The organism is Paenibacillus sp. EKM211P (genome assembly GCF_011066175.1).
GTDB lineage: Bacteria > Bacillota > Bacilli > Paenibacillales > Paenibacillaceae > Paenibacillus > Paenibacillus polymyxa.
In genome coordinates, this window is record NZ_JAAMNS010000003.1 from 401,263 (window position 1) to 494,865 (window position 93,603).

Here is a 93,603-nt window from a genome sequence, read left to right on the forward strand (position 1 = left end):
TTATGTCAAATTAAATAATTTTATTGCTTATATATGTTATATAAAGTTACATTAAAAATAATTATAATATTCTTGTTTACAAATTGTTGCTGAGAGAGTATAATAAATCTGTTGCCTCAATACATTATGACATGCGGTCGTGGTGGAATGGCAGACACGCTATCTTGAGGGGGTAGTGGGCGTACGCCCGTGGAGGTTCGAGTCCTCTCGACCGCATTATATGCAATACCCAGTTGAAAAAGCATCCTGACACGTTTTACGTGAAGGGATGCTTTTTTTGTTAAATACTTTTCGTCATATCCTCCCGTCACAGAAGCAGTCGTATGGACAACGGACCGCTCGTTAACTGTAATGCATAAAGATTGTCAGTTTTTCTGCAAAAGCTTCTTAATATCTCCTACAAGCTTGTCTGGAGTGGTTTGCGGCGCATAACGCTTAAATACGTTACCTTCTCGTGTAATTAAGAATTTAGTAAAATTCCATTTGATCGCTTTGGAGCCTAATACGCCTGGAGCAGTGTGGGTCAGGTAGCGAAATAGAGGATGTGCCTGATCACCGTTAACATCTGTCTTGGCGAACATGGGAAAAGTCACTCCGTAATTGAGTTGGCAAAACTCGGAGATCTCCTCGCTGGAACCCGGCTCTTGTTTGGCGAACTGGTTGCTGGGAAATCCCAAAATTTCGAGCCCCTGTTCATGATACTGGTCATATAGCTCTTGTAGCGCCTTGTACTGGGGGGTTAAGCCACATTTGCTGGCAGTATTCACGATAAGAAGAACTTTCCCTTCGTATGTGGATAACGGAATTTGTGCCCCTTGTAGGGTCTGTGCATCATATTTATATACGCTCATGATATCCCTCCTAATTAAATATTCTACAATTAAATTGTGAACAATTCAACAAGGGGTTGCAAGTCCAGAAGAGTCTACAGACATTGTGCATTGTAAAATCGTCTTTTGTTCAAAACGGTAAATCGCACTTCAAATGGAGCAAATTGAGGTGTTTCTTCTCATAAAAAAGGCTTCATTCGATAATTATCTAGTACATATAGCGCATTTTCTTTCTTTTTTATAAATAAAGGGCAACCGTACCATACCCTACGCCAATATTGACATGCCTTTCATTTTCAAAAAGAGGTGAAATACAGAGTTTTAGAGAGATACGAGAAGCATAGGTTGGTTGTAAGCGTTATCCTTAATCTTCTATGCTCTAAAGGGTGATTTATAGCCTTGCCGTTGAGCTTTACAGTCTTCCTTGCACGGGTGTATGATTCAAGACGTAATTTCAAATTAACAACAATGAAGCAACAACGAATTGTCTAAAGCGCTGAATTTTGCAGTTGCAAAAGCGGGGGAACCAACGAGTATATACGGCTTTGCAAGCCGTGTGTCTCATGGGGTGAATTTTCCGGCCAAGTGCCGTAAATAGGGCGACTCTCACGTCCGAATCCGACAGCTAACCTCGTAAGCGTACAGGGAGAGGCAACAAACCGCCGTGTGCAGCCATGGTTTATTTTATCATGGAATGTATGAAGCCGGAGGAAGCCTTTTTCCTTCGGCTTCTTTTTGTTGTCTTTTTATACCGGGAGAGGAGCTACTGATGGAAGGTCGGTTAATTATTGTCACTGCACCGAATGAAGCGGGCAGAAGTTTTGTGAAATTGCTTATGTTCAAAAAATTGGCGTTTGCAGTTCTCACAAATAGCACCCAGGAGGAACGACAGCTTAAAAAAATGGGTGTGGAGCACATTGTGCGCATCAATACGATGCAAGCGGGAAAATGGAATTTTCCTAAAAAAGAAATTGGTAGTGTGTATTTGTTCGAAAACAGCTTGAATCTAACTTGCCGTTTCCTGCAAATATGTCGGCCACTAACATCAGAATTGATCTATGTTATTACGCACGGCTGTAATCCACAAGGAATTTATCGGGGATTGGGAGCGGACCATGTGATCTACACATTGAACGGAGAGGTGGGTTTCCTGCTGAACGGATAAGCACTTATAACATAGCTGGTTTATGATTTTATGATGGAATCAAAAGGGCAATCTGAAAAGCGATACGGAGGGTATGAACATGATGGATTTATACATGCTGCTCGTAATGGCTGTGAGTTATGGAGTGATACTGCTGTTTGTACGCTGGTGTGATGCGCAGACCTCAAAAGGAGGGCGAAGAGGATGATCGTTGTGCTAGGACTTACGGCTATTGTGTTCGTGTATTTAATCTACGCACTCCTGAATCCTGAAAAATTCTAGTCAACTATAGGATCGAGCAGGCGGGAACAGCAGATCAAGAATGCAGCATCAGAGATGCAGATTTTCGCAAACGTGTGCACTCAATGGATGGTCTGAATCAGGTCTGTTGTTCCAAATGCAGGGGCATTTTAAGGAGGAATAGAGGATGGAGCTACTGCAAATTGGGATTGTGATCATCATATTGTTGCTCTTGGTAAAGCCGATGGGCACCTATATGTATCACGTATTCTCGAATGAACCGAATCGGACGGATCGTATTTTTGGTGGAACGGAAAAGCTGATTTATAAGGCTGTAGGTTTGAAGAAACAAGACAGCATGCGCTGGACCACGTATGCTATGAGTTTCATTGCAACCAATGTGGTGCTTGTGGGGATCAGCTACCTGCTATTGCGCTTGCAGGCTATACTTCCGGGCAATCCGGTTGGGAACAGTAATATGGAAGCATCATTGGCCTTTAATACAGTAATCAGCTTTATGACCAATACGAATCTCCAACATTACAGCGGAGAAAGCGGGCTTACGTATCTGACACAGATGGCGTTCGTCACGATGATGATGTTTACTTCGGCTGCTTCGGGGTTTTCGGTTGCTGCGGCTTTTATGAGGGGATTGACGCGGCGCGGTGAAGGGCTGGGTAATTTTTTTCAAGATTTTATTAAAGCCAACATACGGATTTTCCTGCCGCTTGCTTTTGTACTTACGCTGGTGCTGGTGGGATTAAAAGTACCACAGACGCTACAACCCACGGCGGATATTACGACTTTAAGTGGTACACAGCAGCAGATTGCTATGGGACCCATTGCCTCATTGGAATCCATCAAGCATTTGGGCACGAACGGGGGCGGTTTTGCGGGAGCTAATTCTGCGCATCCTTTTGAAAATCCAAATCCTTGGACGAACGTACTGGAAATTTTGGCAATGTGGGTAATGCCGGCTTCGCTGCCGTATACATTTGGATTGTTTGCCCGTAATCGCAAGCAGGGCTGGATTATTTTCAGCTCGATGATGGTCTTGTTCCTTATTTTTCTAACCATAACGTATGTGTCGGAGAAAACAGGTAATCCGTTAATTCAGGCACTGGGTATGGATGCATCTCAGGGAAGCATGGAAGGGAAAGAGGTTCGTTTCGGCATTGGACAATCGGCATTATTCACTGCGGTCACAACGGCGGCAACGACAGGTTCGGTCAATAATATGCATGATACATTGACCCCGCTAGGTGGTATGGCTGCTTTGGGAGAAATGATGCTAAACGTCATTTTTGGCGGCAAGGGCGTCGGGCTGATGAATATGCTGATGTATGCGATTCTGGGAGTGTTTATATGCGGACTGATGGTCGGAAGAACCCCGGAATTTATGGGTAGGAAAATTGAAGGCAAGGAAATGAAGCTGATTGCGATTGCCATTTTGGTACATCCGTTTCTTATTCTTGCTCCCACTGCGCTTGCGTTTATGAGTCATTGGGGATATGATGCGGTCTCTAACCCCGGATATCACGGGTTGACTCAGGTGCTCTATGAATATGCATCATCTGCGGCAAATAACGGCTCGGGATTTGAAGGTCTTTCGGATAACAACGTGTTTTGGAACGTTACGACAGGAGCGGTTATGTTCTTTGGACGATATGTATCCATGATTGCATTGCTGGCTGTGGCGGCTTCGTTGAATGCCAAAGCGCCGACCCCGGTGACGATGGGTACACTGCGCACGGACAACAAGCTGTTTGGAGCCATCCTAATCGGAGTGGTCCTGTTGATTGGTGCGTTAACCTTTTTGCCGGTGATCGTATTGGGTCCTGTAGCTGAATTTTTGACCATGTGATGAAGAATGAGCATAGAAGGAAAATGAGAATGGATGAACGGGGTGCTTGATCATGAAGGAACAACGCAAACGCATGCTGGATAGAAGCATCTTGAAGCAGGCGGTCAAGGATAGCTTTATCAAATTAAATCCGATGATCATGATGAAAAATCCTGTCATGTTCGTCGTGGAGATCGGTACATTGGTCGTACTGCTCATGCTACTGCTTCCCGGTTATTTTGGAACCGGCAAGGAAATGGGCTTTAACTTGGCTGTATTTATTATTTTGTTGTTCACGCTGCTTTTTGCTAACTTTGCTGAAGCGCTCGCGGAGGGACGGGGGAAAGCACAAGCTGCTTCCTTGAAAAAATCCAAGCAGGACTCACAAGCTAATAAGCTCGTCGGGAATGAGATTCAGGTGGTCAGCTCAACAGCATTGCGTAAAGGTGACCTGGTAATCGTCTCTCAGGGCGAAATGATTCCAAGCGATGGTGAGGTTATTGAAGGCCTGGCCTCGGTGGATGAATCTGCAATTACGGGAGAATCAGCTCCGGTCATTAAGGAATCGGGCGGTGATTTTTGCTCGGTAACTGGCGGGACGCGGGTAGTCAGTGACCGCATTAAGGTGCGGATTACGACTGAGCCGGGTGAGACGTTTATTGATAAAATGATTTCGCTCGTGGAAGGTGCACAGCGGCAAAAAACGCCAAATGAAATTGCGCTGAATACATTGCTGATTAGCTTAACGATTATTTTTCTCATTGTGGTGGTGACACTGGCCCCGATAGCCCGTCATTTTAAGATTGATTTGCCTGTCCCCGTGCTGATTTCGTTGCTGGTCTGTCTGATTCCGACCACGATTGGCGGGCTTTTGTCGGCCATTGGGATTGCTGGTATGGACCGAGTTACCCAGTTTAACGTGCTGGCCATGTCAGGCAAGGCGGTAGAAGCATCCGGGGACATCAATACGATGATTCTAGATAAAACGGGTACCATCACCTTCGGTAACCGGATGGCGAGTGAATTCGTGGTTGTAGATGGTATAGAAAAGGCAGAGCTAGCGAAATGGGCGGCGATGAGTTCACTAAAGGATGAGACGCCTGAGGGACGCTCGGTACTGGAATTGATGCGTAAGCAGGAATACACGCTGGATGAATCCTTGGCAGCAGGTGGAACCTTTATCGAGTTCAAGGCAGAAACCCGGATGAGTGGTCTGGATTTCGCTGATGGACGAAGAGTACGCAAAGGCGCCGTGGACTCTGTCCGGCAGTGGATTGTATCGCAAAAAGGCAGTGTTCCGGCCGATCTGGAGGAAAAAGCGAATCAGGTAGCCGCAGAAGGAGGTACACCGCTAGCAGTGGCGCTGGATGATCGGATATACGGCATTATTTATTTGAAGGATACGGTGAAGCCGGGCATGAAGGAGCGCTTTGATCAGCTCCGGGAAATGGGCATCCGCACGATTATGTGTACAGGTGATAATCCGCTGACAGCAGCTACCATTGCACGGGAAGCGGGAGTGGACGACTTTGTAGCTGAAAGCAAGCCGGAAGATAAAATTGCGGTTATCCGCCGGGAGCAGGAGCAGGGTAAGCTGGTGGCTATGACCGGAGATGGTACCAATGATGCCCCTGCGCTGGCCCAGGCAGATGTCGGTCTAGCCATGAATAGCGGCACAGTCGCGGCCAAGGAAGCTGCTAATATGGTGGACCTGGATTCTGATCCGTCCAAAATTATTGAGGTGGTCGCTATCGGCAAGCAGCTGCTTATGACACGTGGGGCATTGACAACGTTCAGTATTGCGAACGATGTGGCTAAATATTTTGCCATTATCCCGGCGATGTTCATGCTGGCTATTCCGCAAATGGGTGCATTAAACGTCATGAGGCTGGGCTCCCCGTTATCGGCTATTTTATCGGCGCTTATTTTTAATGCAGTCATTATTCCACTTCTGATTCCGCTGGCAATGAAGGGTGTAAAGTATAAGCCAATGAGCTCGGATCGGCTATTGGGACGGAATTTACTGATTTATGGTCTGGGCGGTATGGTGGTACCGTTTGTCGGCATTAAGGCCATTGATTTGCTGGTACATTTGTGGATTTAGTGCAGAAAGGGTGAGCGACATGAGTGGTTTTTATCGGATGTTATCTGGACGCAGGTTTGCTGCACATGAGAAAGCCGGGTCTGGCGGACAAGGTCATAACAAGCGTACAGGGACGGAGGCAGTGCCGGAAAATCAACCGGAGAGACAAGAGATGCGAGGAAGCACGGTTATTGGAGTGGCTTTGCGAACTTCTGTGCTAATGATCCTATTGTGCGGTTTGGCATACCCGCTGGTCAGCACAGGAGTGGCGCAAGTCCTGTTTCCACAGCAAGCAAACGGCAGTATGCTTCGTGACACGGGGGGGCGGGTGATCGGCTCTGAGCTGATTGGACAATCCTTTGCCAATCCGGCGTTTTTTCAAGGTCGGGTATCAAGTATCGATTATAATGGAGCTGGTTCAGGCTCAAGTAACTACGCACCCTCGAACCCGGCATTGGTGCAGCGGATCAAGGAGTCTATTGCGGATTGGCAGAAGCATAACCCGGATGTACCCGTCAGTCAGGTTCCATTGGACCTGATTACGAACTCCGGCTCTGGTCTGGACCCGCACATCTCGCCACAGGCGGCACAGGCTCAAATTCCACGTATTAGCGGCTTGACGGGAATTGGGCAGGACCAGCTGAAGGCGCTGGTGCAGGAGCAGACAGAAGGCCGCAGCGCCGGGGTGTTCGGCGAGCCGCGTGTGAACGTGCTCAAGCTGAATCTCGCACTTGAAGCGCTAATGAAGGTTAAGCCAGTTAAGTCATAGATGGACGAAAAAGGTATCCCTGAGCGATAAGTTTGGAGGGATACCTTTTTCTATGGGTTAGGGTGCTCTGGGATGGATAGCTGCAAAGGAAGTATTTTATTTCTTATAGGTGATATGAATTTGTTGTTTACTTATTTACTTAGTTTTATATTGTTTGATGAATTTTTGGCTTTCCTTAAGGCTGAAGCGAGTACCAACATGTATATTAATACAATAATACCAATGACTAAGTAAGATAATTTAATATTCATTAAATCGGTGAGAGTACTGCTCAAAATAGGGCCGATCATTAGACCAATCGAGTATGCCGTGTTATAGAGAGCAAAAGTAATTCCATAAGAATGAATTCCACTTCGTTGAGAAATATCAGCAAGTTGAGGTAAGCAGGGAGCAAGAACCATACCCATGCTAACTCCTAAAACAGCTAAAATAACAGCTTGAAGTGATAATATTGCTGGAAGTGCAGTTAGAGGAAGAGCAATGGATACCATAAGTAGACCGAGGAGAATTCCATTTTTATAGCCGATCTTGCTGGAGAATTGACCTATAAAGGGGGTTGCCAGGCCATAAGCAAGTGTGGGAATAGCAAATAACAGTCCAATAACTCCTGGATTAGCGCTAAAATTGTGCTGCAGGTGTAACGGTAATGTTGGCTCAAGTACGCTTGGGACGGATGCACCGATAATTACAACCCCGATAACCAAAAGCAAATCTTTATTTTTCATGAACGAAAAAGGAGATACGTACTTTTCATTTTTTTCTTCCGGAATATCGTGCAGGAGTACTAATCGAAGTATAGCATCAACGACAGCCAATGCGATGGCAAAGTAAAAAGGGAGTTGGTAACTTCCCCATTGATACAACCAACCGCCTATTGTCGGTCCGAGAAGGGTTCCAGCGGCTTGCCCAGATAACGCCAAGCCCATGGCTTTGCCGCGTTCTTCAGATGGGTATAGCTCAGCCAGCAGAGCGAGCCCTGCTGTCCAGGTCATTGCGGCTGCGACCCCTTGAAGAGCACGTGCCAGTACAAGCAGCCAGAAGGTGTGGGCTATGGCGAACATTAAAGTGGAAGCTATGAGTCCAATTAACCCCCATAACAGAGGAGTCTTTCTCCCAATCCGATCCGTTAACAGACCAAAAATAGGAGTAGCTATAAATAGTGCAATTGCATAACTACTGAACAAAAATCCGATTTCGGTTTGAGTGGCTCCGAGAGAATCTGCGTATCTTGGCAAAATGGGTACGACTAATCCATAGATTAACATGTCAATGAATACAGCTAATCCGACAACGATTAGAGCAGCCTTTTGCTTATTGTGTACCCCTTTACTCATTTTCATCATTACATCCTCCTATAAGTTTCTTCTGATTTCCTCTTTAATTTGCTTAACAAATTTTAATTGCAGCTCGCATTGATCATAAATATTTTTGAAAATTAACATGACGTTTACAGGGATATCCATAAGTTCAGCTTTTTGTTCCTGACCTAATTTCATTTCTTTATAAATGTTTTCAATGGCTTGATGCTGAAAACTTAAAGCTTCTTCTATTTCATGGAGGCCAGCCTCATCCATAAAAGTCAAAGCTGTGTACAGGGCTGTTGGAAACACAACAGAAGTTTCTTTAAATGATTCGATTAAAAGCCGACTAAACTCGCTTTTCCCAGCCTCCGTAATAGCATATATAGCTTTAGACCGATTCCCTGTCTGTTCCAATGTTTCTAAACGCACAATACCTTCTGAGTCCAGTTTTTTTAAGGCGTGATATATGGAAGCTGGTTGCACATAAGCCCATTTATCCGTTTGTGCTGATTGCATTTTCTGTTGTATTTCATATCCAGACATTGCTCCGTATTGTAGCAAGAGCCCAAGAACCATTACACGTGTCGTACTCAAGATGATATCTCCTCCATAACTTTATTGCTAAATGTTTTATACTAAATATTTAGTAAAGGATTATAGTCGGATTATATCATTACAATCCAATGATGTATAGGTTTACAAAAACAGAGAGCCGTAAATATACGAAAGAAACAGTAGGTATTATGTTTTTTGTTGAACAGAATGCAGCGTTGATTCTAAGCATATTGGAAAAATAAATGAATAAAAAGAGGTATTCCATGGCTATTTTGGACTCCAGGAATACCTCTTTTTTTATTGGTTACTTGCAAACAGTCTGTCAACCTGTAATTGTCTGAATAATGAGGACTACATTCAAGATAATGATGACAGCAGTCACGATCCAGGTTATTACTTTTTGCCACATTTTATTTGCAAATTCACCCATAATCTTTTTGTCACTGGTAAAGAGCAGTAATGGAATGATGGCAAAAGGGAGCTGGATGGATAAAATAACCTGACTTAGCACAAGTAGCTCTTCTGCACCTTTTTCACCTGCAATCGCAGTGACGATGACTGCCGGAATAATTGCAATAAGGCGGGTCACCAAACGACGCAACCAAGGTGAGAGACGAAGGTTCAAGAAGCCCTCCATCACGATTTGTCCGGCTAAAGTACCTGTCACGGTCGAGTTTTGACCTGAGGCGAGTAATGCCACTCCAAACAGTATGCTCGCAAGTGTGGTTCCCAGTAATGGCGAAAGCAGATAATAGGCATCACTAATCTCTGCTACATCTGTTCTTCCTGCTGTATGGAACACGGCAGCTGCTACGATCAAGATGGCTGCATTAATGAATAGAGCGAACATGAGCGCTATACTGGAATCCCAAGTTGCAAATGTAATAGCTTCCCGTTTACCTGCTGATGTCTGCTCATATTTGCGAGTTTGTACAATAGAAGAATGCAGATACAGGTTATGTGGCATTACAGTAGCTCCCATAATACCGATGGCAATATACAGCATGCTTGGATTCGTCAATATTTGTGAGTCCGGTACAAAGCCACCCAATACACCGCCCCATTCCGGTTGTGCCAAAATGAGATTAATGCCAAAACAGCCGGCAATCGTGGCCATTAATACAATGACGAGTGTTTCCAATGCCCGGAAACCTTTATTTTGCAGCAGCAAAATGAGCATAACATCAAATGCGGTAATGATGACTCCGTATAGCAACGGGAGACCGAACAGCAGCTTCAGTGCAATGGCTGAACCGATGACCTCGGCCAAATCCATGGCTGCAATGGCAATTTCGCATAAAAGCCATAAGCCGATCGCGACAGGACGACTGTAAGCATCACGGCACATTTGAGCCAAATCTTTACCTGTAGCAATACCGAGCTTGCCAGATAAGGCTTGCAGCAGAATGGCCATCAGGTTGGAGATTAGAATGACACTAAGCAGTGTATAGCCGAATTTTGATCCCCCAGCGATGTCTGTAGCCCAGTTGCCAGGGTCCATATAGCCGACAGCGACCATATAGCCTGGTCCAGCAAAGGCAAGAAACTTCCGAAACCAGGTGCCATCCTTCGGAACGCTCAAAGAACGATTCACTTCCGATAGTGAAGCGATTTCCGCGAAGTTGCCCTTTGAATTTTTCATACGCTTCACCTTCTTTGTTCATATTGAAATATATTATTAGTGACATAGCGATTGCGTTATCCCTATTGTACACCCACAATAGTTTTTGTCTAGTGCAACTTTTATGTGGTTAAGCAAATTTATCGTATTTTTGAAGCAATTGGCCATCTTAATTAAAACTAAACAATGGAAAAAACCAAGCCATATTGCTCTCAAGGGGCAGCTTGGTCGTTTTGAATTTTCTAAGTGTAGGCGGCTCATCAAGTTAGGGGCTTATAACATATAGTGTAAACATAAAAGAAGTGGAACTAAACGGTAAATAAAAGGGTTATTATCCCTTTTGAAATGATTCATTTTGCGTGGCTCGTTTAAAGTACATACGAGAAGGAAATCATGTATTAACATGATGAGGATTCCTGCGGAATGCAAATAAGATGGAGAAGGAGAGATGAAATCATGGAAGCTTTATACACAGCATCAGCAACGGTACATGGTGGAAGAGATGGTTCAGTGGCTTCTTCAGACGGGGTATTGAAGCATAAGCTGAGCACACCGAAGGAACTGGGTGGCGCAGGTGGAGATGCTACGAATCCGGAGCAATTGTTTGCGGCAGGCTATGGCGCATGCTATGAGAGTGCGTTGGCGAATGTGGCCCGCAAAGCCAAGGTAAAGGTGGACAATGTAGAGGTCACCAGCCACGTATCGATCGGTAAGGACCCAAGCGACGGCGGCTTCCAGTTGGCAGTGCGTCTGGATGTAAAGATACCGGGGATTGAGCGTTCTCAGGCGGAAGATTTGGCACGCCAAGCACATGATTTTTGTCCGTACTCCAAAGCCACTCGCGGTAATATTGATGTTGAACTCAACGTCATTTGACCGCATTTTTTAAAGATCTCACACATGGCCGCCGATGGATCGGCGGCTTTTGCACCTAAATCTTGATCCGCTGATATGTACGACCATTTGACATCACCGCCAAAATTCATTAAGATGTCATAGGTGATTCTGGTCATCAGGTACGAAACAAATTTGAAAAATACGGGTGATATGATGTCTTACAGACCGAATATTGTTAATTTCACGCTGGCTGGTAGCAACGAAAAGGAAGGGCTTTATGAGTTTAAAATGAGTTTGGCCGATGGAACGGAGTGCCGCGTTTTTTCTCAACGTAATCCGGAGTGGACTTTGACGAATATTAGTCGACTGCTAACGACACCTTGCCCGGTATGCCATAAGGATTTTATCTGCAAGTGTATGGATCAGTTCCATGAAGAGTTTTTAGAGCAAATTAATGCTAAACAGCTGTTTGAGAAAGCATTGAGCTAGTTTTTCGAACAGGTAAGGATTATACAGTTCTAGACAAGCGTCGGATATTTTCGACGTTTTTTTGTTTATAATTGAATCGTTGCGTTTTCATGCCGTTGATTTCTCTGTGGAGGTGAAGTACGTTGATGAACCAGTCTAGTCATATCCATATCGAACATTCCATTGTATTGGTGGATGGGGTATGCCACTTTTGTCAGGGAGCAACCCGCTTCATTATCAAACGTGATCCTAAGGGAATATTCCATTTTGGTTCCCTGCAATCCGAGGCAGGACAAGAACTTTTACGTGCAGGTGGACTGTCTACAGATCAACTGGATACATTCGTGCTGATTGAAGACGGTACGTATTATACAAGGTCAACTGCAGCTTTACGGATTGCCAAACGCCTTCGTTTTCCATATCCGCTGGCTTATGTATTCATCTTGATTCCCCGCTTTGTGCGCAACGCAGTCTATAACTGGGTAGCTCGTAACCGATATCGTTGGTTTGGCAAGGATGAAGAGGATCAATGTCAGATCCCCCCACCAGAAATTAGGAAACGATTTTTTTAGTTGCTTCTTTTGTGTTTATTTTTGCGGCGATCATTACGAATCAGTAATATTACAGCTACTGCGATCAGTAGAAGACCCGTAACCGATACATACACGATATGGCGTACATTGGGTACGTTGACCGACAATTTTAGCTCGTTAGACTCTAATGGAGCAATGTCCCAATAGAGTGTCTTTCCGTCATCCGACACACGGTCCGCATTACTGGAAGCAGGCTGGATGGGTAGGGATAGGCTGAAGTTAAGATCCAGTTGCCGCTCTAGTAATTTGCGTGCGAACACATTCATTTGTTCTAATTTATCACTCAGGCCACGAGCTTCTTCAGGAAGCATCCGAGGTAGATCGAGCTTAAGCGTAAGATCCATATTGGTTGTGAAAAAATGCTGGCTCACTGCGCGATTTATTTCTAATCCCTCAGGCAGATTTGAACCCTGATCGGGATTTTTTTGGTTTGTACTCCAATCCCCTTGATAATGCCCCTTTATTTGATAACCCTTTCTCCCCTGCTCCGATAGCGGCTGTACGTCTACATTGTTGCTTTGTATACGTTGAATTAATCGATCGAGCAGCCCCGGATTGTCCAACATCATCAGTGTCTGGTTGTTTACGCTGAACGTTGCATCCATATCTACACTTTGATCCAGATGAACATCTACATGAATGTCACCCCGAGCACAGGAAGTTAGGGTAAGCAGACAACATACCAGCATAAATATGAGCATTATTTTTCGTAACTGTATTTGCCGACGTTTGTTCCGATAAGGGCTGTATCCTGTTGGGTCCATGACCTGCACCTTCTTTGTATGGTTTCTTTGGTATAGCGACTGGATATCTTCTATATATTACACATTCGGAGAGCCAAAATCGAACGATATAAAAGAATAGTTAAGATTTATATCTCAAAAATGTTTCCTTAGGTAAAAACTTTAGTGTATACTCTAAAATATAGCGTAGTTAAAAAATAATTGTCTCAAGGAAATAGTTTGTCCCAAAACAAATATTAAGAGGAGGATTTTAAAACATGAACAAGCAGTTTAAGAAGGCTTTGCCGCAATGGGTAGCGACGGTTGGAGTGTTGTCTCTGGTTCTAGTCCTAGCGACGGCATGTACAGATGCCAAGAAGACAGAGCAGGGAGCTGCGAAGGAGGCTGGGCAAAAAATAAAGGCTACAACTACCATCGGTATGATCTCTGACATTGTCGGGAAGGTCGGCGGTGATCATGTGGAGGTCACGGGAATTATGAAGTCAGGTGTTGACCCACATTTGTACAAGGCGTCTCAGGGAGATATGCGTAAGCTGGATAAAGCCGACATCATTTTTTATAACGGGTTGCATCTGGAAGGAAAAATGCAGGACATTCTGGAGAAAATCAGCAAGCAAAAGCCCGTTATTCCCGTGTCCAAAAACATTGCTCAAAATCTATTGCGTGCAGCTAGCCCAGAAATGGGGTCTGAGTATGATCCGCATATCTGGTTTGATGTACAAAACTGGGTGTCTGCGGTAGAAACGGTCAGAGATGAATTGTCGGAACTGGATGCTGCTCATGCGGAGGATTACAAGGCCAATGCCGAAGCTTATCTCGCTGAGCTACGAGAACTGGACGATTACACGAGAGAGCAGATTGCCAGTATACCGAAGGCTCAGCGCGTACTTGTCACAGCACATGATGCCTTTGGCTATTTCGGAGACGCTTACCAGATTCAAGTAAGAGGCCTTCAAGGTATGAGTACCGAGTCAGAGGCAGGCTCACAAGATGTGACCAAGCTGAGAGATTATCTGGTGGAGCATAAAATTAAAGCCATATTTGTAGAATCGAGTGTGCCGAGAAAGGCCATCGATGCCGTTATCCAGGGTGCAGCTCAGCAAGGTCATACCATAAAGGTTGGCGGCGAGCTGTATTCGGATGCTATGGGTGAAGAGGGTACAGAAGATGGAACATATATTGGAATGGTCAAGCATAACGTGAATACGATCGTTAGAGCTCTTAAATAAGGAGGCGTAGACACATGGGACATTCACCACTTGTTGTTCGTGATTTATCGGTAGCATATCAAAAAAAGCCCGTTTTGTTCGATGTTTCCTTTGAGGTGCCGGAAGGCAAGCTGATTGGTATTATTGGTCCCAATGGAGCTGGCAAATCTACACTGATCAAGGCTGTGCTTGGGCTAATTCCAAAGCTCAGGGGTGAGGTGCTGGTATACGGCAAGCCCTATAAGCAACAGCTACTCAAGGTTGGATATGTACCGCAGCGGGAGTCGGTGGATTGGGATTTTCCGACGAATGCCCTGGATGTGGTTATGATGGGACGGTACGGCAGACTGGGCTGGTTTAAGCGTCCGGGAGCAGCAGATCGTCAGGCTGCGATGGAGAGTTTGGACAAGGTTGGAATGAGCAAATTTGCAGACCGGCAGATTAGTCAATTGTCAGGCGGGCAGCAGCAACGTGTTTTTTTGGCGAGAGCACTTGCGCAGGACGCTCAGCTTTATTTTATGGATGAACCGTTTGTCGGTGTGGACGCTGCAACAGAAAAAGCTATTATTTCATTACTTAACGATCTAAAACAGCAGGGGAAAACAGTGCTTGTCGTCCATCATGATTTATCTACAGTTACGGATTATTTTGACCAGGTTATGCTGTTGAACGGGCATCTGATGGCGTTTGGAGAGACCGCAGATATTTTTACCGAGGGAAATCTGCAACGTACGTATGGTGGACGTCTGAGTATACTCAAAACAGGCTCGGAATCCGGCACGATACTCGGAGTGAGGTGAGCAGTATGACAAGCTTGGTGGCGCTTTTGACAGACCCGAACATGCAGTGGATTCTGTTAGGATGCATTTTACTCGGTTTAAGCAGCGGGGTGATTGGCAGTTTCATGTATTTGCGTAAGCAATCGCTTATGGGAGATGCTTTGGCCCATGCGGCTTTGCCAGGGGTATGTGTGGCATTTATGATAACAGGCACAAAATCCATATTTGGATTTATGATTGGGGCAGCCATTGCAGGGATTGTTGCTACCTTTGCCATCAGTGCGTTAACCCGGTATTCGCGAATTAAAAGCGATTCGGCGATTGCAGCGGTGCTGTCCGTGTTTTTTGGCTTCGGCATTATGTTGTTGACCGAAATTCAGCATAGTGGTGCAGGCAACCAAAGTGGGTTGGATAAATTTTTATTTGGCCAGGCTGCGGCAATGGTGTTGTCTGATGTCTATACGATGGCGGTAATTTCGGTGGTGCTCATCGGGATATGTATATTATTTTTCAAGGAATTTAAGCTGCTTAGCTTTGATCCCGGCTTTGCCCGTGGACTTGGTTTTCCGGCAGGTCTACTGGATAAGTTATTGATGCTGTTGATTGTTATTGCGGTGGTGGCTGGTATTCAAGCTGTGGGCGTCATTATGATGGCTGCTCTGCTAATTACCCCGGCCGTGTCGGCAAGATACTGGACAGAGAAGCTGGGTGTTATGGTATGTCTCTCAGGCTTGTTTGGTGCTATAGCGGGGCTGGGTGGGACCGTTATTAGCTCTCTGGGACAAAACCTGCCTACAGGACCATTGTGCGTGTTGTGTGCGACTGTGGTATTTGGTGTAAGTCTGATCTTTTCACCACAGCGCGGAATGATTTCCAAGGCTATCGTTCGGTTGAACGCCAGAAAAAGTCTGGAGCAGGGAGTCGGAGCACAGCCAAGGGAGGAGCGTGCCCTATGAGTTCATTTTATGTGATTCTGACGGGAATGTTAGTGGCAGGGGGATGTAGTATCGTCGGATGCTTTCTCGTGCTTCGGAAAATGGCTATGATTGGTGATGCAATCAGTCATGCGGTACTACCTGGTATTGTCATTGCCTTTCTAATCAGTGGATCGAGGGATTCGGTGTGGATGATGTTTGGTGCAGCCGTGCTGGGGCTTCTAACCGTGTATCTGATTCAGCTATTCCAACAAAGCGGTCTGCAAAGTGATGCTGCCATTGGCGTGGTGTTTACGACATTGTTTGCTATCGGTGTACTGCTGATCAGCGTGTTTGCTTCCAATGCCCATCTGGATATGGACCACGTTTTGTATGGGGAAATTGCTTATGTCCCGTGGAATACGATAGAGATTGTTGGCTTCGATATAGGTCCGAGGGCTGTGTGGATTACGGGCGCGATGTTTTTGATCAATCTGCTCGTGGTAGGGGGCTTTTTCAAGCAATTTATAGTCACTTCCTTTGATCCTGCATTGGCAGCTTCATTAGGCATTCCGGTTGTTTTTTTTCATTATCTGCTAATGAGTCTCGTATCGCTAACAACAGTGGCGTCATTTGAGAGCGTGGGTGCGATTCTAGTGGTTGGCATGCTCGTTGTACCGCCTCTTACCGCTTATTTGCTGACGGAGAAGCTGTCCCGTATGATTGCATACAGCGTCGGAGTTGGAGCCATTAGCTCGATCGTAGGCTTTTATACAGCAACTGTATTGGATGCTTCTATTGCGGCTTGTATGCTGTGTGTGTCGGGTGTGTTGCTGCTTTTGGCTTTTCTATTTTCCCCGTCTCATGGTGTAGTATGGCGAAAGTTATTTCAACAGCGAGGAATCGTTGGCGAAAATAGCAAGTGAGTCTCGTAGGAAGTGATCCTATATGAATTACTCAAAATAGCGTGCAGACGGGCATAAAGTGCCTGAATGCACGCTTTTTTACGCTTATGCTAAATTGTGCTGCTTTTTTTGAAGCAAGCTTGTTGGGTCATCTTGAATTAACCGGGACACGGGAGTACATTCTTTACAACCACACAAAAGGGTTCGGAACGAGCTGTTACGCTGCGGGGAGGAACGAAATTGGAGAGCTTCAAACGTAAATCACCAGAGGAAATACTGGATTCCATTAACAAACTGCATCGAGGCAGACTCAAAATATACATTGGTGCGGTCAGTGGCTCGGGCAAAACGTATCATATGCTGCAGGAGGGACAATCACTGCAGCATGAAGGGATTGATGTTGTAATTTGTGCAGTATCGACTCTGCAGCGGCGTGAGACCGTGGAACAGGTCGGTTCCCTAGAGCGAGTACCCAGTATTCATTGGATGAAGGATGGCGAGGAGCAAAAGGATCTGAATGTGGAAGCTTTGGTGGCACGAAATCCTGAGGTGGTGCTGGTGGATCATTTGGCACATCATAACCGAAAAGACGCCTCGTTTCCAACAAGGCTGGAGGATATTCGGTATTTGCTGGAGATGGGAATTAGCGTCATTACGACGGTCAATGTTTATGAACTCGAAGGGATCACGGAGTGGGTATATCAGCTGACTGGCTTTGAAGCGGAATATACGGTTCCGGTTGATACATTGGAGCTGGCGGATGAAATTCGTCTAATTGATGCCACCCCGGAGATGATTCTGGAACGGCTGGCGAAAGGTTACATGCATACGCCCAATCCAGAGATGTTTCACCGGGGGAATTTGGGTAAATTGCGTGAGCTCGCTCTGCGATTAGTAGCAGAGGATGTGAATGATTCGCTGGAACGGCACCGGGAGGAGCTAGGCTTGCACGGGGCGTCAGGAGCAGCAGAGCGTATTTTGGTGCCTGTCCAATATCATTGGAATGGGTCCATTTATGTACGTAGGGGAGAACAGGTGGCCAAGCGGTTGGGTGGAGATATGCTGGTGGTCTCTTTTGTCAGCTCGAAGCGCAAGCTGTCCAAGGAATCAGCAGCCTTCAAACGTTCCATTGAGCAGTTGGCCGATAAGATCGGTTCGACATTTGAAGAAATCCCGCTCTTTTCCCGCAGAAGGCTGCCACGCCAACTTATCCATTATGCGGTGACTCACAATGTTACCCGAATTGTTATGGGGCATTCTCGGCAGACTCTGTGGCAGGAGCTAGTTAAAGGATCACTGGTGAACGGAATTTTAAAACGAATGAAAAATATGGATCTGCTGTTGATTGCAGACCGAGCGGAGCAGGAGGGCGAACGGATTTTGCCAACGATGAGACAGGAGGAAGGAGATACTGATCCGTATCATCGTTTGAGCGTTGAGGAAGTACAGGCTGAGGAAGCCAAAATTCTGCGGGGCAAGCTCAAAGTATATATTGGGGCTGCTCCGGGGGTCGGCAAAACATACACCATGCTGAGAGAGGGAAATGATCTGCTGGAAAGCGGGATTGATGTGGTGATCGGATTGCTGGAAACGCACGGAAGAGCAGAAACACTAGCCCAGGTAGGATCTCTAGAGATGATTCCCCGTCAGTCTATCGAGCGTCATGGTGCACATTTGGAAGAGATGAACACTGAAGCCATTCTCAGGCGTAATCCTGAGGTAGTGCTAATTGACGAGCTGGCGCATACCAACGTTCCGGGAAGTCTGAGATCTAAGCGTTATGAGGATGTACTGGCCATTTTGGAACAAGGTATTTCTGTTATATCCACAATGAATGTGCAGCATCTGGAGAGCTTGAATGACGCAGTAGAACAAATTACTGGGATTCGGGTGAGAGAGACTGTCCCCGACCATATGATGCGTCTGGCCGATGAAGTCCAGCTTGTTGATGTGGCTCCCAAATCGTTACAGCAACGTATGCGTGAGGGCAAAATTTACGCTCCTGCGAAGGTGGAGCAGGCACTTAGCCACTTTTTTAAGCTGGGTAATCTAATTGCGCTGCGTGAACTTGCTTTGCGGGAATTGGCAGATGATGTAGATGAGCGGCTGGAATCCTGGGATCGGCACGAGTCACTTCGGGGACCGTGGCGCAGGGAGGAAGTGATTTTTGTAGGCGTGACGCTAAGCGAAAATGCTGAAAGGTTGATTCGCCGCGGTTTTCGGATCGCCTTTCGCCTAAAGGCTGTATGGATTGTGACTTATGTTCATGTTGGTGAGCGTATACCGGAGAGGTTACTCCCTCGTCTGGAACAACTAAAGTTGCTGACCCACCGACTGGGGGGAACCTTTGAAATTCGGCTTGTTTCCAGCCGACGCGAGATTGCCGACATTTTGATTGCTCCAGTGGAAGGATATTCAGGCACGCAGCTCATTGTGGGGCAGTCTTCCCGAAGTAGCTGTTGGGGGAAGAGTGCGGTCGTGCCGAGGATTCTCCGTCAAGCACGTCATATGGATGTTCTTATCGTGGCGGATTATGATCCGGATATTAAGCTGGAGACAGATTATTAAAATGCCCAATCCATTCATAAATAGTCATATGCTGGTTACCGGTTGTTCACTGCTTCCATAGTATATTCTATCTCAAAGAAATGGAGGCGAGTTTGAATGTATAAACATCGTAAACATGATTGTCATTTTCCAAAGCCAAAAAAACGTGTTTTTAAGAAAATCATTAAGGTGACTGTCATTAAGTTTAAACCAAAATTTAAACGTGATCACTGGAAACATGAAGACTTTGATAAGAAATGTCATTGCCGGAAACGTCGTCATCATCGCCATCATCGCCATCATGACTGTCATCGTCGTCACCACAAATTCTACTAAGTTGAAGATCATAGGAGGCGGGGCTAGACTTGCCCGCCTTCTCCTAGTACCAGGATTCTAGGAAAATACGTGCGCAAAAAATACTTGCTCTAACATAGGTGCTATGCTATTCTACCAGTAAATAGATTGCACGTGACGGAAGCACCGTTCACCAACCGTATGTACTTACGGATGGATGAACGGTGCTTTTTTGCGTTGTTGTGTTGGGAAAGGGGATGAGCGTATTGGTTCCGGTAAAAGTGGTATTGGCCGTAGAAGGTCGGGATTATATTGAGCCTCTGCTGAATTATGTTCACGGAAGCGAGTACGCCAGAAGGCTCAGAATAACGGCTTTTTCGCAGCCGGAGGCATTTCATCAATACATGATGGAAACCAGCGGAATGAAAAGACCAGATGTGGTAGTAGGTGAAATGTCTTTTCTGAGTCTATGGACAGCTCGGGAAGATGCAGATATTCCTTGTTTGGTATTACATGAGGGAGAACAAGTAAGCGAATATGGGCAGCCTGTATTAAAATATCAGCCTTTATCTGAACTGGTCGGTTTTATTTTGGAAACGGCGAGACAGAGGTCGAATGGTCGGAAAAGCGTAAACAGTCGGGAAGGTGGAATGATTATCGGCATGGTGGCAGCTTCAGGCGGATTGGGCAAGACAACGGCCGCGCTCAATCTGTCCAAGCAACTGGGGAATGAGGGATATTCGGTATTTTATTTGAATCTGGAAACGGCGGATTCAAGCTCGTTGTTTACTGGTTCAGACAGTTCTAGCGGAGCACAAGGAGAAAGAGAAGGACTGTCCAGACTACTGTATGATCTCAAGTCGGAGGGAAATGAGGGTACTTCGTTATCTGTGGCTTCCTATTGTATACGTCGTCCTGAAATTCAGGCTGATACGTTTCAACCTGTCTATAATCGCAAGGAATTGACGGATATGACTTGTGATGAAGCGAAAGAGCTCATTCGAACGATTGGTGAAAGCGGGCAGTATGATGTAGTGATCGTAGATAGCGATTCTGAACATGGTGAGCGGGCTCAAGCCGTGCTTGAAGCTAGTCATAAACTAATCTGGTTGCTCGCTGACGATTTAATGAGTATGCACAAGTGCGGATTATGGCTGGATATTTTAGAAACTACGCAGCCTGAGGGGCTTGAAGCCATGATATGCAAAACCAGCTTTGTGGTGAACCGCTACATGGGAACTATGATCAACTCGTTACCTCGTGACTTTATGGAGCTGAACGGTGCGTTACCCTATATACCTTCATGGAAACAGATGCAGCATCGTGAACTGCTGCTAAGTTCACCGATTTATCAGCGGGAAATCCGCCATTTGTGCCGCGAGCTGCTGGATATGGAGAGCGCTGCACAGTCGACGGCTGCTTGGTCTTAAGGGGATGATGAACATGAATGAGGAACAATTTAAGGCATTGCGCGCAGATATTCGTAACGGGCTGGACGTAACGTCCTCAGTAAAAGATACAGATCTAGTACGGCATATCGAAAAGCGAATTTTACACGACGTAGAGCTAGCGAGCTTAACTTCCCGAGAGAAGCATGCACTTGTCCGCAAAATTTTCAACTCTTTCCGTGGGTTGGATGTGCTCCAGCCATTGATTGATGACCCGACCGTTACGGAAATCATGATCAACAGTCATCGGGAAATCTTTGTAGAGCGGGCAGGTGAGGTGATTCAGGTGTCCGATCAATTCGAATCCCGCGAACGACTGGAGGATTTGATCCAGACAATTGTAGCCGGGGTGAACCGAATTGTGAATGAGGCTTCTCCCATTGTGGATGCCCGATTAAAGGACGGATCACGTGTAAATATTGTGCTGCCGCCAGTTGCTCTCAAGGGACCGACAATGACTATACGGAAGTTTCCCGAGCGTCCCATGACGATGGATGATTTGATACGAATAGGTGCGCTCAATACAGAATCCGCCGCTATGCTCAAAGACTTGGTACGCAGCAAGTACAACATTTTTATAAGCGGCGGAACGGGTTCTGGTAAAACAACTTTTCTGAATGCATTATCCCAGTTCATCCCTTCGTCTGAACGGATTATTACGATTGAAGATTCGGCAGAGTTGCAAATTGTGACTGTCCCCAACCTGGTTTCCATGGAAACACGGAACGCGAACACCGAGGGGAAGGGAGAAATCACGATTCGTGATCTGATCCGTTCCTCCCTGCGTATGCGGCCCAATCGCATCGTGGTGGGTGAGGTCAGAGGGAGTGAGGCGTTGGATATGCTGCAAGCGATGAACACAGGACACGATGGATCATTGTCAACTGGGCATGCGAACAATATCCGCGATATGGTCAGCCGGCTGGAAACGATGGTACTCGGAGGAGCAGAGCTTCCGCTTGGAGTAGTACGGCAGCAGATCAGCTCGGCCATTGATATATTCGTTCATCTGTCACGACTACGTGACAAATCCAGAAGGGTGCTGGAAATTAGCGAAGTGATTGGCTTTGAAAATGGTGAGGTAAGATTGAATCCCCTTTATCGCTTCCAGGAACGCGGAGAAAGTAAAGGACAAATCGTAGGGGAACTGGAGCGTTGTGGTGTGGGGCTGCAACATACATTGAAGCTGCAAATGGCCGGAATCAAGCCGGAAAGCTGGCACAGAGAAGGAGAATCGGTATGAGAACAGAAAAGGCGACTGGCAAGCAAGTGTCACGTGAGGTCCCTTCTCTGCCGGATTATACGGTGTATACCTTATCGACTGTACAAAAAAGTATGTGCATTCTCTTTAGTGGAGTGTTGTTCGCGATGATCGGATATCTATTTTATCACCAATGGATATTATCGTTGCTGTGTGCTGCTGGAGCTGTGGTGATGCCTCGTTATTTTAGAAAGTTTTTGCTGCAACGACGTAGGTCTGCTTTAAGCATTCAATTCAAGCAGGCTTTATACTCGCTTTCTTCTTCTCTTTCAGCGGGAAGGTCGGTGGAGAATGGGTTTCGTGAGGCTGTAGAGGATTTGAGGTTGCTTAGTCCGGATGGAGATCACGATCTGATTTTTGAATTTAACATTATTACAGCCTGCCTTGAAATCGGACAGCCTGTAGAGGCTGCTTTGCAGGATTTGGCTCGTCGGGCCCAGATGGAGGATATTACGAATTTTGCGGACGTATTTGCGGCTTGCAAACGAACCGGAGGTGATCTGGTGGAAGTCGTACGACGGGCTTCAAGTGTCATTGGGGAGAAGCTGGAAATTCAGCAGGAGATCGGTGTAATGATTGCGCAGAAGCGCTTTGAATCAAGGGTTATGTTTGCAGCACCTTTTTTGTTTGTTTTGTTTATGACAGTGACAGCGGGAGACTACATGATGCCGTTATACAGCGGTACAGGTAGGATTTTATCAACCTTTTGTCTTCTGGTGCTTGGTGGCTGTCTCGTGTGGATCAACCACATTATGAAGATTGAGGTGTAAGGAGTGATGGGTGTGTTGATGTTGGTTTGTCTGGTCATGCTGGTTCTGCAAGTGGGAGGTTGGGTGGTGCTGAACCAAATGTACGCTGCTAAGTATGCACATTTTCGCCATATGAAACTGGAAGGACTGCGGCTGCAAAAACTTTCGGTGCCTTTTGTACACATGCTTCATGTTTCACGTGCCACTCATAGGCTGCCTTTGCTGATGTTCAAGCTACAGCGTTCGATACAGAAGCTGTATGGTATGCGCCACAGCGGAGAAAAAACGATACTTTTTCTGGCAGAAATGTTGGGTTACGGATATATGGTGGCTGCTGGTGGAGCTTTAATATCGCTTATGATGGGCGGGGAAGCGACTGGGCTGGTGCTTGGCTTGGGGCTCGGTATTCTGGTGCCAGTTGCGCTGGTCAAGGATTTACATGGGAAAGTACAGAAGCGGGATCAGCAAATCTTAATGGAATTGCCTGAATTATTGAGTAAAATGATGCTTCTAGTTGGTGCGGGAGAGACGGTACAACGGGCTTTGCTTCATTGCGTGGAACGTAAAGGGGCGGATGCGGTACATCCATTGTATCGGGAATTGCGGCAGACAGTGGGGGAATGGGAAAGTGGCTATTCCTTTCAACAGGCATTTGAACATCTGAGCAAACGTTGTGGTATTCAAGAAGTGACGATATTTACAACGACAGTTTTATTGAATATGAGGCGTGGTGGGAGCGATTTTGTAATGGCTTTACGTGAGTTATCTCAGACATTATGGAGCAAGCGGACTTCAATTAGCCGCACAAGAGGGGAACAGGCTTCTTCAAAGTTAGTCTTCCCGATGGCACTAATTTTGCTAACGGTCATTGTGCTGGTGGGTGCTCCGGCTTTAATGATGATGAATATGTAGGAGGAATAAAATGATGATGACAATTGTAGCAGGTAGTATTCGTAAATTGTACAAGAATGAGGATGGTTTGGGGACGTTAGAAATGATCTTGATCATTGCGATTCTGATTGCGGTGGCGATTATTTTTAAAGATCAGATTAAGAAAATTGTAGAAGGGCTGTTGAAAAAGGCAGATAAAAAAAGTAACGACTTTATGGATTCATAATGCTGCGCAAATTGGTACAAAAAGAGGACGGGAGCTTCTCCTTGGAGGCTTCCCTCGTCTTTCCCATTCTGCTGTTGGTCATTTTTATAATGTTATTTTTTTGCCTGTATATATATCAAAAATCTATATTGGTGCAGGTTGCTTCTACTGCTTCGGAAAGAGCCGCTTACAGTTGGGATAACAGCTTTAAGGACCCACGTACGGGAGCATTTGCGCAAGGGCAACGGGATTCTCTCTATTGGCGCTTGAAGGATGATGTTATGTTAGGCGCCCTGTTTGGCTGGGCCGGAGCCAATAATCAGGAAACTGTACAGGTACCGGGCGGCAATGAAGGAGGCTCGTTACCTGCTCAGAAGTTGTCCAATGCAGAAAATAGAATGCCTGCGGGCATGCATGGACAGATGACATATGAGAACAGTATGATTCACCGTAAGGTGACCACAGAGCTAAATAAAATCGTGGAGGTACCTTTGTTGAATCAGTTTTTAGATCATACAGATTTACAAGGAAAAATGAGCTCGGGTGTGGTGGAACCTGTGGAATGGATTCGTACAGTGGAATTGGTCCGTCATTATGGTGCGAAGTTTATGGGGAGAGGCTCAGGTGAAAAGGTAGATCCGGCAATTGTAGGGAAAGTATTGATGCAATATGGGCAAAACGGTCAGTAAGGAGTAGGTAACGGGAATGTAACTGGAAAGGAGGAAGCGGGTGTTTGGTAAGGGACGTAATACAAAGGACGGGGAATCAGGGGCTGTCACGGTTTTCCTCATTCTGATTTTGGCGGTCATGTTTGGTTTTATTGCTGTATTTATTGATTATGCGAGAATTGCTGCACTGCATGTACAGACTGAACGTCTGACCCATGCGGCGGTTCGGTCTGTGATGTCTGCTTATGAACCGGCATTACAGCAGGAATACGGTTTGTTTGCTTATGGTGAAGGTGGCGGAGAACAAATAATGGTCAAAGTGCTGAATGACAGTACACGGCGTACGGCGCGCGCGGAAACGCTGCCGCTAATGAATATGAAGCTGGATTCCAGTTCACTGCAAATGGAAAGGGAGCTTGGTAAATATGCCATATTTAACGAGCAAATCCGTGAAGAGATGAAGTATAAAGCACCTGTCGATTTTACGATGGAAGTGCTAGAAAAGCTAAAGCCGCTCTCTCAAAATATGAAAGAGGCTTCACACACGGTAGATTTGCTGAAACGGCTGCAAAAGCTGTACGACAGACGAGAGGCCAAACTGGATGACATGCTGGAGAAACAGCGTAAGGCAGGAGCTTATATGGAAGAGGTTCGTAAACGGATTATTAAACAGAGTGGGACATATATGCCTAATCAGTATATATGGGACCCACTTGAAGTTGTAGCCGACATTGCTGCTCAATATAAGCATTACGTGCATGTATATGAGGACAACAAGAAGAGTGTAGACGATGTTAAAATCATGCAGATGGAGAAATATGCAAGAAGGGCAAGGATAGCGCTGGATCGCCTGCGACAGGTCATGGTTCAGACTGGAACGGAGCATGATAAGCTGCTTCTGGAAGCCAAGGAACCTTTGAATGAAGCTCGGCAAATTAATGAAGAAATGCGCAAAGTCATTGTCCAATATAAACAGAGAGCGGCCAATGCAGGTTATGACGAGGTTTCCGCAGCCCCCACCCCAAGCGGAGCAGGCTCTAACGCCGATCCGTCTGTAGGAAGTGCCCGGCAAAGGGCAGAGGATTTGTTGGTTCCGAACAATGAATTTGAGCAATGGGAAGCAGAAATCGAAAAGCAACGGACTGCAATAAATGCTGCTAACAATATAGTAACGAGTATGATGCGTACGCTATCTTTCTATACAGATCCATTTTTGAATGCAGACATGCTCAAGCAAGAAGTTGCTTCAACGCTCAAGGAGATAGATAAATACTTAAATACGTATGCTTGGGCGGGACCCGCCAATGTTCTCGACGGTGAGGCTAGAACAATGGATACGCGACGCGGACCGGACAAAGAACGCAAGAAAATGGAAAAAGAGGCGAAAAACAAGCTCAAGCAAGCTTATCGGATCATTGAGGTTCTTTCTAAAGGTAAACAAAGTGCTGAGCAATTCCGAGTGGTGGAGCAGTATTACAATGAAAGTATTTCTTTTAATCAGTCTTCATCCAGTCCATCTGTATCCGCTGATTTGTCCTATGACACCTATGATGCAGCGGGGGATTCCATGGATAGTATGGATGGTCTATACGAGGCGGCATCCAACTTACTGACTCAACTGGGAGACGAGTTTTACCAGAATGAATATGCGCTTTCTTACTTCCATCATGTGGATTTCAGCCGATTTGGCAATTTGGCTGGATCAGGTGGAAATGTGGGTAATGCTGCACAGATTTTAGGGGACCAGTTGGAGGTGAATAATCAGGAAGTTGAGTACATTTTGTATGGGTTTCATAATCCGACAGGTAACCTGGCATCTGCCTATGGGGAAATTTTTGCTATGAGGCTTGCCATTCGAACGATGGAGGGACTGGTCAAAAACAGTTCAAAGGGTAACCCGTTGGTCGTTTTGGCCGCAGCTTTGTTATATGGAGTAGAGAAGGCGATTGAAGATATGATCATGCTGGCACAAAAAGGGGATGTGCCTTTGTCTGACTTTCTGAAATTTCGAATGACTTACAAGGATCATTTGCGATTGTTCCTGATGCTTCATAGCAATAATGAACGAAAAATGTCTCGTATGCTTGCTTTGATTCGCTTGAATACAGATGTCAATCCCGCTGAGCGACGGACGTATGCAAAGGGTGAGGTCAAGAATGGGATGAGGCTGTGGTTTCTACCTGGAGTAATGAAGATGCTCGGAACCGCCTCCAAAGAAGGCGAGAGTATTAAGGGAAGTGTGTACTATGTCACGAAAACAGCGCATTTTTCCTACTAATCAGTATCTACAACAGGTGTGTGGACAGAAGCAGCGTGAACAAGGAAGTATTGTTTTAGAAGCGTCATTGGTGCTGCCATTGTTTTTGTTTTTTATTATCTTTCTCATTTATATGATCCAAATGACACTGGTCTCCACAGCTTTGCAGACTACTGCTTCAGAAACAGTTAAGCAGGTTTCGGCTAAAATCTACCCAGTGTCTCTAGCCGTGGAGGCGGCGTCCGCTAAAATAGATGCAGTCCACAAACCGCTAGATGAACTTCCTAAGTTATCTGTGAGTGAATATGCAAGCCAATTCGCTGCCCAACTGCCACCTCCAATCGGTGATTGGGTAGAAACTGCTATTCAAGGCGGCAAAAAGCCGCTGGAGGAGTTACAGGGACGCTTGACGGAGGCTGCACTTGATCCTGTTCTGAAGCCGATGCTAAAGCCTTTTATGGAGAAAAGTATTCTGGAGTATGACCGTATTCACATAACGAGCGTACATGTACCCTCTCTTACAGAAACTAAGGACCCTTATTTTAGAGTAGAGCTATCGTATGAACTGCCGATGAAGGTTCCCTTTTTGTATCGCAACATTGTGCTCCAAGCGGCAGCTGAGGAACGTCTTTGGATTGGTGATACAGGAGAGGGAGCAGGTACAGGTGATGCAACAGGGGAGAAGGATGCGCAGCATTCCATACAGTTGCTCGTCAAGCCTGAACCTGCTGTGAAGGGTGTATACAATTTGATCAAGGCCAAGGTTGAACCTGGGACGAATGCTGCCCTTTCTGTACTCTATAAGTCAGGTGAAAGCACAGCTCAGCACTTGGGCTGGACCTCGGCCGATGCAGACGGGATTGTTGAATGGAACTGGTTTGTGGGAACAAACACAACACCAGGTCAATGGAGCTTTGTAATTGAAACGGAGGATGGCCAACGTATTGAGGTTCCGTTTTCTGTGCAGAAGACAACTGATGGATAGGCTAGATATAGATGTATAGAGATAACTACAATGAAAAATGATTTAGCAGGCCTGTTAATTTTCATTGTTATAAGGGGGAAGATCGCATTGACGTGGATGTATATTGTGTGCGGAGTTCTGCTGGCGATCGCGCTAGTGACAGATTTACGAAGCATGAAAATACCTAATAAGCTTACATTGCCCGGCATAGCGGTAGGCTTGCTGTTCAATACTCTGTTCGGAGGTTGGCACGGTTTTTTATTTGCTATTGCTGGTCTTGGCACCGGCTTTGGATTCATGCTGATTTTGTACTGGATGGGAGCAATTGGTGCAGGAGATGTAAAGCTGTTCGGCTTAATTGGAGCATGGACAGGAGCTGCTTTTGCATGGCAATCGGCTCTATATTCGATTTTTTTTGCAGGCATTATTGGTATAGGGATTTTGCTATGGAGGAGGGAAACCATCATGAGATTGCGACGCGTGGCGTTTAATTTGGGAGGATTTTTCCTGTTTCGCAGCGGCAAAGCGCTGACAAGCGGGAGAGAAGCACATCTCAGGTTTCCTTTTATGACAGCAGTTATTCCGGGAGCGGTCAGTGCTTATCTTTACTTCTTGTCATGACGTGTCCGATTCGTGAGATCATGCTACCTCAGGGAATAAGAATTTGTAAGGAGGTCATGAATTGTTTGGTTTAAGTAGGGATTTTGTTCGTAATGGCGGAACGTTTATGATACTAAACAAGGAAGGCGGGCTCAAGACCGATGATTTAAATTCTGTACAGACCCGAATGATGACTGGCAATCGGATTCCCGGTCTACTGGAACTTAGAATCAAAGAAGTCGATTTTCAGATCGAGTTACATTACGATATTTCGGGGCGACGTATGCTTTCCCAAGTATGGAAAGGTGGGAATGTGTCGATTTCTGATTTCTACCGGATTCTTTTTGAAATAGTAGATGCTCTTCATCGTAGCCCACAATATATGTTAAATATCCGCCAGTTTATTTTGCACGAGGATTACATTTTTATAAGCGGTTTAGGTACAAGGGAAAGCGTCAGTTTGACCTATGTTCCTTTGTGCAGTGTACAGTATACGGAACAAACAGGTAGTTATTTTAAGCAGATGGTTATTCGCTTGATGACTCGTGTGGCTCACCCTGAGGGAGAATCTATACAGCGCATACTCGATCTATGCGAGAGAAGTGAATTTGAGTTGGGCGCGTTGAAGGAACTACTGTTGCAAGGGATGACGGCCAGTGAACAGAGCGTCGGCGGTCAGGATAAAGGTAGATCATCTGTTCATTCCTCTCATACCATACAGGGTAACGATACAGATCGTGGAGGAAGAACGTACGGGCAAGAACATCGGGAGACTCTGCAGGAAATTCAGGAGCTTAAGCGAGTCAATCGACTCAAGCAGTCCACAAAATCAGAGGAGAATGTCGAGTTAGGAGCCGACAACGAAATGGAAGATGAACAGGCGGAGCCTAAATTACAAAAATATAAAACATACATTGCTCTCGGATGTCTGCTCGCTTCGGCCATTGTTTGGCGTTATATTTATTTGGATCATCCTGAGACGGTGTCCTTGCTTATTTCATTTGTGCTGACTTCGGTACTTGTCGCTGTTGCTTATATAAGCTGGACGGGGAAATTAGAGCGCAATCGAGCTTCATCTCATTTTTATAGTGAAGCAGTACCTGTATTGGATTCGGAATGGTTAGGAACTACTCCTCCAGCACAACGAAAAAATGACCGTTATCAGGTAGATAAGCTGACTGGGTTTGTAGCGGGACGCCATCATCAAGACAAGCCATCATCCGATTCAAGTGATCAAGGACAGGAGAGCTGGCGTTGGACTTTTCCAGACTCAGAACCTAAAAGCATGGGAAGCCGAACGACGGAGGATAGAGGGAAAGTAAGTACAAATTATGACTTGCACGAGCATTCGAGGAAAGGTACCATGCAGGGAAATGAATTGAACGACAGCGATACCAGCGAGGCTTATTATAAGTCCTTGTCCGGGGTAACGGAGCTACTCAATACGGTATCCAAGCAGGAAACCGTGCTGCTTCGTCCAGATCAAGACATACAGAGTCCAGCTGTTCAGCACTCGCCGATTGCTTGCTTGGATCGTAAGTTACCTGGGAGTGGAGAAACCGAGCGCATACGGTTGCAGCCAGACCAATTCATTGGAGGCAGCTTTATCATCGGTAGAGATCCGCAATTGGTCCAGTTTGTAGAGCATATGGATGGAGTTTCCCGTTCTCATATTGAGATTTGTATAGCTACAGGAGGGCAAAGCCACATTGTAAAGGATTTATCCTCGACGAACGGAACTGTGCTGAATGGAGAGCCTATGGTGCCTTATAAGGAGTATACCATGCAGGATGGAGACACTTTTAAAATCGCTGGAGTCTCTTATACTTATCGATTGGACTCTTTTAAATCCTCTAATGCATCTTGAGTAAACGTTAAATGGATATATGTTAAGAAGAGGCCTGTTATATTCTGGGCTTCTTTTTTATAAATAGAAGATTATTCATAGGCCTGAAGCAAGGCAACTCAAAGATCTCAAGTTTAATTGATAGATTATGTCTAAATCAAAAATGAACCCTAAGCTAGTAGAGATACAAAAATACTATCTATTCTCCATAGAGTTCATTTTTTTTAATTCAACGCTGCTTGTAAGGAGAATGAAGTTCCTCTAGCGCCTCCTTCAGTGAAGAATACTTAAACTTAAATCCGTGCTCCAGCGCTTTACGCGGTATTACTTTTTGACCGTCTAATACAAGCGTGCTCATCTCACCCAATAGCTTTTGAACTAGAAAGCCAGGAACGGGAAACCAGTGTGGACGACGATATACCTTAGCTACTGTTTTCCCAAATTGGCCGTTCGTCATAGGATGTGGTGATGAAGCGTTCACTGCCCCGGAAATCTCTGGTGTATGAATGCAATACGAGATCAGACGAACGATATCGGCAATATGAATCCAACTCATCCATTGATGGCCGCTACCTATTTTTCCACCGAATCCGAAGACGTAAGGCATCTTCATGAGTGGGAATGCTCCTTTTTTTCTATCCAGCACAAGGCTGATGCGTAACTTAATTAGACGGACATCGGCAGGGTAGGCGTTGGCAGCTTCCTCCCATTGCTCAACCACCTGAGACAGAAAATCTTCCGAACGGCGCGGACTTTTTTCGTCAAATGTTTCGGTCAAGGAGGTACCATAGGCGGCAACAGCCGAAGCCTGAATGATAACTTCCGGTTTCTTTTGCAGAGCATTCAACGCTTGAGCCAACCGGGCAACGGAAAGCAGTCGTGATTGAAGAATTCTTTGTTTGGACTTGTCCGTCCAGCGCTGATTCAGCGTCTCACCTGCTAAATTAACGACCGCATCTGTACCTTCTAGTAATTCAGGCTTTTGTTTTAATTCGTTCCAGCTCATATATTGCAAGCGGGGGCTCGCTTCGTGTCCAACCAGCGGCTTGCGGGTAATGACTTTCACCGTATATCCGTCATCTAGCAAGCTTTTGACCAGCGCACTCCCCACCAATCCAGTTCCTCCGCATACGATGATGTTCATGGAGTCAGTTCTCCTTCCAATTCGAAAAAATAGTTCTGTTATAAAATATAACCCTTTTTGATACAAAAGCTTCATATTGAACATATCTGTGTACGCTAAGAAGATCCATTCACGCTTTATTCTACCTACATTTCAATAACATCTACTCTGATGTGTGCTATGTCTGTATGTTCCATAAAGGGAGTCATTTAAAAAAGTTGCCATAAACGCTATGTTGTTTGATTTCAATAATCACGTTAAAATGATTAAATTAAAATAAGACAAGCATAACAGGATAGGGGGATGAATCAAAATCATGCTGAAAATTGGTTCTCATGTGTCCTTCTCGGACAAGGGTCTGCTCAGCGCTACAAAAGAAGCGTCTTCTTACGGGTCCAGCTCGTTTATGATATACACGGGGGCACCTCAAAACACGCGCCGTAAGCCAATGGAGTCCATGTATTTAGAGGAAGGCAAGCAGCTAATGGCGGAAAAGGGAATGGAAGATATCGTGGTGCATGCTCCATATATCATCAATCTCGGTTCCTACAAAGAAAATACCTATGAGCTTGCAGTCAGTTTTCTACAGGAGGAAATTCGGCGCACACATGCGATTGGTGTGAAAAATATCGTGCTGCATCCGGGGGCTTTTACAGATAAAGATGCAGAGTACGGAATTGGACGCATTGCTGATGGTTTGAACGAGGTACTGAACGGTGTGAAGGAGACAGATGTCAATATTGCACTTGAAACGATGGCAGGCAAGGGCACAGAAATGGGTCGTAGCTTTGAGGAAATTGCCTCCATTATAGATAAAGTAGAGCGCAACGAGCGTCTAACGGTTTGTATGGATACCTGTCACATTCATGATGCGGGTTATGACATTGTCAATGATTTGGACGGTGTACTGGAGCAATTTGACCGTATTGTCGGCTTGGATCGCATCGCAGTTGTTCACATTAATGACAGCAAAAACCCGGTTGGCGCTCATAAAGACCGCCATACGCCGATTGGATCGGGTTGGATTGGTTATCAGACTATTCATAACGTGGTACATCATGAAGCACTTCAGGGACGTCCGTTTATTTTGGAGACGCCGTGGATCGGGAAAGAAGCCAAAACTCAACGACCAATGTATGAGGTTGAGATTGCCTTGCTTCGCGGAAATGTAAAGGAACGCTTTGGAGATGAGTTTTTGAGTCAGGTGGAACAGTTGCATTCATTTTTCAAAAAACAGGATGTGGATGTCCGTGAATTTGTACTGGATACCTGGACTCTGCTGAAAAATGATGCTAAAGCAAGAAAAGCAGATCCACGTGAGCCGCTGGAGCGTCTGTATGACATGATAATGGAAGCAGCACTCTTTCCAGAGATGAGCGAAGAACACATTAATCAACGGTTGATTGCCTGGTTTGCCGGTAGTCATCTGCCTGTGACAGTATAAGATAAGGGGGACTAATAGCCACATGGAAATTCACGTAAAACATCAGCCAAACAGCACTGTATCTACACATGAAAACCGTGCGCGCATGCTTGTATCTTGTCCAGATGGGCCAGGTATTGTAGCGACCGTGTCCCGCTTTTTGTACGAGCATGGGGCCAATATCGTCCAATCTGACCAATATACAATGGACCCGTCCGGCGGTATGTTTTTTATGCGGATTGAATTTGATTTGCCTAATTTGAGTGCAGCTCAGTCGCAATTGGAGCAGGACTTTGTCGCTGTTGCCGAGCAATTCCGTATGGAGTGGACGATTTCTGCGGTCAGCCGCAAGAAAAAATTGGCTATTTTCGTTTCCAAAGAAGATCACTGTTTGGTAGAATTGCTGTGGCAGTGGCAGGCAGGGGACCTGGATGCGGATATTTCACTGGTGGTTAGTAATCATCCGGATATGAAGGAGTATGTGGAATCCTTTGGCATTCCGTATCACCATATACCAGTGACAGCCGACACGAAGCCAGAGGCAGAGCGTCGTCAGCTAGAGGTCATTGGCGAAGAGATTGACGTGATCATTTTGGCCCGGTATATGCAGATTATTTCGCCTAAGTTTATTGAGCATTACCGCAACCGGATTATCAATATCCATCATTCCTTTTTACCTGCATTCGTGGGTGGCAAGCCGTATGCCCAAGCTTATAATCGCGGTGTGAAAATTATTGGTGCTACTGCGCATTATGTAACCGAGGAATTGGATGGTGGTCCGATCATTGAGCAGGACGTGCAGCGGGTGAGCCACGGAGATGATGTAAATGAGCTAAAACGGATCGGTCGCACGATTGAACGGGTCGTGCTGGCAAGAGCCGTGAAGTGGCATACAGAGGATCGTATATTGGTTCATGAGAACAAAACGGTCGTTTTTAATTGAACTTAACAATTTCAAATTCATGAAAACTTGTGAGTTTACATGTCAGATTAAACAAAGCCCATTGCATAATGGGCTTTGTTTTTTTGTGTGGGGTAGGTATTTGCATTATATCTGGAACCTATAAAATTTTTTTTGCGATTTCTTTATTTTTTAAATGATGTTAATACATAACGGGTATATTGATATGAGGGCTGTACTACAATTCGACCATTTCGACAATCATCTTTATAAACGATCTGGCAAACTTTCACGGCAAATGGTACAATACTTAAGAATGTATAAGTCATATTGAAACATTCAAGCAGATTCACTCACTTCGATAGCCCTGTTTCTATATCGGACGGGAGCATTGGAGAGTATGACGGAATGCAATTGACATACTTTATACAATATGAGGAGGCAAACCATGACTGACCAGAATCAAGCGATTCAAAAGGATGAAAACTCCACCATTGACAATTTGTCCATCACAACGATCCGTACGTTGGCAATTGATGCCATCGAGAAAGCGAATTCGGGACACCCTGGTATGCCGATGGGCTCCGCGCCAATGGGCTACCAACTTTTTGCTAAAACAATGAACCATAACCCAAATCACCCAACATGGGTGAACCGTGACCGTTTTGTACTGTCTGCAGGACACGGTTCTATGTTGCTATACAGCCTTCTTCACCTGAGCGGATATGATCTACCTATGGAAGAGCTGAAGCAATTCCGTCAATGGGGCAGCCTTACACCGGGTCACCCTGAGTTTGGACACACTGCTGGTGTAGATGCTACAACTGGACCTCTGGGACAAGGCTTGGCAATGTCCGTAGGTATGGCTATGGCAGAAGCACAACTGGGTGCAACATATAATAAAGATGACTTTAAAGTTGTGGATCACTTCACATATGCTATTTGCGGCGATGGCGATCTAATGGAAGGTATTTCGCATGAAGCCGCTTCGCTGGCTGGTCGCCTTCAACTGGGTAAGCTGATCGTATTGTTCGATTCCAATGATATTACACTGGATGGCAAGCTTAATCTGTCCTCTTCCGAAAGTGTTGCCAAACGCTTTGAAGCATACAACTGGCAAGTGTTGCGCGTAGAAGATGGTAATGATCTTCCAGCGATCCAAAAAGCAATTGAAGAAGCACAAGCCGATTCGACACGTCCTACGTTGATTGAAGTAAAAACAGTCATTGGTTACGGAAGCCCGAACAAACAAGGTAAAGGCGGACACGGTGGTACTCATGGTTCCCCGCTGGGATCAGAAGAAGCTAAACTGACTAAAGAATTCTACAAATGGGTATACGAAGAGGATTTCCATGTACCACAAGAGGTTCGCGAGCACTTTGCTAAAGTAAAAGAGCGCGGTATCGCAGCTAACAAAGCATGGGATGAACAATTTGCGAAATACAAAGCGGCTCACCCTGATTTGGCAGCTCAGTTTGAAACTGCTGTAAACGGCGATCTTCCAGAAGGTTGGGATCGTGACCTTCCGAAATACTCTACAGAAGACAAAGCGGTTTCAACTCGTGTAGCTTCTGGTAATGCACTGAACGGATTGGCTCCAAACGTTCCTTTCCTGACAGGCGGATCTGCTGACTTGGAAAGCTCCACAATGACACACTTGAACAACCTGACGAACTTTACGCCAGAAGACTACGCTGGTCGTAACATTTACTTCGGTATCCGCGAGTTCGGTATGGCTGCTGCGATGAACGGTATGGCGTTGCACCAAGGCGTAAAAGTATTCGGCGGTACATTCTTCGTATTTACAGATTATCTGCGTCCAGCCGTTCGTCTGGCAGCTCTGATGGGATTGCCTGTAACCTACGTTCTGACTCACGACAGTATTGCTGTTGGTGAAGATGGTCCGACTCATGAGCCGATCGAACAATTGGCTTCTCTGCGTATTATCCCGAACCTAACAGTCATTCGTCCGGCTGATGGTAATGAAACTTCTGCTGCTTGGGCTTACACGCTGGAAAACAAGAAAAACCCGGTTGCACTGGTATTGACTCGTCAAAACCTGCCAATCCTGGCTGCTACTGCTGAGCATGCACGCGAAGGTATCAAACGCGGTGCTTATGTGGTTGCAGATGCAGCAGACGGCAAACCGGTTGCTCAAATTCTGGCTACAGGCTCCGAAGTACAACTGGCTGTTAAAGCACAGGAAGCACTGGCAGAAGAAGGTATTCAAGTACGCGTTATCAGCTTCCCAAGCTGGGATCTGTTCGAAAAACAAGACAAAGCTTACAAAGATTCCGTTCTGCTGCCTGAAGTTAAAGCTCGTTTGGCTGTAGAAATGGCGTATCCACTGGGATGGGAAAAATATGTTGGCGACCAAGGCGACATTCTCGGTATCAGCACATTTGGCGCATCCGCACCTGGTGACCGTGTAATTAAGGAATACGGCTTTACAGTAGAGAATGTTGTTAGCCGTGTCAAAGCTTTGTTGAAATAAAACATTGGAGCATCAGCAATTAGGAAGAGTTTGTCCATAAAGCAATGATCGTGTATTGCTGGCAAACGACTTACCTGCTGTGGCAATCCATGTATCACAAACAGTCGTAACCTGAGTAAGGCTTACGGCTGTTTGTTTCATACATTTGTTTTTTGCGATAAAATGTCTTTGAATTATCAGTGGATAGAGTACGCAGATACAGTGTGTATTTTCATACTGAAGCTGGAATCCAAATTATGTTATGATGCACCATATTCATTCACCATTGAGAGCAGATGAGGGGATAACGAATGACACAGTTCGATGGAGTAAGCGTAGTTAAAAAAGCAAATGTTTATTACGATGGTCAGGTTACAAGCCGCACAGTTATCCTAGGTGATGGTAGTAAGGTAACACTGGGGATTATGTTGCCGGGAACATACGAGTTCGGTACGGATTCCCGTGAGATTATGGAGATTTTGGCAGGGGACCTGAGAGTGATGCTTCCAGGTACTGAGGAATGGCTGGAGATACATGGCACATCGACCTTCCATGTACCTGCGAAGTCTTCCTTCAAGCTGGAAGTACGAAGTGTAACGGATTATTGCTGTTCTTATCCGGAATAATGAGCTGAAAAGGGTAAGAGCACTCAAGCTACAAGCCGAGTGTTCTTACCCTAAAGCTGTGTTATAAATACAAACACACAGCAGCATGGTTACAAAGAAAAGTACAGCTTACTCAAGAGGCTGACCACCAATGGTGCGGCCAATCCATGCTTCGTATGTCTTTACAACAGCAGATAGATCCTCGTCGCCATAGCCTTGTGTTTGTCCGGCTTGAAACAAGCTTTTGGCAATGGACAACATAGGCGTAGGGATGGACAGGCTGTCTGTTAGTGAGGCAGCGAGCTTCAAATCCTTGAGCATCAGGGCAAGTGAGAATTGGTTGCTAAAATCATGCTCGATGATTTTGCGGCCTTTCAGGTCAGCGGCCTTGCTACCTGCCGATCCGAGCTGTACCAATTCTAGGAAGCTGTCTGCTGGAATGCCGGATTTAGCTGCGATGGCAAAGCCTTCAGCCAGAGCGAGGTTATTTATACCGACCATCGTATTGTGAGCGAGCTTGGCCACGGCCCCGCTACCATTTGGTCCCATATGGAGCACCTTTTTGCCCAAGGTATCAAAAACATCTGATTGCGCCGCAATCGCTTCTGCATGACCGCCGACCATGAACACGAGTGTTCCATCTACAGCGGCAGGCTTGCTGCCTGTTACGGGGGCATCAATGAAGGAGCAGCCCAGCTTGTCCGCTTCGACGGCCAATTGTTTGACCAGCTCAGGTGAAATTGTGCTGTTGTCCATCACGGTCATACCAGCCGTAAGACCAGCAAACACACCGTCCTGACCGTAATACACGTCACCTATTGATTGATCATCGCTGACCATGGTAATGACCAGGTGCTGCCCTTCGGCCGCTTCACGAGGGGTTGAAGCTGCACGTGCGCCTTGCTCTACCAAGGGCTCGCAGCGCGAAGCGGTACGATTATAAACTGTGACTCCGAATCCCTGCTTTAGCAGATTGGATGCCATCGGGGCGCCCATCGTGCCCAGTCCGATAAATCCGATGTTTTTCATTGCTAATCACCTTTCTTGTTGGAAGTTGCCGTCCGATGCAGATGCGAGTTCGGCTTGAATTGAATATTGAAACAGATTGCTCTCAGTTCATTGTAGCATGGGCATGCTACCCTATCTACAGCAGGGTCTGTCGAGGCACAGGACACACAGGTAACGCAAGCTTGTCAGGCTCAGCAAATTAAAGTATCCTATTCCTAAGTCCTTATGTTCGTATTCATGGTCTTAGTAATACCAAACAGGAGGTTCCAAACATGTCTAAAAAAGTTATTTTTGATTACACTAAAGCGCTCTCCTTTGTAGGGCAGCACGAAATTGATTATTTTGCAGAGCCCATCAAGTTGGCTCATGAGCAACTGCACAATCAAACAGGTGTAGGTTCCGATTTCTTGGGTTGGATTGACCTGCCTACCAATTATGATAAAGAAGAATTTGCGCGCATCCAAAAGGCTGCTGCTAAAATTCAAAGCGATTCCGAGGTATTGATTGTAATCGGTATTGGCGGTTCTTACCTTGGAGCACGTGCTGCGATTGAAATGCTGTCGCATTCTTTCTACAATGCGCTGCCTAAAGACCAACGCAAGGGTCCAGCTATCTATTTTGCAGGCAACAACATCAGCTCTACATATGTGAATCATCTGTTGGAACTGATTGAAGGAAAAGACTTCTCTGTGAATGTCATCTCCAAATCAGGTACAACAACCGAGCCAGCTATCGCTTTCCGCGTATTCCGTGCGGCTTTGGAGAAAAAATATGGTAAAGAAGAAGCGCGCAAACGTATTTACGCTACAACGGATAAAGAACGTGGTGCTCTGAAAAAGCTCGCTAACGAGGAAGGCTATGAATCCTTCATTATTCCTGATGATGTGGGTGGCCGTTACTCCGTGCTGACAGCAGTAGGCTTGTTGCCGATTGCTACAGCAGGCATCAACATCGAAGAAATGATGCAAGGTGCAGCAGACGCTTCCAAAGAATACAGCAACCCGAATGTAGCTGAGAACGAGGCTTACCAATATGCAGCCGTTCGTAACGCTTTGTACCGCAAAGGTAAAGCAATTGAAATTCTCGTAAACTATGAGCCGTCTTTGCATTTCGTATCCGAGTGGTGGAAACAGCTGTACGGAGAAAGCGAAGGCAAGGATTATAAAGGTATTTATCCAGCTTCTGTTGACTTCTCGACAGATCTTCACTCTATGGGACAATTCATTCAGGAAGGCAGCCGTAACATTTTCGAAACGGTAATCCAAGTAGAAAATGTACCTAGTCACATCACCATCGAAGCAGATGAGGATGATCTGGATGGACTGAATTTCCTGGCAGGCAAAACAGTGGATTTTGTAAACAAAAAAGCATTCCAAGGTACATTGCTGGCTCACACAGACGGACAAGTACCAAACCTGATTGTAAATATTCCTGACTTGAGCCCTTACTCCTTTGGCTACCTTGCTTATTTCTTCGAAAAGGCTTGCGGTATCAGCGGCTACCTGTTGGGCGTAAATCCGTTCGATCAACCGGGCGTAGAAGCTTACAAAAAGAACATGTTTGCGCTGCTCGGCAAACCGGGCTTCGAAAAAGAAAAAGCTGAGCTTGAAGCGAGATTGTCTGAATAAGGGAACTATAATTTCTGATTCGAAACAGGCTTTCGGTCTGAAGCGTTATAGTGTATAGCATCAATTAAGTACAGGAAAGCAGTTCGCCAGCTGCCAGAAGCGGGGAACTGCTTTCTTGTAAAATGAAGTAAGGAAGGTTATACGTGTATGTTGGAACAATACCGAACCGTACGCGGTGCCGGCAACAAGGAAATTGTAATCCGAAAATCCCGTTTTATCGGCCATATTCAGCCTGTTCAAACTGAGGAAGAAGCAGTTGCTTTTATAGAGCGCATCAAAAAAGAGCATTGGAATGCTACCCATAATTGTTCGGCCTATATGATTGGGGAAAGAGACGAAGTCCAAAAGCAATCGGATGACGGAGAACCGAGCGGGACGGCGGGTAAGCCCATTTTGGAGGTCATCCGCAATCAGAAACTGAAAAATGTCGCTATTGTGGTTACCCGTTACTTTGGCGGGATTTTGCTGGGAGCAGGCGGACTAATTCGCGCGTACTCAGATGGTGCTGTTGCAGCTATCGAGGCAGGGGATGCGATTACACGTGTGCTGCATCGTGAAGTTTTTGTGGAATTGGATTATACTTGGTTGGGCAAAGTGGAAAATGAATTACGTAATCGCAGCATCCGTACCGGAGAAACGATGTTTACGGATAAAGTTACCTTAACCTGTCTGCCGCTGGCTGGTGATGCGGAATCCTTCTGCAACTGGATAACCGACTTGACACAGGGACAATCGCTTGTGTCGGAGGGAGAGCAGCTTTACTTTATTGAAGGGGAATAAATAATATGGCTAGAAGAGCAGTAGAACAGGAGTTGTCAAGAGGGCGGATTCTGGAAGCGGCCAGGCACTTGTTTATCACCAAGGGCTACCGTGCGATTTCAATGCGCAGCATTGGCCAGCATCTGGGTTACAGTCATGGTTCGTTATACTATCATTTTAAAGAGAAGGCTGAACTGTTCTACGCCATTGTGATTGAAGATTTCAATACATTGCGTGGGATTCTACTGCAAGCAGCAACAGTCACGCCTGATGATGGCTTGAGCAGATTGGAGTACCTGATGCTGGAATATATCCGTTTTGGCTTGGAAAATCCATATCAGTACGAAATTATGTTCATGATGCACGATGAAGAGCTTTTTGCATACTGTCGGACAGAGCAAAACCGTTGTGTGGAATTATTTGCGTCTATGATTCGCCAGGAATTGGATGGTCAGGGACATTCGGAGGAAGAATGCTCAAGAGTACCGAAAAGTCTGTTTTTATCCATGCATGGCTTTGTGTCATTTTATATTCAGGACGGTTTAACATTTGAAGAGATCAGGCCCACTGCTTTAGCACATGTAAAGCTGCTGTGCAGACACCTATGAGCGTACCTGCATTCATACGCTTCAGCCATGAACATGTAGGGCGCTTTTTTGGGTGTTTGCACTTCATGACGGTGACTTATCATTACGGTACTTTGCGAAAGCGACTAAGAATTTAACAGACGATGATGTATCCAGAGGGAGAACATCATCGTCTGTTTTTTTGCATGCCTCCGTCAGCCCTTCATAATTTTCACATGGTATTGGCGTCTGCGTGGGCCGTCGAATTCACAAAAATAAAGACCCTGCCATCGTCCAAGCAACAGCTTTCCATCATGAATGATAACTGTTTGTGATGGGCCTGTTGTAATGGATTTTAGGTGGGACGCCGTATTTCCCTCCATATGACGATATTGAGGATGTTCCCAGGGATAAACCTCATCCAGCCTTAAAATGACATCATGTTTGACATCTGGGTCGGCATTTTCATTAATGGCGATGCCGGCTGTCGTGTGTGGGCAATAAATTAGAGCTGTTCCTTGCTGCACCCCGCTTTTTTCGATGAGTGCTGCAACCTCACGCGTAATATCACGCATTTCATCTCGCCGTGTCGTAGATAATTCAAAAGTATGCAACATAAATCCATCTCCTTTCTATGTATTACTTTACCCTTTTCATTCTTAAGATAATATATAGAGTTGACGAAAATTACTTTCCTTTGATAAAGTATCACATAAGAAAAACAAAGTAAGTTTATTGGAATAATTGAATGTTTTCAAATGAGGTGCGTGCTTTGCGATAAGCAAGGCTGCTGCTGTTCCTGAACTGGTCCAGAAGCGGAAAGGAAGTGTACGGATATGCATGTGGAAGTAAGAGGATTAAACAAGCATTTCGGTAATTTTCATGCGGTAAAGGACGTATCTTTTGATATTCAGACGGGTCATCTTATTGGTTTGCTCGGTCCAAGTGGCGGGGGGAAAACCTCCATTCTTCGCATTTTGGCGGGGCTGGAGCAACCGGATGCAGGAGAGATCCGCTTTCACGGAAAAAGGGTAAACGAGCTGACACCACAGGAGCGTGGAATCGGATTTGTATTTCAAAACTATGCTTTGTTCAAGCATATGAGCGTGTACGACAATATTGCCTTTGGTTTGAAAGTGAAAAAAAGCTCCAAAGCCCGCATCAAGGAAAGGGTCACTGAGCTGGTCGAACTCACGGGGCTCAAAGGCTTTGAGCATCGTTATCCGCATCAGTTGTCAGGTGGACAGCGACAGCGGGTTGCTTTTGCGCGTGCTTTGGCACCGGAGCCTCAACTACTGCTGCTGGATGAGCCATTTGCGGCTATTGACGCCAAGATTCGTCAGGAGCTGCGCACCTGGTTGCGAGAGTTGATTGAGCGGGTAGGTATTACCTCCATTTTCGTCACCCATGATCAGGACGAGGCGATTGAAGTAGCGGATGAGATTATGGTGATTAATCAAGGACGGCTGGAGCAGAAGGGAACGCCTTGGGATATTTATAAAAAACCGGGGACTCCGTTTGTAGCTTCCTTTATTGGGGAATCCACGGTGATTGAACAGGCGAGTAGTCTCAAGGGCTTTGAGGAAGCTGCCGGAGTGGGAACACGTGCCTTGATTCGTCCGGAGTACATTGATGTCGGACCGAGTGAGGAATTTGCGCTCCTGTCGGCAACCGAGGAAGGCATTGTGAAGCATTTACATTTTCGTGGGAGTGAATGGATGGTTGAAGTCCAGGTCGGGGATCAGCGTCTCATGACATACCGTTCATTGGAAAAGTCTACACTGGAACCTGGTCAGCAGGTGCGAGTGTTGGTGCATCGGGCCTATCTATATAATGAAGAGTCTAGCTGGATGGTGGAAAATCGCCTGAAGGAAGACCCCATGCCTATTATCATTTGAAAATAAAAAGATCACATATAAGGGGGGTGTCTGGCCTGTTTTACGGCTTTGGACATGCTCCTTTTGTCGTTGGTCGCTGGGGTGATTTACGCAGGCTTGATATGTTCGTTATAATAGGAGTAAAAACACCCAGATAGATAGGAGTTAAATCATGAATCGGCTTATTTTTCTTGGCACAGGGGATGCAATGGGGGTTCCGCGTGTATATTGTGATTGTCTTGTGTGCACAGAGGCCCGCACGATAGGAACGAATGTAAGGTTGAGATCGTCTGTGCTGATCGAAAGCGAGACAGAGGATTTTATGATTGATTGTGGCCCCGACTGGCGTAGACAGTTAGAATTGCGCAGTTTGCGTTTTATCCCTACGATCCTCGTGACACATGCACATTTTGATCATATTGGAGGATTGCCAGAATGGGCGGATGCCTGTCGCTGGACCGGTAATAGAGGGCGCTTGTTCGCTCCACAGGAAGTGATCGACACGATCTTACGTCAATTTTCCTGGCTTCCTGGAAACCTGGATCTTATTCCAGTAGATCAGGGAGTCCAACTTGGCGGGTGGAACATCCGAGGATGGCGTGTGAATCACGGGAAGAATGGATATGCTTACGCATATCGTTTAGAAAAAGACGGCTTCTCATGGGCCTACTGTTCGGATTCGATTGGACTGAATGAGGCGGAAATTTTACCTTTACATAATCTGAACTTACTCGTGCTGGGGACGAGCTTTTACCATGAGGAAGCGGAGTATACCACCCGCTCGGTATATGACATGCTGGAGGCTCAGGAACTTGTAGGAAGACTGAAGCCCGGAAGCACGGTATTTACACATATGTCCCATGATGTGGATATCACACACAACTACGGGCTGCTGGAAGGGATCAGTTTGGCACATACAGGTATGAGTTTACCGTTAGAATAACGATGGTTTTACCTTTACATCGTTCGACTGATGCGTAGAAGTGTGGAGATCCCTTCTTTAATTTGCAGCTCATTGGCGTAAGAATAGGACAACCGTATATGCGTTTTACCCTCTGCACCGACGGGATCAAATACATTGCCTGGGACAAAGGAAACGGACTCTTGTATACTTTTGGCAAGCAGCTCATTAGGTTGTATCGTAGAAGGTAGCTGGAGCCACAGGTTGAGTCCTCCCGCCGGGCTGGTCCATGTCCAGCCGGAATCGCGGAGACTGGTCTCCATCGTTTCCTTACGAATCTGGAGCGCAATACATAGCTTTTTAATATGCTGCTGCATACGTGGGGATTGAAAGTATTGTAAAAACAGCTTTTGATTCAGCAGCGGCGATCCGTTGTCCACTAGCGCTTTGACGCTCAGTAGACTGTCCATGAGCTGAGGCCTACAGGTTACGGCTGCGATTCGCAGACCGGGTGCGACATATTTGCTGTAGCTGCGAATATAGACGACGCTCCCCGAGATATCATAGGAGAAAATCGGAGAAGGCGGCTTTTGCCCAAAGCTGATATCATAGGTGCTGTCATCCTCGACAATAAGACAGCCGTAGCGCTCGGCCAGTTCGGGCAGACGTTTGCGCTGCTCATCGGGGATCGTAAAGCCGGTCGGATTGTGAAAGGTCGGATTCACATAAAAGAGACGCGGTTTTTCCGTTTTCAGGCACCATTCAATCTGATCCATATCATAACCTTCTGGCCGTATATCAGTTACAGTTAGGCGGGCGCCTTGTCTACGGAATATTTCCATGGCGGGACCATAGACCGGACGTTCGATTAATACACGGTCTCCTGTACGGATCAGAGATCGGGAAACCAAATCGATGGCTTGCTGTGCGCCGGAGGTAATCAGTACTTCGTCCGTTGATACTGCAAAATGCTTATCTGTGCTAAAATGCTGCGCCATGGCATCACGAAGCTCAGCGTCTCCTTGTACAGAAGAATAGGTAGCTGCGATTTTTGGATGCTTTTCAAACACCTGCATCATTAATTCTCTCCAGTATCGGTTAGGCAGGAGAGAGGGATCAATCAGGGCCTTGGAAAATTGGAAGTCTGCGTTCACGGCATGAACCTGGGTGAGTCCATCCAGCCCCCTCCAGACGGAAACAGACGGATCGTCTGCCATGTAAGTGGATTCCGATTGGAAGATCCTCTTTGTGGATGATCGTTCCGAATAGGCAGTACATATTCCCAATTCTGCTGCATGGGAAGCATGAGCGTAATATCCCGATTTATCTTTTACATAGATGCGTCCTTGTTGCTTTAACTCCTGATATGCCCGGAATACGGTTAACCGATGCACACCCAGCTCCTGAGCCAGACTTCGCACCGACGGCAATTTAACGTCTGCTGGCCAGTCCCCGCGCTCAATCCGCACATTTACGTAATGGACGACCTGCTCATACAGCTTTAAGCTCGGATCGGCCGAGTTATTTTCTGTTGAAAACAATAATTCGCTGTTAACCTTGCCCATGCTGTCCACGCTCCTTTGTGTGTATTGTACTATACAGCACTTCAAAAACGTATACAACTGTTCTGTGGTTGCCCATCTGTTCTGTCTGTCTCCTTGTATGCTTGTGAATAACAGAAGGGAGAGAGAAGTGTCATGATTGGTATCGCCTTTACAGTTATGTGTCTTATTTTTGGCACCACATTTTTGGCTATCAAAGTGGGAGTGGAAGCCGGACTTCCGCCGTTTCTATCGGCAGGTGCACGTTTTATGGCAGCAGGGGCGATCTTGTTTATTGCGATGAGGCTGTCGGGAAAGGTTCGGTGGTCGTTATTATGGCGTAAGGAAATGCTGCTGATTGGGACGGGAACGACCTTCGGCACATTCTCAACACTGTATTGGGCAGAGCAATATGTCAGCTCGGGGATCGGCGCTATTTTGTCAGCCACCGGACCGATGATGATTGTGCTGATGCAGTCTGCAATACTGCGGCAAAAAACGACGAGAATTACGCTCATGGGCTGTATGATCAGCTTTCTCGGGGTCGTGCTGGTGGTATTGCCCGGCTTAGCGGTTCAAATCAGCGGCCTGTGGTTGGCAGGTTGCATAGCCATTTTGCTGGGTGAGCTATGCTATTCGGGTGGAGCCCTGTATTCCAAGCGAGTCATGGATGCATTTCGTGATACGAATCCGATTGCCTTAAATGCAGCTCAAATGTTCCATGGTGGTTGGATGCTGCTAGTACTGTCGGCTTTCACTGAGCCTTGGAATTCTGAGGGATGGAATCTGCTGCCTGCCATGGGCTCTCTGTTTTATTTGATCCTGTTTGGCTCCATGATTGCGCAAACACTATTTTACTGGCTTATGGCGCGTACGAATCCATTGTTTCCGACCACATGGCTCTATATTTCACCACCGATTGCTGTAGGCCTGGGTGCTTTTTTATATGGTGAACATGTAAGCTGGTGGATGCTGGCAGGGGTGCTGCTCATTGTGACCGGGTTGATGTGTATGAATAACGGAATCATCCGTCTAGTGAACAGACGCAAAGTACGCTCTGCTGCCTGATATTTCGAAGTTGTTAGAATATGATGTAATATGATAGAAAAAGCCTCCAAACTGCCGTATATTACTAAACATGCGGCGTTTGGAGGCTTTGTTGTTGTAATACTTTATTAAAGTATTATGGGTACAGTCACTTTCTGCTTATTCAACATTGAGTACAAATTTGTCGATGGCATGCTTTACACCGTCTTCGTTATTACTGCGAGTAATGTAATCAGCCAGCTTTTTTAAATCAGGAATCGCATTCTCCATCGCTATGCCAAGACCGGCACATTCCAGCATTTCATGGTCATTCCAAGAGTCGCCGATCGCAATGGTCTCCGACAGATCACAGCCAAAATGGTTTGCAAGGAAGGCAAGAGCGTGGCCCTTGGTGCCTTCATGATGCATAATTTCCAGGAAATGAGGCTTGGATTTTGTAATATGCACTTCACTGCCAAGCAATTCGCGAAGTTCGGGAATTAATTCGTCCAACACTTCCGGCTCGTCGATAATCAGCAATTTAGGAGCTGGTTGCTCAATAACTTTACTGAACACAGGCTCTACAAAATATTCTGTGTTGTTCAGCTCGGTGTAATCTTTAATTTTTTGATTATCTTCACGAGTGTACAATTTGTCATCTATATACGTTTGCAAATGCAGATTGCGTTCCACGCAGAATTCATACAGACGACGTGCAGCTACGAGTGGAACATAACGCTCATACAGCACGTTTTCGTCCAGCAGGTTTTTAACCAAAGCTCCTTGGTACGTAATGATCGGAACGTTCAACCCCGTCTGGCGTGCAATTTTGTGCGCGGAGGCATAAGCTCGTCCAGTAGCGAGAGTAACCACCACACCTTTAGCTACAGCAGCTTCCAATGCCTGTTGTGTCGCTGGAGTAACTTCTTTCTGGTCATTAATGAGAGTATCATCAATATCAATGGCAATTAATTTATACATATCGGTATTCTCTCCTTTATCTCTATCATGGGGCAATATTAAAATTGTATCTTATAATATTCAAAATGACAATATCGCATTGAAAAAGGGACGACGCCCATAAGAGCCTGTCCCCTTATAACCACTGAAGTATTGGCTTGAAACCATGGAAAAAAGTAACGCTTAGTCTTCCAGAAATACAAGTCCAACAAAGTCGTCCAGCTCAATATTACCAAAGTAATGCTTCAAATCGAGAGAGGATAAGGCTTGACGGACCTCACCTTCATCATAACGCTTGCCACGCAGGATATTTTCAATATCAGCGACATCACCTACACCGAAGAAATCCCCGTAGATTTTAATATCACGGATGTAGCCTTCCTTCAGATCCATGCGGATATCTATAATACCGACCGGGAATTTACGTGTGTGTTTGATATTGCTCTCAGGGGATAGACCGTAGTTCCAATCCCACGATTGATAGCGTTCTTTGGAAATTTCATGGATTTTAGCCCAATCCGCATCGGTGAGCTTATATTGAGGCACCTGATCCAATTCTGAGCCAAAGATGGATCGCAGCAATTCCTCGCGAAATTGTTCTATGGTCATCTCACGGTCCATCAGTTCGCTGATGTTAGCCACGCGACTACGGACGGATTTTGTGCTTTTGGATTTGAATTTCTCGGGATTGGCGTGCAGTGATGCAGCCACATTGTCCAGATTCAGGTTGAACATCAATGTACCATGGCTGAACATACGTCCACGTGTGGCAAATTGAGCGTTTCCTGAAATTTTACGTTCTCCGACTTGCAGATCGTTGCGTCCTGTCATTTCGGCTTCTACTCCCATTTGGCGGAGGGCGTCAATCACAGGTTGCGTAAATTTGAGGAAATTATGAAAGGACTCCCCGTTATCCTTGGTAATGAAGCTGAAATTTAAGTTACCGAGATCATGATATACAGCCCCGCCGCCGGACAGGCGACGAACGACTTGAATATTATTGTCTCTCACAAACTCAGCGTTGATTTCTTCAATGGTGTTTTGATGCTTGCCTATAATAATAGAAGGCTGATTAATGTAAAACAGCAGATAGCTGTCGTCCAGCGGTAAATGCTTGAGCGCGTATTCCTCAATAGCAAGATTAATGGCTGGATCGTGTATGCCCTGGTTGTCGATGAACAGCATGTCCATTCCTCCGTATATACAAACTGTGTATTTTATGTGTGCCTCCCCCTATTGTAACCCAAGTGAGCCATGTACAAAAGCTCATTTGCATTGACGGGACGCAAAAAGCAGCCTCATAATGGAGCTAAATGATTGAAAACGGGCGGAAAGGATATGAGGCAATGATAGAGGTTTATGGTCATGGCGGGGACAGGGAAACGGCTGCCGCGACATTTGGCGGAGCTGCGGCGGATTTTGTGGATTTTAGTGCAAATATTAATCCGCTTGGTCCGCCACCGGAGGTGCTTGAGGCACTGCAAAGCTCATTGGACACGGTGATTCGCTATCCTGACCCTGGGCATCGCCACTTTAAAAATATGCTGGCACGGCGGCTGCACGTTCCACCGGAGTCGCTGAGCATCGGTAACGGCGCGGCTGAAAGCATGGCTCTCTTACTATTGGGCCTGGCTCCCAAGCGTGTGGGCACAGTGGAGCCGTGTTTTTCGGAATATGCCGAGCTGGCTGGCAAATTTGGAGCCGAGATCCACCGGGTATACGGGAAGGCTTCGCTTCAATGGAAGGCAGACGTGGAGGACATCCTTCAGCTCATGGAGCAGGTAGATGTATTGTTCCTTGGGCAACCGAATAATCCGAACGGTGTGCAATATGGTGAGCAGGAGCTATATGAACTGGCAGAGGCGGCTGGCAGAACGGGTACCGTGCTGGTGGTGGATGAGGCCTTTATTGATTTTATCCCACTGGAACGGCAAGTCTCATTATTGCCTGTGCTGGATCGCTATCCTCATGTGATTTTGATCCGATCGATGACCAAATTTTATGCCATTCCTGGCTTGCGATTGGGCTATGCGATTGCTCATCCGGACTATATCCGGCAAATGACGGCCAAACAGGTGACCTGGAGTGTTAATGGATTGGCGTTGCTGGCTGGAGAGGCGTGTCTGAGAAGTGGGCAAGCTTATGAGCGCCGCACACAGGAACTAATTGCGACGGAGCGCAGTCGCTTGCTGACTGCCTTAGCGGAATGGGGCTGCGGTGTCGTTCCCGGCGAAGCCAATTACGTGCTAGCAAGGGCGCCGGGAACGTGGAGTTCATCGGCTATTCAGCAGGCGCTTGGACAACGTGGGATTCTTATACGTAGCTGTGCCATGTATCCGGGGCTGTCGGCGAGCCATTTTCGAATTGCAGTCAAGGACGCCGAAGCCAATAATATGCTGCTGTCTGCACTCAGTGAAGTGTTGGAGGAGGAGCGGCGTGATCGTTAGCTTGGTAATCATGGCAGCCTATCTGCTGGACAGGCTAATCGGCGATCCGAAATGGTTGCCACATCCAGTCATCGGGATGGGACATGCCATTTCAGCATTGGAAAAAGCGATTCGTCGTAAGGTCCGCAGTGACCGGGGATTGAAACGTGCGGGTATACTGCTTCCACTCATTGTGGCAGGAGGCTCCTTTGGGCTTGCTTGGGGGCTATTGCGTGTGCTTGCCTGGATTCACCCATGGTTGTCTGTCGTCGTAGAAATTGTTCTGGTTGCAACCACAATTGCTTCCAAAGGACTAAAGGACGCAGGGATGGCCGTATACCGAGCGTTGCAGGCAAATGACCTGACTGTGGCACGTCGGGAGTTAGGCATGATTGTCGGGAGGGATACGCAGCAGCTTGACGAGCCTGAAATTGTACGCGGTACCGTCGAAACAGTCGCTGAAAATATCGTGGACGCCATTATTTCCCCGCTTTTTTATGCCCTGATCGGGGGAGCTCCCTTGGCACTGGCATATCGAGCTGTAAATACGCTTGATTCGATGGTTGGCTACAAAAATGAAAAGTATCTGCATTTAGGCTGGGCCTCGGCACGTCTGGATGATGTAGCTAACTACATTCCGGCTCGCCTGACAGCAGTTATGCTTGTGATAGCGGCGTGGTTGTATCGGCTGGATGCTGCAAGAAGCTGGCGCACAGTCAAGCAGGATGCCCGTCTGCACCCAAGCCCGAACAGCGGCTTCCCCGAATCAGCAGTGGCAGGTGCCTTGGGGATTCGTCTCGGTGGCTATAACGTGTATCACGGCGTACGCTCCTTTCGGGCATATATGGGCGAAGAGATACGACCACTGGAGTCGAAGGATATCCGGCATACAATCCGGCTGATGTTCGCCGTATCCACTATGTTTGTAGGGTTGTGTTTGTTGGGAGTTGCGGGGTGTTTTGCCTTGGGATGGATGCGGTGAGGAGTGACATTATTTTGAAACAAAATACAGAAGGGAAAAGAGTGCGAGAACGTGCACTAAGTCCGAACTCACAACAGGTAAGAGAGCCGAATGATGCTAAAGAAGATCTGCAGTGGGACATGGAGCTCGTGTTAGTTCGTCATGGCACAACCTTATGGAATAAGGAACGTCGATATCTGGGACATGCCGATTTGAGTTTGCTGTCTGGAGCAGAGCAGGAATTAAAGCCTTTACGGGAAAAATTGCAGGGCCAGTCCTTTGCTCAAATCTATTGCAGTGACTTGATGCGATGTCGCCAGACCTTGCAGATCATTTTGCCGGGGTCAGCATTGACGACTGAACGTTTCCTATCTGCTATGCCTCCCATGATGGAACCACGTCTGCGAGAACTTCACTTTGGCGAGTGGGATGGAAAAACGTATGACATGCTTAAGGATGTGGCGTTGTATCGTGCTTGGATTGATGAGCCACAACGAATCACCCCGCCTGGAGGAGAGTCTTGGGTCCATTTTGTGAATCGTCTGCGTGAATTCCTCGACTCTCTGTTTGCGTGGCGCATTGCTTTGGAGGTTCAGCCAATAGAGTTGAATGCTGCACCGCCCTCTGTTTTGGTTGTCACGCATGGTGGTGTAATTCGCCAATTGGTTTGTATGCTGATACCAGGTCATGATTTTTGGAGTCTGAATCCAAAACCGGGAGAAGCGATTAGGCTTCAGTTAAGGCTGGCAGGACTGCACAATTGTATAGCAAAATTGCTTTTTCACTAGGGTAGTTGTGGCGAATCAAGCAGCTGTTTGGGTTGTAAGCTAACTCTTTTTAACCTATAATCATCAAGTAAAAGAACGGCTTGACTACACTACATCAAATATCCAGCAGACGAGGTCGGCGCCGTGTGAGGGAACTTGCTTTTCTTCATTGCGCTGTTAAAAGGGAAGTCGGTGTGAGTCCGACGCGGTCCCGCCACTGTAAATGGAAACATGCTCATTAGCCCTGTTACATGTGCCGCCAAGCATGTGAAAGAATATCAGGGCATGCCTCTTCCATAAGTCAGGATACCTGCCCGTCCGCCTGTCACCATAATCCTTCGAGGAAAGGATGACGTGTTCGCAGTGACTGTCCATGCGGAAGGAAGCTGCCCGCCTGCGCACAATCTGTGCTAACGTGACCCCTGTGTCCTGAAATGAGGATGCGGGGGTTTTTGATAGGAAAAGAAGGCTGGAATGAGGAAATACGGATGATGTTCAAGTAACGCTCTTAACGATTTTTGTATGAAGGGGTGCAAATCATGGCAGTAAAGAAAATAAAGGTATGGACAACAGGTCTATTGGCGCTGATATTGGCAGTTGTGCTGAGTGCATGTGGCGCGGATGGAAAAAATGCAGAAAATAAAGAGGGCCAAGCTTCTTCACAGCAGCCGGGACAGACCGTAACCGCACAAGAGCCTCCGGGCAAAACGGTTTACCCGCTAACGGTTAAGGATGCAACAGGACAGGAATTTACATTTAAAAAGGCACCGGACAAGATCGTTTCCGTCTCCCCGGCAGAAACCGAGGCGTTGTTCGCTATCGGATTGGATAAGGAAATTGTTGGTGTATCCGACTACTCTGATTACCCGGAGGCAGCTACGAAAAAGCCTAAAGTGGGCGGTATTATGAAACCGAACGAAGAGGCGATCATTGCTGCGAACCCGGAAGTTGTTTTTGCAGGAATTTCACTTAGTGAACAGGCTACGACTAAGCTGCGTGACATGGGAATTATGATTTTTAAAACGGAACCGAAGACCGTTGAAGATGTCATAGCTAACATCGAATTGTATGGGAAAATCACCGATCATCAGAAAGAAGCGAGAGCGGTGACCGACAAGATGAGAGCAGATGTAGCGGAAGTGAAAGAAGGAGTTAAAAATATCGGCAAAGGGCAGAAGCTGCGGGTATACGTCGAGTTTTCACCAGGCTGGACAGTGGGTAAAGGCGAGTTTATGGACGAACTGATTACATTGGCAGGCGGCGAAAACGTGGGTGCCACGCAGAAGGGCTGGTACCAAATCAGTGAGGAAAATATTATAGCTGCCAACCCTGACGTGATTTTGTACAGCAAAAGTGTGAAGGATGACAAAACAGGCCAGACCCTCAGCGATATCATAAAAGCTCGCAGTGGATGGGATCAAATATCGGCTGTTCGTAACAATCGTGTATTTGCCGTGGATGATAATTTGATTAGCCGTCCAGGTCCACGCGTAACAGAAGGACTCAAGGAAGTAGCCAAGGGCGTGTACCCTGAAATTTTCAAATGAACCGTAGACTGATCGGTTTTGGGGGGACTGGTCTTGTCTTGCTGCTGCTGACGCTGCTGCTCTGTCTTGGCATCGGCTCGGTCAGTCTTCCGGTCAGCCAGATCACAGGTATTTTGATCAACCACCTACCGTGGTTAGATGATACGTTTACACCGGATTGGAATACATCTGCAGAGCAGATTATTTTGAAGGTCAGACTGCCAAGAGTGTTACTGGGAATGTTGGTCGGAGCAGCGCTGGCGCTGGCGGGAGCTGGATTTCAGGGTGTGTTGCGTAATCCCTTGGCTGATCCCTATACCCTTGGGGTATCCTCGGGAGCTTCGGTAGGAGCGGCAGTGCTGATTTATTGGGGGCTTCAATTTTCATTTGTGGGTATATGGACCCTTCCGCTAGTCGCATTTATAACCGGCATGCTGACGCTGTGGATGGTGTTGACGTTGGCGCGTGAAGGTGGGAAAATTCCGACCCAAAGCCTCATTTTATCAGGTGTGGTGATGCAATTTTTTGGGGGAGCCATTGTTTCTTTTCTGGCAGCCATGTCGAAGGAAACAGTCAATGAAATATTGTACTGGACGTTGGGAAGTCTTAGTCTGCGAGGTTGGTCATATACGGGAATTCTTTTACCTTACGTGATCGTTGGGCTGGTGTTTCTATGGAACCGGGCACGGGTGCTGAATATTCTGGCTTTGGGTGAACGTCAAGCGGCTCATATGGGGGTTCATGTAGATGCGACGAAGCTATCTGTCCTGATCATATCTACCTTGCTGACAGCTGCCGCTGTCTCAGTATGCGGAGTCATTGGCTTTGTCGGACTCGTTGTACCACATATCATTCGTCTGGTGACAGGTCCCGATTACCGGATGATTGTTCCGTTATCTGCACTGGGTGGAGCTATTTTTATGGCTTGGGCAGATACGGCGGCTCGCACGTTGTTGGCCCCAACGGAAATTCCTCTGGGCGTTATGACGGCCTTTGTTGGGGCGCCGTTCTTCGCGTATCTCCTGTACCGGAACAAGAAGCTGCGCAGGGGGGATCTGTTGTGACCGAACAAAGTGAAACACAGAAGGTGGATGATCGGGCGCTAGAGGTAGCAGGTCTTACCCGTGCTTATGGAGAGTTCCATGTGTTGAAGAATATTAGCTGGAACGTAGACGAAGGAGCTTGGTGGGGGATCATTGGTCCGAATGGGAGTGGTAAATCGACGTTGCTGCATCTGCTTTCTGGCGTAGATCAGCCGACTTCTGGAAGTGTTCATATCTATGGCAAAAAGGTCGGTAGCTACAGCAGAAAAGAGCTTTCCCGACTTGTAGCCGTACTCCAGCAGGAGGGCATTCCTCCAGTGAGATACACCGTCAGGGAAGTTATAGAAATGGGGCGGTTTCCTCATCAGGACTGGCTAGGCAGGGAAAAGGGAGTTGATGTGGAGGCGATTACGGATCGGGTCCTAGAGCGATTGAGTCTAACTTCACTGGCCGACAGAACATTGGACCGCTTGAGTGGAGGGCAGCGACAGCGTGTAGCTTTGGCAAAGGTGATGGTGCAGGAACCACAGATATTGCTGCTGGACGAACCTACGACCTATCTGGATTTGCGCTATCAGCTTGAATTTATGGAGTTGTTGGCAGAATGGCGCCAAGAAACGGGCGTGACGATCATTGCTGTCCTGCATGATCTTAATTTGGCGGCACAATTTTGCGATAATTTGCTTGTACTTAAGGATGGAATGGTTGAAGGATTGGGTAGTTCATCGGATTTGCTAACAGAGGACCGGATTCGGCGTGTATATGGTGTGGAGCCTGTGATGCTTCCGCATCCCGATAGCGGTGTGCCGCAGCTCTTGCTGCGCAGAAGCGCTGCGTCTACAGCAGATCAATAGGAGATTGGGAACATACTAAAAAGAGCAGGGAGTGGAAGGTATGAACGACAAGCTGCGTCAGCTGATCGATAGCATAGCCCAGCCGGATGGAGTGGCGGCTTCGGCAGCGTCAGCACATTTGGACCAATTAACAAAGCCACCTGGAAGTCTTGGAAAGCTGGAGAGCTTGGCCATCCAGCTAGCAGGAATTACTGGCGTGGACAAGCCTGAATTTGATCGTAAAACGGTGATGGTCATGGCTGCGGATCATGGGGTGTGTGAAGAGGGAGTTAGCGCCTTTCCAGCTGAGGTTACGCAGCAAATGCTGTATAACATGCTGTCAGGCGGCGCAGCAATTAATGTGCTGGCACGTCATGCAGGCGCTGATGTCCAGGTAATAGATGTTGGCGTGAATGCGGACGTTGCTCACCCAGATTTAGTGAATCGTAAGGTGCGTATGGGCACTTCGAATATGGCTAAAGGGCCAGCCATGCTGCGTACGGAAGCGGAACAAGCGGTTTTGGCCGGAGCTGAAGCCGTAGCAGAAGCGGTTAAAGGTGGCACACGGCTATTTGTTACCGGAGAGCTAGGGATCGGGAATACGACAGCCAGCGCTGCGGTTGTATGTGCGCTCACCGGACTTGATCCGGAAGTGATCGTGGGCCGGGGAACGGGGGTAGATGTGGCGGGACTTACCCGTAAAATAGCCGTTGTCTGCCGCGCATTGGATGTGAATCAGCCGGATGCCAATGACGCGCTGGACGTGCTGACCAAGGTCGGCGGTCTGGAGATTGCCGCTCTGGCAGGCGTCATCCTCGGCGCAGCCGCGCATCGCTGTCCAGTGGTGCTGGACGGCTTTATTTCCGGCGCGGCAGCCCTTGCTGCACGCGCGCTTGCGCCTGCGAGCGCGGCGTACATGCTTGCTTCGCACGCCTCGGACGAGCGTGGACACGCGGCAGTGCTCCGCCAGCTTAAGCTGGAGCCCATGCTTCATTTGGACATGCGGCTCGGTGAGGGCACGGGCGGTGCGCTGAGCTTGCACCTGATTGATGCGGCGTGCCGCATTATGCGCGAAATGGCGACCTTTGCCGATGCAGGCGTATCGGACGGTCAGGGAGCCGCGCAGCGATGAAGGCGCTCGTGACCGGCGGGGCACGCAGCGGAAAAAGCGGCTTTGCCGAGCGATTATGCATGGCGCGCGCTCCGCGCGCCTGCTATATTGCAACGGCCCAAGCCTATGACGTGGAGATGAAGGAGCGTATCGCTCTTCATCGGCTCCAGCGCGATTCTGCCGGGTATGACTGGCAGACGCTGGAGGAAGCGCAGGCGCTGCCGGAGCTGCTGCGGCGGCTTGGCGACGATCAAGCGTCGCAGCCTGCGCCTATGGTGCTGGTCGACTGCCTGACCCTGTGGCTGTCGAACGTGCTGCTGGCCGCAGGTGAGGACGGCGAAGCTGCGGCCAGAGCCGCCATGGATGAACTGGCGGCAGCTGTGGAGCAGTATCCGGGATCGCTCGTCATCGTAACCAACGAGGTCGGTGACGGTATTGTACCAGAATATCCGCTTGGAAGGCTGTACCGGGATTTGAGCGGGATTATGAATCAGCGGATAGCCCGTGTTTGTGACGAAGTTTTTTTAGTGACGGCGGGCATTCCCGTAGAACTTAAACAGTTGGAATATAAGCTATGAGCCGCGAACGTCAGGCTGTTGCTGCGGCTTTTCAATTTTTAACCCGTCTACCGGTCAAGGCGGAGCTGGATTTTTCCCCGGAGCTGCTGAAACGCAGTGCAAGCTATTATCCGCTGGTTGGAGTGATTATTGGTATTATCGTCTGGGGCATTGCGGCGCTTACGGCTATGGTGCTGCCACCGCTGCCGTGTGCGATTCTTACCCTTGCAGTCTGGGTCTGGTTGACGGGCGGACTGCATCTGGACGGGTGGATGGATGCTGCGGATGCCTTATTCAGCTACCGGTCCCGTGAACGGATGCTGGAGATTATGAAAGATAGCCGTGTAGGAGCAATGGGGGTTATTGCTTGTGTGCTGCTACTCATGCTCAAGGCTGCTTTGCTGTATACCGTGCTGGTTGAACAAAATGTGTCTGGCTTGTTGTTGCTTCCGATGGTTTGGAGCCGCTGGTTTATGGTACATGCAATGAAGCGCTGGCCTAAAGCCCGTAACGATGATGGACTGGCTGCGCGTTTTGCTGATATGAGTGGTGGACGTGCCGGACTGGCCGTATTTTGGGCTGTAGTCGTGACTCTAGGTGCTGCCGCAGGCCAGTATATACTTGCAGGACCAGCTACAGCAACAGAGGGATCAGGAAACCTGTCGTTAGCAGGGACACACTTACAGACGCTCCTTTGGTATTCTGAAAGCCTTCCAATCTGGATAGGCTTTGCGTTGCTTCCGCTCTTGGCTTACGGAGTTGGAACCTTTACAGCAAACCGTATTAATCGCCGTCTTGGGGGACTTACGGGAGATATATACGGAGCTTTGAACGAATTGCTGGAGACTGTGTTGTTGCTGTTTATTGTCATTTTGTACGGGTTGTGATCAAATTTGAAATGAATTCGTTAAAGGGGAAGAGGCAATTGTCAACTTTCGAACCGTCCCGCACGAACCCGGCAGCTATCTTAATGCTTCAAGGAACAGCGTCGGATGTGGGCAAAAGCGTGGTGACGACCGCGCTGTGCCGGATCTTTCTGCAGGACGGCTACCGTCCCGCACCGTTTAAGTCACAAAATATGGCGTTAAACTCTTATGTTACCGAGGACGGCAAGGAAATTGGACGTGCACAGGGAGTACAGGCCGAAGCTTGTGGTATTGAGGCGACGACCGACATGAATCCGATTCTGATTAAGCCGGTCAAGGATATGCACTCACAAATTGTTGTACACGGTGTACCTTATGCCTATATGAGCGCTTCCGATTACCGAAAGGATTTTTTGCCACAAGCCAAGCACACCGTTATGGATGCGCTAAATCGGCTGCGTGATACCTATGATATTGTGCTTATGGAAGGGGCAGGCAGCCCGGCAGAAATTAATTTAAAGGACCGCGATATTGTAAATATGAACCTTGCAGGCTGGGCGGATGCTCCAGTATTGCTGATTTCGGATATTGACCGGGGTGGTGTCTTTGCCTCTCTGGTAGGGACTATTGAGTTGCTGGAACCCCATGAAGTACAGCGTATCCGTGGATTTATCATTAACAAATTCAGAGGCGATTTGTCCCTGCTTCAACCAGGATTAGACTGGCTGGAAGAACGGACAGGCATTCCTGTACTCGGTGTACTGCCCTATTTACCGGACATTCGCATTGAAGCAGAAGATTCGGTCGTACTGGACAAGAAGCCTAAGCGGTCAGCAAAGGATAAAGAATTGGACATTGCGGTGATACGTTATCCGCGTATTTCCAATTTTACGGACACGGATGCTTTGGCCGCAGAGCCGGATGTGAGCGTGCGTTATGTCACGGAGGCCGGGCAATTGGGCGTACCGGATGCCATTATCTTACCGGGAACCAAAGACACCATCGGAGATCTGCTGGAATTGCGTGAAAGAGGGCTAGAGGATGACATTCGAGAGGCCGTGAAGATAGGACGCACGCAACTGGTTGGTATTTGTGGGGGCTATCAAATGCTGGGTACAGCGTTATTTGACCCCGATGCCGTCGAATCTGGGTTGCCGCAGCAGGCAGATGGGTTAGGTTGGCTAGCTCTATCCACGATCTTCTTAAAGGAAAAGCAAACCGTGCGCGTTCAAGGAACCCTGTCTAATCATTGCCCACTTTTGCTAAGCACTGCACTTGATTCGGGTTCTACCTCCAAGCCAGTCATTGAAGGATATGAAATACATATGGGTGTTACAGAGTATGTCACGGAACCACATGTATCTATAGACAGGACTCCAGACTCAACGAAAATGAAAACATTATTCCAGATTCAGCGTGGGGAAGGGACTGCCTTTGAGGAAGGTTGGGGTACGACAGACGGTAAGGTATGGGGAACCTACTTGCATGGTGTGTTTGATAATGACCGTTTTCGCCGGTCCTGGTTGGATGGACTGAGACAAGCCAAGGGCTTGCCAGCTTTGGATAGCACTTTTACTGTACGTGAAGCCAAGGAACAAGAATTTGACCGTGTCGCAGAGGTGGTACGCGCTCATTTGGATATGGGACAAATTTACCGCATTCTCGGGATGGATTCATAAACTTCTTCATGGAAGATCCTTTAAAAAGCTTTTAAAAAAATAAAGAGGTATCTCTACAGTCATTTTTGTGACTGAGAGATACCTTTTTTAGCAGATCAGCTTACTTAATTTTAAATTTTTGAACCGCCTTTTGCAGTTCAGTTGCTTGTTGGCTTAATTGACGAACAACCTCACTGTGGCTTTCCATTTCATTCAGTTGCTCATCGGCATTTAAACCGATCTCCTGAATCATATGTTGTGCGTTTGCAGCAATGAGAGCTGTCTCCTCCACGGAAGCAGATACTTCCTCCGAGCTGGCGGATACTTGCTCCGTTGCTGCGGATACGGTTTGAATCGTAGCGTTGATCTTTTGCATGAGCTCACTTAGCTGGTTAAAAGCAAAACTCGCCTGTTGAACCATTTCCGTTCCCGAGTGAATCTCACGACTAACCTGAGTCACTGAGTCCACAGATTGCTGAGATACTTCCTGAATGGTAACCAAATAGTCCGAAATTTCCTGTGTTGCTGCTTTGGATTGCTCTGCGAGCTTGCGAACTTCCCCGGCAACTACAGCGAAGCCCCGTCCATGCTCGCCCGCGCGGGCAGCCTCAATGGAGGCATTCAGGGACAACATTTGAATCTGCTTTGTAATATCGAAAATTGCAGAAACGATGCTACCAATAGCTTCTGAGCGTTCATTCATACTATGTATGTATCGAAGCGACTCATCAGCAGCATGTCCTACCTGTGACATTTGAGCTACAGCTTTTTGAGCAAGCGTATTCCCGTTAACCGTTTCTTTCGTTGCTTCACTGATTTGGTCAGATACATCATTGGCAGAGGAAGCGATATGCTGCACACCTTGAGCAATCTCCTCCATAGCCTGTGCATTTTCAGCAGCAGCAGAAGCGATGCTGTTGCTGCCCTTGGCTACTTCTTCAGCGGCAGCTGTAGAGTCCTGGACTTTTACACTCATAGCCTCAGTTCGACGAAGCAACTCGTCCGACCCTTTAACAACTGCACCTGATGTAGTAAGCACATGGCCGATCATTTCTTTCAAGTTAAGAGACATAGATTGGAAGCTGCGGGCAAGTTGAGCAATTTCATTAACTCCTTGAACCTTTGTATCTTGCGAAAGATCCCCTTGGGCAATTTTTTCGCTATGACGAACCAATTCAGCAATGGGCTGTACAACTTTACGAATGACAAGGGTAGAAATAACTCCGCCCAGTATAAGTGTTACCAGTGTAATACCAATGCAAATCCATAGGATTTGTTGGGATTTTTCCTGTACGAATCCAACATCTTCGTTCACGCCAAGAATCAGATTACTGCCTGATATTGCAAAGAAGGCGGTTTTGTGTACTCCATGCGAGTCGCTGTAAATGTCACTGATATTCATCTCGCCTTGTTTGGCTTTTTTAATATCCTCAACAGGAACGAGGGTATCCTTGACCTTATATGCTGATTTTACGTTTCGTGCGACAACTTCGGCCTTACCATCATCCTTCAGCACCGCAATATATGCGGATTCTAATTTGAGGGTGTCAACCTTGTCCTGAAGATAAGCTTCCATCTGCATAGCAGAGCTGGAACCAGACCCACTTCCTTGCCCAGCTTGAACGGCTAAGGAAATATTGAGATCCTGATACACATTTTTAGCCCCAGTTTCTAGCAATTGGTCTACTTGAGGCATGACACTGCTATTAATGATACTCATGGAAACTGCATAAAAACTGATGCTGAACAGAAGAGACGCAAAGAGCTGAATCAGCAAAAACATAATTCGTAGCTTTGCGCCAAGGGAACGATTAAAACGCTTCATGAAAATTCTCCTCTCACATGATGGTGATAAAACAGACGAATTGCCCTGCTTGATGTAGGCCGCTTGTCCAATGAGATACTAGACACGCCATGATCTACTTGTTTTCCTTTCTTTGCTTGAAGAAAAGACTGAAAATGTTCGGATTCTATGTATATTTCAGCTGTATTCAAGGACACAAGATATGAGAAAGGGAAGTAATCCATGATTTACTAAAAAGTAGGTTAGACCTATTTTACATAATTAACAGACGGTTGAATAGTCATATTTGCCCAAAAACAAACAAAAAATATATAACTATGGTCTTGGGTGTTTAGATGTAAGTTTGATGTAAATTATCAGGAGTAGGAAATTAAAAAGCTTTACCCGTGCTTTTATAACTATTGTAAAAAAGAAGGAATATAAGTAGTATAAGGAATACCACTTTTTACAAGCTTCTTTTAAGCTTGCTTTAATAAGTTCGAATGTGGTCTTCAATATACATATAAAAGGGGAAAAGGCAGTTATGGATCGGGAATTGCTTTCTAAGGAAATAAATTTGGAGGTAGAGGGAGAAGATAACCAGGAACCGACTATAGATCAAGATCAAGATAAAGCGAATAGAGGAGGGAATCCGTTCAGCCGCCTGTTTGATTTTATCTCAGGCGTATTCACTCCGCTCTTGCCATTGCTAATTGCTGGAGGAATCTTTCAGGGGATTGCGACTGTTTTCTTGTTCTTAGATTTTTTTGATACTCAAGTCTTTACCGCTTTAGGGTACATTGGTGGTGTCGTATTTTATTTTTTGCCCATTTTGATAGCGGTAAATGCGGCAAGAAAGCTTGGTAGCAATTTATTTATTGCGGCGGCAATTGGGGCCTGCTCATTTCATCCTGGTATTATGGAACTACTGCAATCCGGCCTAAAAATGAATTCAGACGATTTACCCGTGGTGGAGCCACAGTATGTTGCTTCTTTTATACTGATTCTTATTGTTGTCTGGCTTGCATCGAAGATTGAAAAAGGATTGAGTAGGTTCGACCGTTATTCAATTCAACTACTGGTCGTTCCGACATTGACGCTTATCTTGATTGTGCCTTTATTGTTGTTTGTTTTTGGTCCGCTGTGGACGACCCTGGCACATCATTTGTCGGGTGGTTTTGCTTCACTGTTTGACGATGCGGACGTATTTGCAGGTCTGCTGTTTGGTGGGACAATACCTGTGCTCCACTTTGCGGGCATGCAATATATGATGTCGATGAACATAATAGAATCCATGGCTACGAATGGCTATGATTCTATTACCCCTGTTGTTGCGGCGGCAGTCATGGCTCAGGCAGGCGCGGCCTTCGGTGTATGTGTTAAATCCAAAAATGCCAAAGTCAAAATACTTGCTGCTTCCACAGGCCTGTTGGCTATGTTTGGAATCATTGAACCAGCATTATACGGCGTTAATGTGCGCTTCAAAAAACCGCTTATCGCGGGACTGGTTGGCGGGGCTATTGGTGGGGCGTGTATGTGTCTGTTTGAAGTGAAGTTGACTGCTTTTGCAGCCTTATCTGGCTTGCTTAGCTTACCCCTGTTTTCCGACACTACATTTGTTTACGCCATTTTGAGCATGTTGATTTCGTTTGTTACGGCTGGTGTAATTACGTATTTTATGGGCTTTGTGGACGATAAAGAGGAGCCATCAAAAATTGCATCCGCATCCCGTATTCGTGCTTCCTCGGAATTGAATGTGGAAAAGAGCTCTAACAATTAAGGTGCAACGCAACGGCTAATTACCTCATGTAAGTGTTTACAAAAAAATCTTGTCAGCTCAGTGTTTATATGATACTATGATGACAGTTAATCAAAACTGCACAATCATGGATTGTTACCATATCGGGCAAAACCATAAACAGGCACTATGTGTCAGTTTTGGTATTGCCTTTTTTTTACTACTCCAAGCGGCTTAAGGTGATGGAATGAAGATAGCAAAGGTGCTGAATAATAACGTCGTAACGGTCATTGATGAACAGCAGAAAGAATTAGTCATTATGGGAAGAGGAATTGCTTTTAAAAAAAACACAGGCGATGAGATTGAAGAGGGGAAAATTGAGAAAATTTTCAAGCTTGAAAGTACCGAGGTTTCCCGTAAATTGATGACCCTGATGTCTGATATCCCTATTGAGTATGTTGAACTTTCTGATGAAATCATCCAGTATGCCAAAACGATACTTGGTGTAGAGTTGCATGACAGCATCTATATTTCGCTGACAGATCATATCCATTTTGCCATAGAGCGTTATCGTTTGGGTATGGACATCAAGAATGCACTTTACTGGGAAATCAAACGAATGTACCGCAAGGAGTTCGCGATTGGGACCAAAGCATTGCACATGATTCAGGACAAGCTGGGGGTTACACTCCCAGATGATGAAGGGGCGTTTATTGCCTTACATTTGGTGAATGCACAGCTGAACAGTGAAATGCGCGAAACGATAACCCTGACTAATATCGTCAAGGATATCATAAACATTGTAAGCCGCTTTTTTGTAATGGAGCTGGATGAAGAGTCGTTAAGCTATTACCGCTTTATTACACATCTCAAATTTTTTGCCCAACGGGTTATGAACGGAACTCCTGTACAAAATACAGATAATTCGCTTCATGATATGGTTAAGGTACAATATAAGGACGCTTATGCTTGTGCGGAAAAAATAAGAGATTATACGTCTAAGATCTATGGTCGAAGCTTATCCCAGGATGAGATGCTGTATCTCACGATTCACATCGAACGCATCATTAAGAATCAATGATTTTACGGATGATCAGGGATTTAGGATTGCTACTTCTAAACAAGAAGGCAAAACCTGAATGCTGAAAGAAGATTGGCTTTTATAAAGCTGTCTGCTTTCTGTATTCAGGTTTTTTTTATTCCCAAATTTCACACTATATACCTTAAATAGAAAAGAGGAATGCCTCATGGATCGAAATCAATTATCCAAAGAGATACTTACATTGGTCGGTGGAGAAGAAAATGTAGAGCAGGTCATTCACTGCATGACGCGCTTGCGCTTCAACCTTCATGATGATAAGAAAGCTCAAAAAGAGCAGTTGCAAAAAACGGATGGTGTCATGGGAGTCATGGAGAGTGGCGGCCAGTTTCAGGTGATTATCGGAAATGATGTAGCTAATGTATATAAATCATTGGTGAGTAACATGTCCAAGGCACCGCAAAGTGAAACAGGCGCAAGCACTGCATCCAAGAAAAAACAAAACCCGATCAGCCAACTGTTCGACTTTATTGCAGGTATGTTTACACCTATTTTGCCGGCGATCACCGGGGCAGGTATGATCAAAGGGATTATTGCCCTACTGGTAGCTATGCACTGGATGTCTGACAAGAGTCAAACCTATACGATTTTAGCCGCAATAGGTGACGGTGCGTTCTACTTCCTGCCGATTATTTTGGCTGTGAGTGCGGCTAGAAAACTCGGTAGCAATATGTTTATTGGTGCGGCGATTGGTGCTTCAATTTTACATCCAGACATTACAGCATTACTGGCTTCGAATGTGAAGGTTAGCTTTATTGGCCTTCCGGTGACAGCGGCCACGTATTCGTCGACCGTTATTCCAATTGTTATCGCGATCTGGCTGGCATCCTATGTTGAAAAATTCATTGATAAGTATACTCATGCATCACTGAAGTTGCTTGTTGTTCCAACACTGACTCTATTGATTATCGTACCTTTGACGTTGATTGCTGTAGGGCCGCTCGGCTCCATTATTGGTAATGGCCTGTCAGGAGGGATATCTTGGTTGTTTGAAAATACAGGTGCGCTTGCAGGTCTGCTGCTGGGCGGTACCTTCTCCCTGATCATTATGACAGGTATGCACTACGCGTTGGTTCCTATTATGATCGGATCGATTGCAACGTTGGGCTATGATTACATGATTCCAATTATGGGAGCAGCTAACTTGGCTCAGGCTGGTGCAACACTCGGCGTATTCTTGAAATCCAAAAATGCCAAAGTCAAAACAGTGGCCTTCTCCACGAGCTTGACAGCTATTATGGGTGTAACCGAGCCTGCAATGTATGGTGTGAATATGCGGTTTAAAAAACCGTTTACGGCAGCGTTGATCGGGGGAGCTGTCGGTGGGGGCTTCATGAGTTTGTTTGGCACAAAAGCGTACGTCGTTGGGGGACTCGTTGGTTTGCCTGGTCTGGCTATGTTTATTGGACCGACTTTCTTGTACGCAATTCTTGGTCTTATTATTGCATTTGTGGTTGCTGCGATTGTTACCTATGTGATCGGTTTTACAGATGAAAAGAACGAAGAAACGACACAAGCAGCAGATGCTGCTGGCGAGATCTCTACTGAGGAAGTAGCACAATCTGCGATGAGCTCACTGCCAAAAGGTGAGAAAATCCCGGTATTCAGCCCAATTGTGGGTGAAGTTAAACCGCTCAGTGAAGTCAATGATCCTGCATTTTCTCAAGAAATTATGGGTAGAGGATGGGCTATTGAACCCTCCGAAGGTCGGGTTGTTTCCCCAGTTGAGGGCACAGTGTTCTCCATTTCCAAAAGTGGGCACGCTGTAGGTTTGGTGAGTGATTCAGGACTTGAAATGCTCATTCACGTAGGGATGGACACTGTTAAACTAAAAGGACTTCATTTTACACCTCATCTTAAAGCAGGAGATCGCGTAAAGGTAGGCGATCTTATACTGGAGTTTGATCTGGTGGAAATCCGCAAGGCTGGATACGAAACGATAACGCCTGTTATTGTTACAAATGTAGATCAGTTTAGCGAATTGGAGCCCGCAGGGAATCAGCATAAAGTCGTTAAGGAACAGGAACTGTTATATACAGTGATCGTCTGACAGTCGAAAAATCTACGTATACATTGAATACGAATCGTTGTGTTCAGGATAACAAACAGCAAGCCTTCATCTTACGAAGGCTTGCTGTTTGTCGTTTTCATAAAATCTAAGGCTGAAGCAGTTTTATTATTTTTATTTCAATAAAACCTACAAAAATAGTTGGCTTTGTGATATAGTAATCTTCGGATTGAAGGGTCACTTTAGAAAACATCTTACGTTTAAGTTTGGAGGAAAAGATATATGGATACCTTCTTTATTATTTTAAATGTTATCGTGCTGCTTGCACTGCTCGGCGTGTTGGTCTGGATGCAGAAAAAGCGCATCTCTTTTACAAAAAGAGTTTTTACCGGGCTCGGCTTCGGACTGATCTACGGGGCTATTCTTCAGTACGCTTATGGGGCTGGCTCAGAGGTCATTACCAAATCGGTCGATTGGTTCAACCTTGCAGGTAATGGTTATGTCCGTTTGCTGCAAATGGTCGTTATTCCGCTTATCATGGTGTCGATTATTTCGGCTATTATGAATTTGAAGGGAAGACAGAATCTAGGCAAAATAAGCGTGTCCATTATTGCAGTGCTACTGATTACAACGGCGATTGCAGCTTCAGTAAGTATTGTAACCAGCCTGTCTTTTGATCTAAAAGCAATTGAGATTCAAAGTGGTGAAAAGGAGCAAGCGCAAGGCCTGAAGATGGAAGAACGACTGGGAACAGTCCAGGATATGACTATTCCGCAGCAGGTGCTGGAATTTATTCCTTCGAATCCTTTTGAAGATATGACAGGGGCACGCCGTACATCGACGTTGGCGGTGGTTATTTTCTCAGCCTTTATCGGGGTGGCAGTACTCGGATTGGATCGTAAAAAACCAGAGCAGGCGCAAACCTTCCGCAAAGTGATCGACGCAGTGTACGCTGTAGTGATGCGGATTGTAACTCTGGTGCTAAGATTGACGCCTTACGGTATTTTAGCACTGATCACGAAAGTTGTAGCTACGACAAATCCGGATGAAATCTTGAAGCTGATCAAGTTTGTACTCGCTTCTTATGTGGCTTTATTGGTCATGTTCGTTATTCATCTTATTTTGCTGGCCTTGTTCGGCTATAATCCAGTGACATATGTGAAAAAGGTATTGCCTACACTGGTTTTTGCTTTTACGTCTCGTTCCAGTGCAGCGACTATTCCATTAAATGTTGAAACACAAACGAAAAAGCTTGGTGTGTCCGACGGCATCGCAAATCTGTCCGCGACCCTGGGTGCAACCATTGGGCAAAACGGCTGTGCGGGTATTTATCCTGCCATGCTGGCGGTCATGATTGCTCCAACGGTGGGCATAGATCCTACAAGCTGGGATTTTATCCTCACACTTATTCTGGTTGTTACGGTGAGCTCGTTCGGTGTGGCAGGTGTAGGCGGGGGTGCCACTTTCGCTTCCCTGATCGTGCTTTCTACCCTGAACCTTCCCGTGGCCTTGGCAGGATTGCTCATTTCGGTTGAACCGTTAATTGATATGGGCCGTACCGCGTTGAATGTTAATGATTCTATTACCGCAGGTCTTATCTCTGGCAAAGTACTCAAGGAGAACGATCAAGACGTGTTCAACAACCATGGCACGGATCTGGATGCAGCGGCACACTCTTAAGTAAAAGATAGACGAATGGTATACACTGCAGCCTCATATCGCATTTATCGCATATGTATATGTAACACATGCAGTGTGTACCTCCATACTCAGAGCCGACCCTAAGGTCGGCTCTTTATTTTGGGCTGGTGGCAGTGTAAATTATAGCTGTTCACAAATCCTAATCTATGATACATTAAAATAATGTTTTTCCGGCTTGTTCGGATGAACCGCGGTTCGCAACCATCCCGCGCTATCAAAACTAGGAGGATTTCATGTTTAATCTGTTATGGGGGGCAGCATTTGTCCTCGTCAATTTTATGTTCTTTTTGCTATGTTATCGGTTGTTTGGTAAAAAAGGGCTATACGCCTGGATTGGCGTTGCTACTGTATTGGCCAATATTCAGGTAACCAAAACCATTGATCTGCTCGGCATTACCACGACATTGGGAAATACAATGTATGTTTCTATGTATATGGCCAGCGATTTACTAAATGAAAAATATGGGCCTAAAGAGGCGCGAAAAGCTGTGTGGTTTGGCTTTTTCACTCTGATTATGACGACGATCACGATGCAGATGGTGCTGTTATTTGAGCCTACTGCAACCGATTTTGCCCAGACACCGATGCAACAGCTCTTCGGATTGTTGCCAAGGCTTGCGCTTGCCAGCTTGACAGCCTATGCGGTCAGTCAATTGCTGGACGTGCGTCTATATGCCTGGATTCGCAAGTTTTTCCCGGAGCGTCATCAGCTCTGGATTCGCGGCAATGGCAGCACGATGATCAGCTCGTTTATAGACACCCTCATTTTCTGTAGCATTGCCTTTTACGGCTATGCGTGGGGGATATGGATCGAACTGCTGTTCACCACCTACATCTTAAAATTTGTACTGACTGCGGCAGGTACACCGATTTTATACATCGCACGTAATTTCCGTTTGATAGAAGAGGAGGGGCAAACCCTCAAGCCTTAATTGGCTTGGGGTTGCCCCTCTTTTTTTTCGTACTTTTAACATATCAATATAAAGAATAGCAATAGATTACCCCAGCACGGTCAGTTCCTTCGGAAAAGAAGTCAGCACTTCAACACCCTCAGAGGTGACCAGAACGTCATCTTCAATCCGCACACCCCCAAGACCTGGTACGTAGATGCCGGGTTCGATCGTGAACACAAACCCTTCATGAAGCAGATCGTTATTGCCTCCGTGCACAGATGGATATTCATGAACACTCATACCAAGACCATGTCCAACCCGATGGTTAAAAGCAGGGCCATATCCAGCGGCTTCAACAACGGCTCGTGCTGCCTGATCTACGGATGCGCAGGAAACTCCCGGGCGAATGGCGGCAATTCCGGCTTCGTTTGAGTGAAGAACCGTATTATATATTGTTTCCAACTCAGTTGACAGCTTGCCAAAGGCAAAAGTGCGCGTAATATCCGAAGCATAACCATCGGAATATACACCCATATCAAACATGAGCAGATCACCGTGTTGCAGCTTGCGGGTCCCTGGGACACCATGTGGCAAGGCTGTTTTGGGTCCAGACAACACTGTAGTGTCAAAGGATGGACCATCTGCACCGAGTTTTTTCATCTGGTATTCGATTTCGGCTACCAGCTCGACTTCGGTCACCCCTTCGCGAACATGGGTTAGGCCGTGACGAAGAGCATCTTCCACCAAACGAGCTGCATGCTTCAGACGTTGTACTTCCTCAGGAGTTTTTCTCACGCGCATGTCTTGAAGCACCGGACCCAAGTCAACATATTGAGCAGCGCCAATGGCAGTATGTAGTTGTTCGTAACGGAGGACGGAGACGTGTTCCTTTTCCAGTGCGAATGCTTTCACTCCGGTACCTGTGCGTTGGCGTAACAGATCATATGGATTGTCCGTATCGGTGTGGGTGGATATACGTGTCACCGAGGAAGCAGCTTGGGCAGCTTCTGCGTCCAGGGCGGGTACAATTAGTTCTGGTTCTTGGTCACGAAGCAGCACGAGCCCTAGAAAACGCTCATGCGGATCACTGGCGAAGCCTGTCAGGTAGTAAATATGTTTGGGATCGGTCACAAGTAGGCCATCCCAAGCTTGTGACTTCAGTTCATCATACAATCTGGTAATTTTATCATTCATAGAGTCTCATTCCTTTCTGTCCATTTATTCATTATAGCTCTTATTACATCATAATTTATATGGCTTATTCTCTTGCCTGACTTAATGCTTGCAGACGTGCCTGCACATTCTGATCATAGTAACCACCATGGTAGCAGAGTACCTTATCTACATCCAATACGGTCAGTTTATCGAGGCTCTTCAGAGCCAACGGCATATCCGGCGTAGCCGACTCAGCGGGACCGACCAGCTCACCCTCGACTACACGCAGTTCATCTGCTGCCAACAGTAGCTTGTGTGCAGGCACATACAAGCTGATATGTCCGGGCGTGTGACCAGGTGTATGAATAATCTGTATGCCTCCACCATAAGGCAGATGTTCACCGTCCTCAAGCATATGAGCAAAGCGCAAATCTGGCAGGCGGCGAATCATATCCTCTGCTTGTTGCTTGAGTGCAGGCTCCATCAGATTGATGCGTTCCGGCGTCAGCTTTATAAATGGTCGTTCTCCTGTCATATATGGAATGTCATCCTTATGGGCCAGCAGGGCAGTGTTCGGTAGCAAGTCCAGCAGTGCTTGAACATTTCCGATATGGTCAATATCCTGATGCGTTATAATAATTCTTTTCAGACGACTTATGTCCTCACCCACATCTGAAATAGCCTTGCGCAGAGGCTCCAATTGGCCGAGCATGCCCGAGTCTATCAATGTAAGTCCATCCTCGTCCTTGAGCAGTACAGGATGAATGATCGAATTTCCAAAAAAAGGTCCCATAGACACTTCCAAAATCAAAATTTGAGTTCCAATATTCATATTAAGCTGCTTCGGATTCCTTTGACTCCGAAGCATACCTCCCGCCTCATGTTGTTTAATTGGTTAATGTAGTGCTGGCTTATCTTCAAATTCTATTATAAGACCCTTTGGGGTTAATCCGCAAAACAACTCGATATGGCTGTTCCAGCGCTTGTCCTGTACAATAAATAAATCACCACAATAGGGGGGCAGATACGATAATGAACAAGGACCAATCTTTTTCCATTGAAATTGCATGCAGGGAGGATCTTCCCGATATTGTGGATATTTATAATTCTACAATTGCAGGACGAATGGTCACGGCAGACCTGGAGCCTGTGACAGTGGAGAGCCGCATTCCATGGTTTGAAGCTCATCAGGAAAACCACCGCCCTTTGTGGGTACTAAGACAAAAGGGGAACATTGCCGGATGGGCCAGCCTTCAGTCCTTTTATGGCCGTCCAGCTTATAACGGTACAGCAGAAATTAGCATTTATGTCCATGAGGATTCTCGTGGAACCGGCACTGGAAGCCGTCTGGTACAGCATTTGCTAAATGAATGTCCTAGACTAGGAATTACAACGTTGTTGGGGTTTGTATTTGGTCATAATGAACCGAGTATTGCGCTGCTGCGGAAGTTTGGCTTTGAGCAGTGGGGATACTATCCACGTGTTGCCGTGCTGGACAGCATAGAGCGAGATCTGGCTATATTAGGTAAGCGAGTAGATTAATATTGAGCTACACAAAAAGGCTGTCCCCACCATCGTCTCATACACTGTCAGTGTGGCGATTTTGGGAGCAGCCTTTTTTACTTTGTTATTTCTTCGTTTTTAACGCTGAGGTTTAAAACGTACGTTGTGAAAGATTTGATTAAGCACCTCAGAGATCACCAAACCGACTGCTATTGCCCCGGCGATCATGAGTGTGCTCATGGCCAGCTCCAGTGCCTGAGGATAATGTTGTTGTACGAACTGGCGCATGGCATTATAAGCCATTCCTCCTGGCACCAGGGGAATCATGCCTGCCACGCTGAAAATAATCACAGGCATTTTGTACAGTCTAGCAAAACCTTGACTGACGATGCCGATAAGGATCGTGGCTAAAAGGCTGGCGCTCACAGGTCCCATGCTATCCGTGGTTGAATAATAGACAAGCCAGCCCAGCATACCGACAAAACCACATTGCAGCAGCGAACGCCGAGGAGCGTGGAACAGTATACCGAAAGCAGCGGTGGCAATAAAGCTTGTGAATAATTGTGCAAGCATAAGCTTGAATCTCCTCCAAATTACATATAAGAAATGATAACTGCAACACCAGCACCAATGGCGAAAGACGTCAAGCAAGCATCTGCACCTTTGGAAAGCCCTGAGACTAGGTGCCCGGACATTAAATCCCGAAGAGCATTTGTAATTAACAAGCCCGGCACCAGTGGCATAACGGAGCCAATGATAATTTTATCCATCATCTGACCCCCGCCAACAATCACTAACAGAGCCGCCAGCAAGCCGATTAGAAAAGATGCAGAAAATTCTGAGAAAAACTTAACCTTAACGAGCCTGTGGAAATATTGTAAGGCTGCAAATCCGATACCGCCGCACAACACAGCTCCGGGGAAATCTCGCCACACTCCACCAAACATGATCATAAAGCAACCGCTGGCCAACGCTGCAGCGATCAGTTGTACACGATTGGAATAGCGGAGGGGACCACGTTCAATTTCCGAAAGCTCTTTTACGGCTGCGCTGGGAGACAAAGTGCCTGCGCTGATTTTACGTGAAATGGAGTTCACCTCGGTCACCTTGTGCAAATCTGTAGTCCGCTCTACGATCCGGATTAGCTTGGCAGGTTCCGAATCATTAATGGCAAAAAAAATTCCAGTGGGTGTTACATAGCTATGGGACTGGGATATGCCATAGGCTGAAGCAATGCGGGACATCGTGTCTTCAACACGATAGGTCTCGGCTCCATTTTGCATCATCAGTTTGCCTGCTAGCAGACAAACCTCAACGATTTCAGGAGTAGGATAGGAATGATTATTCATGCTCGCTCTCTTTCATGCGCCCCAGGTCGTTCGACCCTGTTGTTTTCATTTATTGTAGCACAAAAAGCCGCCTTTTCAGAGGCGGTTAAACTGGGGGAATCTATGGAGTTTATCGAGATTCTATCGTATCGGGAATAACGGTATAGTAGGACTCCTCTAGGTATGTTGCGGCCTCAGACAAGCCCATCAGCCTAAGCTGTCCTGTTACAAAAGCTCGAAGGGCTGAATGGGTGAACAGATGCCGTGTCTGAGCATCCCGAATAAAGGCCAGTCTGGCTTCACGCGAACCGCTGCGGAACAAATCACGTACAGCTTCACCTTGTTGTTCCCAAAGGAATGGCTCCGTTACGTTCAAGAAGTCGCTCTCAATAGAAGAGCTACGCTTCAAAGAAGAAGGTGCCTGAATACCCAAGCCATTCAGTGTAGGAGCAACTTCATTTTGCTTACGCTCTGTTCGCAAGCTGTCGATGTAGGCGGCCATATCTTGAATCGGCAGAATGCCAAAGCGCTCCCGAAAGCATTCGCGTACAAACGCGGTACGTTCATCCACAGCCTGCGGAGGACGCTGACCAGCATGTCCAGAATAGTCTGCTCCACTGGCATAGTATCGTTTTAATGAACTGTTTTCTGTATAAACAACGCTTAAAAAATCCTGCAAATGGCGGGCAACCACCCATACCCCCGTCCAATCGACGGGAGAGACGCATACAATCGGAGCCTGTGAAAGGTCCTTTTCAAGACCAAAATCGGTTAAAAAGCCATAATGTATCCCGTCCACTCCAGCGTGGGCAAAAGGAATAACATCAGGCGGTGTAGCCATATATCGCGGAGCGCGGCCTTGTTCCATAATCAATCCCAAATCAAAACTCAGAGAATGCCGGTTCGCTTCAAGCTCCTGTTCAAACTCTATAAGTGCCTCAATCAAAGGTGTGGCTGATCCATAGGCTAGGTTAGAACCGGAATCCATTGTGTATACCTCCCTTATCCAAGTACATCTGTAAAGCGTTCATCCCTAAAAGGTACGTGATTTTACACGAAATGTAAACCTGTATGACGAATATTTTCAAAAATGTGACCTTTTACCCGTGTGCTATCAAAATAAAACGCTTTCGTTCAAATTAGGACAAGATGCCTATGTTAGCGCAGTAGTGAAGTAAAGTGAGTTTGCCAAAATGCAGTCTTTTCAGTGTATGTTATTATCTGAGAAGGGTGAATGACAGATACGGGCTGGGTAGGTCAGGGTGCAACGTAATAGGTCAACGGGTATAATATCAGGACAAGGTATAGAGGAGTGTCATCCAAAGATTTAACAGAAAGAAGTGGGCATATGAACTTGCAAAAGAAGGCTGTTTTTTTTGATGTAGATGATACGATGTACGATCATTTGCACCCTACACGTGATGCATTACGTACAGTATTAGGATTAAGTGAGCGTTTTCCATATGAGGAAGTCTACCACCGTATTCGCTATTACAGCGATTTACTATCGGCTAAAGGAGGACTATTGGAGGGGAAAGCAGGGCAGGAAGAACTGGATGAGATGAGGGAAGGTCGTTTTATTCTGGCTCTACAAGAATTCGGGGTAGATATTACCCGTGAGCAGGCAGTGCATGTCCAACAAGAATACTTGGATCGTCAGTACCGAATTGAGTCTTTTGAGGGGGCTACTTCGTTAATTGATGAATTGAGCTCGGCTGGCTATGTGGTTGGTTTAATTACGAACGGTTTTGAAGAACACCAGATGAGCAAAATTAAAGCCATGACACTGGAAAATCATGTTGCAGCAGAGCATATTTTTGTGTCTGGGACCGTTGGTTATGCCAAGCCTGATCCGCGCATTTTCGAAATAGTGAACGAACGGACAGGAACTTTAGCAGAGCATTGCTGCTACATTGGGGATTCCTGGCGTAATGATGTGGCGGGAGCTATAGCTGCAAATTGGCAGGTCATTTGGTTCAATCACAGGAACGCTTTCCCGGAATCTGATGTGTCGGGGGCTTATAAAACCGCGGCAAGTTACACAGAGTTAAGAAAGCTGCTCCTGCCAGACGCACGTTAGACACGGTACATATCGTGTTATCCAAAAGAATCTAACCTATTTTGAAGCTATTTCAAAAGCTGGTCCGTAATACTATTTATCTGTTATAAATCTAACTTCATTTGAAATGGGTAGAACAGAGAAGGAGGGACCCGCGCATGGTAGAACCATGGAGGCAGGCAGACGACATCATAAGTCAAGTGACCGTATATAGTACGGAGGATAATGACCCAGTTACCATTAAAACAGCCACCCAAGGCGTACGCTGTATTGGCATTGGGACAGATGCGGCTGTATTTACACTCGATACGTTGCCAGGCTACGCGTTCAAGGTGTATTCAGACATGGCGATCGAAAAAAAAGATGCAGAAGCCGATGTATATGAGCGTTTGCAAGGGTCTGATTTTTTTCCTCATTATTACGGAAAAGGCGATAAGTATATTGTCATTAGTTACGAATCTGGTGTTACGTTGCTAGATTGCCTGCTGCAAGGAATTCCGGTGCCGGAGCAGGTCATTTTGGACGTGGAAAAGGCGAGGGAATTTGTTCGGTCCAGGGGACTGAATCCCCGTGATATTCATCTCAAGAATGTACTCATGCAAGACGGACGCGCCAAGGTATTAGACGTATCTGAATATGTAAAAGAAGGCGATGACAAGCGTTGGGAGCATTTGGTGTGGGCGTATCATACGTTCTATTCCGGTTTCTCTGAGGTTAAGGTTCCTTCATGGATTTTAGATACGATCAAAAAATGGTATTACAAGCTGGACAACTCCAGCATCAACCTGGAGGAGTTTGCCCAGCGTGCCAGTCAATTGTTTTCTAAATGGAAGTCATAACTGCTGTGAAGGGCATCGAAATACAGACCTAGCCTTCTATACAAAAGGATTGCACCCATTTTACGGGAGCAATCCTTTTCTTCTATCTGAAATCTCTAGGAACTCTTCTGGCTGTACCGCTCGCAATCGCAGCTTGAATCACCTTTTTACGCACCTGTTGTACGGCGCCCTCGTTAAATACACCCGGGATAATATACAGTTTGTTTAATTCATCGGGACGGATTGTGCTTGCGATGGCTTCTGCGGCTGCCAGCTTCATCTCTTCGTTAATTTCACGGGCGCGACAGTCCAGTGCTGCTCGGAATATGCCGGGGAAGCAAAGTACATTGTTAATTTGGTTAGGATAGTCCGAACGTCCGGTGGCGATGACCCCTGCAATATCCTCGACATCCTCTGGGTTAATTTCCGGAACCGGGTTCGCCATGGTGAACAGGACAGGAGCTTCCTTCATACGCTTCACGTCTTCTCGTTGCAATATTCCGCCTGCCGACAGACCGATAAACACATCTGCGTCCTTCAGAACCTCAGATAGCGTGCCGGACAGCCGTTCAGGGTTGGTATGCTGCGCATACCAGTTCCACATCGGATGCTCATAGGTTTCATCAGCTGTAAGCGCACCGTTACGGTCTACACCAATAATGTTCTCTGCCCCTGCAGATAGCAAAATTTTGGTACAGGCGACACCTGCAGCCCCGATACCGCAGACGACAATTTTGACGTCAGACAGAGCTTTGCCGACCACCTTGAGCGCATTAATCAGCCCTGCGTATAAAACAACAGCTGTGCCATGCTGATCGTCATGAAAAACAGGGATGTCCAGCTCGTCACGTAATCGCTGTTCAATTTCAAAGCATCGTGGCGATGAAATATCCTCCAGATTAATACCGCCAAAGGCTGGGGCCAGTTGCTTAATGGCCTTAATGATTTCTTCCGTGTCCTGCGTATCCAGGCAGATGGGGAAGGCATCGACGGCCCCAAGCTGCTTGAACAGCATGGCTTTGCCTTCCATAACCGGCATGGCTGCATACGGGCCGATGTTGCCGAGTCCGAGGACAGCGCTTCCGTCAGAGACGACAGCGACGGTGTTACGCTTAATTGTTAATCGGAAAGCTTTGTCTGGCTCCTCATGAATTGCCATGCATACGCGTGCCACATCAGGAGTGTATACCCGGGATAAGTCGTCGCGGTTTTGAATTGGGACCTTGGGCTGCATTTCAATCTTGCCCCCGAGATGTAAGAGGAAGGTGCGATCAGAGATGGACAGTACCTTTACACCTTGTGCTTTTTTAATCCGGGCGATCATTCGGTCGATTTCTGCTGGATCAGCAATGGTGACTGTAATATCTCTCACAGTGGCCTTCTCAGAGGTGCGGATGACGTCAATGGCGATGACATCTCCGCCATGTTCGTTTACCAACGTAATCAATTGACCAAACTGGATGTGCTCGGTGGAAATTTCCAGTCGTAAAATAATATTTTTACCGCCAATACCGCCTTGCATGCAAATTCCTCCTTTGTCTTTTAAAACAAAATAGTGATCAATTGATTGCGCTTACAATCGGGAGCAAGTCTAAGATCTAGGCTGATAGTTTAAATTAGTGGTTTCTTCCCCTATCATAGTGAACATTCTTCCACTTGTACAGATCAAGCTGAGTAATATATATGATCTTGTATCCAAAAAAGACGAAAGCCCGGCTGAATTCCAGTCTAAGCAATCGTCCTTTGTATAACGAAATGATCCATTTTTGGTTTACGTCATATTTTTGCCGTAGTAAATTTCGTCCATTTCGATTTTGAGTCGTGTTGATATATTTTGTTGCTCTTTTTCACTCAGACTTTCTTTTGTGTAGCCGAACAGGTAGTTGTCCAGATCAAATTGTTTTAGCTTGCATTTGGTATGGAAAATATTTTCCTGATACACGTTTACGTCGATCATGTCATACTGATTGCGCACTTCGTCGGGAATATAGTTTTGAATCGAGGCAATGTCGTGGTCGATAAAAAGCTTATGACCATTCGTATCACGTGTAAAGCCGCGTACCCGGTAATCAATCGTCATAATGTCAGTGTCAAAAGAATGAGTCAGATAGTGAAGTGCCTTGAGCGGGGAGATTTCCCCACAGGTAGAAACATCAATATCTGCACGAAACGTACTGATCCCCTCGTCTGGATGATATTCAGGGTAGGTGTGAACCGTAATATGACTTTTATCCAGCTGTATCACGACAGACTCAGGTAGGGGACCTGGTGATTCTGCATACGAATCATTCGGTACCTCCACAATCGGCCCTTCTGATATAAGCACTGTCACGCTCGCTCCTTGAGGGACATAATCCTGCTGAGCAACATTGAGTACATGGGCGCCGATAATATCGGATACATTTTTTAAAATAGCTGTCAGTCGATCCGAGTTATATTGTTCATCAATATATTCAATATAGGCCTCGCGTTCTTCTTTGGTTTTGGTGTAACAAATATCGTACATATTAAAGCTCAATGATTTGGTCAAATTGTTAAATCCGTGCAGGGTAATCCGCTGTTCCGGTGTTATGGTCATAGGCTATTTCCCCTTATAGTCGCAGTATTCATACATAATATTCCCAACACGCCTTTTCATATACCGATTCATAAAATCAGCTTTGTAGCGGATAAAATAAAGACTTGAACATGTATGTTTTACCCATTTGGTATCATTAAAAACAGCCAGATTCACTTGAGATCCTCTCGATTTTACATGTATGGGAATTAAACGTTAATATACTTTATTTCTTACTCAGCAATTTTTAAGTAACAGAGCTTATAATGTGGACTATGTATATATGTATACAGGAAGGGAACGGAATTGGCAGAAGGTTCGTAGTACAACAAAAGATCTAGGTTCGTAATTCATGAATTTAATGTATGTTACCTTCATAATGCTGAAAGCTTAACCGAATATGATTATAGGCCCTGAAAAATAGTGATTTTGTACATTGCATAAAATGAGAAAAGCAACTTCAGCCACTGTTATGCGTATAATGAAATAAACGTAACAAGCTAAGAATTATGAAGTTAAAATGAATTTTGATCGCAAACTCATTTTATAAACCTATCTCATGACTGTAAGAAAAACGGTGGAAGGAGTATAAAGATGCTGGCTTTGTCCGATCCGGCCTGGACTCTGCTCCAAGGCCCCTACGGTTCTTCTCAATACGTTCCAGAAATGTTAAAACAGCTCCAAGCCGGATATGATGGCGAAATGGCTGACACCTTGTATTGGGAGGAATTGTATCACCAAAATACGTTGTATACTTGTACTTTTGCTGCTGTACCTTACCTAGTAGACATTGCGCTAAAAAGTTCTGATATAGAGATTCGGGCAGATATATATACCATTTGTGGAATATTTGAAGCGAAAAATAATAATCCCTTACATACCAAAATCCCGTTGGAATTTGCAAGGGATCAGGTGGAAGTGGATTCTAGCCTGGCAGAATATATTTATACGCAATATCGAAGTGCCATCGTTCGCCTTGCAGAATTGACGGAAGAAATGGTGCTCTATGCGAAAGAACACGAAGAAGATGTCGGCAAGCGCTATGTTCTCGCTGCGGCTGCCGCCTTTGAGGGGGATCATTGCGTAGCCTATATGCTACAAACTTTTGATACAGGTGACGAATATATGCTGGATTGTCCCCATTGCGGTACCCCGCTCTATATTTGGCCTGATGAACAGGGTGACACTCTCGTTATCTATGATAAAGACCCTGTCAGTTCAGGCAATCTAATCCCCTATCCGATTCGCCCCCGTTCATTGGACCATAGAGGTGCCGATATACAGTGGCTATACGAATATGCTCAAAAAATAGATGAGAAATTACTTCTTGCCCAGTTACCTTACTTAAACGGTTGGGTAGAATGTCCAGTGTGTAATTCACCCATATACATATGGGATGAGTTGATGAAAATGGCTGATGGTGTTCGGAGGCATACCGCTTAACCAACAAAAAAGGGGCTGTTTTTTTACAGCCCCCTAATTTCTCTTTGTATTTTTACACTCTTCTTCGTGTGCTTTGCTCCAGTCTACTCCCGAAACGGATTCAAAAAGCTTTTAGGAATGTCGGATTCAAAACGCAGCAATACTCCGGTGACGGGATGAATAAACGACAATACCTGTGCATGCAGACCAAGGCGCCCAATCGACTTGCTCTTGGAACCGTATTTTTTATCTCCAACAATCGGATGACCGATATCCTCCATATGCACGCGAATTTGATTTTTGCGTCCGGTCTCTAAACGTACTTCCAGCAAAGAAAAATGCCGATTGGCCTGAAGCCGCTTGTAGTGAGTGATTGCATGCTGGCCGTCATTCGGATAAGGACTGGAGTACATTTTCAGCGTCTTGCTTTCTTTCAGCCATGAGGTGATTGTGCCCGCGTCTTTTTTAACCTGCCCTTCTACGAGAGCAATGTATGTTCGTTCATACACAACTTCCTTCCACGCTTGTTGCATTTCCTGCTGTATGGCTTCGCTTTTCGCAAACATCATCACTCCTGATGTATCACGATCCAAACGATGCAGTACAAAAATACGGTTGTACGGATGCTCGCGTCGTACGTGGGCTGTAAGCTGGCGATAGGCTGTGACTTCCTGTTCCTGCGCAGAAGCGACAGAAAGTAGCCCAGCATCTTTATGAATAACGATAATAGCTTCGTCCTCATGCAAAATACGCAGCCCGGTTAGCGGCACCACAGGAGCTACCTTTTCCTTGGAGAGCGCGACAGTCTGTCCTTGCTCCAGCGGAAAATTATGCACAGTACGAGGAGTACCGTTGACGGAAACTTGCCCACGCGCCAATGCCGATTTAATGGAATTACGACCCATGCCAGTCACATGCTCAACTAAAAAGCTCAATAGCTCTGCAGGTTCCTGAACGATGTATGTTTTGGCAGGGGATTTATCCAAAGTATGGGTTTTTCGTTGAGCTTCCGGTCTATAGGAGCCAGATTTTCCGGCGGGTTTGTGATTGCGTCTGGAGTGGCTTGTGTTTGAAGTTGATTTTGTATGATTTTTCCTTTGAGGTTTCCGATTATTCATGGGTTCTTTCTCCTTCTTGGAGCCGTATCTCTTCATATTGTGGACCATTTGCGGCACCGTGTTCACTATATCATGAGAAAACAGCGAATGCCATAAGAGACTAAAACCCGATGGACAGACTTCCAGCGGTTGAACATTGCCCTTAACCCCGGTAAACTATAAGGTAACGAAAGAAAAGCCGATATGCGTCGAGGACGCTAGAAATATGAGGAGTTTTGAAACTATGAGTGTACAAGCACCAACATTGGAACGGGCGCAGGACTTGCTGCAAAAATTTTATGGCTATCCCGATTTCCGGGAGGGACAAAAGAAAATTGTGGCCAGTATGCTGGAAGGCAACGATACGCTGGGCATCATGCCGACAGGTGGCGGAAAATCGATATGCTACCAGATTCCCGCGTTGTTGCATGAGGGGCTGACCATTGTTGTGTCACCACTGATCTCGTTAATGAAAGACCAGGTGGATGCGCTGACCACGATGGGGATTGCAGCTGCCTACATTAATAGCACGTTGAGCGGTCGAGAAGTCAATGACCGTATACGCGCCGCACGGAACGGAGATTTGAAGTTGCTGTATGTCGCCCCTGAACGACTGGAACTGGATTGGTTCCGTGATGAGATGGCTCAGTTACCGATTTCCTGCGTTGCGGTAGATGAGGCTCACTGCGTATCCCAGTGGGGTCATGATTTTCGTACCAGCTATCTGGCTGTGGCTCCATTCGTGGACGGGCTATATGAACGTCCAATCGTAGCTGCGTTTACGGCGACGGCTACACCACAGGTTATGGATGACATCGTACGCCTGCTTCGTTTGCGCTCACCGGAAACGTTCGTTACGGGGCTTGGGAGGCCGAATTTGGCGTTCAGTGTGCTGCGAGGGGAGGACAAACGCAGCTTTTTACTGAATTATGCCCGTGAACATGAGGGTGAATCGGGCATTATTTATGCGGCGACACGTAAGGACGTGGATGATTTATATCAACGCCTGCGCGACGCTGGCATGGCAGCCGGACGTTATCATGCAGGAATGACAGATCAGGAACGTGCAGATAGCCAGGAAGGGTTTCTGTACGACGATATCCGTGTCATTGTCGCAACCAATGCCTTCGGTATGGGGATAGATAAATCAAACGTACGCTATGTCATTCATTACAATATGCCTAAAAATATGGAGGCGTACGTACAAGAAGCGGGACGCGCAGGACGTGATGGCGACCCGAGTCAATGTATTTTGCTGTTCGGACCGCAAGATATTGTGACCCAGAAGTTCCTGATTGAGCAAAATCCACAGGATGAAGACCGCAAGCGCAACGACTACCGTAAGCTCCAGCAGATGGTTGACTATTGTTACACGACTCGCTGTCTACGTTCAGCACAGCTGGAGTATTTCGGAGAAGCGGAGGAGCATGAAGCCTGCGGCATATGCAGTTCATGTACTGACGAGCGGGAACTGGTCGATATGACCATAGATGCGCAAAAGATTTTTTCGTGCATTCATCGTATGCGGGAGAGGTATGGGGTTTCCATGGTGGCCTCAGTGTTGAAAGGCTCGCGTAACAAAAAAGTGCTGCAGTATGGTTTTGACAGCCTGCCAACCTATGGCGTGATGGGCAACCGAACGGAGAAAGAAATTGCTGAGATTATCAATGTTCTTGTGTCGGAAGGCTATCTGATGCTGTCCGAGGGGCAGTATCCGGTCGTACGCTTGCAACAGCTTGCTGCTGAAGTGCTGAGAGGTCAGCGAGAAGTCATGCAGCGTGTGGTGCGGCATGCCACTGCTTTAGCAGGGGGAGCGGGATCACGTGGACGAAAGGGACGCGACACCTATCCTGCTGCGGTCAACGAAACTGTGTTTGAGCAATTGCGCTTAATCCGTCGCGATCTGGCCGCTCAGGAGCATGTACCGTCTTATATCATCTTCAATGATGCCACGCTGCGAGAGATGAGCGTAGCGAGTCCGCAATCCGAAGCAGACATGCTGCGGATCAAGGGTGTTGGTGAAGTGAAGTTCCGCAAGTATGGCAAGCCGTTTCTTGATTTCTTTCAAAATCAGGGGAATACCGGCGGAATGGTGAGCGAGGATGAGATTTTTGCAGACGATGTGTACGAGGATTTTGAATAGCTATACTAAGGATATAAGAGTCCATGCAAACTTATAGAAGGTTGTGACCTATGAAAGTCATTTTATCAACATTAAACGCAAAATATATTCATACCTCACTGGCCATCCGATGCCTCAAAGCCTACAGTGGAAAGGATTTTGATATCGAGCTGGCGGAGTATACAATTAAGGACCCGGTGATGAACATCGTATCTGATCTGTTTCAACGGGGAGCAGATGTCATCGGTTTTTCCTGTTATATTTGGAACATTGAAGAGACGATTAAAGTCATTGATGTGTTGAAAAAGATTATGCCCGAGGTCAAAATTGTTTTGGGTGGCCCGGAGGTATCTTACGATACGGAGCACTGGATGAAGCGCTTGGCGAATGTGGATTTTATTGTTGTTGGTGAGGGAGAGGAAACCTTCCATCAACTGCTGCAGGAACTGGAAGGAGATCGCAAGTTTCATTTTGTATATGGACTGGCTTACCGTAAGGGAGAAGAGGTTATTATCATGCCGGGTCGCCCTAAAGCGGACTTGAACGAGCTGCCGTCTCCATATCGTTTTGCAGAGGATATCCCGGAGCTCGGGAAACGGGTTGTCTATTTTGAAACGAGCCGGGGCTGTCCGTTCAGTTGCCAATTTTGTTTGTCCAGCATTGAGGTCGGGGTGCGTTATTACGATATTGAGCGCACTAAGTCGGATATTCTGTATCTGATTGACAATGGGGCTAAATTGATTAAATTTGTGGACCGAACCTTTAATATTAAACGCGATTATGCACTGGAAATGTTCAAGTTTTTGATTGAAAATCACCGTGGCTGTGTCTTCCAGTTTGAGATTACGGCAGATATTATGCGTCCCGAGGTGTTGGATTATTTGGCGGAGAATGCACCACCGGGGGTATTTCGCTTTGAGATCGGTGTCCAATCAACGAATGATCCCACCAATGAACTGGTTAAGCGCCGCCAGAACTTTGCCAAGCTTTCACGCACCGTTACAAAGGTCAAGCAAAGCGGTAAAATCGACCAGCATCTGGATCTGATCGCCGGATTGCCATTGGAGGACTACAATACATTCCGTAAAACGTTTAATGACGTTTTTGCGCTTGGTCCAGAAGAGCTTCAGCTTGGCTTTCTCAAAATGCTGCGTGGTACAGGTCTGCGCATTGACGCCGATAAGTATAACTATACCTATATGGATGTTGCGCCGTATGAAATGTTGAGCAATGACGTCCTTTCCTTTGCCGATATTGTGAGGCTCAAACGCTTGGAAGATGTATTGGAGAAATACTGGAACTCTCATCGTATGGACCATACGGTGAGCTACCTGATTGAGCGTGAATTCTCGTCCGCCTTTGATTTCTTTCAGGAATTTGGAGACTACTGGGAAGGACAGGGCTGGCAAAAAATCGGACATCAGCTCGAAGACCTGTTTACGCGTCTCCAGTCCTTTTTGGAATCGCGGGGAACCAAGCGAATGGAAATGGTACTTGGGCTGATGAAGCTTGATTATTTCTTAAACCATAAATATAAGCCGCGTAAAATCTGGTGGGAACATACCCTGAAGAAGGACGATTGGTCCAGCTATATGAAAATGGCCCTTCAGCACCCGGATGCGCTGTTGTCACCTGCGGTGGCAGATGTGGGCGAGGAAAGCACGGGTGAGATGGATGTGGCTAGCCAACAGCCGCAGCCATACCGCGAGATGATCCCAGCCTTTGCTTCCTTGAAGCTGGGTGAAAAGGAACTGCAAAAGCACGCTGTGCTGGATGTCCTGCCGTTCAGTCTGGATCATATCCTGAGTGGTGGTAGCCCATTAACAGCCGAAGGCCGCACACTGTTGCTTGTAGTTTATCAGCAAAACGGACAGCAAAAACCGCTATACTACACCATGCCCATCGGCAAAAATATCGCCGCGATTTAATATAAACACCAGAAGACATCAACTCTTGGAATATCAGGAGTCGATGTCTTCTTTTTTTATAAAATATAGATGACCACTTCAATTTTTTACATTCGGGAAACCTAGTGCTTTACGATTTTTTACAAAACCAATATATGATGAATTTATCATATATGAATATTAAATTTATTGGAGTGTGACCTTGTGAAAAAGCGTTCCATGAAAAAGAGTATCCTTGCGTTGAGTGCTGTGACTGTTTTGACTGTACCCTTATTATCTGCTGATATCCCTAAAGCTTTTGCAGCCGCGGCTCCTACGAAGTCCACTGTCGCAGAGTCCAAGGCACAGAAGGCTGTATCAGCTAAAGCGGATACTCCTAAAAACGTCATTCTTTTTATCGGTGATGGTATGGGAGAAGCCAGTCGTAACGCGATTCGCTTAGCAACGGTTGGAAAATCGGGATTGCTTGAAATGGACAAGATGCCTGTAACAGGCCTGGTTAGCACGAGTTCAGGGGACAACCTGGTTACAGATTCTGCCGCCGCTGCGACTGCCATTGCAACAGGTGTGAAAACGTATAACGGCGCGATCGGAATGGATTTGAATAAAAAACCAGTGACAACCATTATGGAGCTGGCTAAAAAAGCAGGCATGTCTACAGGAGTAGTGACGACAAGCCAAGTGACAGATGCGACGGGCGCTGCCTTTGGTGCGCATGTTGAGAAGCGTTCTGCTCAAAGCGAGATTGCCAAGCAGTATATTGAGAAAAGCAAGCTGGATGTGATTCTGGGCGGGGGTGAGGATTTCTGGTACCCTGCAGGAACAGCAGGCAAACATCCAGATGCACCGACAGAAGATCCTGAGGAAGCTAGTAAGGGAACTCAAGGAAATTTGGTGGAACAAGCGAAGAAGTTGGGCTATAGCTATGTGACAGACCAGGCTGAAATGAAAGCAGCCAAAGGCTCTAAATTACTAGGGCTGTTCGCCAATGAAGAAATGTTCCAAGCTCACAACAAACTAGGCAATTCTTACAACCCAACGGTTTCTTTACCGGATATGACAGCGAAAGCGATTGATGTTCTATCCAAAAACAAAAAAGGCTTTTTCCTGATGGTAGAGGAAGAAGGAACGGATGAGATGGCGCACGACAATGAAGGTGAATTAACCATTAAAGCCGGGCAGCAGCTGGATAAGGCTGTCAAAGTAGCTAAGGACTATGCCAAAGCGCATCCAGATACTTTGGTGTTAGTGACGGCAGACCATGAAACGGGCGGTTTGGCCATTGAAGGCGAAGATGCAGAGGATGAATCCGGTGAAGGTATTTCCAAAGAAGACGGTCCTTTTACCGTAAAAGGCTCTGATGAGAAGTTTTATATCGACTGGACCACAGGAGGGCATACATCCGTTGATGTAGCGCTAACTGCAATGGGTCCGGGTTCCTCCCAATTTAGCGGGAATTACCCGAATACGGCCATTCATGATAAGCTGGTTAAGCTGCTTCAATTAAAAAAATAGCCTAGGGTGAGAGGGCTTATTCATCGCAGTATGAACCCTTAATTAATCCATTAATTTAGAAATTCGAGTAACAAAGACATGTAATTACGTAATAAAATCGGTTATAATAAGGTAAGAATAAATAAGGAGCCGTGCGCTAACACGACTCCACCATACAATAACTGCATAAAGAGCAGTCGGCCGCGTAAGATATGGTCGAGAATAGACCGTTTACCTTTGGTCAGGGCGGTCTATTTCTTTTTCATGTAGGTAAGTAACGCCAAAATGAACATACCAAACATGATCATTAAGGAGATAGCATCTTTGACCTCCATGGGCATCACCTCCCTTCTGGGAGACTAGCCGACCGCCCTTTATAGCCGCATATTGTATTAGAAAAGTATACCATAAATAAGGAATAATCAAAGTGATAAAATACTTAAAAACGTCTTTTTGACTTTGGTGAGCTTTATCTCAGCTAATCCTCCGTTGTTTTCTTCCCCCACACGAATTTCATTATAAAAAATATAATTGTCAGCATGATGAGAAGCAGTGCCACCTGCAAGCCATAACGATGAATCAATTCTCCTGCTGCTTGTACATGATCGCCAAAGAGACGTCCGAGCAAAAAGAAGATCAGCGTCCAAATCAAGCCCGTTGAATAAGAGAATAGAGCGTAGCGCTTAAAACTCATTTTATTGATCCCCACAATATAAGGGACAATGTGGCGAACGATCGGTAGCAAGTAGCTGATGCATATCGTGAAGTTTCCATACTTATGTACTAAATTTTCTGAAAAAGTAATGTACTTGTCCATTTTCTTCTTCCGGCGCAAACGATCCAAAATGGGTGTACCCAAGCTTCTCCCCAACACATAACCTAAGGATAGGCCTGATACAACCCCGAGATATACAATTAAAAAAGCAGGTAACGGATGAAGTATCCCCATGCTTGTTACGGCCCCGCCAGTCATCACTATAACTTCGTCTGGAATGGGCAGTCCCACAATTCCGAGCCATAGAGAGAAGAATAATGCTGCATAGCCATATTGTTCGATAATGGAAATCAAATATTCAACATCCATCCCCATACTCCTTTCTTAAGCTTTCTTTCGGCATACATACACGAATGCGGGTGGAACATTCATAGGTACAAACTTGATTTCTTCAATATCAAACCATTCACCTAACTGCTGTTTCATCTGTTTAGAGTATTGAAAGGCGACAAACATCCCTCCATCCCTGAGTGACCGATGAATTTGTTCTACGATTTGATCTCGCATCGCTTGTGGAAAGTTGAAGAATGGCAGCCCGCTGATTATACAGTCAAGCTGTTCAATTTGAGCATTTTTCATAGCAAGCTGAAGCTCACGCGAGTCGGAATAGCACAGATAATTCGGGAATCTTCTTTTTAAACTCTGCTGCATGGTCGGGTCCTTCTCAAAGAGCAAAACCTTAGGTTGAATTTTTGTCGTAGACGGGATGTATTGGGTAATTGCGCCTGTTCCAGCCCCAAGCTCAGCCACGGCATGAACATCACTCCATGGAATGGATTCTATCATATTTTTAGCTAAAAATCTGGAACTGGGTGTTACGCTACCCACATATGCAGGCGAGTACAAAAATTTGAATAGGAACATAAGTCTCTCGTGAACTAAATGACTAATACGGATCATACTTCTTTCCCCTACCTTCAATTTTCAAAATGCGTTCATTTATTCTCTGCTAAGAGTAACAAATTATCCCTTTACTTGCTCCTGTCTGGAGTAGGGCTCGGTTCCCCGTCCTGCGGAGGGGATTTTCCTTGACTATAGTCTAGGAAGAAGGAAAAGGAGTACAGTATGGGACAGTCCGAATTCATTCAGTTATCATTCAGCATTCTCTCAGGCTGCCTTCAGTTTTACAACCGATGAAAGAGAGGTGGGCAGCTAAAAACATTATGTACACTGAGAGGGGATCTACTTTGTCATTATCCATCAACAGGCATCTCATCACGACTTCGACTTCCTACGATAACTCGAATACGCTGAAGTCAAATGAGAATGGACTAAATAACGCGGGGCATACCACACACAAGAAATCCAGCGATTCACTCGAATTAAGTGCGGAATTTATGGAATACGCCGGAGGTATGCAGGCTCCGCTTCCTACGGAAAACTACAGTTATGGCTACAAATACGACCAGAATACTGTGGCGCTGACTATGGACGAACAGAAAGCGTTATTGTCAGATTTACAAAGTTACTTGACGTCTTCAAGTGCTTTATCTGAAACGAATGAAATCAATAACAGTACAAACAATCCTTTGGCTACAGTCAGCGACTTGTTATCCGGGGTGGATCTTTCGACAGCAACAGATGAGGAAGTATCAGATTTATTCGATAAAGTAGCTGAAACGATCCAGAATAACCGCCCTACACCGCCGCCTGAAGGTGACTCATTCCGACCTGACGGTCTGCCTCCAATGATGCAGGCGATGGGTGGAATTATGCCCCCATTTGCATGGAATATTCAGGAGATTACTCATCAAGAGGATAACACCACTACATCTGAAGAAGAGCATACCGTAGATGAAAAAAGATCCTTACTGAATGATTTGCAAAACGTCCTGAGTTCCGATCTTCTATCTGGCTCCATATCTTCAGAAACAGATGAGCAAACAGACCTGATTTCTGCATTAAAAAACGCTTGGGGAAACACAGATGAATCGAATGCAACAGATGAAGAAGTATCAGTTTTATTCGATAAAATCGCTAAGATTTTTGAACAATCTGTATCGTCTTCGTCATAATCTTTAGAGCGCAATAGCATACCTTAAAAACGCTTAGCCCACACTTGTAACTCAAACTTAGCTTTTAAAAAGGAGAATCCTTCTGTGAATATTTCAACCACATCTAGTAGCTCTATATCTATTGCCAATACTTCAACTTCATCTTCATCCAGTACCAACGATACAGCCAGTTTGGAAAAGCAAAAAGCCCAGCTTGAAGCAGAGTACAATAAGGTCCAGCAAAGCAAAGATAATAAGGATACAAAAGAAACGAAAATGAAGCAGCTTCAGCAGCAAATTAAGCAAATTGAAGCTCAGATTGCACAGCAAAGTTCTCAATCCAGCAGCACGTCAACACCAAAAATGGAAAAGTCCGCTCCAAGTAATATGGAAATGACTCGTACCAGCAGCTCGAATGGCAGTGATATCACGGGGGTTGGAAAATCACTGGATATTTCTATTTAGTCATCCTATCTTTTCTCCTGTAAGCCAGACGATGGATACAAAAGACAGCAGGCTCTCTGTTACATAGGGAGCCTGCTTTCGCGTTTTATAGTAGTTCAAAATGAATCATGTGACTAAACCTAAAAAAGTATTACAATAAATAACAGTGGGCAGATGGAAGGCTTTTGACTTTAGTATTTAATAGATTGTTATACATTCTAATTGGAGGATTTAAGCCATGACATTGGAACCTCAATGGAGTCGAAGTAGTAGGGATGAAGCTCGTTTCGTCAGAAACAAGTTGATTGAGTTTAATGCAAAACACGTCCCGGCAGATATTCAAACCCAATATGAAGAAATTAATCTTACGCTCAAAAAAGGAGACGGTCAGGTCATCGGCGGTCTTCTAAGTGTACTTTGTTGGAACTGGGTGGAGGTTGATATTTTGTGGGTAGATCAGGGCCATAGAGGAAGGGGCTACGGTTCGCAATTACTTAGTGAAATTGAACAAATCGCTAGAGATAAAGGATGTACTTTGATACAACTGAATACCTTTTCTTTTCAAGCACCTGAATTCTATGAAAAGCAGGGGTATGAAGTAGTCGGTGTCATTGATGAGGCTCCTAGAGGCTTTAAACATTATTATTATAAGAAAAATATCTACTGAGGACTTCATAAATGCGCGTACAGATCAAGGAAGTAAATCAAGATGAAAAGATTATCATTCGTAATATTGGCAAGGAAAAGATATACGGCTACTGGACATATTTTCGGCATGAACTGACCTCGGGATATGCGTATGTTGTTCCGTATGAACAAAGCTTGGAAAAGTTAATTCCCGGCTGTGTCATTTCGGTCGAGACTTCTCCATCCAGTATAGAAGGGTTCAGAAGACTGAGGCCTACGGAAAAGACAGGCATTGTTCAACCTCAACCAAAGCTAGGTGACTATTGGATTCAAGGGATGATACAACAAGTGATACAAGGCGAAGCAGGTGGGATAGACTGTCTGGAGATTGTTGTAGGAGAGGCTACGTTTGTTTTGGATTCTGACGAATTGAATGGTGATATCCACGTTAAAACGGGTGACGGTGTCGCCTTTGAAATCATAGGTCTACAGTTGTTTGACGAGGGACTGTAATCGTTCTATGGTGAATACCATATTCAACCAAGATATGTCGGTGAGAAAGTTAAAAGCTAGATCATAGAGAATGTGAATAAAGAAAGGTATGATCGGATTGAGTACAGAAGTGACACACAAAATATATACCATGTGCATGATTCAAGATGGAAACAAGGTATTGCTAATGAACAGACCCAATCGAAAGGGGTTTCCGGGTTATATTGCTCCAGGAGGAAAAGTAGAGTTCCCAGAGAGCATTGTGAATGGAGCCATTCGCGAAGTAAAAGAGGAAACAGGCTTAACGGTTACGGAAATTGCTTTTAAAGGAATCGACGAATATTGTGATCCAAACCAAGGGCTGAGATATATGGTCTTTAATTATTTGGCTACAGCAACGGAAGGTGAGCTATTAAAAAATCCTCCTGAGGGAGAACTACTGTGGGTAGATATGAAGGAAGCACTGAATTTGCCGATGCAGGATTGGTTTAAGCGGAGGTTCCCATTGTTTTTCGAGCCAGGGACGTTTGAGGTTAGCTCCGTGTGGCTGGCGGATACGGATGAAACATTGGAAGCAACGATGAAGAACTATGGGGTGTAGAGATGACGAGACCATTAGTAGATACATGGAGTGCTTAATGAGGGGGCGGTGAGTAGGATGCAGGCCATCAGATTGGTTGAGCCGGATCGGCGCTGGAAGGATGCTTATCTTTCATTTTATGAGGAATGGAAAAAGAGCCAGGAGCATATGGTGCCTTGGGTGATTTCTATAGAACCGTATGATTTTGAAGGTATGCTGACGTTTTTAAGTCAACAGAAAAACGGAATTGGCTTGTCTAAAGGCTGGGTTAAAAGTTCGACCTACTGGCTGATGGATGCAGATGACCAGGTCGTCGGAGCAGTGAATATCCGTCATGATCTTAATGAGCATCTGTTAAACGCTGGCGGTCATATCGGTTATGGTATCCGTCCTTCTGCACGAGGGAACAGGTACGCTGGGACTATGCTGGCCTTAGCATTGGGCAAAGCAAAAGAGTTGGGTATTTCCAAAGCCCTCGTCGTATGCGACTCCGATAATATCAGTTCCAAAAAAACAATTCTGCGAAACGGCGGAATACCGGACAAGGATTACATAGAGGAAGATGGAAACCGTGTAAACCGGTTTTGGATCGAGCTGTAAGTGAGGGAGGGGAACGCAAAAGCTCATGAAAATATGGCCAGAATATGCGAAAAATATCATTGTCGGTGTCATGTTTCAGGGACAATGGAATTGGTATGTGACGGAAAGAGAGTATTGGTTTTTGAATACCGAGATGGAGGAACGGTTTGGCATCGCTATTTTGGATGAGACCACAGCCGGAGCATTTTTGGAACACATCTGTGAATATAAGGTGGCTGCGGGAGAACTCACTACAATGCTCCAAATGCTAGATGAAGCAATCCAGCATAAGGATGAAGTGTTGGAATTCTGTCCTGCTTTGTATGTTGATTTTGACCAGAAAGTTCTCTACTCTCTATTTCCGGAGCCAGCTTCTTTCGAACACTATGTCCCGGTGGGGTGGAAAGGGGAATATCAGAACTTTTTGGAAGAGGTCCCTCCTGCTGAACGATATTGGATGATCCACGGAAGTGACTTTTTCAAAAAATACACCTGAAAAGATAAAGGAGGAAATGAACATATGAATTCTTCCATGCATGAATTTAAGATCATATCCAAGCACAGAATGTACGATCAATATTTGGTTAAGCTGCGGGTATGCATCAAGCTTTTGGATGAACCCATGTTATGGTTCGCTGGTGAAGCGGAACAGAACAGTATTGGAGGAATTGTCCATCATATAATGGTGCATGTGCGTAGAAATGCAGTCAAACTCATGGATCCGACGATTACATACAAGCAAGGGATGGAGGATAGCTTCAAGCCTTCAGTGCAAAACAAAGAACAGCTTATGGAGGAAGTTGAAGATGCTTTTTCTTCCTTCTGTGCAGCATTGGACAACACAGGCGATATAAATATGTATGACGTTTACCATGTGGTGGAGCATACGGCTTATCATCTGGGTCAGATCATAGATCGAGTTCAGAGGCTGGCAGGTCACCGTTTTCAATTTGTACAGACTGGGCTGAATGAAAAAGCATTGCGTGCAATAGTGCAGCAATCCCTACCTAATCCACAAGGTTAACGAAAGCAGTAGCCAAATAACTGTATAAACGTAGTTCCAAAGTCACTAATACCTCTGTCACAGATATGTTTTTATTTCTTAATTGATATTGATAATTATTATCACTTATAATAGAAGCAGACATAATACGCTATGATAGGGAGAGTTGCAGAGTGACAGAGTCCTTGGAATTATATGATGTAACGATCATCGGCGGCGGTCCTGCCGGTATGTATACTGCGTTTTACAGTGGCATGAGAGATATGAAAACCAAGCTGATCGAAGCCAAGCATGAGCTAGGCGGACGGATGCGCATATACCCGGAGAAGATGATATGGGATGTTGGCGGGGTAACCCCGATTTTATGTGAAAAGCTGATTGACCAGCTGGAGCAGCAGGCACGAACGTTCGAGCCTACCATTGTATTGGGACAACAGATTACAGGGATGGATCGGCAGGAAGATGGCACGTTCCTGCTGACTTCTGCCACAGGGGAACAGCACTGGACGCGTACGATCGTTCTGGCCGTAGGCTATGGTATTCTCAAAATGGCTAAACTGGAGATTGAAGGCGCTGACCGTTACGAGGTTACAAACCTGCATTATACCGTACAAGAGCTGGAGCCGTTCCGGGACAAGCATGTCCTGATTTCCGGTGGAGGCAACTCAGCGGTAGATTGGGCGAATGAGCTGGAATCTATTGCGGCGAGTGTGACAGTTGTACATCGTCGGGATCATTTTGGCGGACATGAGAAAAATGTAGCCCGTATGAAGTCCTCTTCGGTCCGTGTTCTCACACCTTATGCGGTAAGTCAGTTACATAGCAACAACGGAGAAACGATTGAGCAGGTGACGATCAATCATGTAGATACGGGCGAAATAGAGATGCTGAATGTTGATGCAGTTATCGTAAATCATGGCCTAAAATCCGATTTCGGCCCCCTGCGAGATTGGGGACTGGATATGGGAGAGTGGCATGCCCGCGTGAGCGACAAGCTGGAAACGAATCTACCGGGGATTTTTGCTGCAGGCGATTTTGTCGAGTACGGAAGCAAGCTGTATCTGATTGCAGGTACGTTCACAGATGCTGCTCTTGCCCTCAACAGCGCCAAGTTGTACATTGATCCGACAGCTGATAAAGCCGCATATGTATCTTCTCACAACAGCCGCTTCAAGGAAAAAAACCGCGAGCTGGGTGTCGTGGAATAAAATAAGGGAATCAGTTTAATAAAGAACTTCTGTTAACTGGGACTGACCCCCATTTGTGAGACAGGGATCAAAACACCTTTCAAGTTTAAGCAACCAGTCGCCTGTAATCTACTGG

Annotated in this window: 87 protein-coding genes, 1 tRNA gene and 2 riboswitches; of the genes, 65 read left to right on the forward strand and 23 right to left on the reverse strand. The window is 46.1% G+C overall.

Features of this window, described 5'->3' with window-relative positions:
- The first annotated feature begins 133 nt into the window (after nt 1-133).
- Nucleotides 134-216 (forward strand) — tRNA-Leu (locus tag G9G57_RS07975).
- 149 nt (nt 217-365) lie between these two features.
- On the opposite strand, the gene G9G57_RS07980 is transcribed toward G9G57_RS07975, so the two are convergent.
- Nucleotides 366-851 (reverse strand): glutathione peroxidase, encoded by a 486-nt coding sequence (locus tag G9G57_RS07980; protein WP_016820704.1) that lies wholly within the window; start codon nt 849-851, stop codon nt 366-368.
- Nucleotides 852-1,314: 463 nt separating this feature from the next.
- Nucleotides 1,315-1,486: riboswitch (cyclic di-AMP (ydaO/yuaA leader) on the forward strand.
- Nucleotides 1,487-1,599: 113 nt separating this feature from the next.
- Between G9G57_RS07980 and G9G57_RS07985 the strand changes: the two genes are divergently transcribed.
- The 5 genes from G9G57_RS07985 (at nt 1,600) to kdpC (ending at nt 6,909) form a co-directional block, all read left to right on the forward strand.
- Nucleotides 1,600-1,995, forward strand: a complete 396-nt coding sequence (locus tag G9G57_RS07985; protein WP_016820703.1) for a hypothetical protein — start codon at nt 1,600-1,602, stop codon at nt 1,993-1,995.
- 183 nt (nt 1,996-2,178) lie between these two features.
- Nucleotides 2,179-2,256 carry a K(+)-transporting ATPase subunit F gene (gene kdpF, locus G9G57_RS26385; protein WP_080561203.1) on the forward strand — a complete coding sequence of 26 codons (78 nt, stop codon included), beginning with the start codon at nt 2,179-2,181 and terminating at the stop codon, nt 2,254-2,256.
- A gap of 145 nt (nt 2,257-2,401) precedes the next feature.
- Complete coding sequence (gene kdpA, locus G9G57_RS07995) at nt 2,402-4,078, forward strand: potassium-transporting ATPase subunit KdpA (RefSeq protein WP_164964803.1); 1,677 nt, start codon at nt 2,402-2,404, stop codon at nt 4,076-4,078.
- 52 nt (nt 4,079-4,130) lie between these two features.
- Nucleotides 4,131-6,161 carry a potassium-transporting ATPase subunit KdpB gene (gene kdpB / locus G9G57_RS08000; protein ID WP_164964804.1) on the forward strand — a complete coding sequence of 677 codons (2,031 nt, stop codon included), beginning with the start codon at nt 4,131-4,133 and terminating at the stop codon, nt 6,159-6,161.
- A gap of 19 nt (nt 6,162-6,180) precedes the next feature.
- Complete coding sequence (gene kdpC / locus G9G57_RS08005; protein ID WP_164964805.1) at nt 6,181-6,909, forward strand: potassium-transporting ATPase subunit KdpC; 729 nt, start codon at nt 6,181-6,183, stop codon at nt 6,907-6,909.
- 131 nt (nt 6,910-7,040) lie between these two features.
- Here the strand turns inward: kdpC and G9G57_RS08010 are convergent, their stop codons facing one another.
- The 3 genes from G9G57_RS08010 to G9G57_RS08020 form a co-directional block, all read right to left on the reverse strand.
- Nucleotides 7,041-8,249 carry an MFS transporter gene (locus G9G57_RS08010; protein ID WP_103042304.1) on the reverse strand — a complete coding sequence of 403 codons (1,209 nt, stop codon included), beginning with the start codon at nt 8,247-8,249 and terminating at the stop codon, nt 7,041-7,043.
- 12 nt (nt 8,250-8,261) lie between these two features.
- Complete coding sequence (locus G9G57_RS08015) at nt 8,262-8,804, reverse strand: PadR family transcriptional regulator (RefSeq protein ID WP_164964806.1); 543 nt, start codon at nt 8,802-8,804, stop codon at nt 8,262-8,264.
- A gap of 283 nt (nt 8,805-9,087) precedes the next feature.
- On the reverse strand, nt 9,088-10,407 hold the full coding sequence (locus G9G57_RS08020) for an Nramp family divalent metal transporter (RefSeq protein WP_019686568.1): 1,320 nt from the start codon (nt 10,405-10,407) through the stop codon (nt 9,088-9,090).
- Nucleotides 10,408-10,842: 435 nt separating this feature from the next.
- Between G9G57_RS08020 and G9G57_RS08025 the strand changes: the two genes are divergently transcribed.
- The 3 genes from G9G57_RS08025 (at nt 10,843) to G9G57_RS08035 (ending at nt 12,263) form a co-directional block, all read left to right on the forward strand.
- Nucleotides 10,843-11,262 (forward strand): organic hydroperoxide resistance protein, encoded by a 420-nt coding sequence (locus G9G57_RS08025; RefSeq protein WP_013369947.1) that lies wholly within the window; start codon nt 10,843-10,845, stop codon nt 11,260-11,262.
- Nucleotides 11,263-11,385: 123 nt separating this feature from the next.
- The gene (locus tag G9G57_RS08030) at nt 11,386-11,712 is read left to right on the forward strand and encodes a hypothetical protein (protein WP_017426537.1); all 327 of its coding nucleotides are present in this window, start codon (nt 11,386-11,388) and stop codon (nt 11,710-11,712) included.
- Nucleotides 11,713-11,837: 125 nt separating this feature from the next.
- A complete protein-coding gene (locus G9G57_RS08035; protein WP_045244032.1) occupies nt 11,838-12,263 on the forward strand; it encodes a thiol-disulfide oxidoreductase DCC family protein in 426 nt (141 codons plus the stop codon).
- Here the strand turns inward: G9G57_RS08035 and G9G57_RS08040 are convergent.
- A complete protein-coding gene (locus G9G57_RS08040) occupies nt 12,260-13,048 on the reverse strand; it encodes a DUF3153 domain-containing protein (protein WP_045244031.1) in 789 nt (262 codons plus the stop codon). The two genes, G9G57_RS08035 and G9G57_RS08040, sit on opposite strands and share 4 nt — an antisense overlap.
- 236 nt (nt 13,049-13,284) lie before the next feature.
- Between G9G57_RS08040 and G9G57_RS08045 the strand changes: the two genes are divergently transcribed.
- From G9G57_RS08045 to G9G57_RS08115, 15 genes are all read left to right on the forward strand, one after another.
- Nucleotides 13,285-14,256, forward strand: a complete 972-nt coding sequence (locus G9G57_RS08045) for a metal ABC transporter solute-binding protein, Zn/Mn family (protein WP_164964807.1) — start codon at nt 13,285-13,287, stop codon at nt 14,254-14,256.
- Nucleotides 14,257-14,270: 14 nt separating this feature from the next.
- Nucleotides 14,271-15,035, forward strand: coding sequence for a metal ABC transporter ATP-binding protein (locus G9G57_RS08050; RefSeq protein WP_013369953.1), 765 nt, complete (start codon nt 14,271-14,273; stop codon nt 15,033-15,035).
- A gap of 5 nt (nt 15,036-15,040) precedes the next feature.
- Nucleotides 15,041-15,970 (forward strand): metal ABC transporter permease, encoded by a 930-nt coding sequence (locus G9G57_RS08055; protein WP_164964808.1) that lies wholly within the window; start codon nt 15,041-15,043, stop codon nt 15,968-15,970.
- Nucleotides 15,967-16,854, forward strand: a complete 888-nt coding sequence (locus G9G57_RS08060) for a metal ABC transporter permease (protein WP_164964809.1) — start codon at nt 15,967-15,969, stop codon at nt 16,852-16,854. Before G9G57_RS08055 ends, G9G57_RS08060 begins: the two co-directional genes overlap by 4 nt.
- A 219-nt stretch (nt 16,855-17,073) precedes the next feature.
- Nucleotides 17,074-19,401, forward strand: coding sequence for a histidine kinase (locus G9G57_RS08065; protein WP_164964810.1), 2,328 nt, complete (start codon nt 17,074-17,076; stop codon nt 19,399-19,401).
- Between the two features lie 530 nt (nt 19,402-19,931).
- Nucleotides 19,932-21,104 (forward strand): AAA family ATPase, encoded by a 1,173-nt coding sequence (locus tag G9G57_RS08070; RefSeq protein WP_107734137.1) that lies wholly within the window; start codon nt 19,932-19,934, stop codon nt 21,102-21,104.
- A gap of 13 nt (nt 21,105-21,117) precedes the next feature.
- Nucleotides 21,118-22,365 carry a CpaF family protein gene (locus G9G57_RS08075; protein WP_107733984.1) on the forward strand — a complete coding sequence of 416 codons (1,248 nt, stop codon included), beginning with the start codon at nt 21,118-21,120 and terminating at the stop codon, nt 22,363-22,365.
- A complete protein-coding gene (locus G9G57_RS08080) occupies nt 22,362-23,153 on the forward strand; it encodes a type II secretion system F family protein (RefSeq protein ID WP_016820684.1) in 792 nt (263 codons plus the stop codon). Before G9G57_RS08075 ends, G9G57_RS08080 begins: the two co-directional genes overlap by 4 nt.
- Before the next feature lie 6 nt (nt 23,154-23,159).
- Nucleotides 23,160-24,044, forward strand: a complete 885-nt coding sequence (locus G9G57_RS08085) for a type II secretion system F family protein (RefSeq protein ID WP_107733983.1) — start codon at nt 23,160-23,162, stop codon at nt 24,042-24,044.
- Between the two features lie 10 nt (nt 24,045-24,054).
- Nucleotides 24,055-24,249, forward strand: a complete 195-nt coding sequence (locus G9G57_RS08090; protein ID WP_016820682.1) for a Flp1 family type IVb pilin — start codon at nt 24,055-24,057, stop codon at nt 24,247-24,249.
- Nucleotides 24,249-24,917 carry a TadE/TadG family type IV pilus assembly protein gene (locus tag G9G57_RS08095; protein WP_107733982.1) on the forward strand — a complete coding sequence of 223 codons (669 nt, stop codon included), beginning with the start codon at nt 24,249-24,251 and terminating at the stop codon, nt 24,915-24,917. Before G9G57_RS08090 ends, G9G57_RS08095 begins: the two co-directional genes overlap by 1 nt.
- A gap of 40 nt (nt 24,918-24,957) precedes the next feature.
- A complete protein-coding gene (locus G9G57_RS08100; protein WP_107733981.1) occupies nt 24,958-27,174 on the forward strand; it encodes a DUF5702 domain-containing protein in 2,217 nt (738 codons plus the stop codon).
- Nucleotides 27,143-28,138: a TadE/TadG family type IV pilus assembly protein gene (locus tag G9G57_RS08105; protein ID WP_107733980.1), complete on the forward strand. Its 996-nt coding sequence runs from the start codon at nt 27,143-27,145 to the stop codon at nt 28,136-28,138. The genes G9G57_RS08100 and G9G57_RS08105 overlap by 32 nt, the downstream gene beginning before the upstream one ends.
- A gap of 87 nt (nt 28,139-28,225) precedes the next feature.
- A complete protein-coding gene (locus tag G9G57_RS08110) occupies nt 28,226-28,738 on the forward strand; it encodes an A24 family peptidase (protein ID WP_013369967.1) in 513 nt (170 codons plus the stop codon).
- A 61-nt stretch (nt 28,739-28,799) separates the two neighbouring features.
- Nucleotides 28,800-30,584, forward strand: coding sequence for a DUF6382 domain-containing protein (locus tag G9G57_RS08115; protein ID WP_107733979.1), 1,785 nt, complete (start codon nt 28,800-28,802; stop codon nt 30,582-30,584).
- A gap of 208 nt (nt 30,585-30,792) precedes the next feature.
- Here the strand turns inward: G9G57_RS08115 and G9G57_RS08120 are convergent, their stop codons facing one another.
- Complete coding sequence (locus G9G57_RS08120) at nt 30,793-31,707, reverse strand: TIGR01777 family oxidoreductase (protein WP_031463127.1); 915 nt, start codon at nt 31,705-31,707, stop codon at nt 30,793-30,795.
- Between the two features lie 295 nt (nt 31,708-32,002).
- Here G9G57_RS08120 and G9G57_RS08125 point away from each other — a divergent pair, with 295 nt between their 5' ends.
- The 4 genes from G9G57_RS08125 to ppnP all read left to right on the forward strand — a co-directional run bounded on the left by G9G57_RS08125 (nt 32,003) and on the right by ppnP (nt 37,109).
- Complete coding sequence (locus G9G57_RS08125; protein ID WP_016820676.1) at nt 32,003-33,130, forward strand: deoxyribonuclease IV; 1,128 nt, start codon at nt 32,003-32,005, stop codon at nt 33,128-33,130.
- 22 nt (nt 33,131-33,152) lie between these two features.
- The gene (gene purU, locus G9G57_RS08130) at nt 33,153-34,052 is read left to right on the forward strand and encodes a formyltetrahydrofolate deformylase (RefSeq protein ID WP_025364333.1); all 900 of its coding nucleotides are present in this window, start codon (nt 33,153-33,155) and stop codon (nt 34,050-34,052) included.
- Between the two features lie 406 nt (nt 34,053-34,458).
- Nucleotides 34,459-36,504 (forward strand): transketolase, encoded by a 2,046-nt coding sequence (gene tkt / locus G9G57_RS08135; RefSeq protein WP_016820674.1) that lies wholly within the window; start codon nt 34,459-34,461, stop codon nt 36,502-36,504.
- A gap of 290 nt (nt 36,505-36,794) precedes the next feature.
- Nucleotides 36,795-37,109 (forward strand): pyrimidine/purine nucleoside phosphorylase, encoded by a 315-nt coding sequence (gene ppnP, locus G9G57_RS08140; RefSeq protein ID WP_016820673.1) that lies wholly within the window; start codon nt 36,795-36,797, stop codon nt 37,107-37,109.
- Between the two features lie 108 nt (nt 37,110-37,217).
- Here the strand turns inward: ppnP and G9G57_RS08145 are convergent, their stop codons facing one another.
- On the reverse strand, nt 37,218-38,117 hold the full coding sequence (locus G9G57_RS08145; protein ID WP_164964811.1) for an NAD(P)-dependent oxidoreductase: 900 nt from the start codon (nt 38,115-38,117) through the stop codon (nt 37,218-37,220).
- A gap of 251 nt (nt 38,118-38,368) precedes the next feature.
- Here G9G57_RS08145 and G9G57_RS08150 point away from each other — a divergent pair, with 251 nt between their 5' ends.
- The 3 genes from G9G57_RS08150 to G9G57_RS08160 all read left to right on the forward strand — a co-directional run bounded on the left by G9G57_RS08150 (nt 38,369) and on the right by G9G57_RS08160 (nt 41,091).
- Nucleotides 38,369-39,724, forward strand: coding sequence for a glucose-6-phosphate isomerase (locus tag G9G57_RS08150; RefSeq protein ID WP_013369975.1), 1,356 nt, complete (start codon nt 38,369-38,371; stop codon nt 39,722-39,724).
- Nucleotides 39,725-39,871: 147 nt separating this feature from the next.
- Nucleotides 39,872-40,504, forward strand: coding sequence for a YigZ family protein (locus G9G57_RS08155; RefSeq protein WP_164964812.1), 633 nt, complete (start codon nt 39,872-39,874; stop codon nt 40,502-40,504).
- Between the two features lie 5 nt (nt 40,505-40,509).
- Nucleotides 40,510-41,091: a TetR/AcrR family transcriptional regulator gene (locus tag G9G57_RS08160; protein WP_164964813.1), complete on the forward strand. Its 582-nt coding sequence runs from the start codon at nt 40,510-40,512 to the stop codon at nt 41,089-41,091.
- A gap of 173 nt (nt 41,092-41,264) precedes the next feature.
- Here the strand turns inward: G9G57_RS08160 and G9G57_RS08165 are convergent, their stop codons facing one another.
- A complete protein-coding gene (locus tag G9G57_RS08165; protein WP_013369978.1) occupies nt 41,265-41,666 on the reverse strand; it encodes a secondary thiamine-phosphate synthase enzyme YjbQ in 402 nt (133 codons plus the stop codon).
- Nucleotides 41,667-41,885: 219 nt separating this feature from the next.
- On the opposite strand from G9G57_RS08165, the gene G9G57_RS08170 reads away from it, so the two are divergent.
- Complete coding sequence (locus tag G9G57_RS08170; RefSeq protein WP_017426561.1) at nt 41,886-42,947, forward strand: sulfate/molybdate ABC transporter ATP-binding protein; 1,062 nt, start codon at nt 41,886-41,888, stop codon at nt 42,945-42,947.
- Between the two features lie 151 nt (nt 42,948-43,098).
- Entirely contained in the window at nt 43,099-43,869 is a 771-nt protein-coding gene (locus tag G9G57_RS08175) for an MBL fold metallo-hydrolase (protein WP_016820668.1), read from the forward strand.
- A gap of 14 nt (nt 43,870-43,883) precedes the next feature.
- On the opposite strand, the gene G9G57_RS08180 is transcribed toward G9G57_RS08175, so the two are convergent.
- Complete coding sequence (locus G9G57_RS08180) at nt 43,884-45,392, reverse strand: aminotransferase-like domain-containing protein (RefSeq protein ID WP_126666670.1); 1,509 nt, start codon at nt 45,390-45,392, stop codon at nt 43,884-43,886.
- A gap of 132 nt (nt 45,393-45,524) precedes the next feature.
- On the opposite strand from G9G57_RS08180, the gene G9G57_RS08185 reads away from it, so the two are divergent.
- Nucleotides 45,525-46,436 carry a DMT family transporter gene (locus tag G9G57_RS08185; RefSeq protein ID WP_126666669.1) on the forward strand — a complete coding sequence of 304 codons (912 nt, stop codon included), beginning with the start codon at nt 45,525-45,527 and terminating at the stop codon, nt 46,434-46,436.
- 138 nt (nt 46,437-46,574) lie between these two features.
- On the opposite strand, the gene G9G57_RS08190 is transcribed toward G9G57_RS08185, so the two are convergent.
- Nucleotides 46,575-47,375, reverse strand: coding sequence for a Cof-type HAD-IIB family hydrolase (locus G9G57_RS08190; protein WP_016820665.1), 801 nt, complete (start codon nt 47,373-47,375; stop codon nt 46,575-46,577).
- Between the two features lie 162 nt (nt 47,376-47,537).
- A complete protein-coding gene (locus G9G57_RS08195; protein WP_164964814.1) occupies nt 47,538-48,539 on the reverse strand; it encodes a lipoate--protein ligase in 1,002 nt (333 codons plus the stop codon).
- A gap of 161 nt (nt 48,540-48,700) precedes the next feature.
- Here G9G57_RS08195 and cobD point away from each other — a divergent pair, with 161 nt between their 5' ends.
- The 10 genes from cobD to G9G57_RS08245 all read left to right on the forward strand — a co-directional run bounded on the left by cobD (nt 48,701) and on the right by G9G57_RS08245 (nt 59,123).
- A complete protein-coding gene (gene cobD, locus G9G57_RS08200) occupies nt 48,701-49,801 on the forward strand; it encodes a threonine-phosphate decarboxylase CobD (RefSeq protein ID WP_164964815.1) in 1,101 nt (366 codons plus the stop codon).
- On the forward strand, nt 49,791-50,762 hold the full coding sequence (gene cbiB, locus G9G57_RS08205) for an adenosylcobinamide-phosphate synthase CbiB (protein WP_164964816.1): 972 nt from the start codon (nt 49,791-49,793) through the stop codon (nt 50,760-50,762). The genes cobD and cbiB overlap by 11 nt, the downstream gene beginning before the upstream one ends.
- Before the next feature lie 14 nt (nt 50,763-50,776).
- Nucleotides 50,777-51,529, forward strand: coding sequence for a histidine phosphatase family protein (locus G9G57_RS08210; protein ID WP_164964817.1), 753 nt, complete (start codon nt 50,777-50,779; stop codon nt 51,527-51,529).
- Between the two features lie 95 nt (nt 51,530-51,624).
- Nucleotides 51,625-51,840: riboswitch (cobalamin riboswitch) on the forward strand.
- A 207-nt stretch (nt 51,841-52,047) separates the two neighbouring features.
- Complete coding sequence (locus G9G57_RS08215) at nt 52,048-53,055, forward strand: ABC transporter substrate-binding protein (RefSeq protein WP_016820660.1); 1,008 nt, start codon at nt 52,048-52,050, stop codon at nt 53,053-53,055.
- Entirely contained in the window at nt 53,052-54,098 is a 1,047-nt protein-coding gene (locus G9G57_RS08220) for a FecCD family ABC transporter permease (RefSeq protein ID WP_107733972.1), read from the forward strand. The genes G9G57_RS08215 and G9G57_RS08220 overlap by 4 nt, the downstream gene beginning before the upstream one ends.
- Nucleotides 54,095-54,931 carry an ABC transporter ATP-binding protein gene (locus G9G57_RS08225; RefSeq protein ID WP_039276927.1) on the forward strand — a complete coding sequence of 279 codons (837 nt, stop codon included), beginning with the start codon at nt 54,095-54,097 and terminating at the stop codon, nt 54,929-54,931. The genes G9G57_RS08220 and G9G57_RS08225 overlap by 4 nt, the downstream gene beginning before the upstream one ends.
- A 40-nt stretch (nt 54,932-54,971) precedes the next feature.
- Nucleotides 54,972-56,042: a nicotinate-nucleotide--dimethylbenzimidazole phosphoribosyltransferase gene (gene cobT, locus G9G57_RS08230; RefSeq protein ID WP_044785824.1), complete on the forward strand. Its 1,071-nt coding sequence runs from the start codon at nt 54,972-54,974 to the stop codon at nt 56,040-56,042.
- On the forward strand, nt 56,039-56,599 hold the full coding sequence (cobU, locus tag G9G57_RS08235; RefSeq protein ID WP_164964818.1) for a bifunctional adenosylcobinamide kinase/adenosylcobinamide-phosphate guanylyltransferase: 561 nt from the start codon (nt 56,039-56,041) through the stop codon (nt 56,597-56,599). The genes cobT and cobU overlap by 4 nt, the downstream gene beginning before the upstream one ends.
- Nucleotides 56,596-57,465, forward strand: coding sequence for an adenosylcobinamide-GDP ribazoletransferase (gene cobS / locus G9G57_RS08240; protein WP_107733971.1), 870 nt, complete (start codon nt 56,596-56,598; stop codon nt 57,463-57,465). The genes cobU and cobS overlap by 4 nt, the downstream gene beginning before the upstream one ends.
- Nucleotides 57,466-57,503: 38 nt before the next feature.
- Complete coding sequence (locus tag G9G57_RS08245) at nt 57,504-59,123, forward strand: cobyric acid synthase (RefSeq protein WP_044785827.1); 1,620 nt, start codon at nt 57,504-57,506, stop codon at nt 59,121-59,123.
- 100 nt (nt 59,124-59,223) lie between these two features.
- Here G9G57_RS08245 and G9G57_RS08250 read toward each other — a convergent pair whose 3' ends face one another.
- A complete protein-coding gene (locus G9G57_RS08250; protein ID WP_016820653.1) occupies nt 59,224-60,927 on the reverse strand; it encodes a methyl-accepting chemotaxis protein in 1,704 nt (567 codons plus the stop codon).
- A 502-nt stretch (nt 60,928-61,429) separates the two neighbouring features.
- On the opposite strand from G9G57_RS08250, the gene G9G57_RS08255 reads away from it, so the two are divergent.
- The 5 genes from G9G57_RS08255 (at nt 61,430) to G9G57_RS08275 (ending at nt 68,363) form a co-directional block, all read left to right on the forward strand.
- Nucleotides 61,430-62,665, forward strand: a complete 1,236-nt coding sequence (locus G9G57_RS08255; protein ID WP_016820652.1) for a PTS transporter subunit EIIC — start codon at nt 61,430-61,432, stop codon at nt 62,663-62,665.
- 205 nt (nt 62,666-62,870) lie between these two features.
- Nucleotides 62,871-63,704: a BglG family transcription antiterminator LicT gene (gene licT, locus G9G57_RS08260; protein WP_016820651.1), complete on the forward strand. Its 834-nt coding sequence runs from the start codon at nt 62,871-62,873 to the stop codon at nt 63,702-63,704.
- Between the two features lie 166 nt (nt 63,705-63,870).
- Nucleotides 63,871-65,772, forward strand: a complete 1,902-nt coding sequence (locus G9G57_RS08265) for a beta-glucoside-specific PTS transporter subunit IIABC (protein ID WP_016820650.1) — start codon at nt 63,871-63,873, stop codon at nt 65,770-65,772.
- A 240-nt stretch (nt 65,773-66,012) separates the two neighbouring features.
- Entirely contained in the window at nt 66,013-67,410 is a 1,398-nt protein-coding gene (locus tag G9G57_RS08270) for an L-cystine transporter (protein ID WP_016820649.1), read from the forward strand.
- A 254-nt stretch (nt 67,411-67,664) separates the two neighbouring features.
- Entirely contained in the window at nt 67,665-68,363 is a 699-nt protein-coding gene (locus tag G9G57_RS08275; protein ID WP_016820648.1) for a queuosine precursor transporter, read from the forward strand.
- A 66-nt stretch (nt 68,364-68,429) separates the two neighbouring features.
- Here G9G57_RS08275 and G9G57_RS08280 read toward each other — a convergent pair whose 3' ends face one another.
- Nucleotides 68,430-69,518: a M24 family metallopeptidase gene (locus G9G57_RS08280; protein ID WP_164964819.1), complete on the reverse strand. Its 1,089-nt coding sequence runs from the start codon at nt 69,516-69,518 to the stop codon at nt 68,430-68,432.
- Between the two features lie 64 nt (nt 69,519-69,582).
- Complete coding sequence (locus G9G57_RS08285; RefSeq protein WP_164964820.1) at nt 69,583-70,347, reverse strand: MBL fold metallo-hydrolase; 765 nt, start codon at nt 70,345-70,347, stop codon at nt 69,583-69,585.
- Nucleotides 70,348-70,511: 164 nt separating this feature from the next.
- Here G9G57_RS08285 and G9G57_RS08290 point away from each other — a divergent pair, with 164 nt between their 5' ends.
- Entirely contained in the window at nt 70,512-71,021 is a 510-nt protein-coding gene (locus G9G57_RS08290) for a GNAT family N-acetyltransferase (protein ID WP_019686608.1), read from the forward strand.
- A gap of 99 nt (nt 71,022-71,120) precedes the next feature.
- Here the strand turns inward: G9G57_RS08290 and G9G57_RS08295 are convergent, their stop codons facing one another.
- From G9G57_RS08295 to G9G57_RS08305, 3 genes are all read right to left on the reverse strand, one after another.
- Nucleotides 71,121-71,555 (reverse strand): threonine/serine exporter family protein, encoded by a 435-nt coding sequence (locus G9G57_RS08295; RefSeq protein ID WP_017426578.1) that lies wholly within the window; start codon nt 71,553-71,555, stop codon nt 71,121-71,123.
- Between the two features lie 20 nt (nt 71,556-71,575).
- The gene (locus G9G57_RS08300; protein ID WP_016820643.1) at nt 71,576-72,331 is read right to left on the reverse strand and encodes a threonine/serine exporter family protein; all 756 of its coding nucleotides are present in this window, start codon (nt 72,329-72,331) and stop codon (nt 71,576-71,578) included.
- 109 nt (nt 72,332-72,440) lie between these two features.
- Nucleotides 72,441-73,298, reverse strand: coding sequence for a hypothetical protein (locus tag G9G57_RS08305; RefSeq protein ID WP_025364351.1), 858 nt, complete (start codon nt 73,296-73,298; stop codon nt 72,441-72,443).
- A 360-nt stretch (nt 73,299-73,658) separates the two neighbouring features.
- Here G9G57_RS08305 and G9G57_RS08310 point away from each other — a divergent pair, with 360 nt between their 5' ends.
- Nucleotides 73,659-74,390 (forward strand): HAD family hydrolase, encoded by a 732-nt coding sequence (locus G9G57_RS08310; RefSeq protein ID WP_164964821.1) that lies wholly within the window; start codon nt 73,659-73,661, stop codon nt 74,388-74,390.
- Between the two features lie 137 nt (nt 74,391-74,527).
- Complete coding sequence (locus G9G57_RS08315; RefSeq protein WP_016820640.1) at nt 74,528-75,208, forward strand: serine/threonine protein kinase; 681 nt, start codon at nt 74,528-74,530, stop codon at nt 75,206-75,208.
- 82 nt (nt 75,209-75,290) lie between these two features.
- Here G9G57_RS08315 and G9G57_RS08320 read toward each other — a convergent pair whose 3' ends face one another.
- Together G9G57_RS08320 and speD are read right to left on the reverse strand one after the other, a co-directional pair.
- A complete protein-coding gene (locus G9G57_RS08320; RefSeq protein WP_164964822.1) occupies nt 75,291-76,709 on the reverse strand; it encodes an NAD-dependent malic enzyme in 1,419 nt (472 codons plus the stop codon).
- A 249-nt stretch (nt 76,710-76,958) separates the two neighbouring features.
- Nucleotides 76,959-77,765, reverse strand: coding sequence for an adenosylmethionine decarboxylase (gene speD, locus G9G57_RS08325; protein ID WP_016820638.1), 807 nt, complete (start codon nt 77,763-77,765; stop codon nt 76,959-76,961).
- Nucleotides 77,766-78,338: 573 nt separating this feature from the next.
- Between speD and G9G57_RS08330 the strand changes: the two genes are divergently transcribed.
- Entirely contained in the window at nt 78,339-79,187 is an 849-nt protein-coding gene (locus G9G57_RS08330; protein ID WP_017426583.1) for a hypothetical protein, read from the forward strand.
- 83 nt (nt 79,188-79,270) lie between these two features.
- Here the strand turns inward: G9G57_RS08330 and G9G57_RS08335 are convergent, their stop codons facing one another.
- Nucleotides 79,271-80,284 (reverse strand): RluA family pseudouridine synthase, encoded by a 1,014-nt coding sequence (locus G9G57_RS08335; RefSeq protein ID WP_017426584.1) that lies wholly within the window; start codon nt 80,282-80,284, stop codon nt 79,271-79,273.
- 223 nt (nt 80,285-80,507) lie between these two features.
- Here G9G57_RS08335 and recQ point away from each other — a divergent pair, with 223 nt between their 5' ends.
- The 3 genes from recQ (at nt 80,508) to G9G57_RS08350 (ending at nt 85,807) form a co-directional block, all read left to right on the forward strand.
- Nucleotides 80,508-82,406, forward strand: coding sequence for a DNA helicase RecQ (recQ, locus tag G9G57_RS08340; protein ID WP_017426585.1), 1,899 nt, complete (start codon nt 80,508-80,510; stop codon nt 82,404-82,406).
- Between the two features lie 50 nt (nt 82,407-82,456).
- Nucleotides 82,457-84,313 (forward strand): B12-binding domain-containing radical SAM protein, encoded by a 1,857-nt coding sequence (locus G9G57_RS08345; RefSeq protein ID WP_019686610.1) that lies wholly within the window; start codon nt 82,457-82,459, stop codon nt 84,311-84,313.
- Nucleotides 84,314-84,496: 183 nt separating this feature from the next.
- On the forward strand, nt 84,497-85,807 hold the full coding sequence (locus G9G57_RS08350) for an alkaline phosphatase (RefSeq protein WP_019686611.1): 1,311 nt from the start codon (nt 84,497-84,499) through the stop codon (nt 85,805-85,807).
- A gap of 230 nt (nt 85,808-86,037) precedes the next feature.
- On the opposite strand, the gene G9G57_RS26280 is transcribed toward G9G57_RS08350, so the two are convergent.
- The 3 genes from G9G57_RS26280 to G9G57_RS08360 form a co-directional block, all read right to left on the reverse strand.
- Nucleotides 86,038-86,127, reverse strand: a complete 90-nt coding sequence (locus G9G57_RS26280) for a putative holin-like toxin (protein WP_305954445.1) — start codon at nt 86,125-86,127, stop codon at nt 86,038-86,040.
- Nucleotides 86,128-86,264: 137 nt separating this feature from the next.
- Nucleotides 86,265-86,870, reverse strand: coding sequence for a DedA family protein (locus G9G57_RS08355; RefSeq protein WP_016820632.1), 606 nt, complete (start codon nt 86,868-86,870; stop codon nt 86,265-86,267).
- A gap of 15 nt (nt 86,871-86,885) precedes the next feature.
- The gene (locus G9G57_RS08360) at nt 86,886-87,461 is read right to left on the reverse strand and encodes a class I SAM-dependent methyltransferase (RefSeq protein ID WP_016820631.1); all 576 of its coding nucleotides are present in this window, start codon (nt 87,459-87,461) and stop codon (nt 86,886-86,888) included.
- A gap of 287 nt (nt 87,462-87,748) precedes the next feature.
- Between G9G57_RS08360 and G9G57_RS08365 the strand changes: the two genes are divergently transcribed.
- The 9 genes from G9G57_RS08365 (at nt 87,749) to G9G57_RS08405 (ending at nt 93,488) form a co-directional block, all read left to right on the forward strand.
- Nucleotides 87,749-88,576, forward strand: coding sequence for a hypothetical protein (locus tag G9G57_RS08365; RefSeq protein WP_019686612.1), 828 nt, complete (start codon nt 87,749-87,751; stop codon nt 88,574-88,576).
- Nucleotides 88,577-88,660: 84 nt separating this feature from the next.
- Nucleotides 88,661-89,020, forward strand: coding sequence for a FlxA-like family protein (locus G9G57_RS08370; RefSeq protein WP_017426589.1), 360 nt, complete (start codon nt 88,661-88,663; stop codon nt 89,018-89,020).
- Between the two features lie 217 nt (nt 89,021-89,237).
- Nucleotides 89,238-89,666, forward strand: coding sequence for a GNAT family N-acetyltransferase (locus G9G57_RS08375; RefSeq protein ID WP_019686613.1), 429 nt, complete (start codon nt 89,238-89,240; stop codon nt 89,664-89,666).
- Between the two features lie 11 nt (nt 89,667-89,677).
- Nucleotides 89,678-90,139 carry a hypothetical protein gene (locus tag G9G57_RS08380; RefSeq protein ID WP_019686614.1) on the forward strand — a complete coding sequence of 154 codons (462 nt, stop codon included), beginning with the start codon at nt 89,678-89,680 and terminating at the stop codon, nt 90,137-90,139.
- Between the two features lie 88 nt (nt 90,140-90,227).
- Nucleotides 90,228-90,719 (forward strand): 8-oxo-dGTP diphosphatase, encoded by a 492-nt coding sequence (locus G9G57_RS08385; protein WP_016820626.1) that lies wholly within the window; start codon nt 90,228-90,230, stop codon nt 90,717-90,719.
- A gap of 57 nt (nt 90,720-90,776) precedes the next feature.
- Nucleotides 90,777-91,298, forward strand: coding sequence for a GNAT family N-acetyltransferase (locus G9G57_RS08390; protein WP_016820625.1), 522 nt, complete (start codon nt 90,777-90,779; stop codon nt 91,296-91,298).
- A gap of 25 nt (nt 91,299-91,323) precedes the next feature.
- Nucleotides 91,324-91,773 carry a hypothetical protein gene (locus G9G57_RS08395; protein ID WP_016820624.1) on the forward strand — a complete coding sequence of 150 codons (450 nt, stop codon included), beginning with the start codon at nt 91,324-91,326 and terminating at the stop codon, nt 91,771-91,773.
- A 24-nt stretch (nt 91,774-91,797) separates the two neighbouring features.
- Complete coding sequence (locus G9G57_RS08400; protein WP_016820623.1) at nt 91,798-92,301, forward strand: hypothetical protein; 504 nt, start codon at nt 91,798-91,800, stop codon at nt 92,299-92,301.
- Nucleotides 92,302-92,453: 152 nt separating this feature from the next.
- The gene (locus tag G9G57_RS08405; protein ID WP_016820622.1) at nt 92,454-93,488 is read left to right on the forward strand and encodes an NAD(P)/FAD-dependent oxidoreductase; all 1,035 of its coding nucleotides are present in this window, start codon (nt 92,454-92,456) and stop codon (nt 93,486-93,488) included.
- Nucleotides 93,489-93,603 lie beyond the last annotated feature (115 nt).

What these genes read in the sequence shown, in the direction of transcription:
- G9G57_RS07980 (WP_016820704.1), bottom strand. Translation starts at nt 851, where the DNA reads ATGAGCGTATATAAATATGATGCACAGACCCTACAAGGGGCACAAATT.
- G9G57_RS07985 (WP_016820703.1), top strand. Translation starts at nt 1,600, where the DNA reads ATGGAAGGTCGGTTAATTATTGTCACTGCACCGAATGAAGCGGGCAGA.
- kdpF (WP_080561203.1), top strand. Translation starts at nt 2,179, where the DNA reads ATGATCGTTGTGCTAGGACTTACGGCTATTGTGTTCGTGTATTTAATC.
- kdpA (WP_164964803.1), top strand. Translation starts at nt 2,402, where the DNA reads ATGGAGCTACTGCAAATTGGGATTGTGATCATCATATTGTTGCTCTTG.
- kdpB (WP_164964804.1), top strand. Translation starts at nt 4,131, where the DNA reads ATGAAGGAACAACGCAAACGCATGCTGGATAGAAGCATCTTGAAGCAG.
- kdpC (WP_164964805.1), top strand. Translation starts at nt 6,181, where the DNA reads ATGAGTGGTTTTTATCGGATGTTATCTGGACGCAGGTTTGCTGCACAT.
- G9G57_RS08010 (WP_103042304.1), bottom strand. Translation starts at nt 8,249, where the DNA reads ATGAAAATGAGTAAAGGGGTACACAATAAGCAAAAGGCTGCTCTAATC.
- G9G57_RS08020 (WP_019686568.1), bottom strand. Translation starts at nt 10,407, where the DNA reads ATGAAAAATTCAAAGGGCAACTTCGCGGAAATCGCTTCACTATCGGAA.
- G9G57_RS08025 (WP_013369947.1), top strand. Translation starts at nt 10,843, where the DNA reads ATGGAAGCTTTATACACAGCATCAGCAACGGTACATGGTGGAAGAGAT.
- G9G57_RS08035 (WP_045244032.1), top strand. Translation starts at nt 11,838, where the DNA reads ATGAACCAGTCTAGTCATATCCATATCGAACATTCCATTGTATTGGTG.
- G9G57_RS08040 (WP_045244031.1), bottom strand. Translation starts at nt 13,048, where the DNA reads ATGGACCCAACAGGATACAGCCCTTATCGGAACAAACGTCGGCAAATA.
- G9G57_RS08045 (WP_164964807.1), top strand. Translation starts at nt 13,285, where the DNA reads ATGAACAAGCAGTTTAAGAAGGCTTTGCCGCAATGGGTAGCGACGGTT.
- G9G57_RS08050 (WP_013369953.1), top strand. Translation starts at nt 14,271, where the DNA reads ATGGGACATTCACCACTTGTTGTTCGTGATTTATCGGTAGCATATCAA.
- G9G57_RS08055 (WP_164964808.1), top strand. Translation starts at nt 15,041, where the DNA reads ATGACAAGCTTGGTGGCGCTTTTGACAGACCCGAACATGCAGTGGATT.
- G9G57_RS08060 (WP_164964809.1), top strand. Translation starts at nt 15,967, where the DNA reads ATGAGTTCATTTTATGTGATTCTGACGGGAATGTTAGTGGCAGGGGGA.
- G9G57_RS08070 (WP_107734137.1), top strand. Translation starts at nt 19,932, where the DNA reads ATGAGCGTATTGGTTCCGGTAAAAGTGGTATTGGCCGTAGAAGGTCGG.
- G9G57_RS08075 (WP_107733984.1), top strand. Translation starts at nt 21,118, where the DNA reads ATGAATGAGGAACAATTTAAGGCATTGCGCGCAGATATTCGTAACGGG.
- G9G57_RS08080 (WP_016820684.1), top strand. Translation starts at nt 22,362, where the DNA reads ATGAGAACAGAAAAGGCGACTGGCAAGCAAGTGTCACGTGAGGTCCCT.
- G9G57_RS08085 (WP_107733983.1), top strand. Translation starts at nt 23,160, where the DNA reads ATGGGTGTGTTGATGTTGGTTTGTCTGGTCATGCTGGTTCTGCAAGTG.
- G9G57_RS08090 (WP_016820682.1), top strand. Translation starts at nt 24,055, where the DNA reads ATGATGATGACAATTGTAGCAGGTAGTATTCGTAAATTGTACAAGAAT.
- G9G57_RS08095 (WP_107733982.1), top strand. Translation starts at nt 24,249, where the DNA reads ATGCTGCGCAAATTGGTACAAAAAGAGGACGGGAGCTTCTCCTTGGAG.
- G9G57_RS08105 (WP_107733980.1), top strand. Translation starts at nt 27,143, where the DNA reads ATGTCACGAAAACAGCGCATTTTTCCTACTAATCAGTATCTACAACAG.
- G9G57_RS08120 (WP_031463127.1), bottom strand. Translation starts at nt 31,707, where the DNA reads ATGAACATCATCGTATGCGGAGGAACTGGATTGGTGGGGAGTGCGCTG.
- G9G57_RS08125 (WP_016820676.1), top strand. Translation starts at nt 32,003, where the DNA reads ATGCTGAAAATTGGTTCTCATGTGTCCTTCTCGGACAAGGGTCTGCTC.
- purU (WP_025364333.1), top strand. Translation starts at nt 33,153, where the DNA reads ATGGAAATTCACGTAAAACATCAGCCAAACAGCACTGTATCTACACAT.
- tkt (WP_016820674.1), top strand. Translation starts at nt 34,459, where the DNA reads ATGACTGACCAGAATCAAGCGATTCAAAAGGATGAAAACTCCACCATT.
- ppnP (WP_016820673.1), top strand. Translation starts at nt 36,795, where the DNA reads ATGACACAGTTCGATGGAGTAAGCGTAGTTAAAAAAGCAAATGTTTAT.
- G9G57_RS08145 (WP_164964811.1), bottom strand. Translation starts at nt 38,117, where the DNA reads ATGAAAAACATCGGATTTATCGGACTGGGCACGATGGGCGCCCCGATG.
- G9G57_RS08150 (WP_013369975.1), top strand. Translation starts at nt 38,369, where the DNA reads ATGTCTAAAAAAGTTATTTTTGATTACACTAAAGCGCTCTCCTTTGTA.
- G9G57_RS08155 (WP_164964812.1), top strand. Translation starts at nt 39,872, where the DNA reads ATGTTGGAACAATACCGAACCGTACGCGGTGCCGGCAACAAGGAAATT.
- G9G57_RS08160 (WP_164964813.1), top strand. Translation starts at nt 40,510, where the DNA reads ATGGCTAGAAGAGCAGTAGAACAGGAGTTGTCAAGAGGGCGGATTCTG.
- G9G57_RS08165 (WP_013369978.1), bottom strand. Translation starts at nt 41,666, where the DNA reads ATGTTGCATACTTTTGAATTATCTACGACACGGCGAGATGAAATGCGT.
- G9G57_RS08170 (WP_017426561.1), top strand. Translation starts at nt 41,886, where the DNA reads ATGCATGTGGAAGTAAGAGGATTAAACAAGCATTTCGGTAATTTTCAT.
- G9G57_RS08175 (WP_016820668.1), top strand. Translation starts at nt 43,099, where the DNA reads ATGAATCGGCTTATTTTTCTTGGCACAGGGGATGCAATGGGGGTTCCG.
- G9G57_RS08180 (WP_126666670.1), bottom strand. Translation starts at nt 45,392, where the DNA reads ATGGGCAAGGTTAACAGCGAATTATTGTTTTCAACAGAAAATAACTCG.
- G9G57_RS08185 (WP_126666669.1), top strand. Translation starts at nt 45,525, where the DNA reads ATGATTGGTATCGCCTTTACAGTTATGTGTCTTATTTTTGGCACCACA.
- G9G57_RS08190 (WP_016820665.1), bottom strand. Translation starts at nt 47,375, where the DNA reads ATGTATAAATTAATTGCCATTGATATTGATGATACTCTCATTAATGAC.
- G9G57_RS08195 (WP_164964814.1), bottom strand. Translation starts at nt 48,539, where the DNA reads ATGCTGTTCATCGACAACCAGGGCATACACGATCCAGCCATTAATCTT.
- cobD (WP_164964815.1), top strand. Translation starts at nt 48,701, where the DNA reads ATGATAGAGGTTTATGGTCATGGCGGGGACAGGGAAACGGCTGCCGCG.
- G9G57_RS08215 (WP_016820660.1), top strand. Translation starts at nt 52,048, where the DNA reads ATGGCAGTAAAGAAAATAAAGGTATGGACAACAGGTCTATTGGCGCTG.
- G9G57_RS08220 (WP_107733972.1), top strand. Translation starts at nt 53,052, where the DNA reads ATGAACCGTAGACTGATCGGTTTTGGGGGGACTGGTCTTGTCTTGCTG.
- cobT (WP_044785824.1), top strand. Translation starts at nt 54,972, where the DNA reads ATGAACGACAAGCTGCGTCAGCTGATCGATAGCATAGCCCAGCCGGAT.
- cobU (WP_164964818.1), top strand. Translation starts at nt 56,039, where the DNA reads ATGAAGGCGCTCGTGACCGGCGGGGCACGCAGCGGAAAAAGCGGCTTT.
- cobS (WP_107733971.1), top strand. Translation starts at nt 56,596, where the DNA reads ATGAGCCGCGAACGTCAGGCTGTTGCTGCGGCTTTTCAATTTTTAACC.
- G9G57_RS08250 (WP_016820653.1), bottom strand. Translation starts at nt 60,927, where the DNA reads ATGAAGCGTTTTAATCGTTCCCTTGGCGCAAAGCTACGAATTATGTTT.
- G9G57_RS08255 (WP_016820652.1), top strand. Translation starts at nt 61,430, where the DNA reads ATGGATCGGGAATTGCTTTCTAAGGAAATAAATTTGGAGGTAGAGGGA.
- licT (WP_016820651.1), top strand. Translation starts at nt 62,871, where the DNA reads ATGAAGATAGCAAAGGTGCTGAATAATAACGTCGTAACGGTCATTGAT.
- G9G57_RS08265 (WP_016820650.1), top strand. Translation starts at nt 63,871, where the DNA reads ATGGATCGAAATCAATTATCCAAAGAGATACTTACATTGGTCGGTGGA.
- G9G57_RS08270 (WP_016820649.1), top strand. Translation starts at nt 66,013, where the DNA reads ATGGATACCTTCTTTATTATTTTAAATGTTATCGTGCTGCTTGCACTG.
- G9G57_RS08275 (WP_016820648.1), top strand. Translation starts at nt 67,665, where the DNA reads ATGTTTAATCTGTTATGGGGGGCAGCATTTGTCCTCGTCAATTTTATG.
- G9G57_RS08280 (WP_164964819.1), bottom strand. Translation starts at nt 69,518, where the DNA reads ATGAATGATAAAATTACCAGATTGTATGATGAACTGAAGTCACAAGCT.
- G9G57_RS08285 (WP_164964820.1), bottom strand. Translation starts at nt 70,347, where the DNA reads ATGCTTCGGAGTCAAAGGAATCCGAAGCAGCTTAATATGAATATTGGA.
- G9G57_RS08290 (WP_019686608.1), top strand. Translation starts at nt 70,512, where the DNA reads ATGAACAAGGACCAATCTTTTTCCATTGAAATTGCATGCAGGGAGGAT.
- G9G57_RS08295 (WP_017426578.1), bottom strand. Translation starts at nt 71,555, where the DNA reads ATGCTTGCACAATTATTCACAAGCTTTATTGCCACCGCTGCTTTCGGT.
- G9G57_RS08300 (WP_016820643.1), bottom strand. Translation starts at nt 72,331, where the DNA reads ATGAATAATCATTCCTATCCTACTCCTGAAATCGTTGAGGTTTGTCTG.
- G9G57_RS08305 (WP_025364351.1), bottom strand. Translation starts at nt 73,298, where the DNA reads ATGGATTCCGGTTCTAACCTAGCCTATGGATCAGCCACACCTTTGATT.
- G9G57_RS08310 (WP_164964821.1), top strand. Translation starts at nt 73,659, where the DNA reads ATGAACTTGCAAAAGAAGGCTGTTTTTTTTGATGTAGATGATACGATG.
- G9G57_RS08315 (WP_016820640.1), top strand. Translation starts at nt 74,528, where the DNA reads ATGGTAGAACCATGGAGGCAGGCAGACGACATCATAAGTCAAGTGACC.
- G9G57_RS08320 (WP_164964822.1), bottom strand. Translation starts at nt 76,709, where the DNA reads ATGCAAGGCGGTATTGGCGGTAAAAATATTATTTTACGACTGGAAATT.
- speD (WP_016820638.1), bottom strand. Translation starts at nt 77,765, where the DNA reads ATGACCATAACACCGGAACAGCGGATTACCCTGCACGGATTTAACAAT.
- G9G57_RS08330 (WP_017426583.1), top strand. Translation starts at nt 78,339, where the DNA reads ATGCTGGCTTTGTCCGATCCGGCCTGGACTCTGCTCCAAGGCCCCTAC.
- G9G57_RS08335 (WP_017426584.1), bottom strand. Translation starts at nt 80,284, where the DNA reads ATGAATAATCGGAAACCTCAAAGGAAAAATCATACAAAATCAACTTCA.
- recQ (WP_017426585.1), top strand. Translation starts at nt 80,508, where the DNA reads ATGAGTGTACAAGCACCAACATTGGAACGGGCGCAGGACTTGCTGCAA.
- G9G57_RS08345 (WP_019686610.1), top strand. Translation starts at nt 82,457, where the DNA reads ATGAAAGTCATTTTATCAACATTAAACGCAAAATATATTCATACCTCA.
- G9G57_RS26280 (WP_305954445.1), bottom strand. Translation starts at nt 86,127, where the DNA reads ATGCCCATGGAGGTCAAAGATGCTATCTCCTTAATGATCATGTTTGGT.
- G9G57_RS08355 (WP_016820632.1), bottom strand. Translation starts at nt 86,870, where the DNA reads ATGGATGTTGAATATTTGATTTCCATTATCGAACAATATGGCTATGCA.
- G9G57_RS08360 (WP_016820631.1), bottom strand. Translation starts at nt 87,461, where the DNA reads ATGATCCGTATTAGTCATTTAGTTCACGAGAGACTTATGTTCCTATTC.
- G9G57_RS08375 (WP_019686613.1), top strand. Translation starts at nt 89,238, where the DNA reads ATGACATTGGAACCTCAATGGAGTCGAAGTAGTAGGGATGAAGCTCGT.
- G9G57_RS08380 (WP_019686614.1), top strand. Translation starts at nt 89,678, where the DNA reads ATGCGCGTACAGATCAAGGAAGTAAATCAAGATGAAAAGATTATCATT.
- G9G57_RS08385 (WP_016820626.1), top strand. Translation starts at nt 90,228, where the DNA reads ATGATCGGATTGAGTACAGAAGTGACACACAAAATATATACCATGTGC.
- G9G57_RS08390 (WP_016820625.1), top strand. Translation starts at nt 90,777, where the DNA reads ATGCAGGCCATCAGATTGGTTGAGCCGGATCGGCGCTGGAAGGATGCT.
- G9G57_RS08395 (WP_016820624.1), top strand. Translation starts at nt 91,324, where the DNA reads ATGAAAATATGGCCAGAATATGCGAAAAATATCATTGTCGGTGTCATG.
- G9G57_RS08400 (WP_016820623.1), top strand. Translation starts at nt 91,798, where the DNA reads ATGAATTCTTCCATGCATGAATTTAAGATCATATCCAAGCACAGAATG.